We start from the raw sequence: 115,343 nt of genomic DNA on the forward strand, positions 1-115,343 counted from the left end.
GGATCGCCCCCGGCCCGTGCGGCAGGAATCCGCCGTGCGCGGTCAGATTGGAGAAGCCCGATGCCGGGTGGTCCGAACCGGGCAGCAGGCCGAAGATCGCAAGGGCACCCAGCACGATGAACGCGGCAATGGCGACGACCTTGATGCCGGCGAACCAGAACTCGAACTCGCCGTAGGAGCTGACCGAGACCAGGTTGCTGGCGGTGAGGATGACCATGACGATCAGGGCCCAGCCCCACTGCGGGACCGCCGGGATCCAGCCGGCCAGGATCTTGGCCCCGGCGGTCGCCTCGACGGCAAGCACCACAACCCAGAAGAACCAGTACAGCCAGCCGATGGTGAACCCGGCCCAACGGCCCAGCGCGCGATCCGCATAGGCGGAGAACGAGCCGGACGTGGGGTTGGCCGCGGCCATTTCGCCAAGCATGCGCATGACGAGGACGACGAGGACCCCGACGAGCGCGTAGGAGATGAGAATGCCGGGGCCCGCGGCGGCGATGCCGGAGCCGGAGCCGACGAACAGGCCTGCGCCGATGACACCGCCGATGGCGATCATCGACAGGTGGCGGTTCTTCAATCCGGCTTTCAGGCCGGATCCCGCGGGGGTCTCGGTGCTGGTCACCGGGTCTGTGGCGGAAAGAGGGGGACGTGTTGTCATCTCGACATCCATGGAGGGAGTTCGGACGAGGACATGCACCGGCGGGCTTGGGCGGGGTTGACCGCGCAGGTTCCACCGAAGGGGGACGGGTGTGGAAGTCGGGCGCGTCGCGGGTCGCGATCACGGTCGCCGTGAAGGCATAGTGGGCCTGGCCTCCTGGCCGTGTCTGCGGGAGCAGGCACGGGTCGGTGGCCGAGAGGAAAATAGTTCACCACGATCAGAAAAAACAAGAGGTGTCCGCCGGACGTCTTGTTCGTGGTGCCCGCACGCCGTGAGGGGCGATCCGGCGCCGGGGGCTTTTTTAAGTGTTCACCATGCTCTATTTTCTCGGGCATCGCGGAACTGCTTCTGCCGTTGTGGCTACCGCGCCATCTCCCGTGTTCCGGCCTCCGTGGGAGCCCCTATGCACAAGACCGCGGGGTGGTCACACGAACCACCGATGACCTGGCCTCTGCCGCCCCTCCCCGTCCACTTCGCGCGTCGGCCTCTGAGACCAACGCATGCCTGCTCGTCCGCGGCAGGGCGGAGGCCGGGAAAGCAGCAGGGGCCGCCCGTCGGGGTGAGGGCGAGCCCTGACCCTCGGGCCCACGGCCGGACGGCGACACCACAGGCCGTAACCCCGCCCAGCAGGCCGTTAGGGTGGCGTCGTGGTGAATCCAGCGGGCAAGTTCGGACCCTATAACCAGCCAGGCGCTGCACGGCCGACGCCGGCCGCCGGACTGGGGGACGCCCGTGTCCTGCCCGGCAGGGGCCAGACGGGATCGGAACTCGTCCGCTCAAGGATCGCGCTGAAAGTGCGCCTGAAGTCCGTGTCAGCGGGAGACCGGCTGCCGGACGCCGGCGTTCTTGCCGAGGAACTGGGGATCAGTGAGATCACCGTGCGCCGCGCACTGGAGGGGATGTGCCAGGACGGCCTGCTCGACCGCCGACGAGGCCGGGCGGGCGGAACCTTCGTCGCGCCGGGCTGGGACACGGTCGTCCCTTTGATGCATGACGCCGACGAGGCGGCTTCACTGGACGCCTTCCACCTGCTGCTCGAATGCGGTCTCGTGGCACACGGTGCGGGCGAGGTCCCGGCCGATCAACTCGAAGGACTGCTGGCGCTGGTCGACGAGATGGATCTGGCCGACGATCCGGCACGACTGCTCGAACTGGAGACGCGCTTCCATCTCGACCTTGCGCAGGCTCTCGGCGGGCCCGGAATCCGCGAGCTTGCCGCCGACCTGCTCGGTCGACTGTGCCTGCTGCTGCCCAATCCGACACCCGCGGTCGTACGGGCGCGGAACCGCTGCCACGCCGAACTGCTCACCGAGCTCGGCCGCGGCGCGATGGACCCGGCCGTGCGGGCGGTGAAGGCACACCAGCATGCCCGCCCGAGCTGACGCCCAGCCGCGCAGACCCGAGTGCCGGCGACGCCGCGCACCCCTTGCACCGCAACACTGCAGAAGGAGCCGCCGCCATGACTGACCCCGGAGCCGTCGGCCCGTCGTCGACGTCGGGCCCCGTCGGCGGCACGCCCCAGCGCCTGCGCGGCGGCGTTCTCGGCATGGCGGACATCGCCACCGCCACGATGGCCAACGTCGGCCCGGCCATGAGCTTCTTTTTCGGCTTCGCATTTCTCGCCGTCACCGCGGGTGTCGCGTCCCCGCTGACCATCGTCGCCGCGGGCATCGCGGTGGCGCTGCTGGGCAACACGCTCGCACAGTTCTCCCGTGCGCACCCCTCCGCGGGCAGCTTCATCACCTTCGTGGGCAAGACCTTCGGGCCGGTCAGCGCGGTGACCACGGCATTGCTTGCGGGACTGGGCTACATCATCGCTATGGCCTCCGTCATCGCGATCTCGGGCGGGTTCGTGCAGATCACCCTGCACCACTACACCGGCGTCGAGCTGCCGTGGATCATCTGGACGCTGCTGCTGACCGGTCTGTCGGTGGTGCTGATGCTGCGCGGGGTGGTGGTCTCCACCAAGTGGGCCGGCTACTTCTTCGGCGTGGAGATGCTGGTGCTGGTCGTGGTCTCGGTCGCGGCAATCGTCGAACACCGCGGCCACCTCTCCGCCGACCCCTTCCTGCCCGACCACATCAGCCACGGCCTCAGGGGCCTGGCCGCAGGATTCCCGCTGGCGGTGTATCTGTTCATCGGCTGGGAGAACTCGGCGGCGCTCGCCGAAGAGACGGAGAACCCGCGGCGCAACGTCGGCCGCGCCGTGTTCTTCTCCATCGCGATCATGACGGTGAGCTACGTCCTCTTCTCCTACGCCACGGTGACCGGCTTCGACTACGACGTGGCCAAGTTGGGCCACGCTCGAATCCCCTTCATCGACGTCGCCCACGACACGCTCGGAGCGCTGGCGTTCGTCGCCTACATCGGGGGCCTGACCTCCACCCTCGGCGTGCTGATCGCCGGCATCAACTCCCAGGCCCGCCTGGTGTTCAACGCCGGACGCGAGGGGCTGCTCCCCTCCTTCTTCGGCTACGTGCACCCGACGCGCCGTACACCGACCAACGCGATCGTCACCTTCGCCGCCATCTCACTGCTGATCATCGGAGGCTGGGGCCTGGGCCATCTGCTCGGGCCCCACGGCTCGATGAACCCCGTCGTCTTCTTCACCGAGTCCTCGAGCCTGGGCGCCATCCTGATCCTGCTGGTCTACCTCGCGTCCAACATCGCCCTGCCGCTCTACTACCGCAGATACCGTCCTCAGGAGTTCCGCACGGTCCGCCACCTGCTGCTGCCCGCGATCGGCGCCCTGGCCATCCTGGTTCCTCTCTACTACCTCGCCAAACCCGGACAACCCGCGCCGTACAGCTGGTTCCCCGTAGCAGCGTTGGCCGCCCTGCTCGCTGCCGTCGGCTACGCGACGCTTCTGGTCCGCCGAGACCCCAGCCTGGCCGAACGTGTCGGCTCTGTCGTCGCCGACGCCGAGTGAGCGGGTTGCTCTGGGGCGACCGCAGGACGCGGCCGTCTACCCGGACGTCAGTGGTCATTCATGTACGGTGCCGCAATGTCTCCCACCACTTGAGCAGTTGTTTCTCGGGATCGCCGGTGTACGACCACGGGGCATGCGTGGCCCGTCGGCCCATGATCCGCAGGAGCGGAGCGGCTATGTCTGCGGCGCCCGCGTGACAGGCGGCATGGGCCAGGTAGTTGAGATGTCGCACGTCGGCGGGAGCGACGGTGTTCTCCGAACGGCCCTGGATCCAGCGCTGCCAGGTACGCCGTACGTCACTGACGGCACCATCGTGGTTCCAGTGCTGTCCGAGCCCCACAGCCGTGTACTGGCCCTTCGCACCATCGACGAGCGAGCGGAACTCCTCGACCCGTGCGTATTGCACCAGAACCGGCAAAGCGCAGCCCGGCGGTGCAACCCCGGCCGCATCCCGGGCGAAGTCGTACATGAGGCCGTGGGTGCCGTGCCACCGGGACGAGTAGTAGTGGAGCACCTGGAGATGCCCCTCCACACTGTACGGGTCGCGGATGTACAACTCGTCCCACCAGCGCTCCAGTTCCTGCCGACGCACTCCCGTCGGGTACAGCCGGGCGACGGAGATCAGCGAGATCCATGGCGTCGGGTCGTCCGGATTGGCCTCGGCGGCCTGCAGGCAGGCCAGCACCGCGGTGTCGATGCGGTGCTGGTCGATCGGCATGCCCCGGCCGGCGGCTATGGCGAGGTTGAATGCCCGGGCCACCTCAGTGGCCGCCCGAAGCACCAGTGCGTCGGCGCTGCCGGGCTCAGCAGCGAGCCATGACTCGACGGTCGAACTGCCCGCGCACGCCTGGGCGAGCAACGGTATCCGGTGGCCCCGTGCCCGCCAGTCGGTACCGGTGACCCGCAGCAGGTCTCGCAGGCCCTGCCAACGGCCGATGACGATGTCGTGGCGGGCAGAGGTGAGGGGCGCATCCCCGCAGTCGGGGTCGAAGTCGGGGGTGAAGCGATCCCGCGCCATCAGGACATCCCTCAGAAGTCGGTGGGCAGACCCTCGTGGGCACTGGAGAGCGCGGCCTCGTGGTCGCCGGGGACGTAGTCTGTCTCGACGGTGCGTGTGGCGTCCAGCCTCGCCGGCCGGTAGTAGTCACTCCCCCGCTTCCAGTACCAGAGCATCGGGATCAGCCCGACGGCCAGCCCACCGATACCGATGGCGACCGCGGCACTGCTCAGCTGGCCCAGCGACTCAATGAAGATCCAGAACATGAACAGTGCACCGAACAACGGCCACAGCCCCCCGAGCAGAAAGTTCGCGGGGGACTTCAACAGCATCTTGCGGTAGGCGACGACCACCGCAATGCCCGCCAGCCCGTAGTAGACGGCGATCTGCAGACCGATCGCCGAGATCGCATCGGAGAGGATCTCGCCCACCGAGCCCAGCGCGTTGGAGGCGATGAACATGACCAGCGCGACGGCGCCGACCACGACGATGGCGACCCACGGCGTGTTCCAGGTGCGGTGAACCCGCCCGAATGCGGTCGGCATCGTACGGTCGCGGCCCATCGCGAACAACGACCGCGTGACCTGGATGAGCGTGGTCTCCAGTGTGGCGATCGTGGACAGCATCACTGAGATGATGAGCAGCTTGCCGCCCCAGCCCGGCCAGATCGCCTCGCCGAGCGCTCCCAGCACGTTGGCGTCGTTGTCCTCGATCTGCTTGCCGGAGAGGATGACGTTCACTGCGATGGTGAACACCTCGAAGAGCAGAAAGACGATGCCCACCCCGATCAGTCCCGCAAGGCCGGTCGTACGACGGCTGTTGCGGGTCTCCTCGCTGAGGTTGCTGGTGACGTCCCAGCCCCAGTAGTAGAACGCGGCAATGAGCGCACCCGACGCGAAGCCGGCCATCCCGTGGAAGTGGCTGAAGCCGAGCCAGGACCAGTCGAAAGCGCGGGCGTTGCCGGTATGGAAGACGGCCAGGACCGCGAACAGCGCCAGGATGGCGAGTTCCACCCCGGACATGACGAGCTGGGCCCGCGCCGTCAGCCGGGCACCGCCGAGGACCACGAGCAGCATGATCAGGAACCATGCCGCGCCGACCGCCGTGGACAGCGCCGTGTTCTGTGCGAGTTTGCCGTCGAACAGGGCAAGCGTCATCGACCCTGCGGGCAGAGAGCCGGCGACCATGAAGATGGTCGCCGAGATCACCAGGGCCCATCCGCTGATGAAGCCGAGGAATGGGTGGAGGGTACGCCCGACCCACGAGTAACTGGCGCCCGCGTTCACGTCGATACGGCTGAGGTAGCTGAACGCCAGGGCGATGCCCAGCATGGGTATCGCGCAGTACAGAAGCGCTGCCGGACTGGCCAGCCCCACCGCACCGACGAGGACCGCTGTGGTCGCCGCCAGCGAGTACGCGGGGGCACTGCCTGCCACCGCCATGACCACGGTGTCGAACGTTCCCAGGGCGTTGGCCTGCAGCCCTCTGCCCCTGAAGTTGCTCATGGATGCGCTGCTTTCGGTCGTGCACGACGTGAGGGCGACCTGCCCCGACGACGTAAAGGGGGGAGGACAGCCGACCTGGCCCCCACAAAGGACTGTTGGTCCCGGAACCAGGGCAGGCAGGAGAGAGACGAGGCAAAGAAACGACAAGAGTGAGACGCCGCTTTAGCAGCCGGACACTCTGCGTGCTGATGTGGTGAGAGAGATGATAGACGAGACTATTGATAGTTCAAGAGCCGCTACGGAGCGTGATGCCTGTACCGGTGCGAACACCACCAACCGTGACACCGGTCCGAAAACGCAAGCCTGGTGGCGCCGCCGCGAGCAACCTACCGCGCCGTCACCGTCAAGTAGCCCGTCTTCTTCACGCGGCCGTGGTGGGCGACGACCGTCACGGGGTAGCGGCCCGGCTTGAGGCCGGCACGAATGGTGGCCGTGTTGAAGTAGCGCGGGTCGTCGCCGTCGGCGGACTTGGTGTCGTCGCGCTTGAGGTGCAGTACTTGAGTGAACGCCGGTGATGTGGCGGTCAGCCGCGTCTCCTCGCCCGGGTCCGGGTACACGTCGTGCCACCACACCACGACCTTCCCTCCGAGACGGACCCTGACGTCATGCCCGTGACCGCTGTCGGGGTAGCGGCGGGGCTCGTTGAAGTCGGGGCCGTAGGCCTTCCCGAGATAGTCGGGGTCGCCGGGCCAGGACGCGCGGACCGCCAGACGTTGCTCGGCGATGCGGTGGCCGTGCGGGCCGTACAGCTCGAACGTGTACGTGCCATCCGCCAAGTCGGACTTGAGCTCCGGCTGGACCGAGTACGCCCGGGGGTTGTAGAAGTCGAACAGCTTGTCGCGGACAAGACGCGCGGGCCTGGGCAGAGCCGAAGACCGTACCGTGAAGTCGGTGCCCTGCTCGCCCGGGTACAGATCGTCGAAGCGTAGCGCGACCGGCCCCCCGGGCCGGGCCACGCTCGACGGCACCGTAACTGTGAACGACGGGCGCTCGGAGGGCACCACATGAATCCTGTCGCGAGCCACGGTCTGGCCTGTGATGGCGACCGAGAGCGGGTACCAGCCAGGCTTGTCCGTCATGGCGAGGGTCGCCACGGCCCCGTAGGCGCCGTCCTTCCATCGCAGCCGTACGGGCGCTCCGAACGCCGGCGACTGGGCGGTCACCGCATCGTGTCCCTGGGCGCGGCTGACGCCGTCGAGCAGCATGGCGACCAGTTCCCCGGGGCGGGCGTCCAGTTGGCCGTTCAAGATCAGCACGGGCCGGCGGGGAGCAGTCGCAGGCGTGCTCGCCGCGTTGGGCGCGCCGTGCGCGGACGTGCTCGCCGAATCAGCGCACCCGCACAGCACGAGGCCGGCCGCTGCGATACCCACGGCCCTGGACCAATTCATCGTCTCCCCCAGTCATTGGTCATAGACAGAGATGGCGGAACGGCGCGTTCGGTTGTCTGCCGCCGACGGGAGATGGCAGGTTGCAGCAAATTGACGAGTACGCACCCGCGTGCATAGGTTCTGCGCTTGTCCTGATCCTGTCAGGTTGGCCAGGACTGTCACGTCGATCCCCGGGGGATGCATTGAACTGGTACGTCCAGGTGCTCAAGAAGTACGTAGTTTTCCGTGGGCGTGCTCGCCGCAAGGAATACTGGATGTTCACGCTGTTCAGCGCGATCATCTACATCGCACTGCTGGTCGCGGACGACTTCGTCGGGAACAAGGCGCTCTCCTCCATCTACACCGCCGCGACCCTGCTGCCCACCTTTGCCGTCACGGTTCGCCGACTGCACGACACCGACCGCTCCGGCTGGCTGATACTGGTCGGGCTGATCCCCCTCATCGGCGCCTTCGTCCTGCTGGCTTTCATGGCCAATGAAGGCACCCCGGGCCAGAACAAGCACGGCGTGAACCCGAAGGAGAACCTGGTGCTCGCCTGACGCCGCCGGATCACGTGCGTGCGCCACACTGCTCGGCCATGGCGAGGAGGGTGGCGCACGTCTGGATTCGCCGCGTGACCGAGCTCTCTTACCTCGCTGCCGTCCGGGAGTCGTACGACACCGTCGCCGCTCACTACGCGGACCGCGTCAGGACTCCTGCGGAGTTGGATCCCCTGTCGCGCTCGATGCCGGCAGCGCTCGCCGAACTCGTGCACATATATCCGGCCCTGCGGTTCGCTGTGGGTTCCATGACAGCGCTGGAGATCGGGAACGACGAGCTCGGCGACGTCCTGGCACGCCAAGAGGACGATCGCGAGCTTCTTGGCCCGCAAACCATAACCGCCCCGGGCTCGGCCCGCGGAAACTGGAGCAACCATGGCGCCCGGGATACCAAGTCCGCCCGGACAGAGGTGAGTTCCCCGACGGCTCCCTGCGTCGCCTGCCGGGGGCTCATCAGGCGCTGAATACGCCGCCCGAGCCCGCTCTGTGGGCCGTCGGTGGCAAAGTAGCCCGCGCTCGCTTGCGCCTGCTGCCAGGTCACCCGCACCACGCTCAACAATTGCCCCGGTCAAGACACAGGGACGTGCCTGAGCAGCACCGAGGAGAACGACCGATGGACAGAGCCGGGCGTCCGGATCGTAGAGCTCTACTGGCCGGCGGACTTGCGGCCGCCGCGGTCGCGCTTGCAGGGTGCTCACCTACGAGCGCCACGCCGGCGGAGACCAGCGCTTCACCGGAAGCGCAGCCAACCACTCCCGCCGCGGCATTCGCAAGACTGATGGAGGGCAACCAGCGGTGGGTGACCGGAGACCTTCAACACCCCGACAGGGATCCGACCCGGCGTCAGTTCGTGGCCCAGAAGCAGAAGCCGTTCGGGGCGGTCCTCTCCTGCATCGACTCCCGAGTGCCCCCTGAACTCCTTTTCGACACCGGGCTCGGCGATCTTTACGTGATGCGCACGGGCGGGGAGGCCGTCGGCCCGGTGGTCACTGGTTCTGTCGAGTACGGGCCCATGACGAGTGGCACCCCGCTCATCGTGGTCCTCGGGCATCAGCGCTGCGGCGCCATCGAGGCGGCATACAAGTCCATTCGTGACGGCAAGCCGCTGCCCGGCAACCTGCAGGCGATCGCAAAGGCTCTGCGGCCGGCATACGAGCAGGCAGTCCGGGAAGGCGGCCCCGACCCGGTCGAGACCATGACTCGTGCCCAGGTCAAGTTGACCGCGACTGATCTGCGCTCCAACCAGGACCTCGCCCCACTCGTGGGAAAGGGTGCCCTTGCCGTGGTCGGCGCCTACTACTCGCTCGACACCGGAAAGGTGGAAGTCCTGACGGGCGCACCCTCCTGAACCGTGCCGCGTCCTGGTTCGGCAGTGCGGCACGTCGCCGGTCCACCTCCGCCACCTGCTCCGGGACGGCGTGCGCGCACCAGGGGATGCGGCCCGCATCGAGCGCCTCCCGCCATGGGCGCGGGCTACTCCCCTGACCGGTACCGCGGAACACCGTCTCGTCCGCAGCCAGGACCGTGCCCAGCAGCCCAGAGTTGCCGGGCCCCGCCGTCGTGGTCAAGCACTTGCCATCCCGTCAGAGCCTGTCGTAAAAATCCCGCGGAATTGTCCGTGATTGGTAACGGACGGATCCCGCGGCGGTGTTCTCCCGTCCTGACAGGTGCACGGGACCCACGGAGACGGCAAGGAACGGGGCGGACATGGTGTGGCGTGAAGGACGGGGTTGGTACGGCCGGGTGCTCGCGGCGGCGGTCGGAGTGACGGCGGTGGCCGCCGCCACCACGGTGTGGACCGCGCAGGCCGGTCCCGTCGAGGATCAGCACCCGGGCTCGGGCATCTCGGCGCACCCCTCGGCGCCGAACTCCCGGTCGCAGGGCTCCGGAAGGACGCCGGTGTCAGTGGACATCGCCCATGCCTCGGACCGCGGCGCCCGGGGCGTCAACATCACCATCGACGACGGACCGGACCCGGTGTGGACACCGCGGGTGCTGCAAGTGCTGCGGGACAACGGCGTGAAGGCCACGTTCTGCATGGTGGGCACACAGGCCCAAGCCCACCCCGATCTGGTCAAGGCGGTGGTGGCGGCCGGGCACCGGCTGTGTGACCACACGGTGTCGCACGACATCTCCATGGGCACCAAGTCTGAGGCCTACCAGTCACAGCAGATTCTGGACGCCGAACGCATGATCACCGAGGCGTCGGGGGGCGTTCAGCCGCTGTACTACCGTGCCCCGGGCGGTGCCTTCACCCCGTACAGCCGGCGGATCGCCGCGTCCCAGGGGATGCGACCCCTGGGCTGGAACGTCGACTCCAAGGACTTCGAGCGTCCCGGAGCGGGCGCCATCGTCGCCACCGTGAAGAAAGAGATCTCCAACGGCCCGACCGTCCTGTTCCACGACGCAGGCGGAGACCGCTCCCAGACCGTGGCCGCGCTGCGCGAGGTCCTGCCGTGGCTGAAGCAGCAGGGGTACTCCTTCGGCTTCCCGGTGCGCTGAGCACGGCTCACCCGCCGGGGAGCAGATCGGGTGGCGTGGCATTGGGCCGGCCATTCACGAAGCGCTCCCGGGACGCGACTGTGACCGGGCGCACCGACGCCCGGCCATACCGTCAGCGCAGCCGTAGGAGGAAGAAGTCCCCTCTCTTGTTGGTGTCCCCCGGCACCCAGTCGTCCTTCCAGGACTGGAACGCCGCCACGCGCGCGTGCCCGTCGAAGACGAGGGCCATACCGGTGTCGTCGGCCGGCAGCAACCGTGTACGGTCCGTGCGCACGTCCCGTACGTACTCGCGGTGTCCCACCATGAGGACGTACTCGCCGGTCGTACCCACGAACACTCCCGCCCGTGTGGACGCCGTCGGATCACCCGGCGCGTCGAGCGTGCGCGTGCTGCCCGTGTCCAGATCGCGCAGGTGGCCGCCGGTGTGCCGGGCACCGGGAACCATCCTGTTCGACGCCGAGTTGAACAGGACGTATCTGCCGTCGGAGCTGATGCCTGCGAGCTTCGAAGGGATCGAAATGGTGTTGCTGCCGTCGTAGGTGACGTCGACGCGCTCGGCTCGCCCGGTGGCGCGTCGTCATGCGTAGACGTATCCGACGGGCGGCCCGGACACCTTGGGCTCGTCCGTCGAGTAGGCGACGGCGCTCCCGTCCGGGGTGATGTGCGGACCGTACGCCTTCGCGGTCCCCGCCCGGGCCTGGCGCGGCGCTCACCCGCCGTGTCATGCCCGTCCACAAGTCCCGTACGTAGACGCGGACGTCGCCGTGCAGGCCCAGCGGGAACCACGGCTCGGCCCCGGCCACGAAGGCGACGTACCGGCCGTCGGCGCACATCGACGAGTCGCGCGAGACGATACCGAAACCCTTGTCGAGGCCCACGTTGACCTTGGTGGTGCGGCCGGTACGCAGATCGCGGACGTAGACGTCGGACTGCCGTCCGGGCGGACCGCTGTGCACGGGGTAGGGCCACTCCGACGTGAACGCCACATAGCGGCCGTTGGCGCTCAGGGCCGGCTGATAGGCCTTGGCGTTGGCGGGCGCACCCGAGCCCTGGGCGGTCAAGCGCACGATGAGGCCGGTGCGTACGTCTTTGACGAAGACGTCGCGGAGGCGGTTGGTGTCGCCGGGCACGAGATGTGTCGCGTCGGACTCGAAGGCGACGTGTCGTCCGTCGGCGCTGATCGACGGGGCCATGGAGTCGCCGTCGCCCTGTGCACCGTCGACGGCGCCGCGTACCACGAGGGGTACGCAGCCGATTTCAGAAGGCCGTGTGGGCGAACCAGTAGTCGAGTGCCGTGATCTCTCCCGAGACCTCGAAGGCGGTCTCCCGGTACGACCGCCGCCCATAAAGCAGCAGCAGGACGTCCGCCGCCTGCCCCCGCACCACCGTCTGCGCCTCGAATGGCGCGGCGTCGGCTCCTGGCCGCGGCAGCAGGCCGAAGCCGTGCGGATCCAGCCGCACCCGCCACTCCTCACCGGTCCCGCCGGCCGAGTCCGTACACCGGAAAGCGATGGTCTCGCCGTTGCCGTGCAGCTTTGTCACTCCCGGGGCGAAGACACCCGCGTAGGGGAGGTTGACGAGGAACTCGTCCACCCCGTCCGCCGCCAGCACGGGGTCGATGTCCGGCTCCCGGCCGACGGCGCGCTCCGCGTCCGCCCTGTGCACCAGCGTTTCGAACAGCATCCGGCGGGCCCAGAACCGCGCGTGCTGGTCCTCCCCCCAGGACCACATCGCCGCTCCGGGATCCACGCCTCGCAACACGGCGGCCACTCCGGATACGCCCGCTGCCACCCATTCGGCGTACTCCTCGGCGTGTTCCGGCAGCCCCAGGTCCACGTCGCGGCTGCGGGGCGGCTCCTGCACCAACCGGGTCAGCAGCGTGCAGAACCAGCGCTGCAGCGCTCCCACGTGCCGGGTCAGCTCGGCAAGCGTCCAGTCGGGGCAGGGGGGCACGGCGGTCGCAGGAGCCACGCCTTTGACCACCTCGGCGAAGTGCAGGGTCTCCCGCTCGATCGCCTGCCGGTAGGTGTCGTACGGCAGAGGGTGCCTCGCCCCGCTCGTCGTCTCCATCTTCTGCCGCCTTTCTGTCCGCAGCACGGCTCCCGTCGTGATCAGTGTGGAGGCTGGAGTCCACTCCAAGGCAAATCCGAGCAGTGACCTCACGACCCTCGCCATCCACACAGGGACGCCATGGGCAAGACCGCCTCATGTCGGCTTCACCACACGAAATACACCTCGCAGACTGATGAATCTTCAAGCAAACCGTGGGTAGGGTGCACTCCATGAAAGATCGGAAAGCGGTACTCCGATTCGGTTCCCGGTCTGCCTCACTCCTTCCTGACCTCATCCAACTCGTCCGCGCCCCAGCCGCGTTGAGCGTGCCCGGCGACGTCCTCGTGGGAGCAGCCGCGACCGGGAGTCCGGTCGGGATCCGCACACTGGGCGCGATGGGGTCCTCCGTCTGCCTCTACTGGGCCGGCATGGCCCTCAACGACTACGCCGACGCCGCGGTCGACGCCGTGGAGCGCCCGCAACGGCCCATCCCGTCGGGCCGAGTGCCCCGGCGTACTGCTCTGGGCGTGGCCTGCGGTCTGACGGCCGCCGGTCTTGGTCTGGCCTTCACCGCCGCCGGTCGGCGGGGCCTCGTGCGGGCGTTACCGCTGGCGGGGGTCGTATGGGCGTACGACCTGAAGCTGAAGTCGACTCCGGCCGGTCCCGTGGCGATGGCCTCGGCTCGCGCTCTTGACGTGTTGATGGGAGCGCTCCCGGTCGGGGACCGGCGTCTGTGGCGGCAGGCGGCCGTCCCTGCCGCCCTCATCGGCGCCCACACCTACACGGTGACCGAGCTCAGTCGCCGCGAGGTGACGGGTGCGACGGCCGGGCTGCCCGCCACGACCCTGGCTGCGTCGGCCGCTACGGCGATCGCCGTAGCCGCGCCACCAGTGCGCACGGCCGCCAGGCTGCTCCGGCAAGCCGACGGAACCCCGGCCACGCGACGATTTCGCCGCGCCTTCCTCCACGCCGGAGTGGCCGTCGCCGCCACCCTCTCGTACGCAGCCACGTACGGCACCGCGCAGGTCAGGGCCGTGCGCAAGCCGTCCGGCGCCAACGTCCAACGGGCCGTGGGAGCCGGAATCCTGTCCCTGATGCCCCTGCAGGCGGCTCTGACCGCCCGTGCCGGAGCGCCGGCCGCCGCCGCGGTCCTCGGAGTCGGCCATCCGCTGGCGCGACGGCTGGCCCGGCGCATATCCCCGACCTGAAGGACCTCAAAGCCCTGCAAGGAGCCGCCCGCAATGCCCACACCCCCCGCACCCCTCAGATTCGGCTACGGCACCAACGGCTTCACACACCACCGGCTCGGCGACGTCCTCGCCGTCCTGGCCGACCTCGGCTACGACGGCGTGGCACTCACCCTCGACCACGTCCATCTCGATCCGTACGCCGATGACCTGCCCCGGCGCGTCACCGCTCTGTCCAAGAAACTCGCGCGGTACGGCCTGGACGTCACGGTCGAGACTGGCGCCCCGTATCTGCTCGACCCCCGTGGAAAGCACCTTCCGACCCTCATGTCGGACGGGGCCGAGCTCCGGATCGACCTGCTGCGCAGGGCCGTCCGCATTGCGGCCGACCTCGGCTCCCCCACCGTCCATCTGTGCAGCGGTCCCGGGCCGGAAGGGCTGCCGGAGGCGGACTCGTTCAAGCGGCTTGCGGCCGGCGTGGGGACGGTTCTGGAGACGGCGGAGAAGTACGGCGTGGCACTCGCCTTCGAGCCGGAGCCGTACATGTTCGTCGACACGGTGGAGCGCTGCCTGCACCTTGCGGAACTGGTCGGCGGGCACGACGGGTTCGGCCTCACACTGGACATCGGACACGCGTACTGCGTGGAGGACCAACCCCTGCTGGACTGCCTGCAGTTGGCGGCCCCGCGGATGCTCAACGTGCAGATCGAGGACATGCGCCGCGGCGTCCACCGGCACCTCGAATTCGGCACCGGCGAGATCGACTTCCCGCCCGTGCTGACCGCCCTGCGCGAACTCGGGCACCGCGGCCTGGTCTCCGTCGAGATTCAGGGCGGCGCTCTGGACGCTCCCGAAGTCGCCCGTCGCTCCCTGGAGTTCCTGCGCGCCGCGGTGGCCTGACGTCCGGACCGCACAACCCTTCCCCTCATTCCTCCACCCCACAGGAGGTTGTCCCGCCATGACCCCGACAGGTCTGCTCCCGCCGGCTCCCCCGGACCCCCGCCCTGCCCTCCTCCCCGATGCTCTCTCCGCCTCGGCCCGCATCTGGCTCGCCGAGGCGGCCACCCGCATCGCCGCCGAACCCTCCGCGATCCGCGCCCTCTTCCCCGCCGCCCGAAGACGGTGCGGGCATGCCCGGCTGGACGCGCACTGGACCACCGACGAGGCGGCCCGGGCCGTTCTGCTCACCGCCCTGCCCCTGCAGGGCCGCGCCCTCGCCGACGAGGTGGCAGGCCTGTACCGGCACGGCGATCCGGCCGAACAACGTGCCGTCCTCCGGACGTTGCCCCTGCTTGGCTCCCCGGCCGCCGGGCCCGGCGACGACCCGCTCGGCGAAGTCGCCCTGTCCCTCGTCCGCGAGGCCCTGCGCGGCAACGACACCAGCGTCATCGAGGCCGCCCTCGGCCCGTACGCGGCCGCGCACCTACCGGACGCCGAGTACCGGCAGGCCGTCCTCAAGTGCGTCTTCTACGAGATCCCCCTCGCCCGCATCTTCGGCCTCCACGCCCGCACCGACGCCGAACTGGCCCGGATGCTGGCCGACTTCGCGCACGAGCGGATCGCCGCCGGACGGGACGTACCACCGGACATCTGGCCCGTGGTCCGGCCCTTCCCGGCCGTCGCGGACGCCTTCGCCACCCGGGCACATTCCGTCGCGCCCACCCGTCGGGCCGCCGCCGAGAGCGCCCTGGCAGCACTCCGCGGGGACGCCGCGACATCACTCGGAGACATCGAGGAAGAGGCCTGACCATGCGCATCTTCGATCCCCACATCCACATGACCTCCCGCACCACCGACGACTACGAGGCCATGCACACGGCCGGGGTGCGCGCCGTCGTCGAACCCGCCTTCTGGCTGGGTCAGCCCCGCACCTCGCCCGAGAGCTTCTACGACTACTTCGACTCTCTGCTCGGCTGGGAGCCCTACCGGGCCGGGCAGTTCGGCATCCAGCACTTCTGCACCATGGCGCTCAACCCGAAGGAGGCGAACGACCCTCGCTGCACACCCGTCCTGGACGAACTCGACCGCTACCTCGCCAAGGACCGGGTCGTGGCCGTCGGTGAGATCGGCTATGACTCGATGACGCCCGAGGAGGACGAGGCGCTCGCCCGCCAGCTCCAACTCGCCGTCGACCACGGCCTGCCCGCCCTTGTGCACACCCCGCACCGGGACAAGGCCGTCGGCACCCGTCGCACCCTGGACGTCGTACGGGAGTCCGGTATCGACCCGGAACTCGTGCTCCTCGACCACCTCAACGAACTCACCGTCGGCATGGTCCTCGACAGCGGCTGCTGGGCCGGGTTCTCGATCTACCCGAGGACGAAGATGAGCGAGGACCGCATGGTCGAGATCCTCAAGGAGCACGGAACCGATCGCGTCCTCATCAACTCGGCCGCCGACTGGGGACGTTCGGATCCGCTCAAGACACGGAAGACCGCCGACGCGATGCTCGCCGCCGGGTTCGACGAGAACGCGGTGGACCGGGTGATGTGGCGCAACCCCGTCGCCTTCTACGGGCAGAGCGGCCGACTGGACCTCGACGAGCCCAAGCCGGACGAAACCTCGACCTTCCAGGGCAACTCCATCCGCCGCGGGGGAGAGTGAGGGCCGCATGCGTTTCCGTCATCCGGGCGGCACCGCTGTCCACCTCGGTTACTGCAGCAACGTCCACCAGGCGGAGGACCTGGCCGGAGTCATCGGCCAACTGGCTGCCTACGCCGAACCCGTGCGCGGGCGCCTCGGTGTCGACCGGCTCGGCATCGGCCTGTGGCTCGCCCATGGCGTCGTGGCGGAACTCGCCAAGGACGAACGGCAGTTGGTCCGCCTGCGGCACGAGCTCTCGGCGCGCGGCCTGGAAACCGTCACCCTCAACGCCTTCCCCTACGCCGGATTCCATCGCGAGGTCGTCAAGAAGGACGTATACCTCCCCGACTGGGCCGACGAGACACGGCTGCACCACACCCTCGACTGCGCGCGGGCGCTCGCCGCGCTCCTGCCGGACGATGCCCAGCGGGGCAGCGTATCCACGCTCCCGCTGGCCTGGCGCGAGCCATGGCCCCCCGAGCGTGCCGACGCCGCGCGGCGCGCCCTGGAGCGGCTGACCGCCGGGCTCGCGCAGATCGAGGCGGAGACCGGCCGCCGGATCCGTGTCGGATTCGAGCCGGAACCGGGCTGCGTGGTGGAGACCACCGCCCAGGCGGTGCGGGAGCTCGGCGGCCTCGACCCGGAGCGGCTCGGCATCTGCCTCGATGCCTGCCACCTCGCGGTGCAGTTCGAGGAACCGGCGGCCGCACTGCGCAGGCTGGCGGACGCCGGGCTTCCGGTCGTGAAGCTCCAGGCGTCGTGCGCCGTCGAGGCCGGAGATCCTGCGGACCCCGCCGCCCGGGAGGCCCTGCGGCGGCTCGCCGAACCCCGCTTCCTCCACCAGACCCGCACCGTGCGCGGCAGCCAGGTGCTTGCGGCCGACGACCTGCCGGACGCCCTGGACGGCGCACTGCCCACGGACGCCGGCCCCTGGCGCGTCCACTTCCACGCCCCGCTGCACGCGGAACCCGAACCGCCCCTGCGTACCACCGCCGACCAGCTCGAAACGGTACTCGCCGAACTCGTGGGTGGCCCGGTGGCCGACTGCGACCACATCGAGGTCGAGACGTACACCTGGTCCGTCCTCCCCGGACCCCCCACCGACCTCGCCGACGGCATCGCCGCCGAACTCACCTGGGCCCGCGACCGGCTGGCCGGACTCGGTCTCAAGGAGGAACACGCCTCATGACTCGCCCGGTCGTCGTGCTCGACATCGTCGGGCTCACCCCAAACCTGCTGCGCCATATGCCCGCCGTCGCCGCCCTCGGCGAACGCGGATTCCGGGCCCGGCTCGACACCGTGCTGCCCGCCGTCACCTGCACCGTCCAGTCCACACTCCTGACCGGCGAACACCCGTCCGCACACGGGGCGGTGGCCAACGGCTGGTACTTCCGCGACCTGGGCGAGGTGATGCTGTGGCGCCAGCACAACGCGCTCGTCGGCGGCGAAAAGCTCTGGGACACCGCCCGCAGGGCCAAGCCCGGCTACACGGTCGCCAACGTCTGCTGGTGGTACGCCATGGGCGCCGACGTCGACTGGACGGTCACCCCGCGGCCCATCTACTACTCCGACGGGCGCAAGGAACCCGACTGCTACACCTGGCCGCCCTCCCTGCACACCGACCTCACCGAACGCCTGGGTCCTTTCCCCTTGTTCACGTACTGGGGACCGAACGCCGGGCTGCCCTCCACCCAGTGGATCCTCGGCGCCGCCCGCCAGATCTACGACGAACACCACCCCGACCTCACCCTCGTCTACGTTCCGCACCTGGACTACGAGCCCCAGCGGTCCGGCCCCGACTCATCCGCGACCATCCGCGCAGCGCGCCAACTCGACGCGGCTCTCGGTCCGTTGATCGACCACTTTCTGCACGCCGGTGCCGTGGTGGTCGCCCTGAGCGAGTACGGCATCATGCCCGTCTCGCGCCCTGTGGACATCAACCGGGCCCTTCGCCGCGCGGGGCTGCTGGAGGTCCACACACAGGACGGAATGGAGTACCTCGACCCGTGGACCTCCCGCGCCTTCGCCGTCGCCGACCATCAGGTCGCCCACGTCTACGTCAAGGACCCGGCAGACATGGACACGGTCACCAAACTCCTCGGCGACCTCGACGGCATCGACCAGGTTCTGGACGCGGCGGGCAAGCAGGCCCACGGCCTGGCCCACGAGCGCTCCGGCGAACTGGTCGCCGTTGCCGCGCCGGACGCCTGGTTCACGTACTACTACTGGCTGGATGACGCCCGGGCTCCGGACTTCGCCCGCCAGGTCGAGATCCACCGCAAGCCCGGCTACGACCCGGCCGAGCTGCTCTACGACGACACCGTGCCGGCGGTGAAGCTGCGCGCGGCAGGACAAGTGGCCCGCAAGAAGCTCGGCTTCCGCTACCGAATCCGCACCGTCCCCCTGGACCCGTCCGGCGTACGCGGCAGCCACGGCCGGCTGCCCACCGACCCGGACCACGGGCCGGTCCTGCTCTGCTCCGAGCACCAGCAGGCACGGCAGGCATACGCCGCTACCGAGGTGAAGAGCCTGTTGCTCACCCTGGCAGGACTCGACGAAGGAGGGCAGCCCGCATGACCCACCCGCCCCTCCCCATCGACCGCCCGATGCTCGATCCGGCCCCCGAATACGCCAAGTGGCGCGCCGAGGAACCGATCCGACGCGTGACCATCTGGGGCGACAACAGCCCCTGGCTGATCACCCGCCACGCCCACGCCCGAGCCGTCCTCGCCGACACCCGCTTCAGCGCCGACGGCACCCGCGACGGCTTTCCCGGCCTGCGGCCCCAAGCCCCACCCCGCGGACCGGGCCAGTTCTTCCTCATGGACCCACCCGACCACACCCGTCTGCGGCGCATGCTGATCCCCGACTTCACCTTCCGCCGCATCGAGCAACTGCGCCCGGCCATCGCCCGCATCTGCGGCGAGCTCCTCGACCGCATGACCGCCGACGGCGCGAGGGAGGCCGACCTCATCGAGGCCTACGCCCTCCCCCAGCCGTCCCTGGTCATGTGTGAGCTGCTCGGCGTTCCCTACGAGGACCACGACTTCTTCCAGAGCCAGGCCCTCGCCTTCACCAGCTTTGCCGCGGGGCCCGATGAGATCCTGACTGCCCGCAAGGCCCTCTACGGCTACCTCGCCGACCTGCTGGTCGCCCGCAGCCGGGAACCCGCCGACGACCTGGTCTCCCGCCTCGCCACCGACCGGGTGGCAACGGGCGAGGCCACCTTGGAGGAAGCCGTCGGGGTGGCGTTCACGCTGCTGCTGGCGGGCCACGAGACGACCGCGCACATGTTCCCACTGTCGGTTGTTGCCCTGCTTCGCCACCCGGATCAGCTCGCCGTGCTCCGTGCGGAGCCACGACTGTGGCCGGACGCAGTCGAGGAGCTCCTGCGCTACCTGACCGTGTCCCACTTCGGGTTGCGACGCATCGCGACCGAGGACGTCGAGATCGACGGCGTCCTCATCCGCGCCGGTGACGGCGTTGTCGTGTCCCTTCAGGCCGCCAACCGCGATCCCTCCGTCTTCGCCGACCCCGACGAACTGGACGTCCGCCGCAACACCACCGGCCACCTGGCCTTCGGCCATGGACTCCACCAGTGCGTCGGCCAATCGCTCGCGCGCGCAGAACTCCACATCGGCCTGCCCGCCCTCTTCGACCGCCTCCCCGGCCTGCGCACCACTGCCCCTCCCGAGGACTTCGCCCTGCCCGGGACCGCCATCCACGGCCTGAGCGCGTTGCCCGTGGGATGGTGAAGGCCATGGGTGATCTGCCCGGCGAGCACGCGCCTCCGGCGCTTTCCCGGCGCCCGGACGCTCCCACGGAGACGCCGACGGCCCCCACGCGCGGGGGCCGTCTCACGGTGGTCAGGCCGGTTGCCGAAACCGGGCGGTCCTGTCAGTGGCCGGGAACGCAGCGGTACAGCGTCTGGGCCGTGGCTGTTTCGCCACCCGCTCCCGCGAAGCCCGAGACGTCGGATGTGGCACCCGAGGAGTCCGTGCCGCCGTAGGTGGAGGCCGGGACGCGCACGCAGGCGGACTGGACCCAGTCGGTGATCTGCGCAGTCGCCGTCTCCCCGCCGCCGCCGCCGAACATGGAACCCATACCGCGGCCACCGCCCAGCAGCACATACTGAAGCTTGCCCGAGTCGACCAGCTGCCGGAACTGCGCCTCCGTCGGGAACGGCACCCTGCCGCTGAAGCCGCCGAGCGGCAGGACGTGCGCGCCGGTGGCGAGGATGTACGGGGACGCGCCGCTCCAACTGGTGGTCGCGAAGACGTATGTGGCCGAACCCTTGTGCGAGGTCACGTAGTCGAGCAACTCCCGCTGGTTCGCGGTAAGTCCACCGTCCCCGCTGAAGCCGCCGTAACCGCCCCGACCGACGCGCATCGCTTCGCTGCCGCGCGTCGCACCGCCGCCCCAGGCCCCTGGGCCCATCCAGCCGCCCCTCGACTCCACCGAGCCGTGGCCGCGGTTCATTCCGGCCGGGCCGACCGCGCCCATGCCGGAACTGCCGTAGGAGGGGTTGAAGACCTGCACCGCCCACGCGCCCGGCGCGATCAGCACCGCCGCGAGGGACGCCGACAGCCCGGCGAGGGCGAGCCGGCCCGCGGACGTGGTGCGACCGGGCCGGGCCAGCACCAGCAGGACGACGGCTGCCAGACCGAGTCCGCCCACCGCGGGCTCCAGCCACGGCAGGAAGGACGGGAACTCGCCGGCGAGGTACGCGCTCCATGCCGCGGTCGCCGCGACCGCGCCCGGCAGCGCCCATGCCCGGCGGCCTCCGGCCCGGTAGGCGCGCCACATCAGCGCGATGCCGCCACCGGTGAGCGCGGCGAGCGGAACAGCGATCACGCCCATGTAGTAGGTATGGCCGCCGACGCTGCCCGCGCTGAAGACCAGGAAGTACGTGGCCAGCCAGGTGCCCCACAGAAGGAATCCGGAACGGATCCGGTCGGTACGCGGCTTGCCCCGGCGCCACAGCAGACCGCAGACGACGGCGACGGCGGCGATCGGGTAGAGCCAGCCGGTCTGCGACGCGAGCGACATGCCGAACATCTTGGACCAGCCGTTCTGGTCACCACCCCGACCGCCGCCGCCACCGGCCTGGAACGCGGCGCTCGTCCGGGCCCCTGCGGCCTGCTCGGGTGCCGAACCCGGGGTGCCCTGGGCGCCTGTCGTACCGGTGTGGCGGTGATGGGTGCCGCCGCGGGTTCCGATGATGCCCGCCTGGCCGCCCTGGCCCGGTCGGTAGGCGCCCGGTGTCGCGTGCTGTCCGCCGTAGCCGCCTTGGCCGCCCTGCACCGCGCTCACGCTGCCCGTGGAGGCCGCGCTGATGCCCAGCGAGGAAAAGCGGTTCAGGAAGTTGTACCCGACCACCATGCTGAACGCGGAGTTGTTCGTGGTGCCATCCACGTAGGGCCGGTCCTTGGCCGGGGTGAGAGTGACGGCGAGCATCCAGGACGCCGATACGGCGGTCATCACCACGGCGGACACACCGAGGTGCGCCAGCCGCTTCCGCAGCGCGATCGGCGCCGATGCCAGGTAGACCAGGGCGAGCGCGGGAAGCACCGCCCACGCCTCCAGCATCTTGGCCTGAAAGCCGAGCCCGACCCACACGCCGGCAAGCACAAGCGGGCGCATCCGGCCGTGCTGGGCGGCGCGCTGAGTGGCCTCAGCAGCCAGCAGGACGCACAGTGTGAACGCGGGGTCCTCGACCGCGGTGCGGAAGAGCCCCGCGGCCACCGGGGTCAGCAGGAACGCCGTGGCGGCGATCAGCGCAGCGGGGACGCCGGCCCAGCGGCGCACCAATCGGTGCAGAACCAGCACGCTCGCCACCCCTTCGATGACCTGGGGAAGGGTCAGCGCCCACGGATGGAATCCGAAGATCCGTGCAGAAATCGCTTGCGGCCACAGGAATCCCGGCAATTTGTCGAGCGTAATGGAATTGCCGGGGTCGAAAGAACCGTAGAAGAAGGCCTTCCAGCTCTGGGTCATACTGCGGACGGCGTTCGCGTAGAACGTGTGGTACTGGCTGTGGTTGATCCCCCATGTGTAGAGCACGACGGCGAGCGCGGTGATGAGCAGCAGTGCCGGGCGCGCGTACGAGGGCTGGTCCACCGGCGACCTCCATGGTGCGCGACGATCGGCACCGGTGGGCGAGGTGGGGGCGAGGACTGTCGTAGCCATGCACAGCAGTGTTCGACACCGCGCGAGCCCGCTGCGCCAAAGCGGCCAGGCGCAAGGAAATCATCAGCAGACCAAGGGTGATCCTTTAACCAGGCCGGGCGGGATTTCAATCTGCGAAGTGCCGCTCATTACCTGCCGTATAAATTCGCAACTCACAGCAAATACACAGTGAGCGTACAGCTTCTGCCACATATTGCGACGGATCAGCCGACCTCGAGTACGATCTTGCCGCGGGTCCGCCCGCTCTGGCTGAGGCGGAATGCCTCGGCAGCCTCGGCCGGCGCCAGAGCGTGCTCGGCATGGACGCCGAGGCCGCCGGCGTCGGCGAGTCGGGCGAGTTCCGCACGGTCGGAGCTGTCGGGCCGGACCCACACATGGTGTCCGCCGCGCTCGGTGACTCCCTTGGCCACCGCGATCTGCACGGCGAAGGACCCGACACCGCCGGCCGCCGCATGGACCAGGACCGTGTCGCCTGCGGCGACCCCCACCCGGGCCAGGGTCTTTCAGGCGGTGAGCCTGCCGGCGGAACGCCGGCCGCCTGCTGCCGGCTCAGCGAAGCAGGCTTGCGCGCAAGGGTACGCACGGGCGCGGACGGTACCCCGCTCTCCGTCCCAGGCGACCCTGACAGGGCGTCAGGGTCACTTCAGGGTAGGGGTGGGGGCGTCACCGATAGCGGTTGGCGGGTGGTGATCAGCAGGCTGTTGGTCATGTTGAACACCACTGCTGATCGCTCCCGTTCGCCTCTCTTCCGCCGCGCTGCGGTCACCTTCGCAGGTGTCGCTGCCCTGACGGGTCTTGCGGGGGCGTACACGCCGGGCTTGGCGTACGCCGAGCCGACATCCATCGCCCGGTCCGCGGTCGGTTTCAGTGACTGCCCGGCTCTCCCGACCGGAGTCGACCCGGCCCGCTGGCGGTGCGAAGTCCACACGGCCGCACCGCAGTTGACGATGGGAAAGGTCAACGTAAGCCTGGCTCCGATCACCATGACGCATGCCGAGGGCCCGCTCCCTGACGGTACCAACGGGCAGGTATGGGGCGCTATGCACAGTGCACCGACCGCCATTCCCGGCAGTTTGGCCGGCACTGCAACGGGTGAGCCCTCCCGGCGGCTCCGACTGGCGATACAGCCGGAGTACGGCGGCCGGTCCGACTTCTACACCGGGCAACTCAGCCTGCGCTTCAGGCTGCTGAGCCCGCTGCTGCCGCACGGCTGCACCATCGGAGCGAGTGCGCCGCTCGATTTCCGGCTGAAGCGGTCGGGTCCTTCACAGTGGCTCTCCGAAAACCCTCCGCTGATCAAGTTCTCAGCGTACGACGACACTTTCACCGCCCCCGCCGCTGAACACTGCGGGCCGCTGACAGGGCCAGTCAACCGGCGGCTCGGCCTCCCGGCGCCGAGCGGAAACGTGATGGCCTACGACGCAACCTACACGTTCCGGACCTACGACCAGTTGCCGGCGGACTGACGGCCTGCAGTCGCGACCTGAGCGTCAGGATCGGCCCGCGCTGCCCGGGGCAAGGGCCGGCTGACGGTCGGCCTGGCGCAGTTCGGCCAGCAACTCGGTCTGACCGGCGAGCAGTTCGGTCAGGATCCGGCGTGCGGCGCGCAGGAGTTCGGCGACGTCGCCGCCGGCGAGAGCGTAGCTGACGGTGGAGCCCTCCCGGATGGACACCACGATTCCCGAGCGCCGCAGTACGGCCAGTTGCTGCGACAGGCTGGACGGTTCGATCTCGATCTCGCTGAGCAGATCGCGCACGGGGACGGGACCGTTCTGCAACAGCTCCAGCACCCTGATACGCACCGGATGCCCGAGCATACGGAAGAACTCGGCCTTGGCCTGGTAGAGGGGAACCTGCATGGTGAATCGCTCGCTCCCTGCCGCGCTTTGACGGGCTGTGTTCTGGGCACGGCGGCCCAGTTCGTGCCGCCGCGGGTGGCATGCGGATCGATCCTCGCGGCTCCAGCCCCGCACACCCATGGGATTGGCCAGATCTGGATGTTCCCAGATGAAGAAATCTTCAATTGATGGGTGTGCGGAGGTACGGACGAAGCGGCTGGTTACACCTCTAGTTCGGCTTCGATGCGCTTGAGCTGGTGGCGGGCCATGGCCAGGTTGGATTTCGCCCTGTCGAGTACGAGGTAGAGGAACAACCCGTTGCCGTTACGGCCCTTGATCGGCCGAAGGATGTGGTACTGATTTCCGAGCGTGATGAGCATGTCCTCGATTTCGCCCTTGAGGCCGAGGTGCTCCATTGTGCGGGTCTTTGCGCGGATCACGTCCGTGTTGCCTGCTGCAGCAACAGTCAGGTCGAGGTCCTTGCCACCCCCCAGAGTGCCCAGCGCCATACCGCTGGTGTAGTCGACGAGAGCGGCCCCAAGCGCGCCCTCGATCGATGTCATCATCTCCTTGAGTGAGATCTCGACATTGGCCATACCGGTGTCTCTCCTTTTGCTCACTGCGCAAGCCGGGCGCTCCCGCCCAGTTGGTGACCCGGACCCTACGTACTGCGGGCGGCGTGCAGCCGAGTTGTTTCGGGACTGACTGAGGGAGCCTCGAAATGCTGGATGACGCGCGTCTCTTGAATGCTTCTGTGCAAGGAGTGACCGTGTGGTGTGAGCAGCTGGGCGTCGCGTAGCGCGACGCCCTGGTCCCATGCCGCGCTGACCGATACCCGCCCCCAGGCACGGGGCCCTTGTCGGCGGCGTGTGACAGCCGGAGGTCGGGCCGCGCCGGGTTCCGACGAAGATGTAGCGACACACACGACCGGGTGCTGGCCCGGGTTGCGGACAGGACCACACCGGGTGAGGCTGGCGCCATGGCTGAGCGTCGCGTGATCGTTTCACCGCCCGGTGAGGGCGGTGGCCGACGTGTCCAGGTCGACGGCGAAACGCTGGGTACGGCGTTCAGCCTGCACGATCTGGCAGCGCTCCTTCAGGGTGCTGGTCTGGAGACGTCGGACGAGCTGGATGTGGCCGAGTCGCCGCTGATCGAATGGCATGGGGGCGGGCCGGAGGTGTGGGCGTAGGGCCTGGTCGTACGGGCCCAATCGCTCGGCGGAACGGCCCCGGCGTCCGCGAGCCGCGCGGAGTGCTGATTGTGGCCGACATACGGATGAAGACCACCTTCGTCACCACACCGGCTACGGTGCTTCGCTCGTATCGGGCCTGCGCCCGGCGCACGGACCGGGCCTCCTCCCACGTCAGGGCCATTGGGTCCTGTCAGGACCGGACGTGCGCACAGTGGGGCCGACGCCCCGGAGTTCGGGAGGTGGCCTGAACCGGACCCCTGCCTGCGCTCGCCCTCTGCCACCGCGGCTCGCATGGCCCGCGAGATGAAGACGCATCAGAGCGTTCCTCGCCGATCGGTCACGCTGGTGCGGGCCTGCGCGCGGTAGTCGTACGGCACTCCTGCGGGCCACGGTCAACCTGCCGGAGGACTCGCGACGTGAAACCGCGCTTCTGGGCCGAACAGTCCGTACAGCGCCGGCATCCGCCGGCGGACGTTCCAGTGGCGGTCCGAGTCCGGGCTGCGCCCTCGGAGCCGTCAAGTTGCCCGCCCGCACCTGATATGCGGTGATAGCTTCGAGGCTGGAGGCGCGAGCGCGCGCTTCCCCGGACGAGATGTGCGCCGTACCCGGCCCGCGAAGACGACGCACTTCAGGAGGCGTCGTGTCCGGTGCGAGCGAGCTCGGTGCCCAGAAGTTCAGTGCAGAGCCGCTGGGTGTGGCCTGGATTCACGGGTCGCCCTCGGCCAAGCACAACACCGATCCCGATCTTCAGGTGCACTGGTACGACGAGCACACGGTGTTGCTTCGGCAGAACAAGGCGATCGACTACGAGGCTCCGTTTCTGTTTCTGTTGTTCGGTGATCGCCGGGCGGTCCTGATCGATACAGGTGCCACGGCATCACCGGAATTCTTTCCGGTGCGCCGGACCGTCGACGACCTCGTCGACACGTGGCTGGCGCGTCATCCCCGTGACGCCTATGGCGTTCTGGTGCTTCACACGCACTCGCACGACGATCACGTCGCGGGCGACGGCCAGTTCCTCGACCGGCCGGACACGATCGTGGTGGGGGCCGATCGGGATGCAGCGTGGGCCTTCCTGGGGTTCGCCGACGACCCGGAGGCGGTGAGGCCGCTCGATCTCGGGGGGCGGGTGCTGGAGGCGCTCGCGACGCCGGGCCATGACGCCGCGGCGATCACCTTCTACGACCCGTGGACCGGGTTCCTGCTGACGGGAGACACCGTCTACCGAGGCCGGCTGTACATCGAGGACTGGTCGGCTTTCTCACGGACCATCGACCGGCTGATCGCATTCGCCCGCCACCGTCCAGTCACACATGTTCTGGGCTGCCACATTGAGATGACATGCGAGCCGGGCGTCGACTACCCGATCCGCACCACCTACCAGCCGAACGAACCCCCGCTGGAGCTGACCCCCGCCCATCTGCAGGCCGTGCGCGCGGCCCTGGACGAAGTCGGGCCTCAACCCGCTCGACGTGCGTTCTCCGACTTCATCCTCTGGCCCAAGGGCTGACGGATGGACGCGCCGGACGCGTGCGGCCGGCCGTCCAGCCTGGACGGCCGCGCGATTACTGCATCGGGGCCGCGGCCCGACAGCCGGGGCACAGGCCCCAGAACGTCACCGCAGCCTCCTGAATGTCGTAATCCTCAGGCAACTGTGGGTCCATACAGGGAGCCGCACCCACCGCGCACTCCACGTCACGGATGGCATCGCAGCTCCGGCACACGAAGTGGTGGTGATTGTCGTTGCGCTCGATCTCGTAGCGGGCCGGGTGACCGGGGATCTGAGTGCACCGGATCAGACCGACGTCCGTGAGAGCGCGTAGCACGTTATAGGTAGCCTGCAGAGACAGACGGCCTGTGATCCGCTGGGCGTGCTCGCGCAGGGTGTCGGCGTCGAGGTGGCCGGGCGATTCAGAGACAGCCATCAGCATGGCCATACGCGGGGCGGTGACCCGGATGCCTGCCGTGCGCAGCTGTGCCGCGGCCAGCGCCATGGGTTCCTCGGCGGCTGTGGCGGGTGTCATGCCGCCTCGCTCTTCCTGTCCCCCGTCAGGGGGTCCGGGCGATCCGGGCCGGTCTCGCCCGTCCAGGTCGTTGCCCGACCATCCAGGACGTCACTTCCGCCCGTGTGGGTGGTGTCAGCCTCCACGCAGAGCTCGAACCACACGCTCTTGCCCACGGGCCCCCGCTCGCAGCCCCACCGTGCGGCCAGCATGTCCACGAGTGCGAGTCCACGGCCGGTCTCGTCCTCGGGGTCGGCGTCGGTCGGGCGGGGAGGGGCCAGGGAGCCGTCGCTGACCAGGCAGCGCACATCCGACACCCGCTCGAGGGTCAGGCTCAGCGGGCCGACGGCATGACGCAGTGCGTTGCACACCAGCTCACTGACCAGCAGCTCGGCGGTCGGGACGAGCGAGCCGAGACCCCACTGGGGCAGCACATCGCGTATGGCGGTCCTCGCCAGGGCGCACGCGGTCGGCGACCACGGCAAGGACCAGGGCCCGCCCACGAACGATTCCACGCACGTCGTGGCCAGGGCCGCGTCGAGCGCTGGGGGCGCAGCGGGACGCTGAGAGCCGGGGGCGGCCTCGTCGGCCATCGTTCCACTCGGCCGGAGCTCTCCGGGAACTGTGCGATTCATGAGGCCGCCTTCGGGGGACGGTTGGAATCTCCCTTATGACCGTACGCCTTTTCTGGAGTCGGTCAAGATGATAGAGAACTCCACTTATCAGGATTCACACAATTCGTCGCCCCAGGCCCACGGGCGCGCCGTCTTCAAGCCCGAAGCCCGCCACCCTCATGTAAAACAGTCGTAAAATCCACATGAATGGGGCTAATCGGGCACCAAACGGTAGAGAATGGGCATTGCCCAGCAAAAGGCGCGCGCATCGTCAGCGCAGTTTCGATCCAGGAGAGCCCCATGACCTACGGAGCGACTCCCGCTCCCCGTCCGAACCCCCGCGCCGACGCCGCTCTGGCAGTCGGCTGCGAAATGTGCAACGGCTGGGGGAGTGTGATCACCCAGGGGCGTCACGAACTGTGCGTGACCTGCCAGCCCGATGCAGATCCGGAGGATCCCCCAGGTACAGCGGGTCGGCACGCCCGCTCCAGCTCCTCGGCGGCTACGCCCCGTTGAGCCGCCTCGCCTCGTTGATTCGACTGCTTGACGCCCGTCGCGCCCGGCAACACCACCAGGGGCACGCCAGGTCAGCTCATACGGCGGTCACTACCAGCGCCGCTTGGTCGTCAACGGAGGTGTCTCCCGTAAACGCCGCGACGGCGGTGGTGACGGACTCCAGCAGTTCGGCGGCGCTGGGCGGGGTGGTCGCAGGAGTCGCCGGCGCGGTCAGCGCGTCGGCCAGCCGTTCCTCGCCGAAGAACTCTCCCTCCGGGGACCGGGCTTCGATGATGCCGTCCGTGACCAGGACCAGGCCGTCACCCGGGCGCAGATCGACGCGCGCGGGTGATCCGACACTCTCGTGGCTGATGCCCAGCAGCAGTCCCGGTGGGACGAGTCGCTCCACGGCGCCGTCGGCACGGCGGACGAGCGGCGGTACATGGCCCGCACGCATCAGGGTCACCGCCTGCCCGGTCGCGGTATGCCGCAGCTCGCCGTAGACGAGAGAGACGAACAGGTCCTGGCCCGCGGTGTGCTCCGCCACGGCATCGTTGATCGCAGCGACCACACTCACCGGGTCGTCCACCAGACGGGCGACGGCACGAGCTGTGTGGCGGACCATGCCGGTCGTGGTTGCGGCCACCGCGCCGTGACCGCACACGTCGCCGATCACGACAGCCCAGCGGTCGCCGGGCAGCGGGAAGACGTCGTAGAAGTCGCCCCCGACGTCGAGGCCCTCTCCGGCGGGATTGTAGGAGGCAGCCAGAGCCACACCCGGCACATGGGGCAGCTTCGGCGGCAGAAGACCGGCCTGGAGGTCATGGGCGAGCCGGACCCGGCGCGTGAACTGGCGGGCGTTGTCGGCGCTCAGGGCCGCCCTGCTGGCGAGCTCTTCGGCCAGGGCGACGACGTGGCCGTCGAGGTCGCGGTCCATCGCCAGCAGCGCCAGGACACCGAAGGTGTGTCCGCGCGCTGTCAGCGGCACGCACAGACAGCCGGCGCCGCGCCCGACGGGCTCCCCACCGGGGAGAGGACTGAGGAACCCGGTCTCCGTCGTACCTGAGGTGAGCACGCGGGCGACGGTGCGGTCCACCACTTCGGACCACCCCTCCGCCATGAGCAGGCCCTCGTCCGCCTGCGTCGCGACCGCGGAGGCGATCCGCCTGCGGTGGCCGCCCTCGACCACGTAGACGGCGCACAACGGGGCCAGGCCGGGGACCGTCAGCTGGGCCAGGCGCCGCAGACTGTCGGCGTAGTGCTGTTCGCGCGTGATGGCCGTGCTGGCCTCGAGTACAAAGGCCAGGTCTTCACGGGCCTCGCTCTCACGCTCCCGCGCGGCACGGCCCACCGCCACCGCCTGGTGGCGCTCGATGGCCAGCGCCGCGATACGCGTGAAGGCCGCGCCGAGAGCCAGGTCCTTTTGCGTGGGAGTCTTCGGAGTGCGGTGGTACATGGCGAAAGTACCCAGCAGCCGACCGCCCGTACCCATGATCGGGATGGACCAGCAGGCCGCGACCCCGGCTCGCTTCGCCAACTCGCGATAGTCCGCCCACAGCGGATCCGTGGCGATGTCGGCGCTGAACACCGGAGCGCGCCGGAATGCCGCCGTGCCACAAGCCCCCACACCGTCACCGATCGCAACCCCGTCGATCGCCGCGTTGTAGAAGGAGGGAAGGCTCGGGCCCGCACCATGCCGCAGTCGCCTGCCATCGGCGTCGATGAGCAGCACCGAGACGATCATTTCCGGGGAGAGGTCCTCGATGGCTCTGGCCATGCCGCTGAGAACCTCCTCCAGCGGCACCTCGCGCGCGATCTGCTCCAGCAGGGCGCGCTGCTCCACGGCAAGCAGCTGCGTGTCGCGGTATGCGGTGGTGTCAACGGCGACCACGACCACCCCGTCGATCCGGCCGGTCGTGTTCCGCCGGGGCTCGCAGGCGAGGTCGAAGAACCCTTCGTGTTCCGCTCCGGGCTTCCCGAGGACCAGTCGCTTGTCCCGGTCGTGGTAGGGGATGCCGGTTCGGTACACCTCTCCCAGGGGCGCGATCAACCCCTGCGCGGCCAGGTCCGGCGCCAATTCACCGATCGGCGCACCGGTCCTCCCCTGGCCATTGCAGGCGATTTCGAAGAACGCCGGATTCGCGGTCTCCACTATGTGGCTGGGACCACCCATGGAAGCGAAGATCACAGGAGCGGACCCGAACAGGTCCGACTCGGGCCGCCACCCCAGTGAGAGGGAGGCGCCACCGGGCAGACCCGGGCCATCGGGTCCCAGGGACATGACAGGCGGCCTTTCTCCTACCGTGACCTTTAGTTCACTGTGCCACGTCCGATGCGCTTGAAGAAGATTTATCCGGTTTTGGTCTGGTTTCAGGTGTGGCCCACGGATGCTCGCCTCTACCGGCGGGTGGACGCCCGGATGTTAAGTTCGACGGGCAGGGTGCGCACGGTTCCCGGTGGAGTCCCGCCGGACAGAATCTCGCACAGCAGGCGAGCGCTTTCCGCACCCATGGAGCGCGGGTGCAGGTCGATCGCCGTGATCGGCGGCTCCGCCGAACGCATCGCCGAGCAGTCCACACAGGACGCCAGCAGCAGATCCTCTCCGACGGTCCGCCCTGCCGCACGCAGTTCCGGCAGTACCGCAGCAGCGGCGCCGTCGGGGGCGCACACGAGCGCATCAATCCCGGGTTCCGCGGCGAGCAGGTCCCGTACGACGCTCTGGACCTGCTCCCGGCCGGCGCCGAAGGGCGCCCTCCGCAGGATCTTCGGTACGCCGTTGTCGGCACACCAGCGCGCATGTGCACTCCGAAGGGTGACGGACCAGTCGGAGGTCGCGCCGGGGGCAACGAACGCCGGACGTCGGGCACCGCTGTCACGCAAGTGGTCCAGCAGTTCGATCATTGACGACTCATGGTCGGACCAGATCACTCCCGTCGGCTGCCTGTCACCGACATACCGCTCGGCTGTCACGACTGGCAGCCCGCTGCCCATCAGCTGCCGGACCACCGGATCCTCTGCGGCCGGATCGCACAGCACCAGCCCGTCCACCTGAGGTACCGCGCCGCGCCGGGGCGGATTTCCCGAGGACAGCAGCGTGACGTTCAGCCCGGCACGTGCCGCCTGCTCGACGACTCCGAACACGAACGACATGTAGTACTCGGCACTGGTGAGGAACTCCGGAAAGTACAGCGCGATGGTGTCCGTGACCGACGTGCGCAGGGTGCGGGCACTGCGGTTGGGCACGTACCCCAGCCGTCGGGCCGTCTCCAGGACCACCTGCCGTGTCGGCTCCGCCACGCGCCCGTGCCCGCGCAGCGCATCCGAGGCCGTGGTCTTGGAGACCGAGGCGGCACGCGCCACGTCGGCGATGGTGGGCGGAGTGCCGGATGCGGAGGGCATGTCCGCGCTGCTGGGCGACATCCCGTGTCACCACCCATACGTCAGTACGTCGTCCAGCGCGTCGACGAACGCGTCCGCGCTCTGCCGGGTCAGGCACAGCGGCGGCTTGATCTTCAGCACACACTGGCGGTCCGATGTGGGCTGAACGATCACGCCCAGTTCGCGCAGCCGGTCGCAGATCGCCGCCGTCTCCTCGGTCGCCGGTTCCAGGCTCTCACGGTCCCGTACGAACTCGACGCCGAGATACAGCCCCGAACCGTGTACCGCGCCGATCAGCGAATGCCGCTCGGCCAGTTTCATGAGCCGGTCCTTCAGATGGCCGCCGATCTCCCTCGCATTGGCCTGAAGCTCCTCGTCGCGCAGCACGTCCAGCACGGTCAGCCCGACCACCGAGCTGACCGGGCTGCCCCCTGCGGAGGAGAAGAAGTACCCCTGCGTACGGTAGGCGTCGGCGATCGCACGGCTTGTGATCACCGCCCCCAGCGGATGCCCGTTCCCCATCGCCTTGGCGACCGTGACGATGTCCGGCACAACCCCCTGCTGCTGGAATCCCCAGAAGTGCGAACCGAGCCGGCCGTAGCCGACCTGCACCTCATCCGCGATGCACAGCCCGCCGACGGCGCGTGTGGCTTCGTACACCTGCCGGAGGTAGCCGTCCGGCAGAGCCATGCCGCCTGCGTTTCCGTAGTAGGGCTCGCAGACGAAGGCCGCCAGGGGATGCCCCTGATCGGCCAGATCGCGGATCCTGGCGGCCGCTGCGGGGCCGTACAGCCCCGCCTGCGCTCCGCGGTGCCGCCCCCGATAGGCGTTCGGCGCCGCGACGGAGTGCACCCACGGGGGCCGCGAAGTGAGGGCGTTCGGGTTGTCAGCGATCGATGTCGACACCGCGTCGCTCGCGTAGGTCCAGCCGTGGTACGCCTCCTCGACCGCCACCACGTCCTGCCGGCCGGTCGCCGCCCAGGCCAGACGGAGTGCCAGATCCACGGCCTCGGAACCGCTGTTGACCAGGAAGACGGTGTCCAGTCCGGCAGGGAGCAGGCCGGTGAGCCGTTCGGAAAACTCAACCACCGAGGCGTAGTGGAAACGGGAGTTGGTGTTCAGCCGTTGCCACTGGCGGTGGACGGCGTCACTGAGTGCGGGATGTCCGTGGCCGAGGATGGTGACGTTGTTCAGCATGTCGAGGTAGCCGCGGCCCTGGGTGTCCACGAGATAGTGCCGCCAGCCCCGTTCGACTCGGGGCGGCGCCTCGAAGTAGTGCTCCTGGACCGTGGCGAAGGAACGGTCGCGTCGCTCCAGCAACTCCAGCGTCCCGGACTCCTGTTGGGAGAGGTCCTCCGAGTCCATGGCGGGAGTGATGAGCAAGGCGGTCGGATCCGGGCAGACCGCCAGCCATCCGGCGGCGAGGTCAGGAGTCGCGAAACGGGGCGGATGGACTCCGGTCCCGGTCAACCGGGAGAGCTGGACGGTCAGCACATGCACTCCCTGACGGGCGGTCACAGTGCCGAGCGACTGTCCGGCTGATACAGGACCGGACTCGATCCGTTCGTCGACCCCGTCCAGCAGCAGGTTCAGCCCGTCGGCAGTCAGGGTCACCCCGTTGTTGCCGTGTCGGGTGGCCATGGCCGTCCAGGGCGCCCGCACTTCCAGCGGAGCGGTGAGGTACAGCTCCACGCCCAGAGCACAGGTCTCGGCAGGCTTCATGCCGTCCACCGTGGTACGGGTCAGTCTGAACTCGCCGTGTCCGGTGCGTACCGCGGACCGGCCGGCTGCCAGCACACCCTTGGCCGACGTGATCTCGGCTTCGGGGTCCAGCCAGCGCCCCGCGTGCAACTCGTCGCTGAGCACGCCGAGATCGAGGGCAGGCACATCGTCCGGCAGCGCGGGTACCAGCCTGTGTTCCACGGTGGGTACGCGCGTCTGCGCCGGCCGGCCGAGCATGTCCTGCAACTGGGCCGTCATCACCTCAGCGGGGACCGACAGTGCGGCCTCGAACATCGCCCACTCGCGCTCGAGCCCGTCCGTGACATAGCCGTTGCCGGGGTCCAGCAGGTTGTCGTACTGCCCGCTCAGGACGAGGACGGACGCCCGTAGCACGACAAGGGGCCACAGAACGTTCAGCTCGTCGTCCGCGAGGGGGCGCAGCGAGTGGAAGGCGCGCACCGCGGGCAGCACCGATGCCGGTCCGGCGCCGTGATGATGCAGGACGGAAGTGCAGGTGACCGCCAGCTCGGCCACCGTCCAGCCGTGCCCGAGATCGCCGAAGTCGATCACCCCGACCGGCATGCGGCGGCCGTCGGGCGCCGTCTCGCAGACCACGTTGTTGTCGGTGACATCACCGTGGATCATCTGCACCGGCAGGGTGTCCGCATACGGTTCCACCTGCGTGTACGCGGCCCTGGCCGCCCGTAGCACCTGCGCGGCACGTCGCTGGTCGGGCAGATGCGGGGCCAGGGTCTCGATCACCGTGAGCGCGTTGTGCAGATCCCACAGCCTGGGTCGTGTCTGCTCCACGCCCTCGAAGTCGGCGAGCCCCACTGCGATGCGTCCGGCGAGTTCTCCGAGCCGGGCGACGACCTGCGGCGCGAGATAGCGGCTGTCCATGATCGGCTCGCCCGGCACATAGTCCAGCAGCCGGACGGCGACTTCCGCCTCGTCCATGCCGAGGTACTGGACCACGTCACCGTCGATGCCGCGGTGGACGCGGGGAAGCAGCAGTCCGGATGCGGTGCGCGCCAGGTGCTCCACCGCGGCGCACTGGGCACGCAGGGCCGCCGGGTCCGCGGCGGGGTTGGCGATCTTGAGGACATACTCCCCCGTCGTCGTACGCACCCGGTAGTTGCGGTCCTGCTGGCTGCCGAGGTCGTGGAGGGTGCCCGTCACCCCGAACCGTTCGGTGAGTACGGCCGATACATCGGCTTCATCGAGGTGGGCCATCGGCGGCACCAGCCAGTCGGCGGACGGAAAGCCCATGGGGATGCTCCGCTTCGGTTTCGGTCGTCGTGCGTTCCGCGGACAGGGGGCACGAACATTGCCGGAACGTTCCGGCAACCGTAGGTGGGCCGGTTGACGTGTGTCAACGGCCGCTACGCCGCGTCCGGCCGGGGCCGGCCCTGATTGCGATGATCCGGCAAGGGTCTTGTCACTGCCGTGTCACAGGTGATCACCGGAGGAACCCGCCGTCACGCGGCACTGTCTGCATGGGCGAGTGCCGGCAGCGGGCCGGCGCCTGTGCAATCCGAATTCGGGGGGCGTCATGCAGTACGGAAACGGCATCCGCAGAGCCGCGATGGCGATGGCCGCAGTCTCGGCCGCACTGTTGGTGACCGCGTGTCAGCCTGGTGGTGACAAGCCGACGGCGGCCGGTTCGCCGTCGGAGGCGACCAGTTCTGCGGCGTCCTCATCCGGGGGGACGGGCTCTGCCGCGGCGCCCTCCGGGGCAGCGAGCTCTGGGGCCTCCAAGCACTCCGGCACCGGCGCATCGGCGACGGCGGGGGCGAGTGCTTCACCGGTGTCCGGATCGTCGAGTGCTGCGGTGCGGACGTGCGCGGCCACGAGCCTGAAGACGACCGCTTATCAGGCTGCTGACCGCCCGTCGGGTACCGGCACCGGAGCAGCGGTTGTCGAGTTCACCAACATCTCCGGGCACCCGTGCGTTCTCCTGGGCCACCCGTCGGTCGCGGGGGCGGGCAACGGTTCCCCGCAGCACAACGCTCCGCTCTCGGTGACGCGCACGGGCACCTCCTCCTCCGTGCGGCTGGCTGCGGGCGGCAAGGCATGGGTGAAGCTGACCTTCGTCCAGGTCCAGGGCGAGGCGGACGGCTACTGCAAGTCGGGCTCGAAGCCCGTCGTGTACCCGACGCTCGTGATCGGCCTCCCGGGGGCCGGCGCGCACCAAGTAGCACTGCAGGACGGTGACTTCGCCGAGTGCGACAACAAGGTGACCGTCACCCCGGTGTCGGCAGTGAAGCCTTCCTGACCCCTCGGGTTCCCGGTGAGCAGAACGGAGGGTGAGCGGGCCGGCCCGCTCACCCTCCGTTCTACGACCGTCAGTACGGACCGTTGACGTTGTCGATCGAGCCGTAGCGGTGGTACGCGTAGTTGCAGGCAGCGGTGATGTTGGCTACCGGGTCGTAGATGTCCCACGAGGTTCCCGCCACGTGGTAGGCGTTGAACGTCGGCTGGATCACCTGCAGCAGCCCCTTGGAGGGGGTGCCCTTCGCCGCGTTGGAGTCCCAGTTGTTGATGGCCTTCGGGTTGCCGGAGGACTCACGCATGACATTGCGGTAGATGCCGTTGTAGGAGCCCGGGATCTTGTTCTGCGCCATGATCGCCAGCGAGTGCTTGATCCAGCCGTCCAGGTTGTTGGTGTAGATCGTGCTGGTCGTGGTCGACGCCTTGGTCGTGGCGGTCACGGTCGACGCCTTGGTCGTACCGCTCGTGGACGAGCCCTTGGGCAGGGCCAGGACCTGACCCGGCACGATGAGGTGGGGGTTGGCGAGCTTGTTGAGCGATGCGATGGCCTGCCAGCCGCCCGGCACCTTCAGGTTCCGGGCGATCTTGGCCAGAGTGTCGCCGGCCTGGACGGTGTACGTGGTGGCGCCGGCGGACTTCGCCACGGTTCCGGCGGCGGCCTTGGTGGCCGAAGTGGCGTCGGCGGCCTGGGCCGTCCCTCCCAGCACGCCCGTGCAGGACAGGGCGAGCGCGCCGACGACGGCGGTACCGCCCACGGAGAACAGGCGGGCCTGGGCCGAGCGCTTGAAGGCGGAAATGGGCATCGTGCGGACCTCGTTTCAGGGATTTTCCTTGTCCGCAGTTGCCGGCCCTTCGACCATCACCCCGCATTTCATTTAGCGACGCGCTGCGGCGGGCACATTGTTAGCCGCCAGGAATTTCTCCGACAATTACCCTTTTACTAAGCGGGCTAGTGAGTACCGCACACCGGGCAGGAAAGAAGCCCCTGAAATCGGGGAATTCAAGGGGACGTAAAGCACTAGCGGGCTTCGTAAGTGAAGTGCGTCACGCCGGATCAAAGGGTGCACCACTCGGGAATGAAAACCGCGAGACCGCCCCACGGGATGCACGTACGCCATAGTTCAGGCGAAATGCCCCAATACCCCAAATAATGATTTAGGGCAGTTTTGGAATTTATCGCACCAAATCAGACATCAGGGTGCACATGGGTCTCCTCCGGGCCCCCTCGCGGGCCACGGATCATTCAACGTCCCGCTCGGGGAGCATCGGCCTGGCTTCCGCGATCAGGAGAGCGACGTCGTCGTGATCGTCGGGGTGCCGGAGGGACTGCAGAAGCCACCTGCAGGTTTCGTCCAGCGGCCGGCGGGGTTCGTCGAGAGTGCGGAGCAGGGCGTCAAGGCGCTCGTCGATGGCGTGGTGGCGGGTCTCCACGAGGCCATCCGTGTAGAGGACGAGTCGGTCGCCGGGGTTGAGGTCGAAGGCGGTGGTGTGAAACGGCACACCGCCGACGCCGAGGGGCGCTCCGGTGGGCAGCTCGAGCAGCTCGGGGGGCCGCCCGTGGCGGACGAGGACGGGCGGCAGGTGTCCCGCGTTGGCTATGCGGCACTGACGGCGGTGCGGGTGGTACACGGCGTAGATGCACGTGGCGTACTGCTCGAGTCCGCGAGTGATCTTGTCGAGGTGCTGGAGGACTTCGTCCGGGGCAAGATCGAGGTCGGCGAAGGCGCCGGTGGCGGTGCGCAGTTGACCCATGGTCGCGGCGGCGTCGATGCCGTTGCCCATGACGTCTCCGATCACCAGAGCGGTCTTGTCGTCGGCCAGAGGGATGACGTCGTACCAGTCGCCACCGACCTCCGCGGACGCCTGGGCAGGCTGGTAGTGGGAGGCGACGTCCAGCCCTGTGAGGCGGGGCGGGCGACCCGGCAGGAGGCTGCGCTGGAGGGTCTCGGCGGCGTTGCGGACGCTCTGGTGCCAGCGCGCGTTGTCGATGGCCACGGCCGCGCGAGCAGCCAGCTCGCCGGCGAGGATGACGTCGTCCTCGTCGAACGGGAGCGGGTTGCGGGCGCGAAGCAGTTCGAAGGCGCCCAGGACCTCACTCCCGGCGATCAACGGCACCGCCAGGTAGGAGTGCACCCCGGCCAGGGCGAAAGTGGCCGCGGCATCGGGGTGGCGTGGGATGCGCTGAAGATCTCTCCCGGTGGCACGGGCGACGAGGACGGGCTGCCCGGTCCGGACGCACTGGGTGATCAGGCGGTCTTCACCGTAAGAGACAGGGACACCGACCTGGACGCCGGTGGTGATCTGGGTGGAGTACGCGGTGGCCACAGCGAGCGTACGGAACAGCTCCGGGCCCTCTTCCGGGGATCCGGTGGTGCGGCGGAAGGCCAGGACGGCGTCGAGGACCTCCACAGCGGCCAAGTCTGCAAGATCGGGAACGGCAACCTCCACCAACTGCTGGGATGTCTGCTCCACTTCCAGCTTCGTACCCACGCGCGCGGAGGCCTCGGCAATCATGGTCAAGCGGCGGCGAGCCCGGTCCGCCCTGATCGTGGCCCAGTGACGTTCGCTGACGTCGACGACCGAGAGCGCCACGCCGATCACCCGGCCGCCGGTCCCTTCGAGCCGGTAGTACGACACCGACCAGGCGTGATCGTTGTCAGGGTCGGCCGGGGTGCGGCCGACGGTGTACTGATCGATCACCGGGATGCCCGTGAGGAGCACCTCCCGCAGCACGGACTCGATGGCTTCCATGTCGAGGAACGGCAGGAGCTCGTGCGGGCAGCGGCCGATGTGGTCGGCGGCAGGGATGCCGTCGATGCGTTCCAGCGCCGGGTTGACCAGGAGGTAGCGCAGGTCGGTGTCCAGGAGGGCAATGCCGATGGGTGCCTGCGACACGAGGCGTTCGGACAGGGCCAGGTCGGTCTCGACCCGCCGCAGCGTGGAGTGGTTGGCGGCGATACCGAGGGCGTACACATCGCCGTGGTCGTCGAGCAGCCGCATGTTGCGGAACTCCACCAATCGGGTGGTGCCGTCCTTGTGCCGGATGGGGAACGCGCCGGCCCAGCTCGCTCCGGTATCCATCACCTCGACAAACAGCTTGATCACAAGGTCCCGGTGCTCCTCGTTGATCAGCAGCCGAGCCGCGTACTGACCCAGAGCCTCCTCGGCGGTGTAACCGAACACGTCCTCGGCCTGTGGGCTCCAGAACACACACCGCCCACGGGCGTCCAGGACGACCGCGGCCACACTGAGCAGATCGAGGAGCCCTCCCGGCGGCGACGGCCCTGCCGGGCGGTCCCGATCCTCGTCCTCGCGCCGCTCGTCTGCGCCCATCCGTGAAAGCTCCCTCCTGACGGAGCCCGAGGGCTGCTCCTGCCACGGTTTTCCTTCCATGTTGCGCCGCGAAACCCACGGTGACGATCCAGGAGCCGCCCAGCGGCTCACCGCTCCGCCGGACAGACCGGATCAGGCCGCCGGTCGCCCTCAGGGTGGTCGGAGCCGCGAGGGCCGCCCCGTCCGGCTACTCACTGGTAATCCGGTGGACCATCCGATGGCCGACCGCACGATCAGCCGACCGCCGGTGGGCATAGGACCTGCCGCTGCGGGACAGCGGACAACGGGGGCCGCGGGAGCGCGGCTGCCGGGCCACCGGCGGCTTGAGGCGCATCCCGGACGTGCGGTTCGAGGTGGTCGGCACTGGACCGGCGTTGGCTGTCCGGCCATCAACTGAACTCCCAACCGACGTGCGCATCACGGGCGTTGACCCGCATCAGGCGCAACAGCAGAATGAGCGCGCACCTGTGAGAGCGCTCTCACAATCGGCGCGATCCCACGCCCCACCGTCGACCCACACGTCCTAGGAGACCCATGACCGGCAGCCAAGGCCCTGTGTTCAGCCGCCGCAGGCTCATCGGGAGCGGCCTCGGTATCGGTGCCGCGGTCCTCACCGCGGCCGGCTCCGGCACGGCCCACGCGGCGGAGTTCCCGGCCGCCGTCAGGACTCCCGCCCAAAGCCGGGCACAGGCCTTTCTCGCCGCCGCCATGGACGCCCATCCGGGTTACGGCGACATCCGGCTGGCCCAGAGCTACGCCGACCAGGCGGGCTTGTTCAGCACCGCGTTCACCTACGACAACGCCCTCGTGATCCTGGCCCATCTCGCGGCATGCACGCAGGACGGCCGGGCCCGAGCCGTGGCGCTCGGCGATGCGCTGCTCTACGCCCAGGCCCATGACCCCGTGTACGACGACGGCCGGCTCCGCCAGGCCTACAACGTTGGGCCGTACACGTTCTACGACGGTTCGCGGCAGCCGGACGGCTTTGTACGGGCGGACGGCACCGTCAACGTCGGGGCCCAGTTCGGCTTCACCGGCACCGCCGTGGGCGACATGGCATGGGCGGGAATCGCCCTGAGCGCACTCGCCCTGCGTACCGAAGACCGCCGCTTCCTCGCCGGTGCCGTTCGCATCGGCACCTGGATCGAGCGGACCGGCCGCACCGACGAACCTCTCGGCGGCTACAAGTTCGGGGTCAACGGCGCCGACGAGAAACTGCCTTTCACCTCGACCGAGCACAACACCGACCTGGTCTGCCTCTTCGGACGGCTCGCCCGGCTCACCGGCGACCGGGTGTGGCTGGAGCGGCGCGCCCGTGCCGCAGCCTTCGTCAAGAAGATGTGGGAGCGTGCCGGGGAGTTCTTCTATACCGGTACCAACGACGGTGTGACCGTCAACAGGTCACCGGTCCCCGAGGACACCCAGACCTGGACCCATCTCGCCCTCGGCGCCCCCGCCTACACGCGGTCGCTGGACTGGGCGGCCACCCAACTGGCCGTCCTGGACACCGCCGACCGACGCAACACCACGGTGCCCGCGGGCCAGTCGTACGAGGGGGTCACGTTCAGCTCCGCCGGTCTCCTGGCGAACGAGGATGTCCCGATCGCCGCATCCCAGCCCAAACCGGACCGCAACGGTGTGTGGTTCGAGGGGACGGCCCACCTCGCCCTTGCCCTGCGGGAGCGCAACGCACCCGGCGACGAGGCCCACGCCCGGCGGCTCATCGGCTCCATCGAACGGGCTCAGGACCTGCTCGGCGGCGGACAGACCATCGGCGGCAGGACGCTCGCCGAGCGCTCCGGAGTCGTTGCGGCGAGCAGCCCTCTCGACACCGGATTCGGCTTCGGCTACTACCCGTACCGGCACGCAGGTGCCACCGCCTGGTACCTGCTGGCTGCGGCACGCTCCAACCCGTTGCGGGCCTGAACGGACGGGAGCGCCGGATCCGCAGCGCCGGATCCGGCGAACCCGCGCGTGAGAGCGCGCCGGCCGGCCTCCCCCGGCCGCGCTCGCAGGCGCGTGGTGCCCTGGAGGTCCATGACCTAGAGGTCCACGGCAGCCATCCCAGCTGCGTCGTAGCGCTCCCCCGCGGCCTCCGGGAGCTCCGCGTCGATGCGCGCGAGGTCGTCCTTTGTCAGCTCGACGTCGACGGCGCCGGCGTTCTGCTCGAGGTAGGCACGGCGCTTCGTTCCCGGAATCGGGACCAAGTCGTCGCCCTGCGCCAGCACCCAGGCGATCGCAAGCTGCGCGGGAGTGACCCCCTTCTCGGTGGCGATCTCCTTCACCTTCTCGGCGAGCCTGAGGTTCGCTGTCAGATTCTCTCCGGTGAAACGCGGACCGCTGCGCCGGTAGTCCCCCTCGTCGAGTTCGTCCGGAGAGGTGAACCGGCCCGCGAGGAAGCCTCGTCCCAGTGGCGAGTAGGGGACGAATCCGATACCGAGTTCACGGCACGTGGGCAGCACCTGGGCCTCCGGGTCACGCGTCCACAGTGAGTACTCGGTCTGCACCGCCGTGATCGGGTGTACGGCGTTCGCGCGCCGGATGGTCTGCGCACCCGCCTCGCTCAGGCCGATGTGGCGCACCTTGCCCTCGGCGACCAGCTCCGCCATGGCCCCGACGGTCTCCTCGATCGGCACGTTGGGATCGACACGATGCTGGTAATAGAGGTCGATGTGATCGGTCCCGAGCCGTTTGAGAGAGCCATGGATCGAACTGCGCACGTGTTCCGCGGAGCCGTCCTGCCGCCCGATTGTGCTCATGTCACCGGGGACGGTCTCGTCCATGCGGTAATTGAATTTCGTCGCGATCACGTACTCGTCGCGGTGCCCCCTGATCGCGCGGCCGATCAGCATCTCGTTCGTGAGCGGGCCGTACATCTGCGCGGTATCGATGAAGTTGACGCCCAGCTCAAGGGCGCGCTGGATGGTCTTGATGCCCTCGTCCTCATCGGTGGAGCCATAGAAGGCGGACATTCCCATGCAGCCGAGGCCGATGGCGGAAACCTCGAGATCCCGGAGCATGCGCTGCTTCATGTTCGTCCCAGCCTTTCCTTGCAATCTTGATTCGCCGTTCGATGGGCCCGGTGTTCACCGCTCCGCCCGGAACTCGGCGAGCACTGCCTCGCGGTGCGCCGAAGTGCCCGCGGGCATGTCCTCACCGGCCTTGACCAACTCCGTCACTGGTTCCATGGAGCAACAGATCTCGTTGACTGGCATCCCGGTGACCCGGAGATTTCGCACGTCCCGACGGTGTCTGCCGCCCGCACCGGGTTCTCGGAGAGGTCATGCCCTGGACGCTATGGCTTGGAGTGCACTCGAAGTCAAGAGTTCATTTCAGCGGCGATGAGCAGGCCGCCGAGCGAAGAAGACGAACTGTCGGCCCGGACGGTCAACGGCGTCGCGAACATCGTCCACCACATACCCCTCTGCAGCCAGGTCCGCCTCCACTCCGTGCCGCTCAGGGAAACGCAATGTCGAATCCGACGTCAGCACTTGGCCGTCCGCGGCGAAAACACAGGTCCACTGAAACGTCACCAGCGGCGAACTCACGTTGACCAGTTGGACCCAGCTCTCGACCGCGCCGATGTCCGGGATCCCCGTCACCCGGTAGGAAGCCTCGCGGTTCCACTCCTCCCAGGCGCGCCTGGCCATGGATGGAGGCCTCGGCAGGATCGACGCCGACGACCTCGACGCCGCGCTCAGCCATCAGAAGGGCGAGCACTCCTGTTCCGCGACCGATGTCCAGCACCGGACGGGCCCCGAACTCCTCCGCCATGCCGGCCTACGCGGCCAGGTCGCTGCGATCGGGGTCGAGCGCGTCATGGATCTGGGCGAGCCGTGGATGCCTGAAGCACTCGTCAGCCATACCGTCGAAGGTATGCGGAGCCGACTACGGACAGCTACTCGGTTTCGCAACCCGTGAGTTGTACTTCCGGTCACTTCCCAGGATCTTGCCTGTCAGAGGCGGCCGACTCCTGGGGTTTCCATCCCCAGGCGGTCAGCATTCCGGGAGAGAGCGCGGCGCATGCGGGTGAGTCCAGCCAGCGCTCGGCTTCGTCGATATCCGCATCGTTCACCAGTCCCGTCGCCACCATCGCGGGACGCGCCCGGTTCCATGTCCGGGCCCAGAACCGGCTGATGGGGCTGCCCGGGATCAGGGGCGGCACATGGATCTCGGCCGCCACGGATTCCAGCCCGGCGACAAGCATCAGCTGTGGATAGTTCGGTACCCACGAGATGTCGGTGCCGATGGTCTCGTGCACCCCCTTCCACATCGCCCGCATGGCGGCCTTGTACGGCGAGTCGGGAGCGCCACCGGTCGTCAGGTCCACCGCGTCGCTCAGCACGAGTACGCCTCCCGGCTTCAGCAGGCCTGCGAGCCGTTCGACCATCCGCGCGGGGAATGGCAGGTGCATCAGCACAAACCTGGCGTGGACGAGATCGAAGAGACCCGGCTCGAAGCGGTCGGAGGTCACATCGGCTTCGAGCGTGGTCAATCCCGGCACTGGTTCGGATGTCAGGAACCGGATGTCCCGGTCCGCCGCCACCACCTCGGTGACGCCCCCTTCACGCAGAAGCGAGCGAGCCACCGTCCCGGTTCCGGCACCCACGTCCAGACAACGCCAGCCCGGTCCGGCACCCAGTTCCCGCAGCCGGGCGATCGTAGTGGCATCGAAGGTGAGCGCCCCGAGGTCGATCCGGTCCGACTCGCCCTCGTCATGCGGGCGGAACAGTTGTTCGCCGTAGCGACCGGGGCTACCGGATCCTCGCCGGAACCGGGAGCAGGCTTCCTGTGCCATGCCCCCATTGTCGTGCCAGGACACGGATCGCACATCTCGTGGACCTCGGTGGTGCGCACCGGCTGCAGACCGCCGCTGTGGTGGCGTAGCGCGAGCATGTGGGGAGCTTGGCAACGCTGCGGCAGGCGAACGCACCGTACCCGGCGCCCCCAGCCCCCTGTGCCGTAACTGATCCTTCGTCAACGGCCTTGCATTGCCGTCCGGTTGAGCTCGCCGTAGGCCGGACTGAGGATGGCGGTGGCGCGCAGGTGGCCGGAAGCTGTGCTGCCTCGACGAGTCGGGGAAGAGCGTCGAGGACGCGGCTGTTCGCGGTGAGCGCCGAGCCTGCAGTGACGCGGGCACTTCGGTGTCGGCGAGCAGCTCGAAGCCACAGAGTCGTACCGGTGCCTCGGTGACGGTGACCGCCTCGCGCCGCGCCACAGGGAGACACGTGGACGCGTACGACTGCCCGTTGCGCTGCCTCAGGTCAGGGGCAGCGCAACGCCCCGGGGGCACGTATGCGCAATCCCCCGGGGCGTCGGTCGGCGGCAGGTCCCGTCGGCCACGGCCGGGTGGCTGTGGCCGACGGGACGCGTCCGAGGCTGGTCAGTGGGCGGGTGCCTCGGTGACCTGGACCTCTTCGATGCTCCGCTCGATCTCCTCGGGCCGGGACGCGGTGGCCTTCGCCCAGTAGTAGATGGCCAGCGAGAAGACCGCGACCAGCAGCATGTCCCACCACAGAGCGATGTTGCCCTGGCCGCCGAAGCCGCCCTGCCAGGAGATCAGGCCCAGGCCCACCAGGTAGGGGGGCAGCCACTGGGCGGCCTTCCAGTCCAGCCGGGGCGCGTCCGGCAGGTCCTTGACCGTGGCGTACAGGGCGTAGGCGCCAAGAAGCACGTAGCCAAGGACGATCGCCACACCGAGCCGCCACAGGGTGTCCCAACCGGCCCAGTAGATGATGAGGTTGGCGACCACGAAGGACAGCGGCGAGAGCACCTTGCCGGCGGGGAGCCGGTAGGGGCGCTCACGATGCGGAAGCCGGTCGGCGAAGACGCCGTAGGCCAGCGGCGCACCGGCGTACATCAGAACGCTCGCGGAGGTGATGAAGCCGACCAGCTGCTGCCAGCTCGGGAAGGGCAGGAAGCAGATCACGCCGGTAAGGAAGGAGATGAGCAGGCCGAACCACGGCACACCACGGGCGTCGGTGCGCGTGAACACCTTCGGCGCGTAGCCGTTCTTGGACAGGCCGTAGGAGACGCGCGAGGTCGCGGTGGTGTAGATCAGGCCGGTGCCGCCGGGGGAGATCACGGCGTCGATGTACAGCACCACACTCAGCCAGCCGAGGCCCACCAGGGTCGCCAGGCCCGCCCAGGGGCCGCTGATGCCCGGGAAGTCGAGCTTCGCCCAGCCGTGCGCGAACGAGCTGAGCGGCAGCGCGCCGATGAACACGACCTGGAGGAGCACGTAGATGACCGCGCCGATGGCGACCGATCCGAGAGTGGCGCGCGGCAGGTCGCGCTGCGGGTCACGGCTCTCGCCCGCCAGCTGGATCGCCTGTTCGAAGCCGAGCAGGGCGAAGATGATGCCGCTGGAGCTGATGGCGCTCAGCACGCCCTTGGCGCCGAAGGGGGCGAAGCCGTGGGCGGTGAAGTTGTGCGGGTGGAAGTTGCCCACCGCGATGATGAAGATGGCGGCCAGCGGCACGGCGATCTTCCACCATGTGGCCGCGCTGTTGGTGTGCGCCAGGATGCGGACACCAAGGAAGTTGACCAGCACGAAGACCGCCATGAGGACGACCGCGACAGCGAAACCGCTGGTCGTCAGCGTGCCATTGCTGTGCTGGAGGTCCTTCGCCCACTGCCAGTGTCCGGCGTAGCCGATCATGGCCTCGACCTCGATCGGGGCCACGGTCGCTGCCTGCAGCCAGGAGAACCAGCCGAACGACATGCCGGCCAGGCCACCGAAGGCGTAATGGGGGTAGCGGGCCGTACCTCCCGCCACCGGGAACATACCGCCGAGCTCAGCGTGCACGAGCGCCAGCAGGACGATCGCAACGGCACCGATCAGCCACGAGATGATCGCTGCCGGTCCGGCCATCACTACGGCTTTTTCTGCGCCGTAGAGCCAGCCGGAACCGATGATGGAGCCGACGGAGGCCCACATCAGTCCGATCAAACCGACGTCCCGGCGGAGACCGGTCGGGTCCCGCGTGACGTCGGGGGCGGCATGGTCCACGTTCACCATGTCAAGGAGCCTCTCACTATCCGAACACCGATTTAACGCTCAATGGCGGCTCAGGCTAGGAATCAGGTCCGCCCGACAGAAGGGCGTTTTCCGAAATTTGACTCTCCCAGGGGAGTTCTTTTGTGCAGGTCAGCACGGGTGACGGAATGTTCCTATTCAGGGAGGATATGTGAGAAGAAGGTAAGACAGGGCGGCTCAGGCGGGGCATCCTGATCACTCGGCAGAGGCCGCGCGCATCACGCCTGCGTCGATGTCGTGGGCCTCGGAGGTGTTCGAAGATCGGCGGGAGGGTCGCGCCGATGACCTGGGCGAACGGTGCCGGCGGCCGCGGTGACACCCCGCTCGTGACAGATGGGCTCCGGGGCGCCGATGAGTTTCGGCAGCGCCGCCATGTCCGGGCGACGGATAGGCTTCCGGCATGGACGTCCATGTCGAGATCATCCGGGAAGCCAGTCAGGAGCTCGTGGACGCTTTCGGTCGGCTGCTGCCGCAGCTGTCTGCGACTGCCAGGCCCATGGACTACGAAGCGATCGACCGGATGGTGACGTGTGATGCCAACACCGTGCTGGTCGCCCTGACGTCCGAGGCGGTCGTAGGCGCCCTGACCCTGGTGCTCCTGCCCTTGCCGTCCGGATTGCGGGCCCGGGTCGAAGACGTGGTCGTCGATGTCGCGGCGCGAGGCCAGGGAGTCGCCGGCCTTCTCACCCGGGAGGCCCTGCGCATCGCCCGGGAGGCGGGTGCACGGACGGTGGATCTCACCTCACGGCCGGATCGTGCAGCAGCGAACCGGCTGTATGAGCGCCTCGGCTTCCAGGCCCGGGAGTCGACGGTCTACCGTTTGGCGATCGACCAGTAGGAGGCTTCGCCCTTCGACGGCATCTGGCTGTGGGGCACGCGCGCGAGTCATCGCGAGTCCGGCCGCTGCGCAACCGGCCCGTCCTCGGGCATCCCGCATCGGGTAGGGCTGGTCCGACGACCAACGCGCTGTCCGCTACGGGGCCACACTCCTCGTCGGGGTCGCCGACGAGTGGCTACGACCAACCGCCCATGTCGAGTGGGTCCACGTTCCACACCTCGGGCAGGTCACCGCCGCAGAACACGCAGACGAAGTCGTCCTCGCGCACGATGTTGTGCTCCTGGCAGCCAGGACAGCGCCGGAACACCACCTCGTGCGTGAAGGCGGACGGGCGTACGAGCCCCACGCGATCCAGAACCCGGGCCATGGCCGGCCACGAGCCGACGTCCGGGCAGTAGCCTGTCGAGTGGTTGCTGACGTAGCCCACGGCCCAACGGCCGGCTTCACGCGCGAAACCGATCTCGCCGGCGCTCAGCACTGGCCGGCCTCCGGCACAGGCCACATGCTCGCTTCGGCGCGGCGCCAGTAGCAGTACACCGTCCGCGTCGACCACGAAGGTGAACGGCTCGGCCAGTTCCGTCGCCGGTCGCTGCGCCGCCCAGCAGTCGAAGTCAGCCGGCGAACCGATCCGGGATCCCACGCCGGCAGGCCGGATCCCGGCCCTCAGATCATCCGGCCCCACATACCGATAGCTCCGCCCCCGCACCCTCACACGAGCCAACCTAGAACACTTGGCCCGTAGCCGACGGCGGGTCTGTCAGGGGGACCGACCCGGTACACGACTACTCGGAGTCGTAGCGGCTGAGGACCGCGTGAAGATATTCCTCCAGGCGCTGGGTGAGAACCGGCGGCGTCAGATCCCTTCGTCCAAGTTCCCGCCAGGGCTCGGCAACCTTCTCCGCGTCGGGTGCGAAGGCGAGTGCATCCAGCAGACGCCAGTACAGGTGGGCAGCCGGGTCATCGCTGAGCGTGCCTCCGGCGGCGAGGTAGTGATCCGCCAACCGCATACCGGCGTCCGCACCATGGAGCAGGGCAACCGCAGTAGAGCAGTGCGCCACGTCCAGATCGGCGGGCCCCCAGGAGGTTTCCACCCAGTCCACGACACCCGTGATCGTCAGATCCGCGCCATTGCCGGTGAAGAGCACGTTGCCCGGATGGAAGTCACGGTGCAGGAAACAAGGACGGTAGGCAGGAGGTTCGCGACGGATGACGTCCACGGCGCGTTGCCACAACTCCGGCCGCGCCGTGCCATCGGGAATGCGCACCCGCTCCGGACTCGTCCACGCCTGGTACGTTCGCGGCCGGTCCTCCTCCGGTACGACCAGCCCGTGAATGGCCACCATCTGGCGGGCGAGGAGTTCGGCCTTTCGTTCAACGTCGGTCTCGTCCAGCCGCACGGTTCCCGGTAACAGCGACATCAGCAGTGAAGGGTGGTCGCAGTATGTCGCCGCGGCATCGACAGCGCGAAGACGCGCCGCAGGCACGGTCGTGTCCGCCAGCAGACGGAGAATGTCGGCCTCGCGCATGAGCAGCCCGAGGGCGTGCTTCACGAAGAAGGGCTTCAGGAAAGACCGCAACACCAGTGAATACGGCCCTCCTCGCCCCTCGATGTCGAGGCGGCGCATCTGCGATGTCCAGCCGCCTCGCAACACGGCAGCGCCGCCGATACGGTCACCGGGAGGGAGGCCCAGTTCCACCCATGTGCGGGTGTTGAGCCAGCCCTGGTCCCTGCTGTCTGCGTCCCTGAGCGCCGTCCTGTCGACACCATTCATGGACGGAAGCCTATTGATCAACGGGGTCGGCCAGGAGCGAGATCGGCAACAAGCAGCCGCCGAGCAGTGATTCACCCAGCACCGCCTCCGCGCGATACGGCCACCCCGCCTACCGCGAGACGGCGTTTCAAGTGCCTGACCATCAGCCGGTGTGGCCCAGGTACTGCAGGTAGGCGTACAGGGCCGCGGACGCCCCGAGCCGGTCGAGGCTGCGGCGGTGAAGGTCCCGTCCCCGGTTGGTCAGTTCGCTGAGGACGCGGCCGGGGCTGCCGGTCGTACGCAGTTCATTCAGGACCGCGTCGATCGTCGCCAGCGGGTAGTGGCCTCGGCGGAGCAACGCGATCACGTGTGCCGCGTGCAGTTCTGGGCGGCTGTAGAGGCGGTATCCCGTCGAGGGCTCCCGGTCCGGTCGCAGAAGACCGCGGGCTTCCCAAAGACGGAGGACGGGTGGGCGGACACCCACGGCGCGGGCGACCTGGCCGATGCGCATGCCGCGGTGTGCAGCGGCTGAGCTGATCGCCCCGCTCGCCAGAACGGTTTCGAGGGCTTCGTGCACTGTCGCCAGGTCGCTGCGTTCCCGGTCCAGTCGGGCGTGACTTTCGTCCAGAGCGGCGAGCGCGGTTGCCAGGTCGCCGTTGTGGATGGCTCGCATGACGACGCGAGCGGTCGGCCAGCCATGGCCGGCGGCGGTCTCTCGGGCCGCGGCAAGGGCTTCGGCGTGTGCGCCCGTGAAGATGCGGTAGCCGCTGGCGGTGCGTTCAGTCGAGGGCAGCACCCCCGTCTCCACGTAATTGCGCACCTGCTGGACCGAGATCCCGGCCGTCCGCGCAAGGTCGATGACTCGTAGTCGGTTCCTCATGCCCCCTCCCCCGCTGTCACCTGCAGGCCTCACTCTAATCCTTCATTGCCAGTTGAGACTTTTCAGGCATATCAAGGGGTCAACCTGTGGTGATGGTCTCCAAAGTCCCTATTAGCAATTGAATGAAACAATTGATACCCAAGGCCCCGCCCAGTGGGGCCGGCTGAACAGATCCGTCAGAGGAGACGACGAACGTGAAGTTCCTTCTGGAAGTCAACGTGGACGACGGCCGGTTGGCAGAGAACCCCGCGGGCGAGCTGGGCCGCATCCTTCGATACTGGGGCGGGAACCTCCACCACTACGCCCTGAAGCCGGGCGACGGTTCGGCCGTCTACGACTCGGATTACCAGGAAGTCGGTCGTTGGCGCCTTGTCGCGACCGACGAGACCTGACCACGTCGCCGCCCGCACACACCTCCGCCTCGCCCGCCCTCCGGAGCGGGCGATTGCGGGACGCCCGTCAGTGCAGGGCGTCCGAGAGGCGGACGAAGCTGTGGCCGTTGGCCAGCAGGTGGGGGACGGCGGCGGCTATGCCCCGCGCGGTGCCGCCCTTGGGGTGGTTCATATGGCAGAGGACGATGGATCCGCCCTGGGCGGCAGCGACGGTGGTGCGGACCTGTTCGGGGGTGAAGGTGGCGCCACCGTCGCCGTTGACGGAGAAGCTGACGAAGGTCTCTCCCAGGTCGGTGACGATCCGTGCCGCGACATCGTCGCAGTACGCGGTGCCGGACCGGAACCAGCGCGGAGGAGCGCCCAGCAGCCGGGTGAGCTTGGCCCGGTTGCCGGCGATCTCGTCGTACACCTCGGCGGCGCTGCGGGTGCCGGGGATGCCGTAGGCGGAGCGTCCGGTGACCGACAGCGGGCGGTGCCGGGTGCCGTGGTTGGCGATCTCGAACAGGGGCTCGGCCGACAGTCGGCGGAAGATCGCCGGGTTGGCGTCGATCCAGCGTGAGTTGATGAAGAGGGTCGCCGGTACCTCCCGTTTACGGAGGAAGTCGATCAATGCCTGGTCGTAGCCGCTGCCGCCAGGGCCACCGCAGGCGTCGAAGGTCAGCGCGATCGAAGGTTTCCTGGTGGGCAGTTCGTGTACCACTCCGGGTGCATCGAAACCCCAGCTGTGCGGCACGGCGTGACCGTAGCGCGCCACGATCTCGGCACGGGTGACTGCGGGGGTTGTGGTGGGTGCCGTGGCCGAGGGGGTGCTGGTCGGGGTGCCCGCAACGGTCGATCCGGGTACGGGAGGTGGGCCGGACTCGGACGTCCTGTCGTTCGTCGTGCTCTTCGGGCCCGCGCAGCCGACGAGCATGCCTCCCGCCATGGCGGCCATCACTGCCCGGCGACTGGGTGTCATCAACTTTCCCACCTGGTCGAAGGTTGACTGCGGGGCCGACCGTCACCCGCCCTGGCAACCGTACGCGGGGCATGGGCATCGACCGGGAAGGCGCCGGTAAGGGTTCTCCAACAATCCTTTGTGGATCATTGGCTCTGCCGGCGGTGGGCAGCAGTCGTTGCAGCGGTCCCCACCCCCTGCCGTCAGCCGTCAGCCGTCAGCCGTCAGCCGTGGAGAATCTCGCTGAACCGCTCGGCACTGATGTTGCCCCCGGAGATGATGACGCCGATCCTCCGCGGGACGGGGGCGACGCGGTGGGCCAGCAGTGCGGCCAGGGCACTGGCACCGCTGGGTTCGATGACGATCTTCATGCGTTCGAAGGCGAACCGCATCGCGTCACGGATCTGACCGTCACTGACGAGGGCGATCTCGTCCACGAGCCGTTGGTTGATGGAGAAGGTGAGCTCGCCGGGGGTATCCGCGGCCTGACCGTCGGCGATGGTGCGCGGCACGGGGATGGAGACACGCCGGCCGGCTTCCAGAGACCGCTTCGTGTCGTCGCCGGCCTCCGGCTCGACGCCGATCACCCGGACCGAAGGCATGAGCCCCTTGGCGGCCGTGGCGGTGCCGGCGATCAGCCCGCCGCCGCCGACCGGCACCATCACGGCGTCCAGGTCGCCGACTTCTTCCATCAGTTCGAGGGCGGCCGTGCCCTGTCCGGCGATGACATGGGGGTGCTCGTAGGGCGGGATGAGCGCCAGGCCGCGGTCGGCGGCCAACGCTTCCCCGATGGCGACCCGGTTGCCGGTGTAGCGGTCGTATGTGACGACCTCCGCGCCGTAGCCGACCGTCGCCTCCACCTTCGAGCGCGGTGTGTCCTCAGGCATGAGGATCACGGCCGTGGTGCCGAGCTCCCGGGCAGCGAGGGCGACGGCCTGTGCATGGTTGCCGGAGGAGTAGGCGGCGATTCCCTTGGCCACCTGTTCGGCGGACAGTCGTGACGCGGCGTTGTACGCGCCGCGGAACTTGAAGGCACCGATGCGCTGGAAGTTCTCGCACTTGACGAAGACCTCCGCGCCGACCAGGTCGTCCAGCGTGCGCGAGCGCAGCACGGGGGTGCGATGGGCCACGCCCCTGATCCGCGCGGCAGCGTCGCGGACATCGTCCAGGGTGACGTGCTGACTGTCGGTCATGTCGTACTCCGTCTCGCTCCCTGCCGCGGCGCACCGGCGGCCGGCACCGACTATTCGGATGCCATCCATTCGCGTCTTGGAATTTTCGTCTAGACCCTATACTGAAAGTCCAGAGTGGGGGGTCAATTGCGAGGGGTGTGACATGCCGGCCGACGAGCAGGACGCCATCATCGCCGCGCTCACCCCGGTGATCGACGGGATCGCAGCGACCCTCGGGTCCTTCTGCGAAGTGGTGATCCATGACTTCCGGCGCCCCGAGCGCTCCGTCGTCGCCCTTGCGGGATCGGTCACCGGCCGCGGTGTCGGCGGGTCGATGAGCGAGATCGGAATGAAGATCCTCGCGGCCGGCGAGGAAGCCCGCGACGAGCTCAACTACATCACCCGCACTCAGGACGGGAAGATGGTCAAGTCGTCGACCATGGTGCTCCGCGATTCGGGCGGGACGGTGTTCGGCGCGCTGTGCGTCAACCTCGACATCACCGCTGTCAACCAGGTCCACGCCTTGGTCGGGGAGCTCGCCGGTGTCACCCCGTCAACCGAGGCCGTGCCGACCACAACCTTCGGCGACGACATCGGAGCGGTGCTGAGTGCGATCGTCGATGACCGCCGGTTGCGCGAGAACAAATCATGGGCCGAGCTCAGCCGCGCCGAACGACTGAAGTTGTTCGGCGACCTCGACCAGCAGGGCGTGTTCGCCGTACGGGGCGCCGTTCAGCAGGTCGCGGCCCGGCTGGGCATTTCCCGGGCATCCGCGTACAACTACCTTGCGGGAGCCCGGTCCGGCGAGGGCGGCATCGGCCCCCTGACTGAACCGAGCCCGGAAGAAGAGACCCATTCGTTGGGGTGACCGACAGGCGTACCTCAGAGGGTCGGATGGCAGCTCCCATCAGGACTCTGAAGCTCAACTTGAGAAAAAGACATGACTCAAGAAGAACAACAGGGTCCACTCATCCGTACCATCTCTACGCCAGGGATACGCGCTGCAGTTGCCGCGGCTTCACTCGGCCAACGGCTCGAGAACACATGCCCAAGGCTGTCTGCACGCGAGCCATACGTCCCGCGTCCGGCCCTCAAAGCCAGGAAAGGTCGACCCATGTCCGAAAGCACAACCGCAGCCACCGACCTGACATCGCAGTACGCCGCCCAGGTCACCGGCGACCTCGAACACAATGTCAAGGAACAGGAACGCATCAGCGGCGAAATCACCGTTCTGCAGGAGCAGCTCACCGCGCTGCGGCATGACCACACCGTGTTGGTGAACATGCAGCAGGCACTCGGCCTGCCGTCCGCCCCCGTGGAGACTCCCGCACCCGTGGAGCCCCCGGCGCCCGCAGAGACCGCTGCCATGTCCGACCGTGCCACCGTGCCCGCCCCCCGGAAGAAGTCCGGCGCTCAGTCCGGGAAGAACAAGCGGACGCGGGCGACCAGGACGGCCACCCCGCAGAGCCGTACGACCGCCACGAAGACCGCGGGCAAGGCCGCGGCCGACAAGGCGGACCAGCTGACGCTGGTCGAACTCATCCGCCGTCACCTCACCGAACAGAGTGAGCCCCGCTCCGCGGCGGAAGTCTCCACCGCACTCGGCCAGGCCCACCCCGAGCGCGGCATCAAGACCACCGTCGTGCGCACCACCCTCGAAGGACTCGTGGCCAGGAACCAGGCCCAGCGCTCCAAGCAGGGCACGTCCGTCTTCTACACCGCCCCCGAGACCGACGAGCAGACGGCAACGACCCAGGCCGAGGCGGAGGCCGAACAAGCCGAGTAGGACCGCCGGGCCGCACACCGCCGCTGCAGCAGCTGCCCCGGCACACCGCCGAAGGGTCCGGCCGGGGCTGCTCTCCCACCACGTGCCCGACCGACTGCGGTCCTAGTCGTGCACCACGCCGGGGTGGCGGTAGGCGGCGAGGGCGGCGGTGTCGTCGTTGAGGTTCCCGCCGCTGAAGTCGAGCAGGTCCTGATGCAGGCGGTCCAGAAGTTCGCGGGGAGACAGTTCGGCCCACGAGCGGATGCGCTCGATGAGCGGGTAGAACTCCCCGGTGCGGTCGCGTGTCTCAGTGACGCCGTCGGTGTACAGCAGCAGTTGGTCGCCGGGATGGAAGGGATCGACCTCCACGCGGTGGTCGTTCCCGGCCAGAACTCCGAGGTTGATCGGCGGTGAGGGATCGACCGCATCCAGTTCGGTGACCTGGCCGTGGCTGATGAGCAGGGGCGGCGGGTGACCGCAGTTGACGAGCCGGACGACTGGTTCATGGTCGGGAATCTCGGCGAACACCGCGGTGACGAAGCGTTCCGCCATGTCACTGCCCGGAAGCTCTGCTCTGCGGGTCATACTGGTCTCCACCCGCCGCGCCACTCCGGTCAGATCGCGCTCGTCATGGGCGGCCTCGCGGAAGGCGCCGAGCATCGTCGCGGCCGTTTCCACCGCGACCAGGCCCTTGCCCCGTACGTCGCCGATGAGCAGACGCACTCCGTACGCGGTGGGGACCGCCTCGTACAGATCGCCCCCGATGCGTGCCTCTGCGGCCGCGGACAGGTACAAGGTCTCCACCGTCACCTGGCCCAGGCGGCGCGGTACGGGGCGCAGCAGCACGCGCTGCGCGGTCTCGGCCACGGAACGCACGGTGGCGAGGGTGCGTTCCCGGCGCGTCCGGTGGGCGGCCAGAATCGTGCCGAGGACGCCGACCAAACCCGTGGAGATGTACGAGGCCACGTAGTGCCGCTCCCAGAGATAGCCCACGCTGCGGCCGGCGCAGCAAGGAGTGCCGGCGAGAACACCCTCGAAGACGACGGCGAACACGGTGACCGCGGCGACGGCGGCCGGGCCGTGGGCGAAGGCCGCGATCACCGGGAGGGCGATCAACAGGAAACTTACCGGCCACTTCACGGGAGTGACCGGTTCGAGCACCAGGATCGCCGCGACATACAAGACCGGCAGCCAGCGCATCCAGAGGGGCGGAGCAGGCACCCGAAGGTCATCGCCGCCCGGCTGCGCTCCACGACGGCCTTCCGTTTGCCGTCGGGCGGGCCACCTCACTGCCGCCTCCGGCGGAGGCGGATCCTTACACGCGGCCTGCACACAAGAACTCCCGGCAAGGCTCTACACGGCAACCAACCTGACACGGTCCGACAACGCAACCAGGACATCATCCGCCGAAAGGGGCATTCAAGAACTTTCCGCGCAATCCTAAGGCGTGAAGACCACCGTCATGGGGATGCCGGGCCGCCAACCGTGGATGCCGGGCTCAACCGGGCGACGCGCCACCGCTGCAGGTCGGGCGTCAGAGCCGCTCCCCGCTCGGCCCCGCGGCGGCCCCGATGGCGCGCAGGACAAAGGGAAGGAAGCGGTCGGCCGTCACCGCCGCCTCGTCCGCGTCCACCTGGTCCGGCAGCAGCGGGGTGAGGATGAACCGGCTCACCATCGGGCCGATGACCAGGTCGCCGAGCAGATCGGCGTCTTCGACCGGCGGGATCTCGGCCCGGTCGACGGCCCGCCGCACGGCCTCCTCCACACGTCCGCGCACGGGCAGCAGGAACGCGGTCGTGAGGGCCTCGGCCAGGACGTCGTTGTGTGCGGCCTCGCCGATCAGCGCGCGCATCAGCCGCCCACTCTCGCCGGTCAGGGAGGCGGCCTTGTCCCGGAGCAGGGCGCGCAGGTCGCCCTCCAGCGTCCCGGTGTCGGGCCGCGCCTCCAGGTCGCGGGTGCGGGTCGAGACGGCGGCGATCACCAGGTCCTCCTTGGAGGACCAGCGACGGTAGAGGGTGGCGGTGGAGACCCCGGCTCGCGCGGCGACGGCGGCGGTGGTCAGTCCGCCGTAGCCGCTCTCGGCCAGGACGGCCAGGGTGGCGTCGAGCAGTGCCCGGTCCCGCGCGGCGTCACGGGGGCGCCCCCGACGTGGTGCCGGGTCGGGCGGAAGCGGCACGGCGTCAGGCATCGGCCAGCCCCGTAAGATGCTCGACGAGGTGCATGGCGTGCAGGCGCGCGAACTCGTCGTGCGTACAGCGTCCGTAGGCCGGGTGGAGTGCATGCGGCTCGGTGTGGCGGCTGAACAGGGTCACCGCGTCCATGAGGCTCGCCGCGGCCTCGGTCACGGGCAGGCCCGCATCCAGGGGCGGGGCCCCGTCGATCTCCGCACCGAGCGCATGCTTCATCGCACCCCTGTGCAGGAACACGCGTTTGGCCAGCGCGCCCACGGTGGACCGGAACAACACCGGCTTGAGCCGGGGGTACCCGGTCACGGAGTACCGGATGGTCTGGGCGCAGTGCTGCAGCGTCTGGGACAGGTTCCAGGCGTTGCCCGGCGCCAGCAGGTCCCGCTCGGGGCGCCCGAGCTCCTTGCCGAGCCGTTCGGTGAGGTCGGTGAGTGCGGGAGGGGGCACGACGGAGGTCGAGGTCATGGCGACAATATTACCCGAATTCGAAACGAAAACATTTCGTTTCGTTTATGCTGCGCTCCATGGACCCTCACACCGACCTCCTTCAGGGCGTCGACGCGACGGAGACCGTCTCACGTCTGCGCACCGCCTTCGACACCGGCCACACCAAGCCCCTGATCTGGCGCAAGACCCAACTACGAGCGCTACGGCGCTTGTTGACCGAGCACGAGCAGGTGTTCACGGCGGCGCTCCATGCCGACCTCGGCAAGAACACCACCGAGGCGTACACCACCGAGATCGGGTTCACCGTCAACGAGATCGACCACACCCTGCGACATCTCGACCGATGGCTGCGTCCGCGCAGGGTCTCCGTGCCCCTGTCGCTGGCACCGGCCCGGGCCCGGACCGTGCGGGAGCCTCTGGGCACCGTTCTGATCATCAGCCCGTGGAACTACCCGCTGCAGCTCACGCTCGCGCCGCTCGTGGCCGCGCTGGCCGCGGGCAACTGTGCCGTCGTCAAGCCCAGCGAGCTCGCCCCGGCCACGTCGGCGGCGCTCGCCCACTGGCTTCCCCAAGTCCTCGACCCGCAGGCCGTGGCCGTCGTCGAGGGCGGGGTGGCGGAGACGACGGCCCTGCTCGAGCAGCGCTTCGACCATGTCTTCTACACCGGCAACGGCACGGTCGGACGCATCGTCATGGCCGCCGCCGCCCGCCATCTCACCCCGGTCACCCTGGAGTTGGGGGGCAAGTCCCCCGCCGTCGTCGAGCCGGGTGCCGATCTCGCGACGGCCGCCCGCCGCATCGCCTGGGGCAAGTTCATGAACTCCGGGCAGACATGCGTCGCTCCCGACTACATACTCGCCATCGGCGAGACGGCGGCCGGGATCGAGCCGCACCTGGTCGCGGCCATCCGTGAGATGTACGGCGACGACCCAGCCACAAGCGCCGACTACGGCCGCATCGTCAACGAACGTCATTTCGACCGGCTCACCGCCCTGCTGACCGACGGCCGCACCGTCACCGGCGGCGAGCACGACCGTCCGGCCCGCTACATCGCCCCCACGGTACTGGCCGACGTCACCCCCGACTCGGCCGTCATGCGCGAGGAGGTCTTCGGCCCGATCCTGCCCATCGTGCCCGTCCCCGACCTGGACGCGGCGATCTCGTTCATCACGGAACGGGACAAGCCGCTGGCCCTGTACGCCTTCACCGCCTCCCAGCGCTCGAAGCGGCGTCTGACGACGGAGACCTCCTCCGGCGCGCTCGCCTTCGGTGTCCCCAACGCCCATCTCACCGTGCCCGGGCTGCCCTTCGGCGGGGTCGGCGAGAGCGGTCTGGGCCGTTACCACGGCTCGTACTCCCTGGACACCTTCAGCCACACCAAGGCCGTACTCGACAAGCCGCTCCTGCTGGACACACTGCGCCTTGCCTATCCGCCCTTCACCCGCCGCAAGGAGCGTGTGCTGCGACGGGTTGTGTGAGTGACCAGTGGGCCCGCGGTGCCGCCCGGACCACGGGGGACACGCGACGTGGTGGCCGATGCTACTCCCGCTCGGCCTCCCAGGCCGCGAGAACCCGGTCGGCCTGGTCGACGTAGAGCGTGAAGAGGTCCGCGAGGTCCGATATGCGTTCACGTGACCCACCGCGGGCAGCCGCTACCCCGAGGCGCAGAGTGTTCGAAAACGCGCGCAGGTGCGCGTTGTTGGCCTCGAGCAGGCGCCGTACGTCCCCCACGGCCTCGTAGCACACGCGTCGGCTGCCGGGCTGGGTCTGTCGCCGCGCCACGGACCATGACTCCAGTTGGCGCGCCGCCACGCTGAGTCCGCTCTTGCTCTGTCCCAGGTCCTGGACCATGGTGTCGAGATCCACGGGCGTGTTCTGCAGCAACAGATAGCCGTAGAGCCGCCCGGTCGTCTGCGGTAGGCCCCAGCGCTCCAGCAGGGCGCCCATGGAGGAGATGAAATCCACTCCGGCCGCGTCGCTCGCCTCTTCATCCCGCATGGGTCTTCAGTCCGCTCAGAAAGTCGACGATCATCTGATTGACCATCACCGGTGCGTCGAGGTTGGCCACATGGCCCGCATCCGGAAGCACACGCAGCTCACTGTGCGGATCACGACGGTTCCACCGCTGCATCGAGGCCTTGACGGTCCCTACGCCGTCGTACTCGCCGTAGAGCAGTAGTTGGGGCTTGTCGATCCTGTACTCGGGGTCCTCGGTGAGCGTCCGGGTCACGCCCTCCCAGACCGTCAGGAAGGCGCGGCGGCCCATCCGCCGAAAGGCCTCCCGCAGATGGGCACGTGCTTGGGGTGTCCAGGCCGCGGCGTCGGCCATCCGGTCGGCGAGGCGGTCGTACGGCATGAGCCGCAGCAACGGGAGGGACAGCGCCAGCCTGGCCCGTTCGCCACGGGTGACCGGCAGGGTGCTGGACGTGGAGCCGATGACGACCAGGGCCGCGACGTCTTCGGGGTGGCGGCGCAGGTACTCCTGCGCGATATAGCCCCCTATCGACTGGCCGAGCAGGACCACCGGCCAGGGCTCGGGGCAGGTCGTCAGCAGAGCCCGCAGATCGTCGGCGGCGTCCGCGATGCGGAAGCGGCGCGTCCGGGACGTCGAGAGCCCATGGTGGTGGACGTCCCAGCGCAGGGTGCGGTAACCCGCCGCGAGCAGGGCGGGGATCTGCGGATCGAACATGCGGTGGTCGGCGCCGGCGCCGTGGGTGAGGACCACGAGAGGTGCCGTGGCGGTCCCGGCCGTCCAGTAGTGCAGGCGGGTGCCATGGACGGCGAAGGTGTGCGCGGTCTCGGCACGGCAGCCGGTACCGAGCATGGGCTCGGTACCGGTGCCTGGCCCGGAGTGCGGCGAAATGTCGTTCACCGGATTCAGAATATTGCGATCACTGCTTCCGGTCCGTACGGACACGCCGGGGATGCGGCGAAAGATCCGTGTTCAGCATCCCGTGAAGCGGGGTGGACGCTTCTCGGTGAACGCCCGCAGGCCTTCTGCCGCGTCACGCACCATGCTGTGGGTGCGCAGATGGTACGAGTCCTGCAGCCGGAGCCCGTATTCGGCCGGCTGGCCCCAACTGCGTTCCCTCAGCTCCTTGAAGAGGCCGACCGAGCCGGTGGGCAGCGCCGCGAACTGCTCGGTCAGCGCGCCCAGTTCACGGCTGAAGGCGTCCGGCGGGCAGACACGGTCGACCAGGCCGAGCTCAAGTGCCTCGCCCGCGGGCACCATACGGCCGGTCAGATAGATCTCGGTGGCCCGTGCCGGGCCGACCAGCCGGGACATCAGGACCACGTTGCCGACGTGCCCCACCCCGGCGAGCCGGCTGCCGATCGCGGCGGTGGTGTCGGCCAGTCGGTAGTCGGCGGCGCAGAGGATCTCCGCGCCGGCGCCGGCCGCCGCTCCGGTCACGGCCGCGACCACCGGCTTCGGCAGATGCAGGATCGCCTCGCAGACCCGCAGGTAGTGCGCGTCGGAGGTGAGGGGGTCCAAGGGCGCGTCGGCGCGGTCGCCGAGCCGCCAGCGGTGCACGCTGTCCACGTCGTCACCGGCGCAGAAGGCACCGCCGCTGCCGGTGAGAACGACGGTACGCACCTCGGGGTCGTCCCCTGCACAGAGCAGGCCCTGCAGCAGGTGGCTGGACAGAACGTGGGTGAGGCTGTTGCGGTGCCGCGGCCGATCGAGGACGAGAGTGGCCACGCGGTCGGCCATGTGTGCGCGCAGCGGGATGTCCGGGTCCGGGTCGATGCGGTCGGCGAACGCGGCAAAGGACAGGGTCGCCGCGCCGGTCCACTCCCGCCGCTGAGCGCGTACGGTCTCGGCAGGACGTGCAGTCTCGGTGGTCATAGCAGCTTCTCCCGTCGGATGCGGATTCCGGCCGTCTCCCGGTCCCAGGTGTCCTCGGTGACTCCCTCGGCACGCAGCACATGCTTGAGCGGCTTGCCGGTGGGCGTTTTCGGCAGTGCGTCGAGCACTCGCACGTAGCGCGGCAGCATGAAATGCGCGAGGCGGCCCTGGAGGAAGCCGAGCAGCGCCACCGGATCCGGCGGCTGCGCCCCCGGCTCCTGCAACGGACAGACGACGAGAAGCACTTCGTCCTCGCCCTCGTCGCCCGGAACGGCCACGGCAGCGGCCTCGCGCACCGCCGGATGAGCCAGGGCCTGTGCCTCCACCTCGTAGGAGGAGATGTTCTCGCCCCGGCGCCTGATGGCGTCCTTCTTGCGGTCGACGAAGACCAGTCCGCCGTCCGGGGCTCGGCGGAATGTGTCACCGGTGTGGAACCAGCCGTTGCGCCAGGCCTCGGCCGTAGCCTCGGGCCTTGCGTGGTAGCCGCTGAGGAACGACCACGGCCGCTGCGACCGCAGCACCAGTTCGCCGAGCGCGCCGTCCGGCACCTCGCGGTCGTGCTCGTCCACCACCTTGGCCTCGATCCCGGGGCGTGGTGTGCCGCAGTACATGGGTATGCCAGGATCCGGCCCCGAGGACACAGGGCACGAGACCTCCGTCATGTTGAACAGGGCCCGCACTTGCACGCCGAAACGCCGCGCGAAGTCTCCTGTGTCGCCGCCGAATGGGACGACGAAGACCTCCCGCATCGGATGGTCCCTGTCCGCCGGGTCCGGCGGCTCCTTGAGCAGGTAGGTCGCCATCACTCCGAGCAGGGTGCACAGCGTCGTGCCGGTACGGCGGACGAGCGGCCAGAACTCCTTCGTGGTGAATGCCGGTACCACCGTCAACGACCCTCCGTGGACCAGCATCCCGTACGCGCCGATCGTGCCGCCCGCGTGGAACAGCGGCAATTGCAGCAGATAGCGGTCGTCCGGACCGGCGATGCCATGGAAGGCGGCGGTGCAGCTGCTGTAAAGGTGCGCGTAGGACGACACGACTCCTTTGGAAGGGCCGGTCGTCCCCGAGGTGTAGATGATGGTCTGGGCGTCCCAGGGCGCCGGTGGCGGGTGCGGCTCGGCGAACCCGACCAGGCCGGAGCCGCAGGCGCTGTCCGCGTTCAGTCCGATCACGACCCGGAACCGCCGGTCGAGACCGGCCGCCACTTGGTCGATGCTCTCCGGGGTGTCATCAGGAGCGGGCAGGAGGACGACGGTGTGCACGGCCCCGGTGCCGACGCCGGTCGCGCTCAGTCGCTCGGCGAGCTCGGGTCGGCACACCAGTACGCCGGCCGCGCTGTCGGCCAGCACGTGCGTCAGGTTCGCGCCCCGGTAGGCGACGTTGAGCGGAACGAGGGTGGCTCCGGCGAAGTTGGTGCCGTACCAGGTACGCAAGGCGTCGGCGCCGTTCGGCAGCCAGCTCAGGACGCGGTCGCCACGGGCCACGCCCAGAACCTGGAGAGCGGCCGCCGTCCGCTCGGACTCCCGCAGGGTGCGCGCGTAGCTCCACAGCTCACCGTCGGGCATCAGCGCGTACGGTGCGTCCGGCCGTTCCCGGGCCCGGCGGCGCAGCAGTGGTCCGAGGACGCACTGCTCGGCGGTCGGTACGGCGGGCGAGGCGGGGTCGAGGATGTCGCCGGGAGCCGCGGGGCGGGGTATCCCGGTACGGGTGCGGGGGCGTGGGATCGTCATGCGCTCACTCCTCCTCGGGTGGCAGTACCTGGAGGTCCAGGGCTGAGCCGCGCGGGCCGCCGTGCCAGACGGTCTGCTGCGCGGTGCGGCAATGCGTGGCCTCGGCGACCCGGCCCGCCACGTTGGGATGCCGGTCCAGATGGGGGAAGTTGCTGCTGGTGATGTGCACCCGGATGCGGTGGCCGGCCGCGAACCTCCAGGCGGTGTCGCCCAGCAGCACCTCCACCGCGACGGGGTCCGTGTTGGGCAGGTCCACATGCATGCTGCCATCGGCAACGATCAGTGACCGGCCGTCAGGGCCGACATCGGTGAGCTTGGCGACCAGCGCGGTCGCGGGGGCGTCCGAGGAGAAGGAGAGCCGCAGCCGGTGGCGTCCGACCGCGGCGACCGGCTCGGTCAGCGACTCCGAGGTGTAGCACAGCACATCGGGACGGTCCTCCAGATGGCTCTGGTCGAGCGGACCGGCCACGAGCCGGCCCAGTTGCAGCACTCGGCCGCCGTGCGTGGGGACCGGGTCCTCGGGGTCGTAGATGAAGGTGTCGCACCCCTGCCCCCGCGGTGCGGCCGGTTCGCGGACCAGTCGTCCGCCCTCGCCCGGAGCCGTGCCGCCGGCCAACTGCCAGGTGCGGATGCGGGCCTGAGGTGGCGGCCAGGTCGCCGCCGTATGCCAGGTGTCGGGACCGATGAAGAAGTACCGCACCTCCTCGTCCGGCCGGAGGCTGCGGGTTGGTTCCGGCCGCAGGTGGCGGTCGAAGAAGTCGAGGTGCAGATCGGCGAGCCCGGCGGCCTGTGCCGAGCCGTACAGGCCGGTGTTCACCTCGCCCTGGATCTGCGGGAGCTGGCCGGAGTGCACCCACGGGCCCATCACGAGCTCATGGTGGCCTGGCCGCGGATCCCTGGCGCGCATGGCCCGGTGGAGCTCGATGGTGCCGTACGAGAAGACGTCGTACCAGCCGCCCACGGAGAACGTCGGTACGTCGATGGCGCTGAGCCGGTAGTCGGCCACGGCGGCGGCCCGTCCGCCCAGGACATCCCTGAACCATCCCGGGAGCCCGTCGAAGTCCATGACGTCCGTCAGCGGCCGGAGCCGCAGACAGCTCTCCGGGTCGGTCATCAGTCTCTCGATCTCCGCGGTGGTCCCCTCGCTCACCGGCTTGCCGGCGGCAGCCTGCCGCTCGACCCAGTCCAGTGCCATCAGCCCCAGCCAGCTGGTGAGATGGTCGAGCCGCAGGCAGCCGCCGAGTTGTTCGGCGTCGAACCGCGCGGCGGTGGACATGGCCGGGGCGATCGCCTTGAGGTGCGGGGGCTTGTCCATGGCGGCGAGCCACTGGACGATCGCCTGGAACGAGGTGCCGGCCATCGCCACCCCGCCGTCGCACCACTGCTGTGCGGCGATCCACTCGATCGTGTCATAGCCGTCCGGTCCTTCCCGGTCCCACGCCAGCGGCGCCCAGTCACCGTCCGAGCGGTGGCGGCCGCGCGTGTCCTGGACGACGGCGGCGTAACCGCGGGCCACGCACTGGGCGGGGGTGAGGGTGGCGAGGTTCATCGCCGACTTGTCGTAGGGCGTGCGGAACAGCACGGCCGGGCATGGCGGCGCGTCCCGACCCGGGTCGCCGTACGGGCCGGCGGGCGAGGGAAGCCAGATGTCCGCACGCAGAACGGTGCCGTCCCGCATGGGGATGGGGACATCGTGCTCGATCAGGGTGCGAGTGGCCGCCATCAGCCTTCCTCCCGCGAGGTCGTGGTGACCGCGGTGAGGGCCGCGGACCGTGCGGAGCGTGCCCTGACATGCTGGGTCATGGCGATTGCCGCGTCGGCGTGGCGCGCGGCGGGCTCCACCCGCACAAGCGGGCCGACGCGCACCCGCGGCGGACGGTCCACCAGCCACTCGACTGTCTCCGCGATGTCCTCGGGGGTGAGTACGTCGTCGTCGGCCACGCCGAGATCGGCGGGGCGGGCGGCCAGTCGTGTGGCGACCCAACCGGGGCTGACGGTGACCACGCGAACACCGTGGTCGCGGTTCTCCTCGTGGATGAGTGCGGTCAGCCGATTGAGTGCATGCTTGCTGACGCCGTACGCGCCGCTGCCCGGCACCGTCTCCGAGCCGACGCCGGATCCGATGGCGACGATCCAGCCACCACCCCGCGCCCGCATCCCCGGCAGCACCAGCCGGGCAAGCAGGAACGGCACGGTCAGATTGACGCGGAGCTGCAGTTCCCAGTGCCGGGGCTCCGTCTCGTGCACATCGGCCAGGCGGATCGCCGCGGCACTGCACACCAGCAGCTCCACCGGGCCGAGCAGGTCCTCGGTCCGTTCGACTGCTTCCTGCGGCGCCCCGTCGGCGGCAAGATCCAGAGCGATCGGCAGGGCGTTGCCTCCGTCGGCGCGGATCCCGGCGGCAACGGACTCCAGTTCACCGGCCCTTCGGCCGACAAGCGCCACGGCGCTGCCCCGTGCGGCGAGCCTGCGGGCCACGGCCGCACCGATCCCCGAGGACGCTCCGGCGACCAGCGCGACGGCCGGGAAGTCCGCCGGGGGCTCGGGTACGGGTGCCGGGACGGCCTTCACCGGACCGCTCCTGCCCGGTCACGGCCGTATCCCACGCGCAGAGGCGCAAGGTCCCCGAGGCCGAAGCCGCCGTCCACCCGCAGTACATTGCCGGTCAGCCGTCGCGCCGCCGGACTCAGCAGATGACCGAGCACCGAGGCCACTTCGTGCGGCTGCCCCGCCCGCCCCGCCGGGATCCGGCTGACCCAGCCACGGCGGTGGCCGGGTCCGGCCGCCTCGCCCATGGGGGTGTCGATGATGCCCGGCGCGACACAGTTGGCGCGGATGCCGTGGCGGGCCGCCGATACGGCGAGGCACCGGATGAACTGGGCCATCGCCGCCTTGCTCGCACCGTAGTACTCCAGTCCGGCCACCGGTGAGAAGGAGCAGCTCACCGACGACACCCCGACGACCGAGCCGGGTGTGCCCTCGTCACGCCAGCGGGCCACCAGGTTCTCGGTCACGGCGACGAATCCGAACAGATTGACCGCGAAGGTCCGTCGCGCGGAGGCCGCGTCCCCGCCGACCGGGCTGAAGCCGAGATGGCCCGCGGCGTACAGCAGAGCGCCGACACCGTCGGCCGCCTCCCAGGCCCTGCCGCCGAGGCCGGCCACGTCCTGTTCGTCGGAGAGGTCACAGCGCAGCGTCCAAGCCTGGCGGCCCAGGCGCGTCACCTCCTCGGCCGTCTCGTCGAGCGCGGCGGTCCGCCGTGCGGCCAGCACCACGTCGGCGCCGCGTTCGGCCAGGTGCAGTGCGGCCGCCTGGCCGATCCCGCTGCTCGCTCCGGCGACCAGGACCCGCACTCCGGCCAGGTCGGCTCGGACGTAGGGCGGGGGGCCGGCGACCGGTCCGGTCGGCAGGACGCACCGGCCGGTGGTCATGGTGGCTGTGGCGGTGGTGGGCTCGGGGACGGCGGGGAGCGGCCAGTCGGGGGCGCCCTCGGGCAGCGCCGGGATCTGCCCGAGCCCGGCGCCGCCGTCCGCACGCAGGGTCTCCCCCACCAGATAGGAGCAGCCGCCGGAGAGCAGGAAGGCCACGCCCGCCGCGACCTCGGCGGCCGTGGTGAAGCGGCGCTGCACCTGGTAGCGCAGCATTCCGGCCTCGGCGAGAGCCGGTAACCGGTGGCCGAGTTCGGGGGCGTAGCCGGTCAGCAGCATGTTGGCCACCACACCGGATCCGGCGAAGGTGGCGGCCAGGTGCTGCCACCAGCCCAGATCGGCGGCCATCTGCGCCCGGCTCTCGAAGAGCTCCGCGGGATGGGTCTCGGAGCCCGTGTCGGTCACCAGCACCAGTCGGCCGCCGCCCGCCCGGGCCATCGCCCGGGCGGCGGCCAGAATACGAGCACGGTCCAGGCCGGGCGACGGCAGAGCGCCGAAGGCGCCGTCGCCGATGAGGACGGCGCAGTAGCCGGTCGCCCGCTCGCAGCCGGGGCGTCCCGGCAGTATCGTCCGCACTCCCAGGGCTTCGAGCGGCCCGGTCAGTGCCCCGCCGGCCGGCCCGGGGCCGGCGTCGAGCACCGTGAACGCGCCGGAGGCGGACCGGATCGTGGCCCTTTCGGAAGCATTGTGCCCGCCCCGGGCACCGAAGGGTGCCCTCAGCTGGTTCCACTCGGCAGCAGTCGTCGGCTGTGCCGGGCCGTCCTCGGCATGAGTCATGGCAGTTCGCCGCCTTCGTGTCCGTCGTGGCTCTCGTGTCCCTGGAGACCTTCGTGGCCTTCGTATTCGATGAGCATGCTGGTGGCGTCGCCGCCCGCCCCGCAGGAGAGCACCAGGGCGCTGTCCCCATCGGTGGGCCGGGGCTCCCCGAGGACCGGCTCCGCGGGCAGATTCCGGTAGGGCACCCGGCAGTTGGCGCTCGGCGCGATCTCGCCGTGGTGCAGCATCAGCAGGCTGCCGAGCAGCTTGATCAGTCCGCCGGTGCCCGACACATGCCCGAAGACGGCTTCCTGGTTGGTCAGCAGCAGCCCGCCGTGGTGTCCGGTCGCCTCACGCGCGCCGGTCAGCGCCCCGCAGAGGTGGTCCTCGACGAAGCGGTTGCCGTCCGCGTAGTCGTTGACGAACGCCACATCGGCCAGGGACCGGTCGGCCGAAGCCAGCACGGCGCAGATGTCCCCGACGACGTTGTCGGGAGGTCCGGTGGCCACCGTGGACGGTCCATTGCTGCGGGAGGAGTGGAAGCGCATTCGGTAGCGCAGGCCGGACCCCCGGCCGGTGGCAGTGTTCTCCAGGACGACGGCGACCGCTCCCTCGCCGGTGGCGTTGCCCGACTGGACGTCATCGTGAGGCCGTACGTCCCCCGGGTCCGCGGAGAGCGAGGAGGCCCGGTAGCCGGTGCGGCCGGTGTGGGTGGTGCTCGCGACGAACACCGGGTCGGTGGCGACATCCACCCCGACCACCACCGCGCGGTCCACGTCTCCGCAGCGGAACATCTGCTGGACGACGTGAAGGGCGCGGAGGGCCACGTTGCAGGAACCGGTGACGCTCAGCGTGGGACAGGCGAGGCCGAGTGAGGACGCCACCGCGCTGTGGACACTGGGCGGGGTACCCGTCAGCCAGTAGTCCATGCCGAGCGCCGCAATGCCCTTGACCTGGGCAATGGCGTAATAGCGGACGGTCTCGGGGAAGGCGAACTGCAAGGAAGAGACGACCAGTACGGACCGCCCCGTGGCAAGGTCGGAGGGTTGCAGGCGAGCGTCGGCCAGCGCGGAGTGCACGGCACCGATGGCGAGCTGGGCGGCTCTGGACAGGCGCAGCACGTTCTTCTCGGGGATCGGCAGTTCCCGTACGGGGTCCCAGTCGCGCACGGTCCCCGCCAGACGCAGCGGCAGTCCCGGATGATCGTATCCGGACAGGCAGTTGGCGCCCGCGCGGATGATCCGCCAGAAGCCGTCGACATCGGTGCACGCGGTTCCCTCGGGTCCCGGCAGGACGAGTCCGGCACCCGCGAGCCGCAACAAGGGCGCCTCAGGCGACATCGGCGCCTCCCAGGAGCAGCGCGCTGTTGACGCCACCGATCTGATAGTTGAAGCTCAGGGCGCGAGTGAAGACCAGCGGCCTCGGCTGCGTCCCCGGTACGGGGTCGAAGGTGCAGACGTCCGAGGGCTTCTCGCAGTTGGCGGTGGGGCACACCTGGCCGTGACGCATCATCAGCAACGAGAGTGCCGCGCCGAGGTTGCCGAGCCCCGCACCGAAGTGCCCGAAGCAGGCCTCCTGCGAACTGACCAGTACCGAGCGGGAGTCATCGCCGTACAGCGCGCGTACTGCATTGGCCTCGATCCGGGTGAACAGTGGATCGCCCTCGGCGCCTCCGTTGATATAGGGCACCTCGGCGAGTTCGGCACGCCCGTCGAGGCAGCGCCGGGCCGCCTCCGCAAGCGCTCCGCCCCCGGCGTCGATGGCGAACGCGCTTTTGAGCCCGGCGCGGGTGGTGGCCTGGGACAGCACCGCGCCGTAGGAGCGGGCGCCTCGCCGCTCGGCATGCGCGCGGCTCTCCAGGACGAGGGTGACCGAGCCGTCGCCGTAGTTCATGGACTGGCCGCGGGCGTCATACGGCCGCATAGGCCGGTCGAACCGGGAGGTCGGCGCTTCGGTGTGGTGGCGGACCGGCTCGCGAGCCACGACCTGCCGAAGCCGGTCGCCGTGCAGTAACCGCTCCGGATCGAACCGGTCGACGCCGGTGACGACGGCGAGGTCCACCTGTCCGTCCGCGATCACCGTGCGGGCCAGCCCCAGCAGCACGGCCGACGAGGCACAGCCGCAGGTGACGACGTAGCAGGCACCGGTGCTGCCCAGCAGGGCCGCCTGCACCGGGCCGACGTCGCTGAACGTTCCCGCGACGATCGCCCTGATGAACACCGACTTGGCATCCGCCGGGCTGACGCTGCGCGGGTCGGCTTCGTGCCAGGCCCGGTAGCTGTCGTAGTTGCTGTCCACGCCCGCCCGCGCGGTGAGCACGGCGGCGTGGGACAGCTCGCCGGACCTGTGGTCGAGCCCGGCGTCCGCGCAGGCCTCGGCGAGCGACACCAGACCGTACAGATGCACGTCGGCGTAGCTGCGCAGGTGGCCCTCGGGCAGCTCGGGCAGCAGTTCGGTGAGGGCCTCACGAGCACCGTGCACCATGCCGTGGTGGAAGCCGCCCTGGTCGACGTGGCTGGTTCCGGTGGAGGCCGTGCCCCACAGGTCATCCGCCGTCCGTACCGGACGGTCGGGCCCTCCTGGCAGACAGAAGCCCATACCGGTGACGAGGGTGTCCCTGGGGCCCCGTACCAGGGTGGTGGTCGCGCGGCTCACAGGGCACCTCCGTCCACGTTGACGGCCTGCCCGGTCATGCCTCCCGACAGGTCGGAGAGCAGATAAAGCACCAGGGTGGCGACCTCCTCGGGCCGTACCAGCCGGCGCAGGATCGTCGCGCCCACCGCGCGCCTCAGATAGCGTTCCCAGGTCAGATCGGGTGGGCCGTGGTACTTGGCGAGACTGGCCATGAATGCGTCCCCGTAGCGGCCGCCGTCCGTGGCCCCGGGGCTGTCCGTCAGCCCGGGGCAGACCGCGTTGACCCGGATCCCGAAGGCCCCGAGTTCGGCGGCCAGCGCCTGGGTGAGACCGTTGAGCGCGAACTTGGACGCGCAGTAGGAGGTGTTGGCGGGCAGTCCGCGCTTGCCCGCGACGGAGGACACCATGACGACACCGCCTCTGCGGCGCTCCATCATCCCGGGGACGACGGCGCGGGCCACCCGGAAGGCGCCCAGCAGATTGATGTCCAGGGGGGCCGTCCACTGTTCTTCCGTCTGGTCGCAGAGGAACGCCTGGTTACGGGCCTCACCGGCGCAGTGCACCAACTGGTCGACCGGCCCCAGCAGTTCCTCCGCCCGGCGGACGCCTTTTGCCACCGCCTCGCCGTCGGTGAGGTCGGCTGCGACTGCCACCGCCTGTCCGCCCTCGCTCCCGATCTCCTCGGCGAGCCGCTGCAGTTCCTTCTTGCTACGGGCGAGCAGCGCCACCTTGGCGCCGTGCGCAGCCAGCATCGTCGCGATGACGGTGCCGATACCGCTGCTGGCTCCCGTCACCAGGGTGATTCGTCCGTCCATGACATCCGTTGCGAAGCCGGTCTTCATGCTGATTCCACCGTTCGGTCGGTTGTGGCGAGGACACGCGCGGGCAGCCCTCCGGCGTCGATCTCCAGTACGGTCCCGGTCACCGAGGGGTTGTCGGCCACGAAGGCGACCGCCTCGGCCACGTGCTGCTCGTCGCACCAGCGGCGCAGCGGAATGTGCCGCCGTAGGTCGTCCATGTAGGCGGCGTGCCGGGCGCTGGCGGAGGTGCGCCTGCGCAGTGCGTCGCCGTCGAGCACTCCCGGGGCGACGGCCGCCACCCGGATCCCGTACTCGCCGAGTTCCGTCGCCCAGGTGCGGGTGAGTGACTCCACGCCTGCCTTGGCGGCGCAGTAGGCGGACTGCCCGTAGGCGCCGTGGCGGACCGTGGACGAGATGTTGACGATGGCGCCCCGGGTGCCGGCGGCGAGCATGGCCCTGGCTGCCGCCCGGCCCACCAGGAAGACACCCGTGAGGCAGAGCCGCACGGTCCCTTCGAAGTCCTCGACCGGGTGCGGGCTCAGCCTCGGTGTCCCGTTCTCACCCGACCGTACGCTCACCAGCCGATGCGAGTAGTTGCGACCCGCGTTGTTGACGCACAGGTCGAGGGGTGGCGCCTCGGCGGACAGATGGGCGAACAGGGCGTCGACGGACGCCTCGTCGGTGACGTCGGCGCGGAACGCGTGCAGGGTCAGGCCGTCGGCGGCGGCAGACTTCACGCAGGCGTCCAGATTGTCCTGGGAACGTGAGCAGATGACGGTGTGCCGTCCAGTGGCGGCGAGGCGGCGGGCGACGGTCGCGCCCAGGCCCTGGCTGCCGCCGGTGACCAGGGCCGTGCCGCGGAGGACTCCGGCCGGGCAGGAGCGTTGACGGTCAGGGGCGTTGATCTGTTGATCAGGCACGGAACAGCAACCCTCCGTAGAACCAGCCCGATCCCACGGTCGGGGTCAGGAAGAGGTCACCGGGCTTCATCCGGCCGTCCCGCGCCATTTCGGACAGCACGATCGGGATCGAGGCGCTGCCGGTGTTGGCGCGCTGCTCGAAGTTGGTGACGAACCGCTCGTCGGGGATGCCCAGCCGCTCCTGCACGGCACGGTGGAGCGCTTGTGTGCCGGGATGCGGTACGACCCAGTCGATGTCCGCCATTTTCAGCCCCGCACGGGCCAGCACCCGTCCCACCAGATCGGCGTGGGAGGCGACCGCGACATCCACCAGGGTCTTGCTGCTCTTGATCCAGCCCCTCGGCGGAAGGACGGTGACGGTTTCGCGGGCCGCGCCGTCGCTGATCAGCAGGGAATCCCACAACCCGTCCTCGCCCCGTGCCTCGCCCTTGACGAGCACCACGGCACCCGCCGCGTCACCGACCACGAGCTCCCCCCTGCTGCCGGGCCGTACCCGCCGGGAGAACTGCTCGGAGGAGACGACGACCGCCGTACGCCACCCGGGACGCGTCTTCAGCAGCGCCGCGGCGGTCTGCACTCCATGGACGAATCCGGTGCACGCCCCGCACACGTCGAAGGCCAACGCCTTCCCCGCGCCCAGGAGATGGGCCACCTGCGGTCCGTGCTCCGGCACGAACTGCCGGTCGGTCCAGTTGCTGAGGATCAGCAGGTCCGTGTCCGCGGCGTCCAGGCCGGCGTGCTCCAGGGCTTGGCCGGCCGCCCGGACGGCCATGAGGGGGACGGTCTCGTCCTCCTCGGCCACGTGCCGGGCGCTGACGCCGAGCGTGCCGATCACGGCTGTGTCGACCCCGTTGCCCTCGTGTGAGCCGTCATCGGTGGTCTCCACACGGGTGCGGGGATAGTAGTGGCCGTACCCCGCGAGGCGCAGACCGCTGCCGCGCCATGTCGATGTCTCGTCGTTCACTGTCTGTCCCCCGGTCGGGCCGGCGCCGTACGGCCGGTCATCGGTAGCGGAAGAGCATCGCGCCCCAGCTGAAGCCGCGGCCGATACCGATGGCGGCGAGCAGGTCGCCCGGCCGGACCCTGCCGGAACGCAGGTTCTCCGACAGGCAGCTGGGGATGCTGACACTGGAGGTGTTGCCGCGGGTCTGGATGTTGGTCAGGACCTTCTCGCGGGGAAGCCCGAGCGCCCCGCACACCTGTTTGATCATGTTCAGGTTGCCCTGGTGCGGAATGAACCAGTCGATGTCGTCCACGGTGAGGCCGTTGCGCTCCAGGATCTCCCGGCCGACCTGGGTCAGCAGTTCGGGGCCGAGCGCGCCGACCTGCCCGCCCCGCATCAGCATCTTGTCGTTCTCATCGATGTCGAAGGCGTCGAAGTACGAGCCGTCGGCGTGCAGGGCCACGTCGAGCAGCCCCCGGTGCTCGGGGTCGGCCGACCAGACCGCGGCCGCCGCACCGGCGCCGAAGAGCGCCGAGTAGCGGTAGTCGAAGTTGAGGATCGGCTTGGGGTTCTCGGCACAGACGACCAGGGCGTTGCGGAATCCGAGCGACGGCAGCAACGCACAGGCCGTCGCGCTGCTGTACATGAACCCGGCGCAGGCGACGGCGGTGACGTCGAAGCACATCGCGTGCCGCAGCCCGGCCTGGTGCTGCAACGGCAGTGAGATGTCCATGTATTTGTTGGTGGCGCTGGACGGATTGACGCGTGGCCGTGTGGTGGAGGTGGTGCCGATGAGCAGGTCGACGTCCTCGGGGGCCAGACCGGCGTCGGCCAGGGCGAGTTCCACGGCCCGGGCCGCCATCTCGACGGCGCGCTCCTTGTCCTCGGACGGCCAGTGGCGGCTGCGGATGCCGGTGTGCCGCTGGATCCAGGCGTCGTCGATGCCCAGCGCGTCGATCTGTTCGAAGTACGCGTTGGTGACCGGCTCACCGGGGAAGTAGTGGCCGATGCCGCTGAGCCGGGCCGGGGTGATCGCGGTGGGCGGCAACGGACGCCGGACAGCGGCGTCATGGGGTGCGGGGGTTGCGATGGATGCCGTACCGGTGGGGTTCATCGGTAGTGACCTTCCGGGTCCATGCTGCGGAGCAGTGTGAGTTCTTCGGGGGTGACGGGTTTCTCGTCGGCGGGTTCCGGCTCCGGCACACGCCACGAGGTGAGCCGCCGTACGGCCTCGGCGGGCGTGGCGGGCGGTGCCGCCTGCGTGCCCTCCCGGGAAGGCGCACCGTTCGTGAGCGGCGGCAGCCAGCGGGTGAGCCGGAACGGACTGCCGGCACCCGGCCTGGTGAAACGGCCGAACTGACTGACCACGTCCCGCACCCGATGGCCGGGGCTGGTGAGATGGGCGAGGGAGGTGACGTAGCGGCGGGGGGCGGCCTGGGCGACGACGAGGCAGTCCACCGCGGACGCGATGTCGTTGGCGCCGCCGGAGCCGGTGATCCACCGACCGGTGGGCAGCACCGTGGTGTTGATGTTGCCGTCCTCGTCGATCTCGGCGGCGCCGAGGACCCCCAGGCAGCGCGGGTTGGCGGCGACCGCACCGCCCAGCGTCTCGGGTATGCCGGCCAGCATCCGGGACCGGCCGGCATGGCGCTGGCTGAACAGGAAGACGTCACCGGGCACGGGGTCCATCGACTGCAGGCCGAGTTCGGCGGCGATCTCGACCCTGATCCCGCGGGCGGCCAGCAGTCTGGCGCCCAGCCAGGCAGCCATGTGCGAGGCGCCGATTCCGGCGAGGACGGTGTCGTAGCCGCGTTCCGCGACGAGGTCGGCGACGGCGCGGGCGCCGAGGACGATCAGCTGCTCCTGCTCGGTGGGCGGTGCCAGGGTGTCGGTCGGGGCGACGCCGACCGCGTGGTTTCCGGGCGGCGTTGTGACGCTGCCGGGCGCCGTGGCGTTTCCTGACGCCGTGGCGGTGCCGCGCGTCGCGGCGGGACCCGTACGGCCGCAGGTGTCGTCGGTCAGCCGCAGGGTGTCGCGGCGCTCCTTGCCGAGCCGGTCCAGATAGGCGTCATGGCCGCTCAGACCGCCGACCCAGGTCTCGTACCACTCCTGTGCCGTGTCCGCCGTCTTGCAGGCCCGGACGATGTCGGTGAGGAACGAGTAGTCGTCGAGATAGCCGGGGATCCCGGCGAGTCCGCTCGTGCGCAGCGACTGCGGATGGGCGCCCAGCGGCGCCTCGCACAGCCCCCGCACGCGCGCGGCGGGGATCACCACTCTGTCCGGCATTCCGGCGACGACCTCGTCGTCGACGATCGCCTCCACCGAGGCGAGCACGCCGTCGCGAGCGGCGTACGCGGACCAGGCGCCCTCACCCAGCGGAGGGCAGGCGACGACATTGCCGTGCCGGTCGGCGCACACCCCGTGGAAGAGGGTGAAGTCAGGGCGCAGGGGGCTCATCAGCGTCACCTGGCGTCCGGGGTCCTCGGGGTGCGGGACGGTGTGGAGCACCCCGTCCTTGCCGTCGCGCAGATCGGTCTCGGCAAGCATCGAGCCCGTGGTGGCGTAGGGCTGTCCGAGTGCCGCGGCCATCAGCCGCTGGGTGTAGCTGAGTAGCGACCAGAGCTCGACCTCGAAGGGCTGTCCGGAAGCGACGTCACGGTAGAGCCGATTGGGCCGGGGTGCCGGATAGGTGTCGCCGAGGAAGCCGGTGATGACCTTCCGCACGGCCCCCGACAGGGCGAGCGCATGGGCGTTGGAGTGGACGGCGGTGGTGCTCAGAGTGAGGCTCCGCGTGCCGGCGAAGACGCGGGCCACGGCATTGATCAGGGCATTGGGCCGGGACATGGTGGCAGCGGCGTGGACGTGTGTGCCGGGCACGACGAACGCACGGATCAGCTCGTCGGGACCGGAGGCGATGAAAGGGCCGGTGCCCGGCCGGGGCAGGGTCCGTTCGGCGAGGAGCGTCATGCCCGCTCCAGGGCCATGACGGACGTCTGGCTGCCGAAGGCGAACGACAGGGAGACGGCCAGGTCGAGTTCGGTGTCCCTGGGCCCGTCCGACACATGGTCGTAGGCGCACTCGGGGTCGGGGGTGGCGTGGTTGGCGGTCTTGGCGAGCCGCTGGTGATACAGCATCAGCGCGGTTGCGGCGACATTGATGATTCCGGCAACGCCGAAGGTGTGGCCGTAGATCGGTTTGTTGGAGCCGTGCGGCGGCAGGTCGGAGTCGTCGTGGCGGGGCAGGAGCTTCCTGAGAGCACGGCTTTCGGCGATGTCGTTGTTACGGGTGGCGGTGCCGTGCCCGCAGACGTAGCCGATCTCCTCCGGTTTGCGTCCCGCGTCGTTCAGGACACCGGTGACGACGGACGCGGTGACGTCGCCGCCCATGTCCATGGTGGTGCCGTGGGCCGCCTCGTTGAGCGCACGGTGGCCGAGGATCCGTGCGTAGACGCGCGCTCCGCGGGCCCGTGCCGAGGATTCCCGCTCCAGGCACAGCGTCATGGCGCCCTCGCCGAGCGCGAAGCCGCGGCGGGTGCGGTCGTAGGGGCGTACGGCCGTGGCGGGGTCGTCGCGCTCGGGGGAGAGCACACCGTTTCCGAGCGCGAGGTAGCAGCGTGCCACCTCGGCGAGGATGGGGAACTCGTGGCCCCCGACGAGTACTACGTCCGCGCCGGCGTCGCGCAGTTCGCGAAGGGCGAGGCCGATGGCGTGATGGCCGCCGACGCAGGCGCTGCTGATGGTGGTGACCAGGCCGCGGGCCCCCAGATGGATGGCTGACATCGTTGCCGGGCAACCGGCAAGCCCGCGGAACATGGCGCCGCTGTCGCCGTACGGATCGGTGGGCGCCGTACCGGTCATCGCGGACTGCCACCAGGCGAGAGGGCCGCGCGAGGAGGACTGGATGATGCTCAGCCGGTCGGCGGGCACCTGGCCCGGGGTGAGGCCCGCGTCCTTGTAGGCGTCGGCGACGGCCGACATGGTGGCCAGGATCTCCCTGCTGTACTTGGCCGCATGGGCGTCAGGAAGGTTCGGCAGATACGGCCGGTGGTCGAACGAGCGGAGCTGGGCGGCGACGTGGACGGGCATACCTTCGACGCCCGGGTCGAACCGGTCGAGGCGGTCGACCTGTGAGACGCCGTGGGAGACGTGATCCCAGAAGGTTGAGGCATCGGGGGCGTTCGGCAGGACGCACCCGATCCCGGTCAGGACAATCGGATCCGGATGACCTGCAGAGAACTTTCGGTGACTGACCATGCACTGACAGTAATCACAGCTACTGGGCCCACGGGATTGCCGCCAGGTACTCAATGCCCTTGGTGAACGATGACCGCAGGTACTCAACCTCCGGGCGGCTGCCGTTGCCGTGGGCCGTCGTAGCGCGTCCGCCGAGGCGGCGGCCCCGAGGTCGGGTCGCAGCGCGCACACAAGTGGGACGGCCGTCCCGGTGGATTCCCGGGACGGCCGTCCATGGCGGCGCGACCCCATAGCGGCCCAGCGCCGGCCTCGCGGTTGCCCGCGGGGGCGGCACAAGGGCAAAGCCGCGCGCCGTTCCTTGCGTTCAGTTCTTTCGGGACGCCGCCTCCCACCAGAAGCCGCTTTCGAGGCCGAGCGCCGCCGGCCGGTCCAGATGGCCGGAGTCCCGCAGCAGTCGCACTGCGGCTGTCAGCAACTCCGGTTCGATCCGGGCCAGTCGGCCGGCGATGCCCAGCGCCGTGGCAAGTGCCGAGCCGTCTTCCGTGACCCGGTCGACGGCACCGGATCCCGCCAGTTCGCGTGCGCTGATGAACTCACCGGTCAGCAGCATTCTGGCGGCAACTCCGCGGCCGGCCCTGCGGATCAGTGAGTGAGCCGCTCCGCCGCCGGGGACGGCACCGATCCCCAGCTCCGGCAGGCCGAACAGTGCGCCGCCGCCGGCCACCACCAGGTCGCAGGCAAGGGCCAGTTCGAGTCCGCCGCCCAGCGCATACCCCTCGACGGCGGCGAACACGGGGAAGGGGGCTTGATGGAGCACGGAGAACACGGCGGTGAAGTGCGCCCGGCGCTCGGCGCGCAGGGACAGGTCTCCCCAGGCGGGCTCCTTGGTGTCCGCGCCGCTGCAGAACGAGCGACCCGCGCCCGTCACAAGAAGGCAGCGTGGACGGTCCTCCGCACCGGCCTGCGTCAGCTCGGTCAGCTGCCGGGCCAGCCGGCTCAACAAAGCCCCCGACATGGCGTTGTGACGATCGGGCCGGTTCAGGGTGAGGACGGCCACCGCACCGCCTCCGGTGAGGATCACTGGTTGTTCTTCGGTCGTCATATCGCCTCACTCTCGGATGCCACCCAGGTACCGCCGCGGCATACCCGGGCGTACGGTGCGGGAAGCGGGTCCGTACGCCTGGAACAGCTCCTTGCGCCCGGACACCCCGACCTTGCGGAAGACCCGGCTCGCGTAGTTCTTGACGGTCTGGCGGGTGAGGAACAACTCCTGGGCGATCTCCTCGTTGGAGCGACGCATCAGCAGCAACTGCAGGACCTGCTCCTCACGGTTGCTCAGCTTCGCCGGCCGCCGCTCGCTCCGCGACCGCTCCTCGCGGGCCTTCGGCTCCTGGCTGTCCTCGCGGTCGTCCCCCAGATGCCAGAAGGCCCGCCCACTGGACACGTCATGCAGACCTTTCACGATGTTCTCCGGCGGACACGAGTCATGGACGAATGCCGCTGCACCGGCTCTGATCGAATCCGCAACGGACTGCGGGGTGTTGTCCCGGCTGTACATCACCACGCGCGTGTTCCATGCGGAAAGACTGCTCCTCAGGAACTCCTGGCAGGTGTACCACTGCTCGTATTCGACGAGGAGGATGTCGGGCCTTGCGCTCCTTATCAACGGAACCGCGTCGCCGAGACGCAGGCCGCTGCCCATCACCGTGAATCCTGGATTGTCCCGAAAAAGGTCGAGCAGCGCCTTACGAATCAGCGGGGAAGAATGAAGTATGAAAAGGCTGCACCTTGCTTCTCCAGTCACGTGAGAACCCCTGTACTCAACCGTGTGGTGCACTGCCGTGACAGGGCGCGGCTCCCCCCGGGCACGTTCAGTTCTTTCTGAATTCATTCAAAATCGCACCCATGACACCGCCTCGTCCGGTGACGGGCTGGACGCGCTTCAGGCTGGAGCGGAGGCAGGCGGTCGCCCCGGGCGATACACCCGGGTGCCCATGGGGACCGAGTGTCCACGTGGGCAGGCGATGAAAGCCTTGCGAAGACCCGGCCTCGGAGTGTCCGCGGTTATCGACAGGTGGATGAACTCCAAGAGCTCGTCACTCTCCGCAATGCCGACGCCTGTGCATTGACATGCCTTTCGAGCGAAGACATTGCATGACCCTCTCCCCATTACACCGCTCCCTGCCGCCAGCATAGCAGCGCGTTTCGATGGTCGGGCACATCCATTTCAGCCATTCACGACCGGATCACGCTCGACAACCGTTTCCGCATACGAGTTCCTATAAAGATGAATATATTATTGACAGTCGAAACGGGAGTCCCCGAGGTCGAACACGGGGAGCAGATCCAGCACGCGCAGTGACGAGGGAGGCGCCGAAGCGGCCTCCCTTCCGGCCGGCGGTCTACGCGCGCGGCCCCCACGACCAACTGGCTTTTCTCGAGCCCGACGCAGCCCTGTATCGCTGCTGACGGCTCACCTGCCTCACCACGCAGGGCAACGGCCGCACTCCCGACGCCCGGCCGGAGGTGTGCGCCGGAGCACCGTCCGACCTGCAGGCAGCTCGTTTGCACAGCGATTAACACGCGGAAAGAGTTTTCGATCGCACGCCCTTCTCGCGCTCCTATGCCCCGCTTCTGTCGGCATTTTGCCAGGTCCTAAGTTAGGAAGGCTCTTTGAACTGCTCTTACCAGAGCCACATCCGACCGGCTTTTCTCATCCTTTCCACGTCGCACGAGGTGATACTCCCATGTCCTCCATCAGTCTCGTGTTACTCAAAGGCGGTCCGAGCGGTGCTCCACAGGTGGTGCAGGCGCCGTGCGGCGGAACAGGAGTTCCGGTGAAGATCGCTTATTGGGGCGGATACGAGCACTACGAATTCACCGGCGAGTTCATCGATATCGGTGAGGGCCCGATGCCGGTGTACCGCTGGACGCGCCATCAGCCCGGAGCGGAATAGCCCGGGCGTCGACTCCGCGGCGACGGCAATGAGTGGACTCACAGAAAAAAACCGGTGCCGCGCCCTGCTTTCCGGTCGTGGCGCCAGCGCACCATCAACCGCCCTTGGAGGTCAAGATGAGCAACTCCCTTTGCTCGCCACCAGAACGCGAGACATCCACAGGACCGGTCCGCGGCGGAGCGAGCGCGCGGGACGTCATGGTCACCGGCATGGGGTTCTGCCTGCCGGGCAGCAGCCAGCCGGTCTTCACCGCGGACGACGTCTGGGATGTCGCGTCCCGTGGGGCGTCATGCCTCGCGCACGGTGAGGTGTACTACGGCGCCGTCGACCTGTCACAGGCCATGTTCGATGCACGGCTGCCTGACATCCCGCCGGCGTTCTCCCGGCACTACACCAACGCCCACAGGTTCGGGCTGGTCTCCCTGGTGGAGGCCTGCGCCGATGCCGGGCTGGACTTCCGCGCGGGTGACCTGACGGGGGCGGCCGTTCTGGCCGGGCGTGGCGGGGTGGACACCAATGTCGGTCCTTACATGGCGGTGCTCGAGGCCGATCCGCTGACGACCAGCCCGCAGGAGGCGATGGAACTGTTCGTGCGGGGCCAGCAGGGCCTCACACCGTCCGACGTCTCCCTGGTGCAAGGCGCGCTCATAAGGTCGACCGGCCCGTCCTTCACCGTGTCCTGCGGCTGCGCCTCGTCCGCGGTGCAGGTGGGCAACGCTCAGCGGATGATCGCGGCGGGTGTGGTCGACCTGGCTGTCGTGTCGGGCGTGGACCTCTTCGGCGTGGACGTGATCCTGAATGTCCAGCGGCTGCTGCGCTCCGCCCAGGGTGCGTACGAGGCCGTCCGGGTCGACGGCATGCCGGAACTCCTGCCGTCCTTCGACCGCCTGATGCGCCCGTACGACCGCCGTGCGGACTGTGTGAACCACGGGGAGGGCGCGGCAACCCTCATCCTGGAGTCCCGCAAGCACGCAGACGACCGAGGCGCAGGCGTTCATGGTCAGGTGCTGGCTCATGCCATGACCCGCGACGGCCTGGTGAATCCCCTGGCGAGCGACGACAGCGGAGCCGCGCTGGTGGATGCCGTCCGCCAGTGTCTGGGAGACCGGTGGGACATATCGCAGGTGCCCTACATCCACGGCGGCAGCGACGGTGACGTGGTGGTCACCGCCTTCGAGGCGAACGCGGCCAAACAGCTCTACGGCCCGAACAGCGACCTGGTGATGACCTCGCAGGAGGCCTGCTTCGGTCACAACGGCGCGCCGGCGGGCTGTGTCGGGGTGGCGCTGAGTCTGCTGATGATGGAGCGGGGCCAGGTGTGTCCCACGGCGAACTGCGAAGAGCCCGCCGACGGGCTGCCGTTCGATCCCGTTCCCGGCACGAGCAGCAGGCCTCTCGACTTCGACTACGCGCTGACCTGCAACTACCAGATCGGCGGCGTGAAGAGCGTGATTCTCCTCGGCAGCCCGGACGCCGTCTGACGGCGGCGCGGCACAGCAATCCGACGACGACAGGAGAGGGAGGAGCTCGTGGGAATGAACGAGCAGGGTTCAGCAGCCGATGGGGGCGGACTCATCGCGGTCGTCGGCATGGGTTGCCGGCTGCCCGGGGACGTCGACTCCCCCGCTGCCTTGTGGCGGCTGCTGGCCGCCGGCCGCGACGCGGTCGGAGAGCCACCGGCCACGCGCACGGACATCGGGCGGGTGCGTGATGCCGCACTGCCCCGGCAGGGCGGTTGGCTGAGGGACGTCTCGGGTTTCGACGCGGCGTTCTTCGGTGTCTCCGGACGGGAGGCGGACGTACTCGACCCCCAGCACCGGCTGTTGCTGGAGGTGTCCTGGGAAGCACTCGAGCATGCGGGACTGCCACCCGACCGACTCGTGGGAACGTCCACCGGGGTGTTCACGGGGCTGAGTTACACCGACTACATGGACAGCCTCGCCGGGCACCCCAAGGAGCTGGAGGGGGCGGTCCTGACGAATGGTCACTGCGTCGCGCCGGGCCGCATCTCCTACCTGCTCGGGCTGCAGGGGCCGTCGGTGGCACTGGACACCGCGTGCTCGTCCTCATTGGTCGCCCTGCACCTCGCGGGCCAGGCCCTGCAGAACGGGGAGTGCGATCTCGCGCTGGCGGGGGGTGTCACCCTGATGCTTGCCTCCAGGACGACGCGGTCGTTCGTACGGATGGGCATGCTCTCTCCGACGGGCCGCTGCCGCGCGTTCGATGCCTCGGCAGACGGCTTCGTACGGAGTGAGGGCTGCGCGGTTGTCGTCCTGAAGCGTCTGCAGGACGCCGTGCGGGAGGGTGACCGGGTGCTGGCCGTGGTCCGGGGCTCGGCCGTGAACCAGGACGGCCGGTCGGACGGCCTTGCCGCGCCGTCGGCGGCGGCCCAGGAGGCACTGTTCCGCCAGGCGCTGGCCCGTGCCGGGGTCGACCCCGGCGAGGTGGGCATGATCGAGGCGCACGGCACGGGCACCCCCGTCGGCGATCCGGTGGAGTTCACGAGTCTGGCCCGCGTCTACGGCAAGGGGCGGGACCGCTGTGCGCTGGGTTCGGTGAAGTCCAATCTGGGGCACCTGGAACCCGCGGCGGGCGTTACCGGTCTGGTGAAGGCGGTGTTGTGCCTTGGGCAGGGTGTCGTCCCGCCGAGCCTGCACTTCACCTGCTGGAACCCGGCCATCGCCTCCGAGAACACTCGCTTCTTCGTGCCCGACCGACTGACGGACTGGCCCACGAGGACGCCGTCCCGGCTCGCTTCCGTCTCCTCGTTCGGGTTCTCCGGCACGAACGCCCACGTGGTGCTGGAACAGGCGCCGGCCACAGCCGTGCGCCGCTCACCCGGCACGCGTCCTGGCCGGGCGCGCGCCGTGGGCGTGGAATCGCATGTCCTGCTGGTGCCTGCCGGTTCGGCAGACGTGTTGCCCACGGCGGCGCGGCGGCTGGCGGACTGGCTGGAGGGCGAGGGCACGAACGTGCCACTCGGCGATGTCGCCCACACCCTCGCGCTGCGCCGCCCGGCCGGATGCGGACGGCTCGGCGTGGTGGCGTCCTCGCGCCCGGCGTTCGTCAGCGCCCTGCGGTCGTACGCCGCCGGGCAGGCCGTACCGGGCGTGGTGTCGGGGGCAGTGGCGGCCGGTGTGTGCCGGCGGCCGGTGTGGGTGTTTTCCGGACAGGGCTCCCAATGGCCGGGCATGGCCCGCGACTTCCTCGTGCACGAACCGGCGTTCGCCGCCGCCCTGGCCGAAGCCGACCCGCTGATCGCCGCCGAGGCCGGCTTCTCCGTACTGGACGTCGTACGGGAGGGCCGGGAGGTGACCGGGTGCGGACGTGTGCAGCCGGTGCTGTTCGCCGTGCAGACCGCCCTGGCCGCCACATGGCGGGCCTACGGTGTGGAGCCCGCCGGGGTCGTGGGCCACTCGATGGGCGAGGTCGCCGCCGCCGTCGTCGCGGGGGCGTTGTCCCTGCAGGACGGCGTCCGGGTGATCTGCCGGCGCTCCGCCCTGCTGACCCGCATCGCGGGCGCCGGTGCCATGGCGACCGTCGCGCTGGGCCGTGCCGAGGTGCAGGCGGAACTGGCATCCGCCGACGCCTCCGCATCGGTCTCCGTCGCGGTCCTGGCCGCACCCGGGTCCACTGTCGTGGCCGGCGACACGGCCACGGTGGAACGCCTGGTCGAGCATTGGGACGCCCGGGACGTTGCCGCCCGCCTCATAGCGGTGGACGTCGCCTCGCACTCCCCCCAGGTGGAGCCGCTGCTACCCGAACTGGCGGCAGCACTTGCCGACCTGACACCCCGCCCGCCCGCCGTACCGTTCTATTCCACGGTGCTGGACGACCCTCGTGCGGCCCCTGCCTTCGACGCAGAGTACTGGTGCCACAACCTGCGCCGCCCCGTGCAATTCGCTGACGCGGTCCGTACGGCCGCCCAGGACCGGCACACGGCGTATGTGGAGGTGTCCCCGCATCCCGTCGTCACGCAGGCCATCGCGGGCAGCCTGAGAGGACTTGTCGACGCCCCCGTCGTGGTGCCCACTCTTCGACGGGAGGAGAACGGGCGGGCCACCTTCCGCACCCAGCTCGCCGCCCTGCACTGCGCCGGTGTACCCGTCAACTGGGCCGTCCTCCACGGAGGCGGCTCCCTGGCCGATGTGCCCACCATCGCCTTCGACCGCAAACAGCACTGGGTGGATCCGGGCGACCGGCCCGATGACGGCAGGTCCACGGCGGCACCCGGCCTCTCGGCGGACTCCGCGCCGGGCGGCACACAGAGTTCCCTCCCCGGAGTTCACGGGAGAATACCGGGCCGTCCCGTCCGGCACACCTGGTGGGGAGAGGCGGGGACACGCGCCCACCCGTGGCTGGCCGACCATCAGGTGAACAACGCGGTGGTGCTGCCCGGAGCCGCCTACTGCGCCCTTGCCCTGACCGCCGCCTGCCAGGCCTTCGACGCACCGCCGCGCCATGTGGAGGTCAGCGACATCGCCTTCCATGAGCTGCTTGCACTGGCGGACCGCTCCGAGATCACCATGACGGCGGACCTGTCCGCCCGGGGCCGCGCCACCTGCGAGATCTTCGCGCGTGCCGACGGCGACGAGGACGGTCCGGATGACAACGACGAGGCGCAGTGGGTGCTGCACGCCAGTGCAACCCTGAGTTCGGGCAGGTCACCACGCGAACCCGCGCCCGTCCCCGTGCACGCCCTGATTCCGGAACACCCGGTGGTCCTGTCTGCGGCCACCGTGTACCAGCGCCTGCGCTCGCGCGGCCTGTACCACGGATCGGCGTTCGCGGGGATCGGCGAACTGCGTCTGTCACCCACGGGCGACAGCGTCTGGGCACGCGTCGCCGTCCCGGCCGCGGCCGGTCCGACACCGGGCTCCCTGTGCGTCCATCCCGTGCTCGTCGACCTGTGCGCACAGCTTGCAGTGGCATCGCTGCTACGCGACGAGGCTGCGGGCGGCCTGGTCCTCCCGGTCGGCGCGGGATCGCTGAGAATCCACGGTGATCTCGGCGCGATCGTGCAGGGGCACGCGAAGATCACGCAGAAACAGCCTGGTGGGATCGTCGCGGACGTACGCCTGCTGACCGGTGACGGCCGTACCGTGATGGCCCTGAACGGGCTGCGCTTCCGGCACCACGAAGTCAACGAGGACACCGCCGTCGACCGGTGGTTCTACGCCGTCGACTGGCAGCCCGCGCCCACCGCCGAAGCGTTGCCCGCCACGACGGCGGGGTCCGCGGCGGCCGGTGCCTGGCTGGTGGTCGGCGATCGCGGGACCCGGGCGGAGGCACTCGCCGACGCACTTCGCGCGTCCGGTGCCCGCGCCCGGGTCGCCGCCCTGCCGGAGAGCGAGCACCGCGTCCCCGCACTGCGCTCCATGATGGCCGAGCGGGAACTGACCGATCCGCCGGGCGCCGTGGTGTTCCTGTGCGCGCCGGGCGACGGACCGGAGGTGTCCGGCGTCGTACGGGCGGCTTCCGGGCAGGCACCGGGCTCCGAGGCACCGGTTGTCGATCCCACGGTGGACGCCCTGCAGCGCACCCAGCGGCTCCTGGGCGTCGTCCAGGCGGTCGCGAACTGCTCCCCTTCACCGAGGCTGTACGTCGTCACGCAGGGCGCCCGCGCCGTAGAAGCGGGTGAGATGCCCGATCCCGCCCAGAGCCCGGTCCGCGGCCTGGTACGTGTACTGGCGCACGAGCACCCGGAACTGGATCCGACCCTTCTCGACATGGGACGGTCCGACGACGACCTGCGGCAGACCGCCGGCCTCCTGCTGGGCGGCGTACCCGGAGACGAGACGGCGGTACGGGGTGCGGAGCGCCGCGTGGCCCGGCTCGTCCCCGCCCCCCTGACGGACACCGAACGCCTGACCGCGACCGCCCGCAGGGTGCGCTACGGGGTGGACCGCTTCCGGTTGCGCGCAAGCCGCCCCGGAGATCTGCTCTCCCTGCACCTCGCGGTGGGCCGGGAGCGCCCGCCGGGCCCGGGAGAAGTGGAGCTCCAGGTCGCCGCGGCGGGAGTGAACTTCCGCGACGTCCTTACCGTCATGGGACTCCTGCCTGCCGCGGAGCCAAGTGCGGGCGGCGGCGACCGTATCGGTTTCGAGTGCACGGGGACGGTGACCGCTGTCGGCCCGGGCGTCGGGCACGTTCGCGCCGGGGACACCGTCCTGGCCGTGGATCTCGCCGGTGGCGCCTTCGGTTCGTTCACCACGGTCCGCGCCGACGCCGTGGTCCCCTTGCCACCCGGCGTCGACGCCGTGGCCGCGGCCGGCATCCCGACGGCGTATCTCACCGCCTGGTACGCCCTGCGGCATGTGGCGCACCTCGCCGAGGGCGAACGCGTACTCATCCACTCCGCCACCGGAGGTACGGGCCTGGCGGCTGTCGCCGTCGCCCGGTATCTGGGGGCCGAAGTACTCGCCACGGCCGGGAACGACGAGAAACGCGGGTATCTGCGCGGCATGGGCGTACGCCACGTCATGGACTCCCGGTCACTGGACTTCACCGAACAGGCCCGTGAGGCGACGGGAGGCAAGGGCGTCGACGTCGTGCTCAACTCACTGTCGGGGCCGGCGATCCGGGCGGGCCTGGAGACACTGCGCCCCTTCGGCCGGTTCGTCGAACTGGGTGTCCGTGACATCCTCGCCGACACCACTCTCGGGCTGGCACCGTTCCGGCACAACGTCACCTTCAGCAGTGTCGATCTCATCGAGCTCCAGCAGAACCGTCCGAAGGTGTTCCACGACCTCTTGGACGAGGTCATGGACCTGTTCGCCGCGGGCGCCCTCCAGGCGCTGCCGCACCAGGAGTTCCCGTTGGCCCGGGCCACGGACGCGTTCCGTCTCATGGCGGGCGCCGGCCACATCGGCAAGCTCGTCCTGACCGTGCCCGAACACGGGGAGACGACTGCCATGCACGCCGAGCCGCCCTCGCCGGTCCGCTGCGACGGCGCGTACATCGTCACCGGGGGACTGCGCGGAGTCGGCCTGGCCACGGCGGCACGCCTGGCCGAACTGGGCGGCGGGCACATCGTCCTCAACGGCCGTACGCCGCCCGGCGATGCCGCCGAAGCCGAGCTGGCCCGGCTGCGTGCCGGCGGTGCCCGCATCTCCGTCGAACTGGGTGACGTCTCGCGGCCCGGGGTGGCCGAACGGCTCGTGTCCGCCGCCACAGCAGACGGGTTGAAGCTGCGGGGAGTGGTGCACTCGGCGATGGTGCTCGACGACGCCGTGGTCACCAACATCACCGACGAACAGCTGGAACGCGTCTGGCGGCCCAAAGTCACAGCGGCCTGGCGACTCCACGAGGCCCTCGCGGGGCACACGGCCGACTGGTTCGTGCTGTACTCGTCCATGGCTTCGCTGCTGGGCAACCCTGGCCAGGGCGCATACGCCGCCGCCAACGCCTGGCTGGATGGCTTCGCGGCCTGGCGGAGCGCCCAAGGGCTGCCCACCCTGGCCGTCAACTGGGGGCCGTGGGGACAGACCGGCGTCGCAACCGGCTTCGCCGACCGGGGCTACGAGACCATCGGCACCAAAGCCGGCCTGCGCGCCCTCGAGGCACTGCTCGCCCATCGGCGGGTGACGGCCGGTGTCCTGCCCGGCCCACCCGAATCCTGGATCCTGCCCAAGGTCCGCAGCTCCCCCTTCTTCGCGGACCTCGTGGACGGTCAGGGGGCTCACGACACCGCACCAGCAACCGGCAAGCCAGTCACGGGAACCGACATCCGTGCCCACCTGACAGGGCTCGACTCCGCTCTCGCCCGGCGAACGGCTCTGGAGGCCTATCTCGCCGACGAGATGGGCATCGTCCTCCAGTCCGGCAGCGCACGGCTGGATCCGCAGACACCGCTGCGCAGTCTCGGCTTCGACTCACTGCTGTCCATGGAACTGCGCACCCGGCTGCAGGCGGGCCTCGGCATCAAACTCGCCAACGACTTCGTGTGGAAACACCCCACCATCGCGGCGCTCGCCACCGGCCTGGCCCACAAGATGGGGGTGGACCTGACTTGAACAACTGCCGCGGGTCGGGAGTCACCACGACCGCAACTGGTGAACGCCTGACCCCGGCACGAAAACCCCGCTCCCGCCACCGGGACAGGCCGCGCCCTCACCGGCCTGTCCCGGCCCGCCTTCGGGTGGGTTTCAGCGCGGCTGGGACCGGATGCGGCGGGCACACCGCGGCCGTGTCCAACGTGGAATTCGCCGACCGCGGCCGGGCGCCCCGATCCCGTGAAACACCTGACTGCTTGCGGCTTCGCCAGGCCTGGCCCCCACATGCCCGAAGTACCGGACACGATCACCCGCCCACCGGATGACCTGCCGATGGGCCCTCGTCCGGACCGCCCACCGACGCCGCGACCCGCGCAGCCGTCTCCCGCAGCCAGATGTGCGCCGCGTCGTGGGTGTGGACCGGGTGCCACCACATGGCCTCCCGCAGCGGAACAGCCTCGTGGGGCGGTTTCATCAGCCGCACGGGGGCGACGCCGCTCAGACGCCGGGCCAGGAGCTCCTGGACGAGCGCGATACGGCGGGTGCCGGCGACCAGGAAGGGCAGCACCTGGAAACTGTCGACGGAGACCTCAACCCTCGGTTCGATGCCGAGCATGCCGAGCTGCCGGACCGGCGGAGAGTCATAGGTGCGCTGGTACGTCACCCATGGCAGCCGCGCCAGATCCACCCGGGTGAGGTGGTCGCCCACCTCGGGGTTGTCCTCCGAGACGAGGAAGACCCACTGGTCCTGATACAGCTCGGTGGCGGGGAATCCGCTGATGATGCCGTGCGGCATGAGCAGGCCGTCGGTCGTACTCAGGAGCGTGCCGGTCTGCTCGACGATTCCGGGCGGGGTCTGGGTGAAGCGCAGCCGGACGCCCGGCGCCTCCTCGTGCAGGGTGCGGGCGAGTTCGGCTCCGAAGACGGCGACCGCGTAGTCGGAGGCGACGAGGGTGAACTCCCGGGACTCCTTCGCGGGGTCGAAGTCGGCCTGGCTGGTGAAGAGGCGTTCCAGTAGGTCGCAGGCGGTCGAGGTGCGGTCGAGGAGGACCTGTCCCAGGGCGGTCAGCTCGTAGTGGCCGCCGGCGCGGGAGAGCAGGTCGTCGTCGAAGTGGCGGCGGAGTCTGGCCAGCGCGGCGCTCATCGCGGGCTGGCTCAGGCCGATGCGCCGACCGGCGCGGGTGACGTTGCGCTCCTCCAGCAGGGCGCGCAGGGCGACCACGAGGTTGAGGTCGAGGCTGGCCAGGTTCATGGCGCGCTCCCGGGACGCAGAGCCGAGTTCATCAACAGGACGAATGATCCCTGTTCACGGAAGGTTACGGCGTCGGACCGCCGCCGAGAGGGGGCGCGCCCTCTCTCAACCGCAGCAGCCGTGCCGCTTCGAGCATGACTCGATCCGTGATCAGGGCCTTCGTCGGGCGACCGGTGCTGTGGGACAGCGCGCGGACCGGCACCGCCGTCGGCACACCCATCCCGTCCGCGTAGTGACCCACGTCGTGGTGGTGCCCGAAGTCCCGCTCCAGCAGGGCCGCGAAGCGACGGCGCAGCTGTGTGTCGCCGTCATCGCTCAGCGACCCGTCGGCGCGGGCATGGTCGTAGTGGCGTTCGGCCCTCAGGAGCAGGGTCAGTAGCAGATGCCGCTGCACCTCCACGCTCTGCGCGTCCGGCGGGCGCGCGCCTCGGCCGCCGGCGTCTCGACCAGCCGGTCCGCCCGCGCCGCCTCCTCGATCGGCAACCAGCCGGTCCACCCGCGCCGCCTCCTCGACCGGCACACGCACCGACTGCGCGCCGTAGCGCCCGACGAGCCCCACCGGTGTGTTCGGCCGCACGTCCCGGACTCGTCCGTTGCGGTCGGGCCGCGGCCTCCGGCGCCCGTCGCCCCGGTTCCAGGCCGCCGGTCGTGGCCGTCACCGCCGTCAGTCGTCGTCCCAACCGTCGTCGTCACCCGGTCCCCCATCGTCTCCGACGCCGTACTCAATGCCGTGGTCCCCCACGGCTTCGGTCTCAGCCACATTGATGTGTTCCGGGTCGTCGACGTGTTCCGGGTCGTCGACGTGCTCAGGGTCGTCGACGTGGTCCAGGTCGCCTCCATCGAACTCGTGCAGCTCGTGATGGTCGCCCGCGTCGATGGAGTGCCCGGGGTCATGGTGCGAACCGTGGTCCTGATCCGGGTCCGGCTCGCCCCCGACAGCGCCATCGCCGTCGTGGTCGCCGAGTCCCGCCGACAGGCCCCCGGCAGGCGAGCCGCCGTTGTACCGTCCGCCACCACGGCTGCCTTGGGAATCCTCGGGAGCGGCCGCGGTGCGCTGCCGCGAGCCCCCCACCGTCATCGCCACGTCGTAGGCCGGCGCGACTCGGCCGACGAGTGCCTCGATCGCCTGTTGACGACGTCGCCACCTGCCCAGCGACCTGACAGCGATGCTCAACCGCTCGGCCTCCGGCCAGTGGCCGTCCTGGGCGAAGCAGGCGGCAGCGGCCCGCCAGGTCTTCCGGCACGCGCGCAGACGCCGGGACGTCAGCTGAGCCAGCCCAAGGTTCTCCAGGGCCTGCGCCTCGCCGTATCGGTCGTCGATCTCGCGGAACAGTTCCCTGGCGCGTTCGTAGCGGCCGGCTGCCTCCTCCGGCATGCCCGCACGTCGGAACGCATTGCCGAGGTTGACGAGGGACTGGGCTGCGCCACGGGTGTCACCGGTCCGCTCGCGCACCTCCAGTGCCTCTTTGTGGCAGGCGGATGCCTTGCTGTAGGAGCCGCTGCTGAAGTGGAGGTTGCCGAGGTTGTTAAGGACGTTCGCCAGTGTCGTGGGATCGTCCGCCTCACGGTAGATGGCCGCGGCCTTCTCGTACCGTCGCACCGCCTCACGCAACGTGTCCCCGGAGCCCTGGACGTCCTGCAGGACTCGCAGGACCCGGCCGAGCACGACCCGAGCCCCCTCGCTGTCGTCCGCCGCTCGAAAGGCCGCGCGCGACCGGCGGTAGTGGTCGAGGGCTTCATCGAACCTGCGTCGCTGGGCGTAGGCACGGCCGAGGTTGCCGAGGAGTTCGCCTTGGCGCGCCCGGTCGCCGGCCTTACGGGCCGCCTCGGCGGCGAGTTCGTGCGTACTCGTCCAGTCGTCCCAGTGTTTGCGCAGGTCGAAGTAGTAGGTCAGATGGAGGGCAAGCGCCGCGGCCTCCGCGGGGAAGCCGGAGGCCGCGGCCAGCCGGATGGCGCCGACGAGCGCTGGACGTTCTGCGTCCAGCCAGCGGCGAGCTGCAGCCCGATCGTCGAACCGGCGGCCGCCTTCGGGGCCGGACCTGTGTCTGAGCCAGGCATCGGCCTGTTCCGTGATGCCCACGTAGTGCCTCAGCAGCCGCTCGACGGCCTCGCGCCGCTCGGAGTCGGTGTCCTCCTGCTCGGTACGCTCACGCGCGTACCGGCGGAGCAGGTCGTGGAACCTGTATCTGCCGTGCTGCCGCCCGCTCTCCGCGATGAGATGGGCGTTCGCCAGCGACTCCAGCCGCTCGGCGGTCTCGGCGTGCGGCAGGCCGGCCAGTTCGCCGGCCTCCTCTCCATGGAAGTGGGCTCCCGGATGCAGGGCGACCAGCCGGAACAGCCTGGCCTGTGCGGGTGACAACCGGGCGTACGACACATCGAACGCGGCCCGCACCGCCACGGAACCGGAGCCGAGGTCGAGCGGTCCGGAGGCCCCGTGCAGCCTGGCCACGACGGTCCGTACGGGCATGCGCACGTCGGCCACGAGCTTGGCGGCCGCGAGGTCCAGAGCAAGCGGGAGGTGTCCGCACACCTCCGCGAGGGCGCGCAGGTCCGCGAGCTCTCGCACCCGTTCGTCGTCGGGCCGGGCCTTGCTCAGCGTCTTCTGCAGGAAGGCGACGGCCTCCGTCTCGTCGAATACGGTGACCTGGCGCTGTCGTGCCCCGGTGAGCCCGGCTCCGGCCAGTCGCTGTCTGCCGACGACCAGGGTGCAGTTGCGCCGGTGCGGCGGCAGCAGGGCTTCGATCTGCTCGTGGGTGGCGACGTTGTCCAGAACGACGAGTACGGGATGTCCCTGCTGTGCCAGCTCCCGCATCCGGCTGCGGTACTGCGTCGTGCGATCCTGCAAGGTCTGGCCCATCGACTCGGACGGAACGCCCAGCGCCCGCAGCAGTGCGCCGAGCGCTCCCGTGACGTCGGGTTTGAACGACGCGCCCTCGTAAGTGCGTAAGTCCAGGTAGAGCTGGTGGTTGTACCACCTGCGTGCCTGTGCCTCGTGGCCGACGCACAGGGCGAGGGCAGTCTTCCCGGCGCCCGGTGGGCCGGAGAGCACGACCACGGTCCTGTGCTGCTCCCAGGTACGGACAGCCGTGCGCCAGTTCCACACGGGCATGCCGCGTGCGCCTTGCGGCGGGCGCGGCGGCGCCTTGCGCGGGCGTACGTCCTCCAGCACCTCACTCAGGAGACGATCGCGCCCGATGAAGAGCTCCGGCGCAGGCGGCAGCCCTGCCAGCGCCACCAGGGTGGGCGGCGGAAGCACGAGGCTTTCGATGGTGCCCGCCTGTACCACGGGGCCGAAGAACGTACCGCCCTTGATCTCGTTCCGGATCTCCCCCACGTTCCCTTTGTAGCGCACGATGCCCCGTGGCAGGACGAGGCAAGGGTGAAACACATCGCCGCTCTCCTCGGCATGCCGACGCATCCCGCTCTGGGCTGGGCAGGTCACGCGCCCGGGGGCAGCATGGAAGTACCGGGAGCCAGGACCCGGGCGTGGAGCGATGCCGGCAGCGGACAGCATGTCGCGTCGGCAGGCGGAGGAAGATCTGGGATGACAGCCGAATCCTTCCAGACCGACAGCGACCAGCCCGGCGCCGGACAGCCCCGGTCGACCGGCCTGCTGGACATGCTCAGCATCGCCGCTGTGGTGCTGGACATCAGCGGGCGCATCGTGTTCTGGAGCCCCCAGGCCGAGGAGCTCTTCGGGTACACCGCGGAAGAGGCCCTCGGCCAGTACGCGGCGCGGTTGATGGTTCGCCCCGAGCATCTGCAGTCGGTCCTGAGCCTGTTCGCGGAGGTGATGGAGACCGGCCGGAGCTGGGCCGGCGCCTTCCCCATCCGGCACAAGGACGGCAGCACCCGCCTGATGGAGTTCCGCAACATGCGGCTGCTGAACGATGTCGGCGACGTCTACGCCCTGGGCATCGCGGCCGACCACACCACCCTTCAGCGCGTCGAGACCGACCTTGCACTGTGCGAACGGCTGATCAACCAGTCCCCCATCGGCCTGGCCCTGATGGACCCCGACCTGCGGTATCTCCTGGTCAACCCCGCACTGGAGCGCATCGACGGCATACCCGCCGAGGACCACATCGGCCGCCACCTCAGGGAGACCCTGCCGTTCCCCGACATGGACACCATCGAGTCCGCCCTGCACCAGGTGCTGACCACCGGCACCCCGCTGCTCGACCAGTACCACGTCGGCCGCACCCCCGCCGACCCCGATCACGACCGTGCCTGGTCCCTCTCCTTCTACCGGCTGGAGGACCCCGGCGGGCGGGTTCTCGGCGCGGCCACCTCGGTCGTCGATGTCACCGAGCGGCACCGCGCGGCCACCGAGGCCGACCGGGCCCGTCGCCGGCTGGCCCTCATCGCCGACGCCTCCACCCGCGTCGGCACGACGCTGGAGGTGGACCAGACGGCCCGCGAACTGGCCGAGATCGCGACCCCCGAACTCGCCGACGTGGTCGCCGTGGATGTCCTCGACTCCGCACTCGCCTTCCGCCGTAGCGGCAAACCGGACAACGGCCCGGAGCTCTTCCGCGCCCTGGCCCTCAAGGCGGCCCATCCCACCGTGGCCCTCCGCGCCGCCGATCGTCCCGGTGACCTCGCGGCCTACGACGGGGACCGCCTGGTCACCCTGTGCGTGCACTCCGGCCGCCCGGTCCTGGTGCGCCACGTGGGGGACCAGGATCTACGGCGTATCGCCCGTAACGCCGAGGCCACCTCGCTCCTGGCCCGCGCCGGCGTCCACTCCTATCTCGCGGTGCCGCTGATCGCCCACGGCGAGGTGATCGGCGCCCTCGACCTCAAGCGCACCCGCAACCCCCTCCCGTTCGACCAGGACGACGTCGTCCTGGCCACTGAGCTGGCCGGCCGGGCAGCCGTGGCCATCGACAACGCCCGCTGGTACCAGAGCGTGCGCAACACCGCCCTCACCCTCCAGCGCAGCCTGCTGCCCGACCACCCACCGCACCACACCGGCCTTGAGCTCGCCACCCGTTACCAGCCCGCTCAGGCCACCAGCGAGGTGGGCGGCGACTGGTACGACGTGATCCCCCTGGCCGGCGACAAGACCGCGCTGGTCGTCGGCGATGTCATGGGCAACGGCATCGACGCCGCCGCCACCATGGGCAGGCTGCGCACCGCGACCTGCGCCTACGCGGACCTGGATCTCGCACCCGACTCGGTGCTCCAGCACCTGGACAAGATCACCTGCGATCTGGAGCACTACATCGTCACCTGCCTCTACGCCGTGTACGACCCCCACAGCAGGCGGTGCCGGATCGCCAACGCAGGACATATGCCGCCCGCGCTGGCCCGCCCCGGCCGCGCCCCGACGCTGCTCGACCTGCCCACCGGGGCGCCGCTCGGCGTCGGCGGCATCTCCTTCGAAACCACCGCCGCCGAGCTCGACCCCGACGACCTCCTGGTCCTCTACACGGACGGCCTCGTCGAGACCCGGCACCACCCCATCGACGACCGTCTGAACGCCCTCCTCGACCTCCTCGACGATCCCCAGCGGCCCCTGGAGGACACCTGCGACCTCCTGCTGCACGGACTGCGCCACCCGGACGACCACGACGACGTCGCCCTCCTCGTCGCCCGAGCCCAGTAGGCCGTCGTACGGGCCGGCCCGGCTCGTACGACATGGGTTGCGGCCGGTGTCTCACCGGCGTTACCTGGAGGTATCCGGCGGTGAAGCGAGAGCGCCCGGGGCCGCGGCACGGACCGACGCCCCCGCCCCTCTGTGTCCCCCGGTAGCGGCCCGTGTGTCGCCGCCGTCATCGAACGTTCGACGCGGAGGTGACCCAGGTGAAAGCCGTTGTCTATGAGAAGCCTTTCAGCGTGGCCGTGAGGGACGTCGACGATCCACAGATCCAGCACCCGAACGACGTGATCGTAGGGGTCACGTCGACCGCGATCTGCGGATCGGACCTGCATATGTACGAGGGCCGCACCGCTGCCCGGTCGGGCATCGTCTTCGGACACGAGAACCTCGGCATAGTCGAGGAGGTCGGGAGCGGCGTGACCTCCCTGTCCAAGGGCGACCGCGTGGTGATGCCCTTCAACGTCGCCTGCGGATTCTGCAAGAACTGCCTCGCCGGGAAGACCGGTTTCTGTCTGACGGTCAATCCCGGCTTCGCCGGCGGAGCCTACGGATATGTGGCGATGGGCCCGTTCACCGGTGGCCAGGCCGAGCGGCTGCGGGTGCCCTACGCCGACTTCAACTGCTTGAAGCTGCCACCGGGTGACGAGTTCGAGACCGATTTCGTCCTGCTCGCCGACATCTTCCCGACCGGTTACCACGGGTGCGAACTCGCCCAGGTGTCCCCTGGCGAGAGCGTGGCCGTCTACGGCGCCGGACCAGTGGGGCTGATGGCCGCCTACTCGGCGCTGCTGCGCGGTGCGTCGAAGGTGTTCTCCGTCGACCGGGTGCCCGAGCGGCTCGCCAAGGCGGAGGAGATCGGGGCCATTCCCATCGACTTCACCAAGGGCGACCCGGCCGAGCAGATCAAGGAACAGACAGGAGGAGAGGGAACCGACAAGGGCGTGGACGCCGTCGGGTACCAGGCTCAGGCGCACGACGCCAGCCACGAGGAACCCGCCATCGTCCTCAACGAGCTCGTCGAGACGGTGCGGCCGACCGGCATGCTCGGCGTACCGGGTCTGTACGTGCCCGCCGACCCGGGCGCACCCGATGAGCACGCCAAGCACGGTCAGCTGCTGGTCTCCATCGGCAGGATGTTCGAGAAGGGTCAGCAGATGGGCACCGGTCAGTGCAACGTGAAGCTGTACAACCGTCAGCTGTGCGACCTGATCATCGCCGGGCGTGCCAAGCCGAGCTTCGTGGTCTCCCATGAGCTGCCGCTGGACCAGGCCCCGCTGGCCTACGAGAAGTTCGACAAGCGGATCGAGGGATACACCAAGGTGGTGCTGCACCCCGGTCACGCGCTCGCAGCATGAGGTACGGGTCCGGGCCCGCGGGTGCCCGGACTCCGTCGTACCGGCGCCGGGCGTGCTCGATGCAAGCCGGGCCTGCCAGGTCAGCGATTGAGGACGGCAAGATCCCTGCCGGGCAGGTGGATCCAGCCCTCCTGCCGGGCGGCCGCACGCTCGTCGGCCGAACGCGGCCATACGGTGTCCCCGACCTGCACGGCGCGGGCGACCAGAGCACAGAGCAGGGCGTCGAGATGGTCGTGGCTGTCGGTGCATTGCGCACGCACCGGCTCGGGCAGTGGAACGCCCAGCCCTGTCTCGACCGAGCCGACGATGTGCTCCCGCACGGCACGCGCCCCGGGTGTGGCGCTCTTGTAGCTGCGGGTGAGGTGGATCCCCCACCGCCGCAGTGCGGCGGCGGGGTAGACCTCGGCAACCGGTCCGGACCCGTCCCGGGGGACGGCAACACCGCTCGCCGCGAGGGCATCCAGAAGATAGGCCGCTCGCAGCGCCACGACACCCAGGAGATCGGTGGACACCGACAGAGGAGGCCGCATCGAGGTCACCTTCCAGGTGAGGTCGTCGGTCAACCGGAACCGCAGCGCATCCAGACCGGGCCTGCCGTCCGGGCGCTCCTCGAACCTGACCGGTGGCGGCAGCCGCACGCCCTGATGGTGGGCCAGGACCGTGGCCACGAAGTGCGACGGCCAGCCCAGAGGACAGTCCAGGCCTGTCTTGTCCGCCGCCCGGACGACCGCCAGCAGCTCTTCGTCCCCTTCCGGCTCGATGAACTCCACCGTCAAGCCGCCCGCGTCCCTGCCCCAGACCACTCGGCACACGGCGGTACGCCGTGCGCTCGCAGCAAGGTCGACGCCGACCGTCACCGCCTGTCGTTGCATCATGCCGAAATCTTTCCGCAGCATGCCGGGCGGTCCCGCCATGGTGCGTGCAGTACGTCAGTCGCGTACGCGGCGCGACGGGCCCTGGCGGCCCACGGTCAGCTCCGCCGGCCGGTACGGCACGTACGCCGCCCCGTCCAGGCCGAGCGCGGCCGCCGACTGCTCAAGGGCGGCCGGACTCGCGGCATCGCCCCAGTGGCCGGTGGTGACGCGGTGTTCGAGCGCGTGCAGGGCGGCGACCGTCTCGGCGGTGGTGAACGTGCAGTGGCCCTGCCGCTGGACGTACGCCTGCCGCAGCAGTGCGCCGTCACCGGCCGCGCGCACCCGATCGGCGAACCGGTGCTCCTGTTCGACCGGTACGAGGTTGTCGGCGACGGTGTGCACGTCCAGCAGCGGTACGCCGAGGCCCTGACCGGCGGAAGAGGTGCGCTGTGCGGTACGGACCGCTGCCGGGTCCGCGGTGATCGCGGCGCCTTCGGTCAGGTTCTCGAGGTCGGCGCCCAGGTCGAGTCCGGCCGCCCGGTACAGGGCGCGGACCTGCGGGGCGTGGACGGAGCCGGCGAGGAGGCGGGCGTAGTCCATGCCCCGGTTCCAGGAGTTGTTGCCGCCGGCGGACTGCTCGACCGCGTACCGGCCGTTCTCGATGAACGACAGGATGCCTTGGGCGAACCAGGCGTACTGCTGTTCCTCCTGTCCCGCCCAGTCGGTCGACCGGGGTGCTGTCTCACCGGGCGCCCAGGCGGGCAGGTTGAGGAAGGCGGCGGCCAGCGCGATGCGGGCGCGGCCCTGCGGGGTGGCCTGGGCGACATTGACGGCAGCGGTGAGCCGCTGGGCGGTGGTGGCCGCCTCGGCGGCGGAGCCGAAGCGGACGAGGCTCGGCTGCTCGCTCTGCTCATCAGGGAGCAGAAGGCGGGCAATCGTGTATTCGGCGTCGAGCTGATAGTTGTCCAGGTCGGTGCCGCCCGCGACGAGACCGCACAGGCCGAGCGCCCCGTGGATGCGTCCGGCGCCGTCGCGGGCGAGCTGCGCATTGACGAGACCGCCCATGGACTGGCCGACGGAGAGGGTGCGCCGCGGCTTGCCGATCTTCGCGGTCACCGCGCCGAGCGTGGCGAACTGGTCCTGTTCCGCACTGGCCAGGGCCCACATCGACCCGCCCGGGTCGTAGGAGGAACCGGCCAGCGCGTAGCCCTCGGCGAGCAGTTCGGTACGTACGGCGTCCGAGGGGGCGTTCCGTGCGACCGTCGGGCCGAAGCCGTGGCTGAAGAGGAGCAGGGTGCCGTTCCATCGGGCGGGGACGTCGGCGATCCAGTCGGCGCCGTCCGTGAGGGTGCCGGTGAGGTGGGTGGCCGTGGTGCCGGTGTCGCTTGGGGCTGCCGAGGCTGTGGGGGTGGCCAGTGCCGTGGACACGGCCACGACAAGGGCGGCCAGGGTGATGCGGGGGCGAGTGCGGGCGCGCATGACGTCGGCTCCTGTCGGTGGGGTGGGGTGGGGAGCTTGGCCGTTACAGATGCTCAGTGCACTGAACGCCAGGGAATGTAGGGCTCATTTCTGACCGCCGTCAATGGAATGCACAATATTGAGCCGCATGAGGAGAGCGCGAGCGGCATCGCCGCGGGTCGGCCCGAAAGATTGATTGGGACAACTAACTCGCCTGGTGTGCTGCCCGATTGAGAGAGCATCAGTTCACCGTCGGCAGTGATCTCCGGCCTCAGGAAAGGTGCCGCATCGTGGCCGTGACCGCCCTGGACGCCAAGACTGCGGCAACCTCGCCCGACGGGGCCGACGCGACACCCGGCCGCAGCGAGGCGGCCCGCCGCGCCGGCGACAGGGCCCGCCCGCACGATCTGGGCCCGGTCGTCGAGCCGCTGTCCGGCCACCCCGGGGACATCCTGGTGACCAAGCGGAACTGGGGCGCGTTCCACGGTACCGACCTCGACCTGCAGCTGCGCCGCCGCGGCATCACGCAGATCGTGCTCGGCGGGGTCGCAACCAGTCTCGGCGTCGAGTCCACCGCCCGCGCCGCCCACGAGCACGGCTACGTCACGTTCGCGGTCGACGCGATGACCGACATCAACGCCGACGCGCACCGTCACAGCGTCTCGTGGATCTTCCCACTGATCGGCGAACCCGGCACCACGGACGAAATCCTCGAGCTGCTGTCCAAGTCGGGCTGACGACCGGCGCATTGAGAGCTGTACATCGTTGGGTACGGCACCGTGGTGCTCCGCCTGGGCGGGCAGCGGCCACGGCTGGAGGATGTCGCGGGCGTTCAACGCGCTTCTCCCTCGGCGAAGGCCCCAATCGTGTCGCAGGCGTAATCGACCTGATCCATCGTCAGGTCGGGGTGGAACGGCAGGGCCAGGGTGTGCCGACACGCGGACTCGGCCATCGGGAAGGCTCCGACGGAATGCCCCAATTCGGCGAAGCAGGGCTGGAGATGCAGGCGCAGCGGATAGTACGTCTCTGTCCCGATACCGCGCCGGGCCAGGAATTCGACGAGCGCGTCTCGGCGGTCGACCTCGATCAGACAGACGTTGTGCACCGGCTCGGTGGCCGTTTCACGCGGATCGAGGGTCGGCAGCCGCCGGATTCCCGGCAGCCCCGCGAGGCGTTCGCCATAGGCGACGGCAAGCTCCGCACGGCAGGCGATGTCGTCCGCCGGCCGGTCGAGTCCGGCGAGCAGCACGGCGGCCTGGATGTCGTCCATCCTGCTGTTCTGACCCGACCACCAGCACCGAGCGCCGCGCCCGCACCAGCGCCAGGGCGCCGCTGAGTCCGGCGGCGCCACCGCCCACCACAACCACGTCATACGCCTCGTCCACCGCGGTTCTCCCTTCACTCGGCGCCCAGAGTTACTCCGTCCGGCAAATTCGGCAAAGTAGAGTTGCCGATATGGCAAACGACGACGCTACGGTCCTGGCTTCCGTGGGCCCACGGCTCCGCGCGCTGCGCAAGCAGCACGGCACCACCCTGAGCCGGCTCGCGGAGATCACCGGCATCTCGGTCAGCACCCTGTCCCGCCTTGAATCCGGCGAGCGCAAACCCAACCTGGAGTTGCTGCTGCCGCTTGCCCGCGCCTACCAGGTGCCGCTCGACGAGCTCGTCGGCGCGCCGCCGGTGGGTGACCCACGGGTGCGGTTGAAGCCGATGAAGCACGCGGGCATGACGATCGTGCCGCTGACCCAGCACCCCGGCGGGCTGCAGGCGTTCAAGATGACCATCGACGCCACGCGCCACGAGCCCGACCGGCGTACGCACGAGGGTTACGAGTGGCTGTACGTGCTCAATGGGAGACTCCGGCTGGTGCTCGTCGAGAACGACATCGTGCTCAGGGCCGGGGAGGCCGCGGAGTTCGACACCCGCCTGCCGCACTGGTTCGGCAGTACCGGAGAGGCGCCGGTGGAGGTCCTCAGCCTGTTCGGACCGCAGGGCGAACGCATGCACGTCCGGGCGAAACCGCGCGCGAGGTAGTGCGGGTGCGCCGTCCTCGACTGCCGCGGCGGGCCGTCCGCACCCCCTCGGCCGTACGAGCGATCCGTCGGACAACACCCGAGGCATACCCGTTGGGGCGCCACCGGCTCGGATAGCTTCCTCGGGAGTCGACCGGAGAGCCCGGAGTGTGGCGGTGGACAGTCCCCGACCATGGCAGCGTGGGACCCCGGACGTCGCCGCTGACACGAAGCAGAGGTTCTGAGTGGCCGGCCACCGAAGCCTTCCGCCCATCAGCGCGGGCGAGTTCCGGGCGCTGTACCGGCGAGTGCGCCGCGAACCCCCGGGCGGGGCGGTCGGCCGCGGGGCGCTCGACCTGCTCACCCCGGCCCGCCTGGTCACCGCGACCCGCGAGGTCCGGACGGGGCGTCAGGTGAGCCTGGCCGCCCCGGTGGAGACTCACCCCGGACCGGACGATCCCGAGCCCGCGCGCCATCGTATGACCGGGGCCGTCGCGGGCAGCATCGACAGCAGCGGCCTGCAGTTCGCCAGGGACCGCTTCGACATGAACGTGCACGGTGATGTGGACAGTCACCTCGATGCGCTCTGCCATGTCATCTACGACGGCACGCTGTACGGGGGCGTCGACGCGTCGAGTGTCACGCCCCAGGGCGCCGAGGAGCTCTCCGTCGCGCTGGCCCGGGACGGGATCGTCGGCCGTGGGGTGCTGCTGGACATCCCCCGGCTGCGCGGTGTGCCGTGGCTGGAGCCGGGCGACCAGGTGACCTCAGACGAACTGGCCGGGGCCGAAGCCGCGCAAGGCGTCCGTGTCGGCTCCGGTGACCTGCTCTTCGTCCGGGTCGGCCATCGCCGCCGTCGCAGCGAGCTCGGCCCCTGGAACACCGCTGCGGCCCGGGCCGGGCTCCACCCGGGCGCGATGGAGTTCCTGGCGGAACGGCAGGTCGCCGTCCTCGGCAGCGACGGCAACAACGACGCGGCGCCCAGCACCACGCAAGGCGTCGGCTTCCCGATCCATGTGCTCGCTGTGCACGCGATGGGGATCCATCTGCTCGACTGGCTTCAGTTCGAGGACCTCGTGCCGGTCTGCGAGGAACTGCGCCGCTGGTCGTTCCTCTGCGTGATCGCCCCGCTCCGGCTGCCGGCAGCCACCGGTTCCCCGGTCAACCCGATCGCGCTCCTGTGACCCCCCATCACTCCGGCGCCCGGGCGGACGGACGGAACTGCTCGGCGGAGATGCGCAGCCGGAAGACGTGATAGGTCCAGCCCTGGTAGGCGAGCACGAGGGGGAAGAAGACGATCGCGACGACGCTCATCACCTTCAGGGCGTAGGCCCCGGAGGCACTGTTGCGCACGGTCAGGTCGAAGGCAGGGTCGGTGCTGGAGACCATCAGCCGGGGGTAGAGGTCGGCGAAGATCGACAGGATCGTGGTGGCGATCGCGACCGTGGTGGCCACGAAGGACCAGCCCTCGTGCCGTCCGGCCACCAGCCAGGCTGCGGCGAGGACCGCCAGGAACGCGATGAGCTGGACGATGTTCGGCAGCACGTTCTTGCCCGCGACGGAATGGGTCCAGGGCAGAAAGGCCAGCACGGCCAGGGCCGCGACACGTGCGATGCGGCGGGCCAGCAGCGCCGCCCTGTGCTCCACGGCGCCGGTGGTCTTGAGCGCGATGAAGGTGGCTCCGTGCAGCAGACAGAGCAGGACGAGTGTGATGCCCGTGAACACGGAGTACGCGGAGAACAGGTCGCCGACGCCGCCCGTGAACTCCTGGTTCCGGTCGATCGGCATCCCGCGCAGCAGGTCGCCCAGCGCGATCCCGACGATCAGCGGGACCAGCAGGCTCCCGCAGGTCAGCAGGGCGTCCCAGGTACGGCGCCAGCGCACGCCGTCGTCCTTGCCGCGGAACTCGAACGACACCCCCCGCACGATCAGCCCGGCCAGCAGCACGACCAGGGCGGGATAGAGGCCGGAGAACAAGGTCGCGTACCAGGCGGGGAACGCGGCGAACATCGCCGCCGCGGCGACGATCAGCCAGACCTCGTTGCCGTCCCACAAGGGCCCGATCGTGTTGATCGCCGCCCTCCGGCCCGCCTCGTCCCGGGCGACGACGGTGTGGAGCATGCCGACGCCCAGATCGAAGCCCTCCAGGACGAAGAAGCCCGTCCACAGGACGGCGGTCAGGATGAACCAGAACGTGGCGAGCGCCATCGGGCAACCCCCTGAGGTGGCGTGGTGTCAGTAGGTCAGGGCCGGCTGGGGCTTGCCCTCGACGGGAGGCGGCGCGAGCTCCTTGCGCGCATATCGGCTGATCAGCACGGCCTCCACGATCGCCAGCGCCGCGTAGAGGAGGAAGAAGACCAGGAGGCTGGTGCCGACGGTCGTGGTGGTCAGCGACGGGGAGACGCCGTTCCTGGTGAGCTGGATGCCCTGCACGATCCACGGCTGCCGACCGTTCTCGGTGAGCAGCCAGCCGGCGGTGTTCATCAGGAACGGCAGGGCGACGATCCAGACCGCGACTCGAAGGAACCACCGCGCGGTGCTCAGCCGCTTCCGCCACAGCAGCCACAGGCCCCACAGCCCGACGAGCAGCACCACGGCCGCGAGGTAGGCCATGACCCGCATCGACCAGTACTGGATGAAGATGTCCGGCACGTAGTCCCCCGGCCCGTACCGCTGCTGGTACTGGGCCTGGACGGCGTCGAGGCCCAGTACCTGGCCGTTCCAGTGGTTGGTGGCCAGGAGTGAGAGCAGGTGTGGGATTGCGATGATCTTCGTGGGTGTGTCGTCGTTCTTGCCGCCACCGATCTGGAAGAGCGAGAACGAGCAGGGCCGGCAGGTGGTCCACTGGGCCTCCGCACCCGCGATCTTCATGGGCTGGTACTTGCCCTCGGTCACCCCCAGTTCGCTGCCCACCAGCATCGCCATCAGAAGTACGGGAACGAGGACCACCAGCGCCAGCCGGGCCGAGGCGTGGAAGGCGAGCGGGCCCCTTCCCCTGCGCAGCTGCCAGGCCGAGACGGCCAGCATGAGGACCGAGCCCGTGACCAGCGAGGCCAGGATCACGTGCAGATACCCGCGCAGGAAAACCGAGTTGGTGAAGAGCTTCCACACGTCGTTGAGCTGCGGGCGGCCGGTCGACGGGTCGATGCCGTGACCGACCGGGTGCTGCATCCATGAGTTGGCCGCCATGATGAAGGCCGCCGAGAGCGCCGCGCCCGCCGTCACGAGCCAGATCGTCGCAAGATGCACCCGTCGGGGCAGCCGGTCCCAGCCGAAAAGCCAGAGCCCGAGGAACGTCGACTCCAGGAAGAACGCGGCCAGACCTTCCGTGGCCAGCGGGGCGCCGAATACATGCCCCACCGTGCGCGAGTACGCCGACCAGTCCATCCCGAACTGGAACTCCTGGACGAGCCCGGTCACCCCACCCACCGCGGTGTTGATCACCAACAGGGTGCCGAAGAACCGTGTCAGCTGCAGCAGTTCGGCTCTGCCGGTGCGGTGCCAGCCTGTCTGCAGCAGTGCGGTCAGGAAACTCAGCCCGATCGTGACCGGCACGAAGAGGAAGTGGTAGACCGACGTCATGGCGAACTGCAGCCTGGCGAGGTCGAGGTGGCTCATACGGATCCCATCGCAGGACACTCGGCCCCAGTCGAGCACGCGCCGCGCGGGCACGAGGGGCCGACGCGACGCGGCTCACCCCACCGAGTGTCGGCCGGCCGGCGCAGTCCGACGACCCGTCAGCCGCCTCCGGTGACCACCACGTTGGCCACCGGCCTGCCTGCCGTGTAGCGCGCCAGCTGCGCCCGTACCAGCGCCAGGGCGCGCGGATGGAAGGCCGAGGTGATACCGGCCGTATGCGGGGTGATGAGGGTGTTCGGAGCCGTCCAGAGCGGGTGCCCGGGTGGGAGCGGCTCAGGGTCTGTGACATCGAGGGCCGCGCTCACGCGCCCGGCCCGCAGCTCGTGCACCAGCGCGGCGGTGTTCACCACCTGGCCCCGGGCGACGTTCACCAGGAGGGCGCCGTCCTTCATCCGGGCCAGGAAGTCCGCGTCGACCATGCCGCGGGTGGCCTCGTTGAGAGGCACCGTCAGTACCACCACGTCGGCCTGTGGCAGCAGGAACGGCAGGTCCTCCAGCGCGTGCACCGGCCCCTGTGGCGCCTCCCGTGCCCTGCGCGCCACCCGCGCGAGGACGCACTCGAACGGAGCAATCCGCGCCTCGACGGCAGCGCCGATGGCCCCGTATCCCAGGATCAGGACGGTCCGGTCGGCCAGTGCGGGCCGGAAGCCGCGGGACCACCGCTGCGCGTCCTGGGCGCGGACGAAGTCCGGTATCCCGCGCAAGGATGCGAGGACCAGCGCCACCGCGAGCTCGGCCGTGCTCGCGTCATGGACTCCCTTGGCGTTGCAGAGCGTGACACCGGCGGGCAGACGCGGCACCAGGTCCTCCACGCCCGCGCTCAGGGACTGCACCACGCGCAGGCTCGGCAGCCTTGACAGCAGGGGCAGCGCTGCGGTGGTGAAGGTGTAGGGGACGACGAAGAACTCGACCGTCTCCAGCACCCGTCCGGAGGGCGGCCGACCGGTACCGTCCCAGACGGCCGCGGGCCAGCCCTCGGGAAGTCCGCCGAGGGCGGACGGCGCGAACGGCAGCAGGAGCCTGGCGCCGACGGGTGCCTCGGCCGATGCCATCACGTGGACCCCATTCGCGCCGACCGGTCGAGAGGCTGCGGGTGTACCCGGCCGGCGACTCGTACGGCCGCGCCCTCGACGAGTGGCGAGCGACAGTCGATATGCGACAGTGTTCCACTGCTGCCGCGACGAGGCTCGCGGAGGAGCCGGGGCGTGTTCTGCTCCGCGCCCCGCAACGGCGCCGGATCTCTGAAGTGCCGCCCGGCCGGCCCCGTTGTAGCTTGCCCGTGAAAGGACCTGTCCTGCGCGGGTGGCCGGGTCACGGCGTGCCGCCTCCCGCCGAGTGCCCGAGGCCGGTCGAGCCGGGCACGGGCAGGGCAGGCAACGACTCCAGAATGGAATCCCCCGTGGCCGGCGATCAGCACTACGACGTCGTCGTCATCGGCACCGGCGCGGGCGGCGGCACCCTGGCGCACCGGCTGGCGTCGACCGGCAAGCGCGTCCTCATCCTCGAACGTGGTGACTACCTGCCCCGCGAGCGTGACAACTGGGACTCCACGGCGGTCTTCGTCAAGGGCAGGTACCGTGCCCCGGAGTACTGGTACGACAAGGACGGCAACGCCTTCCCGCCCGAGGTGAACTACTACGTCGGCGGGAACACCAAGTTCTACGGCGCCGCGCTGTTCCGCCTCCGTCCCGAGGACTTCGGCGAGCTCCGCCACCACGACGGGATCTCACCCGCCTGGCCCATCGACTACCACGACCTGGAGCCGTACTACACGCGGGCGGAGCAGCTCTACCTCGTACACGGCCGTCACGGGGAGGATCCGACCGAGGGCCCGGCCGGCGCGCAGTACCCGTTTCCGCCGGTCGAGCACGAGCCACGGATCCAGCAGCTCAGCGACGACCTCGAGAAGCACGGCCTGCACCCCTTCCACCTGCCGATCGGTGTCAACCTCACCCAGAACGAGCAGGGCCGCGCCGCCCACTACAGCGTCTGCATCCGCTGCGACCGGGTGGACGGTTTCCCCTGTCTGCTGGGTGCCAAGTCCGACGCCCAGGTGATCTGTGTGGATCCCGCCCTGAAGCACGACAAGGTAACCATGATCACCCGCGCCCATGTGCGCAGGCTGGGGACCGACTCCTCCGGCCGGACGGTCACGGCAGTGGTGACCGAACTCGGCGACGGCAGCACGGTGAGTTTCTCGGCGGACATCGTCGTGGTCGCCTGCGGCGCGGTCAACTCCGCGCTCCTGCTGCTGCGTTCGGCGAACGACCGGCATCCGAGGGGGCTGGCCAACAGCTCCGACGTGGTCGGCCGCCACTACATGCGGCACAACAACCTGGCCCTGATGGCGGTGTCGAAGGAGCCCAACCCCACCGCGTTCCAGAAGACCCTCGCCCTGCACGACTGGTACCTGGGCGCGGACGACTGGGACTATCCCCTCGGCGGGATTCAGATGCTCGGCAAGTCGGACGCGGAGCAGATCCATGGCGAGGCGCCGCGCTGGGCGGGCGTCATCACCCCCGACATGCCTTTCGAGGTGCTCGCGCACCATGCGGTCGACTTCTGGCTGTGCGGAGAAGACCTGCCGCACCCGGACAACCGGGTGACCGTGGACGCCGACGGCAACGTACGGCTCGCGCTCGACGAGAAGAACAACATCGCCGGGCTCAAGCGACTGCGCCACAAACTCCAGGGGATGCTCGGAAAGCTGGGGATGCACGAGCACCACCTGCTGCCGCACAGCATCTATCTGCACAAGGGCATGCCCATCGGCGCCACAGCGCACCAGGCCGGCACCGTCCGGTTCGGCACGGACCCGGAGTCCTCCGCCCTCGACGTCAACTGCAAGGCCCACGACCTGGACAACCTCTATGTCGTGGACACCAGCTTCTTTCCGAGCATCGGAGCGGTGAACCCGTCCCTGACGGCCATCGCCAACGCGCTCAGGGTCGGTGACCATCTCGCCGAGCGGTTGGGCTGACCACCCGGTCGGCGGAGCAGCCCGCGCCCATGGAACAGGGCCCGCCGGGCCGGCTCACAACGTCGGTCGGCCCGGCCCCGCGACGTGCAGGGCCGGACCGATCGGCTTTCCCGTCAGCCCTGGCGGGCCTTGAAGCGGGGGTTCTTCTTGTTGACGACGAACGTCACGCCCCGCCGGCGCACCACCTGCGCCCCGGGCTTGGTCTTCAGTGAGCGCAGGGACTTGCGCACCTTCATGACGGTGTCCTCCTTCTGCTCGGCACGGCCCGCGGTCAACGGTGGGCGCGGGCCGTGCGGCCGTAGCGCCGCTCGAAGCGCTCCACACGGCCGGCGGTGTCCACGACCCGCGAGGTGCCGGTGTAGAACGGGTGGCTCGCCGACGAGATCTCGACGTCGACCAGCGGGTAGACGTTGCCGTCCTCCCACTCGATCGTCCTCGACGAGTGCGCGGTCGAGCGGGTGAGAAACGCGACGTCCGCCGCGCGGTCACGGAAGACGACCGGGCGGGAGACGGGGTGGATGCCAGGCCTCATGGGGTTTCCTTCCTCGTGGCCGTCCGCGGGGTGGCGGAGGCTCGGGTCATCGTTCCTCGCGGAAGAGGACGTGCTCCCGGGCCACCGGGTCGTACTTGCGCAGCACAAGCCGGTCGGGGTTGTTGTTGCGGTTCTTGCGCGTCACGTAGGTGACGCCGGTCCCGGCCGTCGACTTCAGCCTGACGACGGGGCGCACGGTGTTGCGTGCCATGAGGTCCTCCTTTCGCCCACATCACGGGATCCTGTCCCGCGCATGTCAGCTTCGTGGGCTGTAACAACGTCCCTCGCGCCTGCATTCCCCGCGTGGCAGTCGCGCTCCGCGCCGCTGTCCGGCGGCCTGGGACCGGCCCCCGTCGGCCCTCCTCGCAGACCGGCGTCCGTCGGGACCTTCGCGGGAGGCGAGCACCTGAAGAGTCGCTCCGTCGGTGAGCAGTTCCTGGATGCCCGTGCGGTGTTAGACCTGGGCCAGTTGCTCCGGCGTGAACGCCTCGGTCGGGCCCAGCACCATGTGCCCGGCGTTGTGGACCACCACGTCGAGGCGGCCCTGGTCGGCGAGAATGCGCTCGATGGACGTGCAGGACCAGTCGTCCGTGGAATCAATGCGCTTCTTCAGTGCGCTTCTTCGTCGAGTGCGGTGGGTCAGGCGAGGCCGCCATTGCTGAACAGGACCTGGCCGTTCACCCAGCGGGCCGGCCCGGCGAGGAAGGCAACGGTCTCGGCGATGTCCTCCGGCCTGCCGAGCCGCTCCAGCGGCGCGGCCTTGGAAAGGTTGTCGATGGTCGCCTCGTCCTTGCCGTCGAGGAAGAGCGGGGTGGCGGTGGGGCCGGGAGCGACCGCGTTGACGGTGATGTCCTTGCCGCGCAGTTCGCGGGCGAGGATCAGGGTGATCGCCTCGACGGCCGCCTTGCCGGCCACGTACGCGCCATAAGCCGGGAACTGGGTGCGGGTGACCGACGTGGAGAAGTTGATGATCGCCCCGCCACCGCGCAACCGTCGGGCCGCCTGCTGATCGACGACGAAGGTGCCGCGGATGTTGGTGCGGTGGACCAGGTCGAGCTCGTCCAGGTCCAGGTCCGCAATGGGGCTGAGCCGCATGATGCCGGCCGTGTTGACCAGCACGTCGATGCCGCCGAACGCGGCCTCGACGGCGTCGAACGCCTCGGCCATCGCGTCTTCGTCGGCGACGTCGCCCCCTACAGCGATGGCCCTGCCGCCACCCACGGTGATCTCCTCGACCAGGCTGTCGGCCTTGTCCTTGTTCCGGGCGTAGTGCACGCCGATGGCGAAGCCGTCCTCGGCGAGCCGCTCGACGACGGCACGGCCGATGCCGCCGGAGCCACCCGTGACCAGGGCGACGCGGGTCGAAGTGATGTCGTTCATGGGTTTCCTCCTCCAAGAATCACTGATAGCTCGATCGCGCAATCGACGATAACAGCGATCGGAATCGACGACAACAGTTGACCGATATCGGTGATACGAGTCCGGACCAAGGGACACCCGTAGCGGTATCCAGTCCCTTCGCGTAGCGTTGATAACATGACTGACCAGTCCGAACTCCGCCTACGGATGCTGCAGGCAGCCGAGAAACAGCTCGCCGCATCGCCCGGGCATGACATCTCCACGCGCGCCGTGTGTGAGGCCGTCGGGGTCGGCCAGCCCGTGCTCTACCGTCTCTTCGGCGACAAGGCCGGGCTGCTCAGTGCCCTCGTGGACCACGGCTTCGACCGCTACATCCAGCGCAAAAAGGCGCTCGAGGTCACCGGCAATCCTCTCGACGATCTCCGTGCCGGATGGGACGACCACATCGCCTTCGCGCTGGAGCGCCCGGCGATCTACCGGCTGATGTTCTCTCCCACGCTCGCGCAGCAGCCGACAGCGCCGCGCACTGTCTTCGAGATGCTCACCAGGACGCTGGAGCGGTGTGCGCAGGCGGGTGCGCTGCGCATCCCACCGGAGCTTGCTGCACAGCAGATCCTGTCGGCCAACATCGGCGTTGCCCTGGGGCTCCTGGTGCGCCCCGACATCTACACCGACCCCGGCTTGTCCGCCAAAGTGCGCGACGCCGTCTTCGCCGCCTGCATCGGTACGCCGGCCCCGGATCCGGGCGGCGAGTCCTCCGGCCGTACGGCGATCCAGCTGGCCGCCCAGTTGCGCCGGGCTCCGGTGCCTTCACTGGGAGACGAAGAGCAGCGTTTGCTCCTCAAGTGGCTGGACAGCCTCGGCGATTAGGCCGGTCGTACGGGGTGGCGTGTCGGCGCTGCGCGCGGCCTTATGCGGTGCACGCGGTGGCTCAGTGCGGGATGGAGTCGATCAGTTCGCGTGCGCCCTGGCGGAGGAGGGCGACGGCGACCGAGGTGCCCAGCGTGGCCGGGTCCAGGCGCCCCGCCCATTCGTGCGCGTTGAGGACGGTCTTGCCGTCGGGCGTGAACACGCAGGCCCGCAAGGAGAGGTCGCCGTTGAGGCCGGTCCTGGCGTATCCGGCGATCGGGGAGTTGCAGTGGCCCTGAAGGACGTGGAGCAACATGCGTTCCGCGGTGGCTTCGCGGTGGGTGTCGGGGTCACCGAGGGCGCTGACCGTGTCGATCAGGTCGTTGTCGTCCTCGCGGCACTGCAGGGCGAGGATTCCGGCGCCGATGGGCGGCATCATGGCGTCGGTGGGCAGGATCTCGCTGATCACGTCCCGGCGGTTGATGCGTTCCAGGCCGGAGACGGCCAGCAGCAGTGCGTCGACCTCGCCCGCGGCGAGTTTGTCCAGCCGCCGGTTCGCGTTGCCGCGCAGCGGCACGCAGGTGAGGTGCGGGTGGGAGGCGGCAAGCTGGGCGATGCGGCGGACCGAGGAGGTGCCGATCCGGGTGCCGGCGGGGAGTTCGTCGAGGGTCAACCCGCCGGGGTGGACGAGGGCATCACGGATGTCGTCGCGTTTGAGGAATGCCGCGAAGACGGTCCCGGCCGGCAGAGGACGGTCGGCGGGGACGTCCTTGACGCAGTGCACCGCCAGGTCCGCCTCTCCTGCCAGGAGTGCGGCGTCGACCTCCTTGGTGAACGCGCCCTTGCCCTCGACCTGGGAGAGGTCACCCAGCCACTTGTCGCCCGTGGTCTTGACGGGCACGACTTCGGTACGGATGTCCGGGCGCAGTCCGGCCAGTTCGGCGCGCACACGCTCCACCTGAGCCAGGGCCATGGGCGAGTCACGGGAGACGATGCGGATGAGCTCATGGGCGGGCATGCCGCCCACGATAGCCGTTCGGGCCCCTGCGCCGAGCCCCGAACCGGAGACTCGACCCCGGTGCACGGAAGGCAAGGCCGACGCGCGTCCCGTCGCGGTGCACATGTCCTCGTTCTTGCGCTCTTCCTGTGCTAAGACGCTGCGTCATGGAGATCGAGCCGATAACCCTGTCCACTCCACGGCCCGTGCGGCGGCCGACGTTTGTGCAGGGCTGGCATGAACTGACGTTTCTGCACTGGCCGGTGGAGCCGGAGGCGGTGGCCGGGCTGTTGCCGGCCGGGACACGCCCCGACACCCTCGACGGGGCCACGTACGTCGGGCTGGTCCCGTTTCTGATGCGCCGCGTGGGCTTGGGGCCCGGCCCCGGCCTGCCGTATCTCGGGACGTTCTGCGAGACGAACGTGCGCCTGTACTCGGTGGACAATGAGGGTCGGCGCGGTGTCGTGTTCCGCTCCCTGGACGCGGCGCGCCTGATACCCGTACTGGCGGGCCGACTTGGCGTTCGGCTGCCGTACATCTGGTCGACGATGCGCATGCGCCGTGAGCGGGATGTCATCACCTACAGCTGCCGTCGACGAGGCCCCGCGGCCCGGGGGCCGGCCAGCCGAACGGTGGTGAGGACCGGGCGGCCGCTCACGGAGCCCACACCACTGGAGCGGTTTCTGACGGCCCGGTGGGGCCTGCATGTCTCATGGCACGGCCGCACGGTGCACCTGCCCAACGAGCACGAGCCGTGGCCGCTGCACCGGGCCGAGTTGCTGGACCTGGACGACGGCCTGGTCACCGCCGCGGGCCTGCCCCCGATGACGGCTCCGCCGGTCAGCGTGCTCTACTCGCCCGGCGTAGCCGTACGATTCGGCCCCCCTTCCGTGCTGTCGCCCGCCTGAGGCAGCCGGCCGGACGCCCGGAGCCACCCGGTTCGATGCGTCCACGCCAGGCTCCGGAGTCGCTCCCGCGATGCTCGATGTACGAGGGCGGTCACGAGAACCCTGCGCGCGACGATCATCACGCTCCGTCACCGCCATGCGGGCACGCGGTGCGCGGGGCCCGGCGGCGAGGCAGGGTGGAAGGCGTGGGTCCCCAGCAGGGCAGCGATGGCCTGCGGCAACCATGGCTATCGAGTCACGCGCTGCTGCTGCTCCCCCTCGCGCTCATCGTGGTGATCACGGTGGTGGACATCCGCTCCCCCGCGGACATCCATCTGGGACCTGCCCTGGTCATCGCGCCCGCGCTCACCCCTTCGTTTGCCGGCCCCCGGATGACCGGCCTCGTCGGAGCGCTGGCGGTCGCGGCCCAAGTGATCATCGCCGTCTTTCACGGCGGGCTGACCACCGCCAACCACATCGTGCAGATCGTCACCCTCGCCGTGCTCTCGGTGCTGGTCGTGATCTACTCCGTCATCCGCGAGCGGCGCCGCGCCCAGCTGGCCCAGATCCGGTCGGTGGCCGAGGCCGCGCAGCACGTACTGCTGTGGCCACTGCCGGAACAGATCGGTCCGCTGCGCGTGGCCTCCCTGTATCTGGCCGCCGAGGACGAAGCACAGATCGGCGGGGACCTGTATGCGACCGATCGCATGGACGGCGCGGTGCGCGTCATGATCGGTGACGTACGCGGCAAGGGCCTTTCCGCCATCGGCGAGGCCGCACTGCTGCTCGGTGCCTTCCGCGAGGCCACCCACCGGCATACCTCCCTGCCGGAACTGGCTGCTGCCCTGGAGCAGAGCGGGAGCCGTTATCTGGCCGACTTCGAACCGGCCGAGGAGGTCGACGAACGCTTCGCCACCGCGTTGCTGGTGGAGATCCCCGACGAGGACCCGACCACCCGGATGACCAGTTGCGGGCACCCTCCGCCGCTGCTGCTCAGCCCCGGTCACGTGGTCACCGTTCCGAGCCTGCACCCCGCACCTCCGCTGGGGGTCGGCTGGGCAGGGCTGGGCGACTACACCCTGGACGTGTTCTCCTTCGAGGCCGGCGACACGCTCCTGCTCTACACCGACGGCGTCGTCGAGGCCCGCGACGCCGGGGGCCGCTTCTACCCGCTCGCGGAACGCGTCGCTCAATGGACCGAGGCCAGTCCGGAGGCGCTCATGCACCACCTCCGCCGCGATCTCCTCGCCCACACCGGCGGACGACTCGGCGACGACGCCGCCCTCATCGCTCTCCACCGCACCCCTGACGCCCACCACGCCCGCCATCACGGACGGATCTTCCCCGCCAACGGGTTCCGCCATCGGCACGGAGCCCACCCGCATGGTGGCTGATCGACAACAGACGGGGGCGCCTCACCGGCGCCTCCCGAAGCCGCGTGGGCATCGAATCAGGTGAGAGCGCCTGCCAGGACCGTCGCCGTCTTCGCGATCAGCGGTTCGTCCGCCGGTGCGTCGGCCTCGTCCGTGGTGGACAGGACAGCCATCACGATCGGTCCCTTGTCCGGCGGCCAGGTGACGCCGACGTGGTTCGTGGTGCCGTAGGCGCCGGTGCCGGTCTTGTCGGCAACGGTCCAGTCCACGGGCAAGCCGGCACGCAGGCGCTTGCCGCCGGTCGTGTTGTCCAGCAGCCATCCCGTCAGCCGCCTGCGGTCCGCGGGGGCGAGGACGGCGCCGAGGGCAAGCCGCGCGTACGTCCTGCCGATGCTCCGGGGGCTGGTGGTGTCCGTCAGTCGTCCCGGTTCGGCCGAGTTCAGGTCCGGCTCCCACCGGTCGAGCCGTGTCACGCGGTCTCCGACGGAGCGGCAGAAACGAGTGACGGACGTCGGTCCCCCGAGCTGCTCCAACAGGAGGTTGGCGGCGGCGTTGTCGCTGTAGGAGATCGCCGCACCGCACAGATCGGCGACGCTCATCCCCTGTGCGAGGTTCTCGGGCAGGCCGGTGACCGGCGCGTTACCCGACTTGTCGGTGTCGTGCTCGGTGTAGTGGATGACCTTCGAGAGGAACGATCCGTCCCGGTCGAGGTCCCTCAGGACAGCCGCGACTGCGAGCGTCTTGAACACCGAGCACATCGGAAACAGTTCGTCGCCGCGATAGTGGATCTGTTTGCCCGTCACGGTGTTCCACGCGAACACCCCGAGACGGGCGGAGTGCTCCCGCTCCAGGTCACGCAGTTGTCCCCGCGCGTCATCGCCGGGACCGGCGGCATAGGCGGCCGAAGTGGCAGAAGCGGCAACGAAGGCCGCTCCGAGGCCACCGGTCAGGACCGAGCGACGAGACGGGCGACCGCACCCGGTCAACTCCCCCTGGCTGTCGGCGCCTTCACGGTTCTCGGCTCTCGTGATCAACACAGTAACAGCACACCTGTCACCCGTACGGATCTCGTCGTCTTTGCGTGCGCCCGTGCGTTTCTTTGGCAGGACACGGTACGGAAGTCCGCTTCCGTACACGTTTTCCCCCTCGGATGTGGGTGCACGGCTCACAGGCTTCTTCAAGCCCCGCACATCCCGAGGAGAACGCATGGTCGCCCGACCCCTCCCTCCTGCCCGTACCGTCACGGCGGTCGCCGCCGCACTCGCCGCCGTCGGTGCCCTCACCGCGACGGCCACTGCGCCCGCCTCGGCGCACGCACACACCGACGCCCGGCACGTCCTGCTGCTGTCCATCGACGGCCTGCACCAGTCCGACCTGGCCTGGTACATCGCCGGCCACCCCGAGTCGGCGCTCGCGCGGCTGGCCGCCGGCGGTGTGGAGTACACCCACGCGAGAACCACCGTCCCCTCCGACTCGTTCCCCGGCATGGTCGGCCAGATCACGGGTGGCAACCCGGGCACCACGGGCGTCTACTACGACGACGCCTACAGCTCCGCTCTCCTCCCGGCCGGCACCACCGCGTGCGCGGGCGCCAAGCAGGGCGCCGAGGTCGACCTCACCGAGGACCTCGACAAGAACAAGGACTCCATCGACGCGGGCCAGGGCCTGAGCGGCCTGCCCGGCAGCATTCTCAAGATGACCGGTGACGCCCGCAGCCTCATCGACCCGTCGAAGCTGCCGGTCGACCCGAAGACCTGCAAGCCGGTCTACCCGTACTCGTACCTGAAGGTGAACACGGTCTTCGACGTGGCCCGGAAGGCCGGGCTGCGGACCGCGTGGTCCGACAAGCACGTCGCGTACGACATCCTGAACGGACCGTCCGGCACCGGTATCCAGGACCTGTTCGCCCCCGAGATCAACAGCCGGGCGATCGGTTACGCGTCGGGGGACTGGACGAAGGACAACGCCGCGACCGAGCAGTACGACGGCTACAAGGTACAGGCCGTCCTCAACGAGATCGACGGCTTCGACCACAGCGGCACTTACAAGCTCGGCACCCCGGCGGTCTTCGGCATGAACTTCCAGTCCGTCTCGACCGCCCAGAAGCTGCCCACCTCCGACGGGCTGACGGGCGGTTACCAGGCGAAGGGCGTGCCCGGCCCGCTGCTGGCGAAGAACCTCGCCTTCGTCGACAAGGAGGTCGGGGCGTTCCTCACCGAACTCCGCAAGCGTCATCTGGACGGCAGCACGACGGTCATCCTGTCGGCCAAGCACGGCCAGTCGCCGACCGACCCCACGGCGCTGACCCGCATCGACGACGGCCCGCTGCTGGACGGCCTCAACGCCGCGTGGAAGGCCGCCCACCCGGGCGCCGGTGACCTGGTCGCGCACGCCGTGGACGACGACGCCATGCTCATCTGGCTCACCGACCGTTCGAAGGCAGCCACCGACTTCGCCAAGGCGTTCCTGCTCGCCCAGTCCGGCCAGGGCAACGGCATCGACGGCAAGGACAAGCCCTTCTCCGCGAGCGGTCTGAAGAAGCTGTACGCCGGTGCGGACGCCGCCCGTTACTTCCACGTCCGCCCGGGCGACTCGCGCGTGCCCGACCTGTTCGGCATCGCCCAGTACGGTGTCGTCTACACCGGCGGCAAGGGCAAGATCGCCGAGCACGGCGGCGCCCACGCCGACGACCTGGACGTCCCGCTCGTCGTCTCCGGCGCCGCCGCCCCGCACGGCGTGCGCGTCGGCGACACCGTGGAGACCACGCAGATCGCCCCGACGATCCTGCGGCTGCTCGGCCTCAACCCCCAGGCCCTGGACGCCGTACGCACCGAGCACACGCGGGCACTGCCCACCCGCTGACAGCACCGCTGTCGCCCGGCGACGACACCGACATGGCGGGGCCGCCACACCGGCGGCCCCGCCCCCTTGCGCAGTGCGCCATGTACGGGTGGAGGGTCATGCGCCCTTGAGTATCCGTGTCCGGCTGCGGGGCAACTTGGCCCACCAGTGGTCGTATCGGCTGTAGACCCGGGGATCGCGATCGGCCAGCAGGGTCGTCAGGGACCGGGCCTCCTCGGCGAGTCCGTCCCACACATTGGACGACAGGTCGTGGAAGGCGGTCGCCTCGATTCCGCCCTCGACCGGGCGCCACACGCCGGCGACGTAACCGTCGACCAGGAGCGTCGGCAGCACATCTCCGTTGTT

Annotated in this window: 96 protein-coding genes, 5 pseudogenes and 1 riboswitch (2 of these 102 cut by a window edge); of the genes and pseudogenes, 36 read left to right on the top strand and 65 right to left on the bottom strand. The window is 69.6% G+C overall.

What is annotated here, in order from left to right:
• A protein-coding gene (locus tag ABT186_RS02795; RefSeq protein ID WP_351233796.1) for an amino acid permease crosses the window boundary here: on the bottom strand, nt 1-658 show its start. Its footprint begins 788 nt before the window's first position; 658 of the gene's 1,446 nt are visible here — the first part of the coding sequence; the start codon lies at nt 656-658; the stop codon falls past the left edge of the window.
• 650 nt (nt 659-1,308) lie between these two features.
• On the opposite strand from ABT186_RS02795, the gene ABT186_RS02800 reads away from it, so the two are divergent.
• Both ABT186_RS02800 and ABT186_RS02805 read left to right on the top strand, forming a co-directional pair.
• Nucleotides 1,309-2,040: a FadR/GntR family transcriptional regulator gene (locus ABT186_RS02800; RefSeq protein ID WP_351923392.1), complete on the top strand. Its 732-nt coding sequence runs from the start codon at nt 1,309-1,311 to the stop codon at nt 2,038-2,040.
• A gap of 77 nt (nt 2,041-2,117) precedes the next feature.
• Nucleotides 2,118-3,587, top strand: a complete 1,470-nt coding sequence (locus ABT186_RS02805; RefSeq protein WP_351923291.1) for an APC family permease — start codon at nt 2,118-2,120, stop codon at nt 3,585-3,587.
• Between the two features lie 58 nt (nt 3,588-3,645).
• Here the strand turns inward: ABT186_RS02805 and ABT186_RS02810 are convergent, their stop codons facing one another.
• From ABT186_RS02810 to ABT186_RS02820, 3 genes are all read right to left on the bottom strand, one after another.
• Nucleotides 3,646-4,605 carry a hypothetical protein gene (locus ABT186_RS02810; protein ID WP_351233790.1) on the bottom strand — a complete coding sequence of 320 codons (960 nt, stop codon included), beginning with the start codon at nt 4,603-4,605 and terminating at the stop codon, nt 3,646-3,648.
• Between the two features lie 11 nt (nt 4,606-4,616).
• Nucleotides 4,617-6,089, bottom strand: coding sequence for an APC family permease (locus ABT186_RS02815; protein WP_351233788.1), 1,473 nt, complete (start codon nt 6,087-6,089; stop codon nt 4,617-4,619).
• 326 nt (nt 6,090-6,415) lie between these two features.
• Nucleotides 6,416-7,345 (bottom strand): hypothetical protein, encoded by a 930-nt coding sequence (locus ABT186_RS02820; protein WP_351923293.1) that lies wholly within the window; start codon nt 7,343-7,345, stop codon nt 6,416-6,418.
• A 314-nt stretch (nt 7,346-7,659) separates the two neighbouring features.
• Here ABT186_RS02820 and ABT186_RS02825 point away from each other — a divergent pair, with 314 nt between their 5' ends.
• The 4 genes and pseudogenes from ABT186_RS02825 to ABT186_RS02840 all read left to right on the top strand — a co-directional run bounded on the left by ABT186_RS02825 (nt 7,660) and on the right by ABT186_RS02840 (nt 10,518).
• Nucleotides 7,660-8,016: a DUF805 domain-containing protein gene (locus ABT186_RS02825; RefSeq protein WP_351233785.1), complete on the top strand. Its 357-nt coding sequence runs from the start codon at nt 7,660-7,662 to the stop codon at nt 8,014-8,016.
• A gap of 74 nt (nt 8,017-8,090) precedes the next feature.
• Nucleotides 8,091-8,312: pseudogene (locus tag ABT186_RS02830) on the top strand (SAM-dependent methyltransferase); the annotation flags it as partial.
• Nucleotides 8,313-8,866: 554 nt separating this feature from the next.
• Nucleotides 8,867-9,364: a carbonic anhydrase gene (locus tag ABT186_RS02835; protein ID WP_351233783.1), complete on the top strand. Its 498-nt coding sequence runs from the start codon at nt 8,867-8,869 to the stop codon at nt 9,362-9,364.
• Between the two features lie 359 nt (nt 9,365-9,723).
• Entirely contained in the window at nt 9,724-10,518 is a 795-nt protein-coding gene (locus ABT186_RS02840) for a polysaccharide deacetylase family protein (RefSeq protein WP_351233781.1), read from the top strand.
• A 112-nt stretch (nt 10,519-10,630) separates the two neighbouring features.
• On the opposite strand, the gene ABT186_RS02845 is transcribed toward ABT186_RS02840, so the two are convergent.
• The 3 genes from ABT186_RS02845 to ABT186_RS02855 are packed head-to-tail and all read right to left on the bottom strand — an operon-like array spanning nt 10,631 to nt 12,588.
• On the bottom strand, nt 10,631-10,849 hold the full coding sequence (locus ABT186_RS02845; RefSeq protein ID WP_351923295.1) for a hypothetical protein: 219 nt from the start codon (nt 10,847-10,849) through the stop codon (nt 10,631-10,633).
• A 31-nt stretch (nt 10,850-10,880) separates the two neighbouring features.
• A complete protein-coding gene (locus ABT186_RS02850) occupies nt 10,881-11,756 on the bottom strand; it encodes a TolB family protein (RefSeq protein WP_351923297.1) in 876 nt (291 codons plus the stop codon).
• A gap of 19 nt (nt 11,757-11,775) precedes the next feature.
• Entirely contained in the window at nt 11,776-12,588 is an 813-nt protein-coding gene (locus ABT186_RS02855; RefSeq protein ID WP_351233777.1) for a maleylpyruvate isomerase family mycothiol-dependent enzyme, read from the bottom strand.
• Nucleotides 12,589-12,800: 212 nt separating this feature from the next.
• On the opposite strand from ABT186_RS02855, the gene ABT186_RS02860 reads away from it, so the two are divergent.
• From ABT186_RS02860 to ABT186_RS02890, 7 genes are read left to right on the top strand one after another with little or no spacing between them, the layout of a single operon-like run.
• On the top strand, nt 12,801-13,778 hold the full coding sequence (locus ABT186_RS02860) for an SCO3242 family prenyltransferase (protein ID WP_351233775.1): 978 nt from the start codon (nt 12,801-12,803) through the stop codon (nt 13,776-13,778).
• A 33-nt stretch (nt 13,779-13,811) separates the two neighbouring features.
• A complete protein-coding gene (locus tag ABT186_RS02865) occupies nt 13,812-14,657 on the top strand; it encodes a sugar phosphate isomerase/epimerase family protein (RefSeq protein WP_351233773.1) in 846 nt (281 codons plus the stop codon).
• A 58-nt stretch (nt 14,658-14,715) separates the two neighbouring features.
• Nucleotides 14,716-15,504 carry an EboA domain-containing protein gene (locus ABT186_RS02870; protein WP_351233771.1) on the top strand — a complete coding sequence of 263 codons (789 nt, stop codon included), beginning with the start codon at nt 14,716-14,718 and terminating at the stop codon, nt 15,502-15,504.
• A gap of 2 nt (nt 15,505-15,506) precedes the next feature.
• The gene (locus ABT186_RS02875; protein ID WP_351233769.1) at nt 15,507-16,361 is read left to right on the top strand and encodes a TatD family hydrolase; all 855 of its coding nucleotides are present in this window, start codon (nt 15,507-15,509) and stop codon (nt 16,359-16,361) included.
• Nucleotides 16,362-16,368: 7 nt separating this feature from the next.
• Nucleotides 16,369-17,529 carry a metabolite traffic protein EboE gene (eboE, locus tag ABT186_RS02880; protein WP_351233767.1) on the top strand — a complete coding sequence of 387 codons (1,161 nt, stop codon included), beginning with the start codon at nt 16,369-16,371 and terminating at the stop codon, nt 17,527-17,529.
• Nucleotides 17,526-18,917, top strand: coding sequence for an alkaline phosphatase family protein (locus tag ABT186_RS02885; RefSeq protein WP_351923299.1), 1,392 nt, complete (start codon nt 17,526-17,528; stop codon nt 18,915-18,917). Before eboE ends, ABT186_RS02885 begins: the two co-directional genes overlap by 4 nt.
• Nucleotides 18,914-20,095, top strand: a complete 1,182-nt coding sequence (locus ABT186_RS02890) for a cytochrome P450 (protein ID WP_351233763.1) — start codon at nt 18,914-18,916, stop codon at nt 20,093-20,095. The genes ABT186_RS02885 and ABT186_RS02890 overlap by 4 nt, the downstream gene beginning before the upstream one ends.
• A 142-nt stretch (nt 20,096-20,237) precedes the next feature.
• On the opposite strand, the gene ABT186_RS02895 is transcribed toward ABT186_RS02890, so the two are convergent.
• Nucleotides 20,238-22,529, bottom strand: a complete 2,292-nt coding sequence (locus tag ABT186_RS02895) for an ArnT family glycosyltransferase (RefSeq protein WP_351923301.1) — start codon at nt 22,527-22,529, stop codon at nt 20,238-20,240.
• Nucleotides 22,530-22,732: 203 nt separating this feature from the next.
• A complete protein-coding gene (locus tag ABT186_RS02900; protein ID WP_351235176.1) occupies nt 22,733-23,017 on the bottom strand; it encodes a zinc-binding dehydrogenase in 285 nt (94 codons plus the stop codon).
• A 195-nt stretch (nt 23,018-23,212) separates the two neighbouring features.
• On the opposite strand from ABT186_RS02900, the gene ABT186_RS02905 reads away from it, so the two are divergent.
• Nucleotides 23,213-23,995 (top strand): hypothetical protein, encoded by a 783-nt coding sequence (locus ABT186_RS02905; protein WP_351923303.1) that lies wholly within the window; start codon nt 23,213-23,215, stop codon nt 23,993-23,995.
• Between the two features lie 24 nt (nt 23,996-24,019).
• On the opposite strand, the gene ABT186_RS02910 is transcribed toward ABT186_RS02905, so the two are convergent.
• Both ABT186_RS02910 and ABT186_RS02915 read right to left on the bottom strand, forming a co-directional pair.
• Complete coding sequence (locus ABT186_RS02910; protein ID WP_351235172.1) at nt 24,020-24,388, bottom strand: ArsR/SmtB family transcription factor; 369 nt, start codon at nt 24,386-24,388, stop codon at nt 24,020-24,022.
• A gap of 200 nt (nt 24,389-24,588) precedes the next feature.
• Nucleotides 24,589-24,963, bottom strand: coding sequence for a roadblock/LC7 domain-containing protein (locus tag ABT186_RS02915; RefSeq protein ID WP_351235170.1), 375 nt, complete (start codon nt 24,961-24,963; stop codon nt 24,589-24,591).
• A 383-nt stretch (nt 24,964-25,346) separates the two neighbouring features.
• Between ABT186_RS02915 and ABT186_RS02920 the strand changes: the two genes are divergently transcribed.
• Nucleotides 25,347-25,556: a hypothetical protein gene (locus ABT186_RS02920; protein WP_351235168.1), complete on the top strand. Its 210-nt coding sequence runs from the start codon at nt 25,347-25,349 to the stop codon at nt 25,554-25,556.
• Between the two features lie 563 nt (nt 25,557-26,119).
• Nucleotides 26,120-26,187, top strand: a riboswitch (guanidine-III (ykkC-III) riboswitch).
• Nucleotides 26,188-26,199: 12 nt separating this feature from the next.
• The gene (locus ABT186_RS02925) at nt 26,200-27,069 is read left to right on the top strand and encodes an MBL fold metallo-hydrolase (RefSeq protein WP_351235166.1); all 870 of its coding nucleotides are present in this window, start codon (nt 26,200-26,202) and stop codon (nt 27,067-27,069) included.
• A 55-nt stretch (nt 27,070-27,124) separates the two neighbouring features.
• On the opposite strand, the gene ABT186_RS02930 is transcribed toward ABT186_RS02925, so the two are convergent.
• From ABT186_RS02930 to ABT186_RS02950, 5 genes are all read right to left on the bottom strand, one after another.
• Nucleotides 27,125-27,583 (bottom strand): Fur family transcriptional regulator, encoded by a 459-nt coding sequence (locus ABT186_RS02930; protein WP_351235164.1) that lies wholly within the window; start codon nt 27,581-27,583, stop codon nt 27,125-27,127.
• Nucleotides 27,580-28,155: an ATP-binding protein gene (locus ABT186_RS02935; RefSeq protein WP_351923305.1), complete on the bottom strand. Its 576-nt coding sequence runs from the start codon at nt 28,153-28,155 to the stop codon at nt 27,580-27,582. The genes ABT186_RS02930 and ABT186_RS02935 overlap by 4 nt, the downstream gene beginning before the upstream one ends.
• 613 nt (nt 28,156-28,768) lie before the next feature.
• Nucleotides 28,769-30,844 carry a SpoIIE family protein phosphatase gene (locus ABT186_RS02940; RefSeq protein WP_351235160.1) on the bottom strand — a complete coding sequence of 692 codons (2,076 nt, stop codon included), beginning with the start codon at nt 30,842-30,844 and terminating at the stop codon, nt 28,769-28,771.
• Nucleotides 30,845-31,068: 224 nt separating this feature from the next.
• Complete coding sequence (locus ABT186_RS02945) at nt 31,069-32,091, bottom strand: LacI family DNA-binding transcriptional regulator (protein ID WP_351923307.1); 1,023 nt, start codon at nt 32,089-32,091, stop codon at nt 31,069-31,071.
• Between the two features lie 6 nt (nt 32,092-32,097).
• The gene (locus ABT186_RS02950) at nt 32,098-35,040 is read right to left on the bottom strand and encodes an aminotransferase (protein WP_351923309.1); all 2,943 of its coding nucleotides are present in this window, start codon (nt 35,038-35,040) and stop codon (nt 32,098-32,100) included.
• A gap of 562 nt (nt 35,041-35,602) precedes the next feature.
• On the opposite strand from ABT186_RS02950, the gene ABT186_RS02955 reads away from it, so the two are divergent.
• The gene (locus ABT186_RS02955; RefSeq protein ID WP_351235155.1) at nt 35,603-36,046 is read left to right on the top strand and encodes a DUF4232 domain-containing protein; all 444 of its coding nucleotides are present in this window, start codon (nt 35,603-35,605) and stop codon (nt 36,044-36,046) included.
• A 70-nt stretch (nt 36,047-36,116) separates the two neighbouring features.
• On the opposite strand, the gene ABT186_RS02960 is transcribed toward ABT186_RS02955, so the two are convergent.
• On the bottom strand, nt 36,117-36,845 hold the full coding sequence (locus ABT186_RS02960) for a transglycosylase SLT domain-containing protein (RefSeq protein WP_351923311.1): 729 nt from the start codon (nt 36,843-36,845) through the stop codon (nt 36,117-36,119).
• Between the two features lie 436 nt (nt 36,846-37,281).
• The gene (locus tag ABT186_RS02965; RefSeq protein ID WP_351923313.1) at nt 37,282-39,375 is read right to left on the bottom strand and encodes a SpoIIE family protein phosphatase; all 2,094 of its coding nucleotides are present in this window, start codon (nt 39,373-39,375) and stop codon (nt 37,282-37,284) included.
• 534 nt (nt 39,376-39,909) lie between these two features.
• On the opposite strand from ABT186_RS02965, the gene ABT186_RS02970 reads away from it, so the two are divergent.
• On the top strand, nt 39,910-41,301 hold the full coding sequence (locus tag ABT186_RS02970; protein ID WP_351237038.1) for a YyaL domain-containing protein: 1,392 nt from the start codon (nt 39,910-39,912) through the stop codon (nt 41,299-41,301).
• A gap of 116 nt (nt 41,302-41,417) precedes the next feature.
• On the opposite strand, the gene ABT186_RS02975 is transcribed toward ABT186_RS02970, so the two are convergent.
• From ABT186_RS02975 to ABT186_RS02990, 4 genes and pseudogenes are all read right to left on the bottom strand, one after another.
• A complete protein-coding gene (locus ABT186_RS02975; RefSeq protein WP_351923315.1) occupies nt 41,418-42,407 on the bottom strand; it encodes an aldo/keto reductase in 990 nt (329 codons plus the stop codon).
• 300 nt (nt 42,408-42,707) lie between these two features.
• Nucleotides 42,708-43,239, bottom strand: a pseudogene (locus ABT186_RS02980) (class I SAM-dependent methyltransferase).
• Between the two features lie 70 nt (nt 43,240-43,309).
• Nucleotides 43,310-44,173 (bottom strand): class I SAM-dependent methyltransferase, encoded by an 864-nt coding sequence (locus tag ABT186_RS02985; RefSeq protein WP_351923317.1) that lies wholly within the window; start codon nt 44,171-44,173, stop codon nt 43,310-43,312.
• 585 nt (nt 44,174-44,758) lie between these two features.
• Complete coding sequence (locus tag ABT186_RS02990) at nt 44,759-46,396, bottom strand: APC family permease (RefSeq protein ID WP_351233551.1); 1,638 nt, start codon at nt 46,394-46,396, stop codon at nt 44,759-44,761.
• Between the two features lie 418 nt (nt 46,397-46,814).
• On the opposite strand from ABT186_RS02990, the gene ABT186_RS02995 reads away from it, so the two are divergent.
• Nucleotides 46,815-47,252 (top strand): GNAT family N-acetyltransferase, encoded by a 438-nt coding sequence (locus ABT186_RS02995; RefSeq protein WP_351923319.1) that lies wholly within the window; start codon nt 46,815-46,817, stop codon nt 47,250-47,252.
• A 175-nt stretch (nt 47,253-47,427) separates the two neighbouring features.
• Here ABT186_RS02995 and ABT186_RS03000 read toward each other — a convergent pair whose 3' ends face one another.
• The 3 genes from ABT186_RS03000 to ABT186_RS03010 all read right to left on the bottom strand — a co-directional run bounded on the left by ABT186_RS03000 (nt 47,428) and on the right by ABT186_RS03010 (nt 49,883).
• Nucleotides 47,428-47,907 carry a hypothetical protein gene (locus ABT186_RS03000; protein ID WP_502973134.1) on the bottom strand — a complete coding sequence of 160 codons (480 nt, stop codon included), beginning with the start codon at nt 47,905-47,907 and terminating at the stop codon, nt 47,428-47,430.
• A gap of 127 nt (nt 47,908-48,034) precedes the next feature.
• On the bottom strand, nt 48,035-49,024 hold the full coding sequence (locus ABT186_RS03005; RefSeq protein ID WP_351233545.1) for a phosphotransferase family protein: 990 nt from the start codon (nt 49,022-49,024) through the stop codon (nt 48,035-48,037).
• Nucleotides 49,025-49,166: 142 nt separating this feature from the next.
• Nucleotides 49,167-49,883: a MerR family transcriptional regulator gene (locus ABT186_RS03010; protein ID WP_351923321.1), complete on the bottom strand. Its 717-nt coding sequence runs from the start codon at nt 49,881-49,883 to the stop codon at nt 49,167-49,169.
• 194 nt (nt 49,884-50,077) lie between these two features.
• On the opposite strand from ABT186_RS03010, the gene ABT186_RS03015 reads away from it, so the two are divergent.
• Nucleotides 50,078-50,275, top strand: coding sequence for a hypothetical protein (locus tag ABT186_RS03015; protein WP_351233542.1), 198 nt, complete (start codon nt 50,078-50,080; stop codon nt 50,273-50,275).
• Nucleotides 50,276-50,342: 67 nt separating this feature from the next.
• Here the strand turns inward: ABT186_RS03015 and ABT186_RS03020 are convergent, their stop codons facing one another.
• Together ABT186_RS03020 and ABT186_RS03025 are read right to left on the bottom strand one after the other, a co-directional pair.
• Entirely contained in the window at nt 50,343-51,233 is an 891-nt protein-coding gene (locus ABT186_RS03020; RefSeq protein ID WP_351923323.1) for a polysaccharide deacetylase family protein, read from the bottom strand.
• A gap of 203 nt (nt 51,234-51,436) precedes the next feature.
• The gene (locus tag ABT186_RS03025; RefSeq protein ID WP_351233538.1) at nt 51,437-52,405 is read right to left on the bottom strand and encodes a threo-3-hydroxy-L-aspartate ammonia-lyase; all 969 of its coding nucleotides are present in this window, start codon (nt 52,403-52,405) and stop codon (nt 51,437-51,439) included.
• 142 nt (nt 52,406-52,547) lie between these two features.
• On the opposite strand from ABT186_RS03025, the gene ABT186_RS03030 reads away from it, so the two are divergent.
• Nucleotides 52,548-53,252 carry a helix-turn-helix transcriptional regulator gene (locus tag ABT186_RS03030; protein ID WP_351233553.1) on the top strand — a complete coding sequence of 235 codons (705 nt, stop codon included), beginning with the start codon at nt 52,548-52,550 and terminating at the stop codon, nt 53,250-53,252.
• A 246-nt stretch (nt 53,253-53,498) separates the two neighbouring features.
• A complete protein-coding gene (locus ABT186_RS03035; RefSeq protein ID WP_351233536.1) occupies nt 53,499-54,170 on the top strand; it encodes a hypothetical protein in 672 nt (223 codons plus the stop codon).
• A gap of 102 nt (nt 54,171-54,272) precedes the next feature.
• Here the strand turns inward: ABT186_RS03035 and ABT186_RS03040 are convergent, their stop codons facing one another.
• From ABT186_RS03040 to ABT186_RS03050, 3 genes are all read right to left on the bottom strand, one after another.
• Nucleotides 54,273-55,349, bottom strand: coding sequence for a PP2C family protein-serine/threonine phosphatase (locus ABT186_RS03040; RefSeq protein ID WP_502973135.1), 1,077 nt, complete (start codon nt 55,347-55,349; stop codon nt 54,273-54,275).
• Nucleotides 55,350-55,683: 334 nt separating this feature from the next.
• Complete coding sequence (locus ABT186_RS03045; RefSeq protein WP_351923325.1) at nt 55,684-56,337, bottom strand: TetR/AcrR family transcriptional regulator; 654 nt, start codon at nt 56,335-56,337, stop codon at nt 55,684-55,686.
• Nucleotides 56,330-56,800, bottom strand: a complete 471-nt coding sequence (locus tag ABT186_RS03050; protein ID WP_351923327.1) for a DUF1569 domain-containing protein — start codon at nt 56,798-56,800, stop codon at nt 56,330-56,332. The genes ABT186_RS03045 and ABT186_RS03050 overlap by 8 nt, the downstream gene beginning before the upstream one ends.
• A 59-nt stretch (nt 56,801-56,859) precedes the next feature.
• Between ABT186_RS03050 and ABT186_RS03055 the strand changes: the two genes are divergently transcribed.
• Nucleotides 56,860-58,260, top strand: coding sequence for an aldehyde dehydrogenase family protein (locus ABT186_RS03055; RefSeq protein ID WP_351923329.1), 1,401 nt, complete (start codon nt 56,860-56,862; stop codon nt 58,258-58,260).
• Nucleotides 58,261-58,321: 61 nt separating this feature from the next.
• On the opposite strand, the gene ABT186_RS03060 is transcribed toward ABT186_RS03055, so the two are convergent.
• The 17 genes from ABT186_RS03060 to ABT186_RS03140 form a co-directional block, all read right to left on the bottom strand.
• Nucleotides 58,322-58,780: a GbsR/MarR family transcriptional regulator gene (locus tag ABT186_RS03060; RefSeq protein ID WP_351923331.1), complete on the bottom strand. Its 459-nt coding sequence runs from the start codon at nt 58,778-58,780 to the stop codon at nt 58,322-58,324.
• Complete coding sequence (locus ABT186_RS03065) at nt 58,770-59,654, bottom strand: alpha/beta fold hydrolase (RefSeq protein ID WP_351923333.1); 885 nt, start codon at nt 59,652-59,654, stop codon at nt 58,770-58,772. Before ABT186_RS03065 ends, ABT186_RS03060 begins: the two co-directional genes overlap by 11 nt.
• 72 nt (nt 59,655-59,726) lie before the next feature.
• Nucleotides 59,727-60,629 (bottom strand): enoyl-CoA hydratase/isomerase family protein, encoded by a 903-nt coding sequence (locus ABT186_RS03070; protein ID WP_351233523.1) that lies wholly within the window; start codon nt 60,627-60,629, stop codon nt 59,727-59,729.
• Nucleotides 60,626-62,359: an AMP-binding protein gene (locus tag ABT186_RS03075; protein WP_351233521.1), complete on the bottom strand. Its 1,734-nt coding sequence runs from the start codon at nt 62,357-62,359 to the stop codon at nt 60,626-60,628. The genes ABT186_RS03070 and ABT186_RS03075 overlap by 4 nt, the downstream gene beginning before the upstream one ends.
• Nucleotides 62,360-62,363: 4 nt before the next feature.
• Nucleotides 62,364-64,082, bottom strand: a complete 1,719-nt coding sequence (locus ABT186_RS03080) for a CocE/NonD family hydrolase (RefSeq protein ID WP_351923335.1) — start codon at nt 64,080-64,082, stop codon at nt 62,364-62,366.
• A complete protein-coding gene (locus ABT186_RS03085; protein ID WP_351233517.1) occupies nt 64,082-64,930 on the bottom strand; it encodes an SDR family oxidoreductase in 849 nt (282 codons plus the stop codon). The genes ABT186_RS03080 and ABT186_RS03085 overlap by 1 nt, the downstream gene beginning before the upstream one ends.
• Nucleotides 64,927-66,564, bottom strand: coding sequence for an SDR family oxidoreductase (locus ABT186_RS03090; RefSeq protein WP_351923337.1), 1,638 nt, complete (start codon nt 66,562-66,564; stop codon nt 64,927-64,929). The genes ABT186_RS03085 and ABT186_RS03090 overlap by 4 nt, the downstream gene beginning before the upstream one ends.
• Nucleotides 66,561-67,883: a beta-ketoacyl synthase gene (locus ABT186_RS03095; protein WP_351237920.1), complete on the bottom strand. Its 1,323-nt coding sequence runs from the start codon at nt 67,881-67,883 to the stop codon at nt 66,561-66,563. Before ABT186_RS03095 ends, ABT186_RS03090 begins: the two co-directional genes overlap by 4 nt.
• Nucleotides 67,873-69,141 carry a beta-ketoacyl synthase N-terminal-like domain-containing protein gene (locus ABT186_RS03100; protein ID WP_351923394.1) on the bottom strand — a complete coding sequence of 423 codons (1,269 nt, stop codon included), beginning with the start codon at nt 69,139-69,141 and terminating at the stop codon, nt 67,873-67,875. Before ABT186_RS03100 ends, ABT186_RS03095 begins: the two co-directional genes overlap by 11 nt.
• Nucleotides 69,142-69,194: 53 nt before the next feature.
• Nucleotides 69,195-70,019, bottom strand: coding sequence for an SDR family NAD(P)-dependent oxidoreductase (locus ABT186_RS03105; RefSeq protein ID WP_351237516.1), 825 nt, complete (start codon nt 70,017-70,019; stop codon nt 69,195-69,197).
• Complete coding sequence (locus tag ABT186_RS03110; protein WP_351237518.1) at nt 70,016-70,897, bottom strand: SDR family NAD(P)-dependent oxidoreductase; 882 nt, start codon at nt 70,895-70,897, stop codon at nt 70,016-70,018. The genes ABT186_RS03105 and ABT186_RS03110 overlap by 4 nt, the downstream gene beginning before the upstream one ends.
• Nucleotides 70,890-71,861, bottom strand: a complete 972-nt coding sequence (locus tag ABT186_RS03115) for a ketoacyl-ACP synthase III (RefSeq protein WP_351237520.1) — start codon at nt 71,859-71,861, stop codon at nt 70,890-70,892. The genes ABT186_RS03110 and ABT186_RS03115 overlap by 8 nt, the downstream gene beginning before the upstream one ends.
• Before the next feature lie 37 nt (nt 71,862-71,898).
• The gene (locus ABT186_RS03120; RefSeq protein WP_351237522.1) at nt 71,899-72,954 is read right to left on the bottom strand and encodes a ketoacyl-ACP synthase III; all 1,056 of its coding nucleotides are present in this window, start codon (nt 72,952-72,954) and stop codon (nt 71,899-71,901) included.
• Nucleotides 72,951-74,807 (bottom strand): CoA-transferase, encoded by a 1,857-nt coding sequence (locus ABT186_RS03125; RefSeq protein ID WP_351923339.1) that lies wholly within the window; start codon nt 74,805-74,807, stop codon nt 72,951-72,953. The genes ABT186_RS03120 and ABT186_RS03125 overlap by 4 nt, the downstream gene beginning before the upstream one ends.
• Nucleotides 74,804-76,093: a beta-ketoacyl-[acyl-carrier-protein] synthase family protein gene (locus ABT186_RS03130; protein ID WP_351237910.1), complete on the bottom strand. Its 1,290-nt coding sequence runs from the start codon at nt 76,091-76,093 to the stop codon at nt 74,804-74,806. The genes ABT186_RS03125 and ABT186_RS03130 overlap by 4 nt, the downstream gene beginning before the upstream one ends.
• A 304-nt stretch (nt 76,094-76,397) precedes the next feature.
• Nucleotides 76,398-77,135, bottom strand: coding sequence for an enoyl-CoA hydratase/isomerase family protein (locus ABT186_RS03135; protein WP_351237594.1), 738 nt, complete (start codon nt 77,133-77,135; stop codon nt 76,398-76,400).
• A gap of 6 nt (nt 77,136-77,141) precedes the next feature.
• Complete coding sequence (locus tag ABT186_RS03140) at nt 77,142-77,735, bottom strand: helix-turn-helix transcriptional regulator (protein WP_351237596.1); 594 nt, start codon at nt 77,733-77,735, stop codon at nt 77,142-77,144.
• A gap of 1,045 nt (nt 77,736-78,780) precedes the next feature.
• Here ABT186_RS03140 and ABT186_RS03145 point away from each other — a divergent pair.
• The 3 genes from ABT186_RS03145 (at nt 78,781) to ABT186_RS03155 (ending at nt 87,005) form a co-directional block, all read left to right on the top strand.
• Nucleotides 78,781-78,990: a DUF5988 family protein gene (locus tag ABT186_RS03145; protein ID WP_351237598.1), complete on the top strand. Its 210-nt coding sequence runs from the start codon at nt 78,781-78,783 to the stop codon at nt 78,988-78,990.
• A 197-nt stretch (nt 78,991-79,187) separates the two neighbouring features.
• On the top strand, nt 79,188-80,471 hold the full coding sequence (locus ABT186_RS03150) for a beta-ketoacyl synthase N-terminal-like domain-containing protein (protein WP_351923396.1): 1,284 nt from the start codon (nt 79,188-79,190) through the stop codon (nt 80,469-80,471).
• Nucleotides 80,472-80,525: 54 nt separating this feature from the next.
• Complete coding sequence (locus ABT186_RS03155; RefSeq protein ID WP_351923341.1) at nt 80,526-87,005, top strand: type I polyketide synthase; 6,480 nt, start codon at nt 80,526-80,528, stop codon at nt 87,003-87,005.
• Between the two features lie 286 nt (nt 87,006-87,291).
• Here the strand turns inward: ABT186_RS03155 and ABT186_RS03160 are convergent, their stop codons facing one another.
• From ABT186_RS03160 to ABT186_RS03170, 3 genes are all read right to left on the bottom strand, one after another.
• The gene (locus ABT186_RS03160) at nt 87,292-88,236 is read right to left on the bottom strand and encodes a LysR family transcriptional regulator (protein ID WP_351923343.1); all 945 of its coding nucleotides are present in this window, start codon (nt 88,234-88,236) and stop codon (nt 87,292-87,294) included.
• Nucleotides 88,237-88,300: 64 nt separating this feature from the next.
• Entirely contained in the window at nt 88,301-88,813 is a 513-nt protein-coding gene (locus tag ABT186_RS03165; protein ID WP_351923345.1) for a hypothetical protein, read from the bottom strand.
• 87 nt (nt 88,814-88,900) lie between these two features.
• Entirely contained in the window at nt 88,901-91,570 is a 2,670-nt protein-coding gene (locus ABT186_RS03170; protein ID WP_351923347.1) for a tetratricopeptide repeat protein, read from the bottom strand.
• A gap of 210 nt (nt 91,571-91,780) precedes the next feature.
• Between ABT186_RS03170 and ABT186_RS03175 the strand changes: the two genes are divergently transcribed.
• Together ABT186_RS03175 and ABT186_RS03180 are read left to right on the top strand one after the other, a co-directional pair.
• On the top strand, nt 91,781-93,847 hold the full coding sequence (locus tag ABT186_RS03175; protein ID WP_351228264.1) for a SpoIIE family protein phosphatase: 2,067 nt from the start codon (nt 91,781-91,783) through the stop codon (nt 93,845-93,847).
• 197 nt (nt 93,848-94,044) lie between these two features.
• Entirely contained in the window at nt 94,045-95,196 is a 1,152-nt protein-coding gene (locus tag ABT186_RS03180) for a glutathione-independent formaldehyde dehydrogenase (protein WP_351228266.1), read from the top strand.
• A gap of 80 nt (nt 95,197-95,276) precedes the next feature.
• Here the strand turns inward: ABT186_RS03180 and ABT186_RS03185 are convergent, their stop codons facing one another.
• Together ABT186_RS03185 and ABT186_RS03190 are read right to left on the bottom strand one after the other, a co-directional pair.
• Complete coding sequence (locus ABT186_RS03185) at nt 95,277-96,071, bottom strand: DUF429 domain-containing protein (RefSeq protein WP_351228268.1); 795 nt, start codon at nt 96,069-96,071, stop codon at nt 95,277-95,279.
• A gap of 54 nt (nt 96,072-96,125) precedes the next feature.
• The gene (locus tag ABT186_RS03190; protein WP_351923349.1) at nt 96,126-97,529 is read right to left on the bottom strand and encodes an alpha/beta hydrolase; all 1,404 of its coding nucleotides are present in this window, start codon (nt 97,527-97,529) and stop codon (nt 96,126-96,128) included.
• A gap of 308 nt (nt 97,530-97,837) precedes the next feature.
• On the opposite strand from ABT186_RS03190, the pseudogene ABT186_RS03195 reads away from it, so the two are divergent.
• A pseudogene (locus ABT186_RS03195) lies at nt 97,838-98,245 on the top strand (isochorismatase family protein); the annotation flags it as partial.
• 95 nt (nt 98,246-98,340) lie between these two features.
• Here the strand turns inward: ABT186_RS03195 and ABT186_RS03200 are convergent.
• On the bottom strand, nt 98,341-98,778 hold the full coding sequence (locus ABT186_RS03200; protein ID WP_351228272.1) for a DegT/DnrJ/EryC1/StrS family aminotransferase: 438 nt from the start codon (nt 98,776-98,778) through the stop codon (nt 98,341-98,343).
• 46 nt (nt 98,779-98,824) lie between these two features.
• Nucleotides 98,825-98,893 (bottom strand): annotated as a pseudogene (locus ABT186_RS03205) (hypothetical protein); the annotation flags it as partial.
• Between the two features lie 70 nt (nt 98,894-98,963).
• On the opposite strand from ABT186_RS03205, the gene ABT186_RS03210 reads away from it, so the two are divergent.
• Together ABT186_RS03210 and ABT186_RS03215 are read left to right on the top strand one after the other, a co-directional pair.
• Nucleotides 98,964-99,542, top strand: a complete 579-nt coding sequence (locus ABT186_RS03210) for a helix-turn-helix domain-containing protein (RefSeq protein WP_351228274.1) — start codon at nt 98,964-98,966, stop codon at nt 99,540-99,542.
• Between the two features lie 250 nt (nt 99,543-99,792).
• Nucleotides 99,793-100,704, top strand: coding sequence for a cyclase family protein (locus ABT186_RS03215; protein ID WP_351228332.1), 912 nt, complete (start codon nt 99,793-99,795; stop codon nt 100,702-100,704).
• 7 nt (nt 100,705-100,711) lie between these two features.
• Here the strand turns inward: ABT186_RS03215 and cydB are convergent, their stop codons facing one another.
• The 3 genes from cydB to ABT186_RS03230 form a co-directional block, all read right to left on the bottom strand.
• The gene (gene cydB, locus ABT186_RS03220) at nt 100,712-101,728 is read right to left on the bottom strand and encodes a cytochrome d ubiquinol oxidase subunit II (RefSeq protein WP_351923351.1); all 1,017 of its coding nucleotides are present in this window, start codon (nt 101,726-101,728) and stop codon (nt 100,712-100,714) included.
• A 27-nt stretch (nt 101,729-101,755) separates the two neighbouring features.
• Entirely contained in the window at nt 101,756-103,138 is a 1,383-nt protein-coding gene (locus ABT186_RS03225; protein WP_351923353.1) for a cytochrome ubiquinol oxidase subunit I, read from the bottom strand.
• A 119-nt stretch (nt 103,139-103,257) separates the two neighbouring features.
• Nucleotides 103,258-104,211, bottom strand: a complete 954-nt coding sequence (locus tag ABT186_RS03230) for a 2-hydroxyacid dehydrogenase (RefSeq protein ID WP_351228280.1) — start codon at nt 104,209-104,211, stop codon at nt 103,258-103,260.
• A gap of 335 nt (nt 104,212-104,546) precedes the next feature.
• On the opposite strand from ABT186_RS03230, the gene ABT186_RS03235 reads away from it, so the two are divergent.
• Entirely contained in the window at nt 104,547-106,139 is a 1,593-nt protein-coding gene (locus ABT186_RS03235; protein WP_502973132.1) for a GMC oxidoreductase, read from the top strand.
• 113 nt (nt 106,140-106,252) lie between these two features.
• On the opposite strand, the gene ykgO is transcribed toward ABT186_RS03235, so the two are convergent.
• The 5 genes and pseudogenes from ykgO to ABT186_RS03260 form a co-directional block, all read right to left on the bottom strand.
• Entirely contained in the window at nt 106,253-106,375 is a 123-nt protein-coding gene (gene ykgO, locus ABT186_RS03240; RefSeq protein WP_351228284.1) for a type B 50S ribosomal protein L36, read from the bottom strand.
• 35 nt (nt 106,376-106,410) lie between these two features.
• Nucleotides 106,411-106,671 carry a type B 50S ribosomal protein L31 gene (locus ABT186_RS03245; protein WP_351228286.1) on the bottom strand — a complete coding sequence of 87 codons (261 nt, stop codon included), beginning with the start codon at nt 106,669-106,671 and terminating at the stop codon, nt 106,411-106,413.
• Between the two features lie 46 nt (nt 106,672-106,717).
• On the bottom strand, nt 106,718-106,882 hold the full coding sequence (rpmG, locus tag ABT186_RS03250; RefSeq protein WP_351228288.1) for a 50S ribosomal protein L33: 165 nt from the start codon (nt 106,880-106,882) through the stop codon (nt 106,718-106,720).
• A gap of 246 nt (nt 106,883-107,128) precedes the next feature.
• Nucleotides 107,129-107,233, bottom strand: a pseudogene (locus ABT186_RS03255) (oxidoreductase); the annotation flags it as partial.
• 77 nt (nt 107,234-107,310) lie between these two features.
• Entirely contained in the window at nt 107,311-108,051 is a 741-nt protein-coding gene (locus tag ABT186_RS03260; RefSeq protein ID WP_351228290.1) for an SDR family oxidoreductase, read from the bottom strand.
• Nucleotides 108,052-108,207: 156 nt separating this feature from the next.
• Here ABT186_RS03260 and ABT186_RS03265 point away from each other — a divergent pair, with 156 nt between their 5' ends.
• Complete coding sequence (locus ABT186_RS03265) at nt 108,208-108,900, top strand: TetR/AcrR family transcriptional regulator (RefSeq protein ID WP_351923357.1); 693 nt, start codon at nt 108,208-108,210, stop codon at nt 108,898-108,900.
• A 61-nt stretch (nt 108,901-108,961) separates the two neighbouring features.
• Here ABT186_RS03265 and hemC read toward each other — a convergent pair whose 3' ends face one another.
• Nucleotides 108,962-109,897, bottom strand: coding sequence for a hydroxymethylbilane synthase (gene hemC, locus ABT186_RS03270; protein WP_351228294.1), 936 nt, complete (start codon nt 109,895-109,897; stop codon nt 108,962-108,964).
• A 146-nt stretch (nt 109,898-110,043) separates the two neighbouring features.
• Here hemC and ABT186_RS03275 point away from each other — a divergent pair, with 146 nt between their 5' ends.
• Nucleotides 110,044-110,784 (top strand): YqjF family protein, encoded by a 741-nt coding sequence (locus tag ABT186_RS03275; protein ID WP_351923359.1) that lies wholly within the window; start codon nt 110,044-110,046, stop codon nt 110,782-110,784.
• A gap of 185 nt (nt 110,785-110,969) precedes the next feature.
• Nucleotides 110,970-112,157, top strand: coding sequence for a PP2C family protein-serine/threonine phosphatase (locus ABT186_RS03280; RefSeq protein ID WP_351923361.1), 1,188 nt, complete (start codon nt 110,970-110,972; stop codon nt 112,155-112,157).
• Between the two features lie 56 nt (nt 112,158-112,213).
• Here the strand turns inward: ABT186_RS03280 and bla are convergent, their stop codons facing one another.
• Nucleotides 112,214-113,122, bottom strand: coding sequence for a class A beta-lactamase (bla, locus tag ABT186_RS03285; RefSeq protein WP_351923398.1), 909 nt, complete (start codon nt 113,120-113,122; stop codon nt 112,214-112,216).
• A gap of 220 nt (nt 113,123-113,342) precedes the next feature.
• On the opposite strand from bla, the gene ABT186_RS03290 reads away from it, so the two are divergent.
• Nucleotides 113,343-114,998: an alkaline phosphatase family protein gene (locus ABT186_RS03290; RefSeq protein ID WP_351923363.1), complete on the top strand. Its 1,656-nt coding sequence runs from the start codon at nt 113,343-113,345 to the stop codon at nt 114,996-114,998.
• 96 nt (nt 114,999-115,094) lie between these two features.
• Here ABT186_RS03290 and ABT186_RS03295 read toward each other — a convergent pair whose 3' ends face one another.
• Nucleotides 115,095-115,343 carry the 3' portion of a winged helix DNA-binding domain-containing protein gene (locus ABT186_RS03295; RefSeq protein ID WP_351228336.1) on the bottom strand. Its footprint extends 894 nt past the window's final position, so 249 of the gene's 1,143 nt are visible here — the last part of the coding sequence; its start codon lies off the right edge, out of view — the gene reads right to left on this strand; its stop codon occupies nt 115,095-115,097.

Origin of the sequence: Streptomyces sp. NPDC001634 (assembly GCF_040298185.1) — a bacterium.
Classification (GTDB): domain Bacteria; phylum Actinomycetota; class Actinomycetes; order Streptomycetales; family Streptomycetaceae; genus Streptomyces.

Bases quoted from the DNA above. Each gene is read 5' to 3' on its own strand.
- ABT186_RS03005 (WP_351233545.1), bottom strand. From the start codon at position 49,024: ATGAATGGTGTCGACAGGACGGCGCTCAGGGACGCAGACAGCAGGGAC.
- ABT186_RS03260 (WP_351228290.1), bottom strand. From the start codon at position 108,051: ATGAACGACATCACTTCGACCCGCGTCGCCCTGGTCACGGGTGGCTCC.
- ABT186_RS02935 (WP_351923305.1), bottom strand. From the start codon at position 28,155: ATGGCCGACGAGGCCGCCCCCGGCTCTCAGCGTCCCGCTGCGCCCCCA.
- ABT186_RS03265 (WP_351923357.1), top strand. From the start codon at position 108,208: ATGACTGACCAGTCCGAACTCCGCCTACGGATGCTGCAGGCAGCCGAG.
- ABT186_RS02940 (WP_351235160.1), bottom strand. From the start codon at position 30,844: ATGGGTGGTCCCAGCCACATAGTGGAGACCGCGAATCCGGCGTTCTTC.
- ABT186_RS02860 (WP_351233775.1), top strand. From the start codon at position 12,801: ATGAAAGATCGGAAAGCGGTACTCCGATTCGGTTCCCGGTCTGCCTCA.
- ABT186_RS02915 (WP_351235170.1), bottom strand. From the start codon at position 24,963: ATGGCCAATGTCGAGATCTCACTCAAGGAGATGATGACATCGATCGAG.
- ABT186_RS02995 (WP_351923319.1), top strand. From the start codon at position 46,815: ATGGACGTCCATGTCGAGATCATCCGGGAAGCCAGTCAGGAGCTCGTG.
- ABT186_RS03275 (WP_351923359.1), top strand. From the start codon at position 110,044: ATGGAGATCGAGCCGATAACCCTGTCCACTCCACGGCCCGTGCGGCGG.
- ABT186_RS02950 (WP_351923309.1), bottom strand. From the start codon at position 35,040: ATGGGCTTTCCGTCCGCCGACTGGCTGGTGCCGCCGATGGCCCACCTC.
- ABT186_RS02930 (WP_351235164.1), bottom strand. From the start codon at position 27,583: ATGACACCCGCCACAGCCGCCGAGGAACCCATGGCGCTGGCCGCGGCA.
- ABT186_RS03095 (WP_351237920.1), bottom strand. From the start codon at position 67,883: ATGTCGCCTGAGGCGCCCTTGTTGCGGCTCGCGGGTGCCGGACTCGTC.
- ABT186_RS02920 (WP_351235168.1), top strand. From the start codon at position 25,347: ATGGCTGAGCGTCGCGTGATCGTTTCACCGCCCGGTGAGGGCGGTGGC.
- ABT186_RS03155 (WP_351923341.1), top strand. From the start codon at position 80,526: ATGAACGAGCAGGGTTCAGCAGCCGATGGGGGCGGACTCATCGCGGTC.
- ABT186_RS03010 (WP_351923321.1), bottom strand. From the start codon at position 49,883: ATGAGGAACCGACTACGAGTCATCGACCTTGCGCGGACGGCCGGGATC.
- ABT186_RS03070 (WP_351233523.1), bottom strand. From the start codon at position 60,629: ATGACCACCGAGACTGCACGTCCTGCCGAGACCGTACGCGCTCAGCGG.
- ABT186_RS03055 (WP_351923329.1), top strand. From the start codon at position 56,860: ATGGACCCTCACACCGACCTCCTTCAGGGCGTCGACGCGACGGAGACC.
- ABT186_RS02910 (WP_351235172.1), bottom strand. From the start codon at position 24,388: ATGCAGGTTCCCCTCTACCAGGCCAAGGCCGAGTTCTTCCGTATGCTC.
- ABT186_RS03050 (WP_351923327.1), bottom strand. From the start codon at position 56,800: ATGACCTCGACCTCCGTCGTGCCCCCTCCCGCACTCACCGACCTCACC.
- ABT186_RS03190 (WP_351923349.1), bottom strand. From the start codon at position 97,529: ATGCGCGCCCGCACTCGCCCCCGCATCACCCTGGCCGCCCTTGTCGTG.
- ABT186_RS02970 (WP_351237038.1), top strand. From the start codon at position 39,910: ATGACCGGCAGCCAAGGCCCTGTGTTCAGCCGCCGCAGGCTCATCGGG.
- ABT186_RS03100 (WP_351923394.1), bottom strand. From the start codon at position 69,141: ATGGGCTTCTGTCTGCCAGGAGGGCCCGACCGTCCGGTACGGACGGCG.
- ABT186_RS03020 (WP_351923323.1), bottom strand. From the start codon at position 51,233: ATGACACCCAGTCGCCGGGCAGTGATGGCCGCCATGGCGGGAGGCATG.
- ABT186_RS02990 (WP_351233551.1), bottom strand. From the start codon at position 46,396: ATGGTGAACGTGGACCATGCCGCCCCCGACGTCACGCGGGACCCGACC.
- cydB (WP_351923351.1), bottom strand. From the start codon at position 101,728: ATGGCGCTCGCCACGTTCTGGTTCATCCTGACCGCCGTCCTGTGGACG.
- ABT186_RS03160 (WP_351923343.1), bottom strand. From the start codon at position 88,236: ATGAACCTGGCCAGCCTCGACCTCAACCTCGTGGTCGCCCTGCGCGCC.
- eboE (WP_351233767.1), top strand. From the start codon at position 16,369: ATGCGTTTCCGTCATCCGGGCGGCACCGCTGTCCACCTCGGTTACTGC.
- ABT186_RS02985 (WP_351923317.1), bottom strand. From the start codon at position 44,173: ATGGCACAGGAAGCCTGCTCCCGGTTCCGGCGAGGATCCGGTAGCCCC.
- ABT186_RS03045 (WP_351923325.1), bottom strand. From the start codon at position 56,337: ATGCCTGACGCCGTGCCGCTTCCGCCCGACCCGGCACCACGTCGGGGG.
- ABT186_RS03235 (WP_502973132.1), top strand. From the start codon at position 104,547: ATGGAATCCCCCGTGGCCGGCGATCAGCACTACGACGTCGTCGTCATC.
- ABT186_RS02815 (WP_351233788.1), bottom strand. From the start codon at position 6,089: ATGAGCAACTTCAGGGGCAGAGGGCTGCAGGCCAACGCCCTGGGAACG.
- ABT186_RS03040 (WP_502973135.1), bottom strand. From the start codon at position 55,349: ATGCGCTGGCTGCCGGTCTTGTATGTCGCGGCGATCCTGGTGCTCGAA.
- ABT186_RS03245 (WP_351228286.1), bottom strand. From the start codon at position 106,671: ATGAGGCCTGGCATCCACCCCGTCTCCCGCCCGGTCGTCTTCCGTGAC.
- ABT186_RS02855 (WP_351233777.1), bottom strand. From the start codon at position 12,588: ATGGAGACGACGAGCGGGGCGAGGCACCCTCTGCCGTACGACACCTAC.
- ABT186_RS03145 (WP_351237598.1), top strand. From the start codon at position 78,781: ATGTCCTCCATCAGTCTCGTGTTACTCAAAGGCGGTCCGAGCGGTGCT.
- ABT186_RS03140 (WP_351237596.1), bottom strand. From the start codon at position 77,735: ATGGGCAGCGGCCTGCGTCTCGGCGACGCGGTTCCGTTGATAAGGAGC.
- ABT186_RS02870 (WP_351233771.1), top strand. From the start codon at position 14,716: ATGACCCCGACAGGTCTGCTCCCGCCGGCTCCCCCGGACCCCCGCCCT.
- ABT186_RS03035 (WP_351233536.1), top strand. From the start codon at position 53,499: ATGTCCGAAAGCACAACCGCAGCCACCGACCTGACATCGCAGTACGCC.
- ABT186_RS02805 (WP_351923291.1), top strand. From the start codon at position 2,118: ATGACTGACCCCGGAGCCGTCGGCCCGTCGTCGACGTCGGGCCCCGTC.
- ABT186_RS03230 (WP_351228280.1), bottom strand. From the start codon at position 104,211: ATGGCATCGGCCGAGGCACCCGTCGGCGCCAGGCTCCTGCTGCCGTTC.
- ABT186_RS03105 (WP_351237516.1), bottom strand. From the start codon at position 70,019: ATGAAGACCGGCTTCGCAACGGATGTCATGGACGGACGAATCACCCTG.
- ABT186_RS02895 (WP_351923301.1), bottom strand. From the start codon at position 22,529: ATGGCTACGACAGTCCTCGCCCCCACCTCGCCCACCGGTGCCGATCGT.
- ABT186_RS03025 (WP_351233538.1), bottom strand. From the start codon at position 52,405: ATGACCGACAGTCAGCACGTCACCCTGGACGATGTCCGCGACGCTGCC.
- ABT186_RS03200 (WP_351228272.1), bottom strand. From the start codon at position 98,778: ATGGACGACATCCAGGCCGCCGTGCTGCTCGCCGGACTCGACCGGCCG.
- ABT186_RS03030 (WP_351233553.1), top strand. From the start codon at position 52,548: ATGCCGGCCGACGAGCAGGACGCCATCATCGCCGCGCTCACCCCGGTG.
- ABT186_RS03135 (WP_351237594.1), bottom strand. From the start codon at position 77,135: ATGACGACCGAAGAACAACCAGTGATCCTCACCGGAGGCGGTGCGGTG.
- ykgO (WP_351228284.1), bottom strand. From the start codon at position 106,375: ATGAAGGTGCGCAAGTCCCTGCGCTCACTGAAGACCAAGCCCGGGGCG.
- hemC (WP_351228294.1), bottom strand. From the start codon at position 109,897: ATGCCCGCCCATGAGCTCATCCGCATCGTCTCCCGTGACTCGCCCATG.
- ABT186_RS02975 (WP_351923315.1), bottom strand. From the start codon at position 42,407: ATGAAGCAGCGCATGCTCCGGGATCTCGAGGTTTCCGCCATCGGCCTC.
- ABT186_RS02890 (WP_351233763.1), top strand. From the start codon at position 18,914: ATGACCCACCCGCCCCTCCCCATCGACCGCCCGATGCTCGATCCGGCC.
- ABT186_RS03080 (WP_351923335.1), bottom strand. From the start codon at position 64,082: ATGGCGGCCACTCGCACCCTGATCGAGCACGATGTCCCCATCCCCATG.
- ABT186_RS02875 (WP_351233769.1), top strand. From the start codon at position 15,507: ATGCGCATCTTCGATCCCCACATCCACATGACCTCCCGCACCACCGAC.
- ABT186_RS03225 (WP_351923353.1), bottom strand. From the start codon at position 103,138: ATGAGCCACCTCGACCTCGCCAGGCTGCAGTTCGCCATGACGTCGGTC.
- ABT186_RS02965 (WP_351923313.1), bottom strand. From the start codon at position 39,375: ATGGGCGCAGACGAGCGGCGCGAGGACGAGGATCGGGACCGCCCGGCA.
- ABT186_RS03210 (WP_351228274.1), top strand. From the start codon at position 98,964: ATGGCAAACGACGACGCTACGGTCCTGGCTTCCGTGGGCCCACGGCTC.
- ABT186_RS03130 (WP_351237910.1), bottom strand. From the start codon at position 76,093: ATGGTCAGTCACCGAAAGTTCTCTGCAGGTCATCCGGATCCGATTGTC.
- ABT186_RS02885 (WP_351923299.1), top strand. From the start codon at position 17,526: ATGACTCGCCCGGTCGTCGTGCTCGACATCGTCGGGCTCACCCCAAAC.
- ABT186_RS02840 (WP_351233781.1), top strand. From the start codon at position 9,724: ATGGTGTGGCGTGAAGGACGGGGTTGGTACGGCCGGGTGCTCGCGGCG.
- ABT186_RS02810 (WP_351233790.1), bottom strand. From the start codon at position 4,605: ATGGCGCGGGATCGCTTCACCCCCGACTTCGACCCCGACTGCGGGGAT.
- ABT186_RS02960 (WP_351923311.1), bottom strand. From the start codon at position 36,845: ATGCCCATTTCCGCCTTCAAGCGCTCGGCCCAGGCCCGCCTGTTCTCC.
- ABT186_RS02945 (WP_351923307.1), bottom strand. From the start codon at position 32,091: ATGTCGCCCAGCAGCGCGGACATGCCCTCCGCATCCGGCACTCCGCCC.
- ABT186_RS03185 (WP_351228268.1), bottom strand. From the start codon at position 96,071: ATGATGCAACGACAGGCGGTGACGGTCGGCGTCGACCTTGCTGCGAGC.
- ABT186_RS03090 (WP_351923337.1), bottom strand. From the start codon at position 66,564: ATGACTCATGCCGAGGACGGCCCGGCACAGCCGACGACTGCTGCCGAG.
- rpmG (WP_351228288.1), bottom strand. From the start codon at position 106,882: ATGGCACGCAACACCGTGCGCCCCGTCGTCAGGCTGAAGTCGACGGCC.
- ABT186_RS03290 (WP_351923363.1), top strand. From the start codon at position 113,343: ATGGTCGCCCGACCCCTCCCTCCTGCCCGTACCGTCACGGCGGTCGCC.
- ABT186_RS03125 (WP_351923339.1), bottom strand. From the start codon at position 74,807: ATGACGCTCCTCGCCGAACGGACCCTGCCCCGGCCGGGCACCGGCCCT.
- ABT186_RS03175 (WP_351228264.1), top strand. From the start codon at position 91,781: ATGACAGCCGAATCCTTCCAGACCGACAGCGACCAGCCCGGCGCCGGA.
- ABT186_RS03120 (WP_351237522.1), bottom strand. From the start codon at position 72,954: ATGAACCCCACCGGTACGGCATCCATCGCAACCCCCGCACCCCATGAC.
- ABT186_RS03060 (WP_351923331.1), bottom strand. From the start codon at position 58,780: ATGCGGGATGAAGAGGCGAGCGACGCGGCCGGAGTGGATTTCATCTCC.
- ABT186_RS03150 (WP_351923396.1), top strand. From the start codon at position 79,188: ATGGTCACCGGCATGGGGTTCTGCCTGCCGGGCAGCAGCCAGCCGGTC.
- ABT186_RS03075 (WP_351233521.1), bottom strand. From the start codon at position 62,359: ATGACGATCCCACGCCCCCGCACCCGTACCGGGATACCCCGCCCCGCG.
- ABT186_RS02865 (WP_351233773.1), top strand. From the start codon at position 13,812: ATGCCCACACCCCCCGCACCCCTCAGATTCGGCTACGGCACCAACGGC.